Source organism: Streptomyces sp. NPDC019224, from assembly GCF_040632605.1.
In the GTDB taxonomy this organism is placed as follows: Bacteria; Actinomycetota; Actinomycetes; order Streptomycetales; family Streptomycetaceae; genus Streptomyces.
In genome coordinates this window covers 80,472-172,393 of the sequence record NZ_JBEYCF010000010.1, presented here as the reverse complement: position 1 = coordinate 172,393, position 91,922 = coordinate 80,472, and the positions used below count along the sequence as shown (strand labels likewise).

The following is a 91,922-nucleotide window of genomic DNA, read 5'->3' as shown; positions in this document are numbered from 1 at the left end:
GGTGCCGACCATGAGGGCGGTGGGTGTGGCCAGGCCCAGGGCGCAGGGGCAGGCGATGATCAGGACGGCCACCGCCGCCGTGAACGCCGCCGTCAGCCCCGCCCCGTCGGCCAGCCAGAAGCCCAGCGTGCCCAGCGCGAGCGCGATGACCACGGGCACGAACACCGCCGAGATCCGGTCGGCCAGCCGCTGCGCCGCCGCCTTGCCGTTCTGCGCGTCCTCGACGAGCTTCGCCATCCGGGCCAGCTGGGTGTCCGCGCCCACGCGGGTCGCCTCGACGACGAGCCGGCCGGAGACGTTGAGCGTCGCACCGGTCACCGTGTCGCCGACGCCGGCCTCCACGGGGACGGACTCGCCGGTGAGCATGGAGGCGTCCACGGCGGACGAGCCCTCGACGACCACGCCGTCCGTCGCGATCTTCTCGCCCGGCCGGACCAGGAAGCGGTCGCCGACCCGGAGGTCCGCCGTGTCCACGGTGACCTCGCGGCCGGCGCGCAGGACGGTGACCTCCTTGGCGCCCAGTTCGAGCAGCGCCCGCAGCGCGGCACCCGCCTTCCGCTTGGAGCGGGCCTCGAAGTACCGCCCGGCGAGGATGAACGCGGTGACGCCCGACGCCGCTTCCAGGTATATGTTCCCGGCGCCGTCGCCGCGGCCGATGGTCAGCTCGAAGGGATGCGTCATGCCGGTCATCCCGGCGGTGCCGAAGAACAGCGCCCACACCGACCACAGGAACGCGGCGGAGGTGCCGAGCGAGATCAGCGTGTCCATCGTCGCCGCGCCGTGCCGGGCGTTGGTCCACGCGGCGCGGTGGAACGGCCAGGCGGCATACGTGACCACGGGCGCGGTGAGGGTCAGGGCCAGCCACTGCCAGTTGTCGAACTGGAGCCGGGGGATCATCGACATCGCGATCACCGGCACGGCGAGGAGCACGGCCGTGACCAGCCGCTGCCGCAGCGCGTCCGCCTCCCGGACGGGGGACGCGGCCGCGTCCTCGGCGGCGCGCGCCGGGGGAGCGGGCTCGTGCGCGGTGTAGCCGGTCCGCTCGACCGTGGCGATGAGGTCCGGTACGGAGACGCCGGCGCCGTCGTAGCGGACGCGGGCCTTCTCGGTGGCGTAGTTGACGGTGGCGGTGACGCCGTCCATCCGGTTGAGCTTCTTCTCGATACGGGCCGCGCACGACGCGCACGTCATGCCCCCGATGGCGAGCTCGACCTCTGCGGCGGGGACGGTTCCGGTGGCGCCGGTGGTGGCTGCGGTCTGCGTGGACACGGGGCCCTCCTCAATCGGCCGCTTCATACCCCCTAGGGGTATCTCTTCCTCTCTCCATGTATACCCCCACCCCCTATCGAGAGGCAAGGGCGGCCCCCGGTGGCGCCCGGACCGCCCGCCGGTGGTCGCCCGTCGCGCGTCCGGCCTCGCGTATCTTCACGTTCACGGTGAGGGCTGCGCCCCCGCCTACCGCCCCGTAGGCTGGGCCATTGGACTAGACCTGTAGCTGTTTCCTGGAGGATTGGGTTCCCATGAGCAACCGTGCAGTCCTGGAGGTGATCGCTCTCGACGCGGAGGACGCGGTCGCCGCCCAGGCGGGTGGTGCGGACCGGCTTGAGCTGGTCACCGACATGGCGGCGGACGGCCTCACCCCGTCCCGCGCGACCTTCGCGGCGATCCGGGCCGCGGTGGACATCCCGCTGCGCGTGATGCTCAGGGTCGCCGACGGCTTCGCGGCCGGCGACATCGACGTACTCGTACGCAAGGCCCGCGAGCTGCGGTCCGAGGGCGCGGAGGAGTTCGTACTCGGCTTCCTGGACGCGGGCGGCCACCCCGACCTGGTGGCGGTCGAACGGCTCGTCGCCGAACTGGAGGGCCGCCCCTGGACCTTCCACCGCGCGATCGACCACGCCGCCGACCGGGACGCCCTGCGCAAGGCGCTCGCGGACCTGCCGGGACTGGACACGTACCTCACGGCGGGCTCCCCGGCCGGGGTGGACGCGGGCATCCCGACGCTGGTGGCCGAGGCGGGCCGCGCGGGGGAGCCGGGCTACGAGCCGCAGATCCTCGTCGGGGGCGGGTTGCGGCTGGAGCATCTGCCGGCGCTCCTGGCCGCCGGCATCGACGCCGTCCACATCGGCGGCGCGGCGCGGCCGGGTGGCTGGGCCGGGCCGGTGGACGCGGAGGCGGTACGGGAGTGGCGGGCGGTGCTCGACGCGTAGCCCTCGGGCGGAGGGCCTGCTGCGCCCCGTTGCGTGCTGTGGTCCCGGGGGCGCTGCCCCCGTACCCCCGCTCCTCAAGCGCCGGAGGGGCTGGAGCTGGCGGGGTGGGTTTGCCGTCTGCGCGCCGCGCCGTGGTTTTGGGGGCGCTGCCGCCGGACCCCGCTCCTCAGGCGCCGGAGGGGCTTGATCTGGCGGCGTGGCTGGGATTGACGGCGTGGCTGGGATTGGCGGGCGGGGGGTGAGTGGCCGTTTCGTGTTTCAGGCGTCGCGTCGGTGCATTGCCCACCAACCGGACGCGAGCGCGGCTGCTGCCCACAGCGCGGTCACGGCGATACCTGTCCAAGGGCCGAGGTCTCCTGCCGGGGTCTGGTGCAGGATTTGTTGTCCGGCGCGGTCGGGAAGAAAGGCGGCGGCACCCTCGGCGATGCCTCCGACCACGAAGGACACGATCAGGATGAAGGGGATGAGCAGGCTGAGCACCGCGACGGCGCTGCGCAGGAGGAAAGTGAGCCCCGTGGCGAACAAGGCCATCAGGGCGAGGTAGATCCCCCCGCCGACGCAGGCCCGCAGGGCTCCCGGCTCACCGAGGCCGATGGCGTACGTTCCCAGGAACGCCTGGCCCCCGAAGAAGGTGGCGAACGTGGTAGCGAGTCCCACGACGAGGGCGGCCGTGGCCACGACCGCAGTCTTGGCCGCGTAGAAGAGACCCCGGCGCGGCACCGCCGACAGGGAGATCCGGAGAGCGCCGCCCGCGTACTCGGAGGATACGGTGGTGGCCCCGAAGGCGATCGCGGCGATCTGCGCGAAGTTGATCGCGTAGAAGGCTCCGAAGACGGGGTCCTCGCTTCCTTCCGCCTCCGCGCGGCCCACGGTGGCGAAGACGAGCAGGGTGATGGCCAGCGTGGCGGCGAAGATCGCGAGGAGTGATCCGAAGCTCGCCCGGATCGACCTGATTTTGATCCACTCGGAGTGGAGTACCGCGGTGACGGGCATGGTCAGGCCCTCCGGTGAGTGGTCGGGAGCGCGGGGTCTACGGCTGCGAATTCCGCATCGGCGGCCGTGAGAGCGAGGTATGCCTGCTCCAAGGAAGCTCGTACGTCGGTGAGTTCGAGGACGGGAACGCCCGCGCGGGCTGCGGCGGCCCCGATCTGTTCAGCCGTGGCGCCGTCGATGACCCAGCGGCCGTCATCGTCTTCCGCGACCGTGTGTCCCAGGTCCGGCAGAGCGGCCCGCAGTCGGCCGGGGTCACTGGTGCGTACACGTACACGTGGGTGGCTGTGCTGCTCGATGAAGTCCTGGGTCGGGATGTCGGCGAGGAGCCGGCCCTTGCCGAGGACGACGAGATGGTCGGCGAAAGCTGCGGTCTCGTTCATGAGGTGGCTGGAGACCAGGACCGTGCGGCCTTCGCGGGCGAGCCGGCGCAGCAAGTGGCGGATCCAGATGATCCCTTCCGGGTCGAGGCCGTTGGTGGGCTCGTCCAGCATGAGGACGGGTGGATCCCCCAGAAGCGCGGCGGCGATGCCGAGCCGCTGGCGCATGCCGAGCGAGAAGGTTCTGATCCGGCGGTGTGCGACAGCGGTGAGACCGGTGCCCTGAAGGACCTCGTCCACGCGGCGTACCGGGAGGCAGTTGCTGACGGCGAGGAAGCGCAGATGGTCCCGGGCGGTGCGGGAACCGTGAGCTGCTTGCGCGTCCAAAAGGGTGCCGACGGTGCGCAGGGGCTCGCGCAGCGTCGCATAGGGGTGGCCGCCGACCGTGGCGGTGCCGGAGGTGGGGCGGTCCAGGCCGAGGACGAGGCGCATGGTGGTGGACTTGCCGGCGCCGTTGGGTCCGAGGAACCCGGTGACCCGGCCCGGTTCGATGCTGCACGTCAGACGGTCGACGGCCCGGGTACCGCTGTGCTCCTTGGTGAGCTCTTCGACATCGATGCTGGTCATGGCCTCAGCGTGGCCGGGCGAGCGCGTGCGGACATCCCCCGGCCGGGGAGAGCGTCTCCCCCGCACGGGGGAGACAGCGGCCCCCGCTGCTCTGTCACGATGTCGGCATGCTGGGCTTCCTGCTGCCGCTGACACGCGCGGTGACCTACACCCGCTGGCTGCACGTGCTGGTGGGCGCGATCGTGCCGCTCGCCTGCGCCCTGGTCTATCCGGGGCTGGGCAACCCGTCGCCGCACGACTGGTTGCTGGTCGCGGCCCTTCCCGTCCCCCTGGCCCTGGCCGCCGGCATGGTGCCCTCGGTCCGTCACGCGGAGGGGCTGCAGGCGCGGCTGATGCTGTTTCCCGGGCCGCACGCACGCGTGAGGAATGACGAGGACCCCGGCGTTTCCACCGTGTTCTCCGCTTCGCTGGCCGACCGGACGCGAACCGGTGCCTGGCTGGTCCTGCGGCTGGAAGCAGGGCTCGCCCTCGCGCTCCTGACCAACGCCTTGCTGACGCTCGCGCTGTCGCTTGCCGGGGCGGCAGCAGGGGATTCCGGCCCGGCCGGACCGCTGCCGTACGTTCCGGGTGCGGACTGGGTGTACGTCCTGCTGGCACCGTTGCCCGTGCTGGTGCTGGTCATGGTGGCCGCCGGGGCGGGGGCGCTGATGGCCCGGGCTGCCCGCCGACTGCTCGGGCCTTCGGTCAAGGAGCGGCTGGCCGAGTTGGAGAAGCGCACCGAGCAGCTGCTTGAACGCAACGAAATCGCGCGGGAGTTGCACGACACGCTCGGCCACGCGCTGACGCTGGCCGTGGTGCAGGCCGGTGCCGCCCGGGCGGCGGGTGACCCGGATTTCACCGACCGGGCCCTGGAGGCCATCGAGGAGACGGGACGGGCCGCCCTGGAGGATCTGGACCGCGTCCTGCTCGTTCTGCGCGAGACGGGACGGCCGGCCGGCGCGCGTCCGGCTCTTGACGAGGCGGCCCGTCTGCTGGATTCCGCACGGTCCTCGGGAGCGCAGGTCGACGCCGAAGTGACCGGGCCGTTGGAGCACCTTCCGGGGCCGGTCTCCCGCGAGGTCTACCGGATGCTTCAGGAAGCCCTCACCAACGTGCTGCGGCACGCGGGCCCCGTACGTATCGGTGTGCGCATCATCGTGGAGGCGGCGCGGCTGCGGCTCGAGGTGCGTAATCCGTTGCCCGATCCGGCGCCGGTGGCCGGCACGGGCGGTGGCAGAGGGCTGCGCGGCATCCGTGAGCGTGCCGCGCTGCTCGGGGGCGAGGCCGAGGCGGGACGGCAGGGCGGTCAATGGCTGCTGCGCGTCGATCTGCCGCTGTAGCTGACCTAGGCTGACCGGATGCCGCTCACCGTTCTCCTGGTTGACGACGAGCCGCTCGTGCGCGTCGGGCTGCGCGCCGTGCTGGAGGCCCGGCCGGACATCGAAGTGGTGGGTGAGGCCGCCGACGGGGCCGCCGTGATCCCCTTGGTACGGCAACTGCGCCCCGACGTCGTCGTCATGGACGTACGCATGCCGCTGATGGACGGCATCGAGGCCACGCGTGCGGTGCTGCGCACCGTGCCGGACCCGCCGAAGATCCTGGTGGTGACGACCTTTGAGAACGACGAGTACGTGTACGGGGCGCTGCGCGCGGGAGCCGACGGCTTCCTGCTCAAGCGGGCCCGGCCGGCGGAGATCGTGCACGCCGTACGGTTGGTGGCCGAGGGCGACTCACTGTTGTTCCCGGCGGCCGTGCGGCAGCTGGCTTCCTCCTACGGCCAGGACCACGTCAATACCGGTGCCCGGCTCGCCATGGAGCGTGCCGCACTGACCGAGCGGGAGGGGGAGGTGCTGCGTCTCATGGCGCGAGGGCTCTCGAACGCGGAGATCGCCGCGCGTCTGGTGGTGGGGACCGAGACCGTGAAGTCGCACGTCAGCTCCGTACTGGCGAAACTCGGCGCACGGGACCGCACTCAGGCGGTCATCGCGGCATACGAGTCCGGCTTCGTCTCGCCGGGCTGAGGACCGGTGGGCGAGGCCGGTCGGGCATGTCCGTCCAGGGCGTTGACCGGGTCGACCGGGCCGGGGGTGGACGCGGGGATACCCACGTTGGTGGCCGAGGCGGGGTGGGCGGGCGAGCCGGGGTGCGAGCCGCGGATTTCTCGTGGGGGCGGCCTCCGCCTGGAGCACCTGCCGGAGCTTCTGGCCGCCGGCATCGACGCCGTCCACATCGGCGGCGCCGCGCGGCCCGGGGGCTGGTCGGGGCCGGTGGACGCGGATGCGGTGCGGGAGTGGCGGGCGGTGCTCGACCGCTAGGCGCTGGGGCCCCGGGGGGGGCGTGGTGCCTCCGGGTGCGCCCGTGGCGGGGCGCGGGCGCGGGGGTGCTGCCCCGGACCCCGCTCCTCGATCCCCGGAGGGGCTTGGTTTCGCCTCTGCCCGTTGTCGCGGGCGCCGCTCCTCGATCGCCGGAGAGGCTGGAATTCCGCCGCCGCCCCGCGACGCGGCGGAACGCCGCCCTGTCATGACCCTGGCGCAACACCCACCCCCCGCCCCACAATGGCCTCGCGGTGATGGGAACGCTCCCATGGCGCGCCTCCCCGGCATGCCCGTCTGTCGTGGGAGCGCTCCCATCACGCTTTCTTCCGTCCCCACGACGAAAGGCCCCCGGTGAACGCCTCCCCACCCCCCTCCACCCGGCGCAGACGCCGTGCGCTCGGTGCACTGGCCGCCGCCGCGCTCTGCGGCGGCATCCTCACGGCCCCCGGTGCCGTCGCCGCCGACGGCGACCCCGCCCCGGAGCAGATCACCAACGGCGACTTCTCCGCCGGGACCGCCCCCTGGTGGTCGACGGCCAACGCGCCGGTCGCGGTCGTCGACGGGCGGCTCTGCGCCGACGCGCCGGCGGGGACCGCCAACCCGTGGGACACGATCATCGGGCAGAACGACATCCCGCTCGTCGCGGGGGAGACGTACACCCTGACGTACACGGCCAGTTCGACCGCGCCGCTGTCCATCCACACCAACGTGCAGATGGCGACGGAGCCCTACACCACCGACCTCGCCGAGACCGACCTGATCGGCGCCGAGGCCACCCCGTTCACCCATGTCTTCACCGCGACCGCCGACCGGGACGCCGCCCAGCTCGCCTTCCAGATCGGCGGGGGCGCGGCGGCGGCCACCTTCTGCGTGGACGACGTGTCGCTGCGCGGGGGCGCCGAGCCGCCCGTGTACGAGCCCGACACCGGCTCGCCCGTCCGCGTCAACCAGGTCGGCTATCTGCCCAAGGGCCCCAAGACCGGCACCCTGGTCACCGACGCGACCGACCCGCTGCCGTGGAAACTGAAGGCGGCCGACGGCTCGACGGCCGCGAGCGGCACGACCGTGCCGAAGGGCGAGGACCCGACCTCCCGGCAGAACGTGCACACCTTCGACTTCAGCGACGCCACCGCCACCGGCGACGGCTTCACGGTCGAGGCGGACGGGCAGGTCAGCGAGCCCTTCTCGATCCGCGCGGACCTCTACGACGGCCTGCGCTCCGACTCGCTCGCGTACTTCTACCAGAACCGCAGCGGCATCGCGATCGACGCGGACCTCGTCGGCGAGGAGTACGCGCGCCCGGCCGGCCACCTGGGGGTGGCGCCCAACAAGGGCGACACGGACGTGCCGTGCCAGGCGGGCGTCTGCGACTACCGGCTCGACGTGCGGGGCGGCTGGTACGACGCCGGGGACCACGGCAAGTACGTCGTGAACGGCGGCATCGCGGTCGCCGAGCTGATGGACACCTACGAGCGCACCCTGACCGCCGACGGCGCCGAGGCCGCCGAGCTGGGCGACGGCGCGCTGCGGGTGCCCGAGCACGGCAACGACGTGCCCGACATCCTCGACGAGGCGCGCTGGGAGCTGGACTTCCTGATGCGCATGCAGGTCCCGGCCGGGCAGCCGCTGGCCGGCATGGCCCACCACAAGGTGCACGACGCCAACTGGACCGGCCTGCCGATGCGGCCCGAACTCGACCCGGAGCAGCGCGAACTGCACCCGCCGACCACCGCCGCCACCCTCAACCTCGCCGCGACCGCCGCCCAGTGCGCCCGGCTCTACGCCCCCTTCGACGCGGACTTCGCGGCCCAGTGCCGTACCGCCGCCGAGACGGCGTGGGCCGCCGCCAAGGCGCACCCGGCCGTGCTCGCCAGCCCGGCCGACGGTGTCGGAGGAGGCACGTACGAGGACAACGACGTGCGCGACGAGTTCTACTGGGCCGCCGCCGAGCTGTTCACGACGACCGGTAAGGACACCTACCGGCAGGCCCTGCTCGACTCGCCGCTGCACGGCGACGCCGACGAGGCCTTCCCCGCCGACGGCGGCATGTGGTGGGGCGAGACCGCCGGGCTCGGCGTGCTGACCCTGGCCACCGTGCCCAACGACCTGACGGCCGCCCAGCTCGCCGACGTGCGCTCCGTCGTCACCACGGCCGCCGACCGCTACGAGGCGCAGACCGAGGACCAGCTGTACGGGGTGCCGTACGCCCCCAAGGACCAGAACTACACCTGGGGCTCCAACAGCCAGGTGCTCAACAACATGATCGTGCTGGCCACCGCCGCCGACCTCACCGGCGAGCCCGGCTACCGGGACGCCGTCCTGCGCGGCGCGGACTACCTGTTCGGGCGCAACCCGCTCAACCAGTCCTACGTCACCGGCTACGGCGAGCGCTCCTCGCAGAACCAGCACCACCGGTTCTGGGCGCACCAGTCCGACCCGTCCCTGCCGCACCCGCCGGCCGGCTCCCTCGCGGGCGGCCCCAACCTCACCGCCCCCACCTCGGGCGACCCGGATGCCGCGCAGAAGCTCAAGGGCTGCGCCGCCGCCATGTGCTACCTCGACGACAACGGCTCGTACGCCACCAACGAGGTCGCCATCAACTGGAACGCGCCGCTGGCCTACATCGCCTCCTACCTGGACGACGCGGGCGACGCCACCGGACCGGACCGCGCCTGCGAGATCACGTACTCCTCGCACCCGTGGAGCACCGGCTCGACCACCACGGTCACGGTGAAGAACACCGGCACCGAAGCCGTCACCCCCTGGTCCCTGACCTGGCTGCTGCCCGGCGACCAGCGGCTCAGCCACACCTGGAGCGCCGAACTCACCCAGTACGGACGGACGGTGACGGCCGCGCCGCTGTCCTGGAACCGGACCCTCGCACCCGGGGCGTCCGTCGACTTCGGCTTCAACAGCAGCACCACGGGCCCGGTGGCCGACCCGGGCACGGTGAAGCTCAACGGGCGGGCCTGCGCGGCCGGATGACCGGACGGGGGCGGGGGTGGACCAGGGTCCCCCCGCCCCCGCTCCTCCCTTACACCAACTCCTGCGGCAGCGGCGCCGAGTGAAGCACCGTCAGCCCGGAGACCGCACGGGTCAGCGCCACGTACAGCCGGCGCAGGCCCGTGCGCTCGTCCGGCTCCCCGTCGACCACGGCCGCCGGTTCGTCCAGCACCACGTAGTCGTACTCCAGGCCCTTCGCCAGCGACGCCGGGACCAGGGTCAGCCGGGTCTCCGCGGTCGTCTCCCGACCGGGGGAGAGGTAGGTGTGCCCGGCCGCCGTCAGCGCGTCGGCCAGGGCCGGGACGCGGGCGTCGGCGGCGATCAGGCCGATCGACCCCTCGTGGCCCAGCGACTCCTCGCACGCCGCGACCACCGCCGCGTCCAGCGCCGCCGCGTCCGCCACCTCCCGCACGGACAGCGAACCGGGCGACTCACGCACCGACTCCACCGGCGTGAGCCCCGGCGAGATCACCGGGAGCAGCCGGGAGGCGTACGCGATCACATCGCGCGGCACACGGAAACCGGCCGTCAGCTCCTCCACCACCGCGTCCGCCTTGCCCAGGTGGTGCAGCGCCTGCTCCCAGCTCTGCGTCGACCACGGCGTCGTGCCCTGCGCCAGGTCACCGAGGACGGTGGCCGAACCGGTCGAGCAGCGCCGCCCGACCGCCCGGTACTGCATGGGGGAGAGGTCCTGCGCCTCGTCGATCACGACATGGCCCAGCGAGTGCGTACGCGACACCAGGTCGGCCGCCTCGTCGATCAGCACCGCGTCCGCCGCCGACCACTTCGCGCTCTTCACACTGCGGGCGGGCCTGGTCCACAGGATCGCCTTCTGCTCGTCCTCGGACAGCAGCCCCTTGGCGTGCTCCGCCAGGAACTCCGGGTCGGACAGCAGCCGCAGCACCAGCTTGGCCGGGTCGACCGCCGGCCAGATCGCCTTCACGGCCGCCTTCACCGCCGTGTTGCGGGCCACCGCGTTCTGCACCCGGTCGTCGGGCGCCTCGCCCGCCTGCTCCATCCGCACCAGCACGGCGTGCGCGATGCGCTGCGGCAGTGCCTCGTGCGCGGCGCCGTACCGCATGTCGCGGGCCAGCAGCTCCTGGACCATCTCCTCGATCTCGTACGCCGGAACCCGCCAGCGCCGCGAGCCGCGCACCACCATCACCGACTCCGTCGGCGGCTTCACGTGCGACCGGAGCGCCCGCCGCAGCACCTCCGCCATCCGCGCGTCGCCCTTCACGACGGCGGCCGTCGCCTCGTCCGTGCCCCGGACCTCGATCCGCGCGGTCACCAGGTCCTCGACGGTCGCCTGCTTCACCTCCAGCTCACCGAGGGCCGGCAGCACCTGCTCGATGTAGTGCAGGAACGACCGGTTCGGCCCCACGACCAGGGTCCCGGTGCGGGCCAGGCGCTCGCGGTGCGCGTACAGCAGATACGCCACCCGGTGCAGGCCCACGGCCGTCTTCCCGGTGCCGGGCCCTCCCTGCACGCAGACCGTGCCGCCCAGCTCGCTGCGGACGATCTCGTCCTGCTCCGGCTGGATCGTCGCCACGATGTCCCGCATGGGACCGACGCGCGGCCGCTCGATCTCCGCCTGGAGCAGCTTGCTGGTCTGCTCGGCCTCCGCGGGGTCGGTCAGGTGCTCGTCCTCGTACGCGGTCAGGTCGCCGCCCGTGTAACCGAACCGGCGCCTGCGGCCCACGTCCAGCGGGTCCTTGCGGGACGCCCGGTAGAACGGCTGCGAGACCGGCGCACGCCAGTCGATCACCATCGGATCGCCCACCGCGTCGTGCACATGGCGGCGCCCGATGTAGAACTGCTCGCCCTCGGCGCCCTCGGCCTGCTCCGCCCCGACGACGTGCAGGTAGTCCAGGCGTCCGAAGAACAGCGGGGTGTGCGCGAGGTCCGCGAGCGACTTGATCCGCTCGTCGATCTGCGCCTGCAGCACGGCCGCGTTCACCCAGTTCGCCGTGACGTCGCGGATGTCCAGGTTCTGGGCGTCCTCCCGCATGGCGCGCAACGCGGCGCGGGACGCCGCGAGATGGGCGCGCTCATGGGCGAGGGGGTCGGTGGTGGTGTCGCTCTCGAATTTGTGCGCGGGCACGGTGTCGCCTCCGGCATTCAACGCAGGACGGCGGACCGCGTCGCCCTGGGGTACGCGGTCCGCTCGGGGATCGATCACTGGTACGTACGGGGACGCACGTACGGTTGTCGGCCGGTTTCCGTCCGGTCGGCGGCGCTCCCCCGGCTGCCGGCGAGGCCCCTCGGGGCCGCCGGTACCACGGTGCGGGAGGCGGGCAGACCGGCGAGTGTACCGGGGGCGGGGGACGGGCGCGAATGGTTTTACGGGGCGGGGGTCGCGGGGTTCCGGGGGGAGGTCCGTCCGTCCCGTAGGGGAGCCCGTGGAAACAATTGTTTCCATTCCGCCGCTGACTTGGCCCGTCCGTCCCGTAGGGGAGCCCGTGCGACCCGAGGCGTACGCGCGCCGCACCCCGCTTCCGACTCCGGGCCGACGCCCCGGCGCGCCCGCCAGGAGCACCATGGACACATGAGCACCGTCACTCTCGACCCGCGAAGGACCGGCGCCACCGCGGCCCCCGGTCACCCCCACAACCGCGCCTTCGGCGCCCTGCGCGCCGTCAAGGTGTTCGCGCAGGCCGCCTTCGGCGTCGTCGTCCTCGGCGAGTACGCGGAGGAGGCGGGGGTGCGGCGCGGACGCTGACCGCGCCCGCGCCTTCCCTCAGCTCTCCGACAGCAGCTCGTCCGCGTCGACGATCCGGTACGCGTACCCCTGCTCGGCCAGGAACCGCTGGCGGTGCGCGGCGAAGTCCTGGTCGATCGTGTCGCGCGCGACGACCGAGTAGAACCGCGCCTCGTGCCCGTCCGCCTTCGGCCGCAGCACCCGGCCCAGGCGCTGCGCCTCCTCCTGGCGCGAACCGAACGTCCCGGACACCTGGATGGCGACCGTCGCCTCCGGCAGGTCGATGGAGAAGTTCGCCACCTTCGACACCACCAGCACGTTCAGCTCGCCCTGCCGGAACGCCTCGAACAGCTTCTCGCGCTGCGCGTTGCTCGTCTCGCCCTTGATCACCGGGGCGTCCAGATGCTCGCCCAGCTCGTCGAGCTGGTCGATGTACTGCCCGATGACGAGGGTCTGCTCGCCCTTGTGCTTGCGCACCAGCGCCTCGGTGACCTTCCGCTTGGTCGCGGTCGTCGCGCAGAACCGGTACTTCTCCTCGGCCTCGGCGGTCGCGTACGCCAGCCGCTCCGAGTCCGTGAGGTTGACCCGGACCTCCACGCAGTCCGCCGGCGCGATGTAGCCCTGCGCCTCGATCTCCTTCCACGGCGCGTCGAACCGCTTGGGCCCGATGAGCGAGAAGACGTCCGACTCGCGGCCGTCCTCACGCACCAGCGTCGCGGTCAGCCCGAGCCGGCGGCGGGCCTGGAGGTCCGCGGTGAACTTGAAGACCGGCGCGGGCAGCAGGTGCACCTCGTCGTAGATCACCAGACCCCAGTCGCGGGAGTCGAACAGCTCCAGGTGCGGGTAGACGCCCTTCCGGCGGGTCGTCAGCACCTGGTACGTGGCGATCGTGACCGGCCGGATCTCCTTCCTGGTCCCGCTGTACTCGCCGATCTCGTCCTCGGTCAGCGAGGTCCGCTTCACCAGCTCGTGCTTCCACTGCCGGGCGGAGACGGTGTTCGTCACCAGGATCAGGGTGGTCGCCTTGGCCTGCGCCATCGCACCCGCCCCGACCAGCGTCTTGCCCGCGCCGCAGGGCAGCACGACGACCCCGGACCCGCCGTGCCAGAACCCGTCCACGGCCTGCTGCTGGTACGGGCGCAGCGCCCAGCCGTCCTCGTCCAGCTCGATGGGGTGCGCCTCGCCGTCCACGTAACCGGCGAGGTCCTCGGCGGGCCAGCCGAGCTTGAGCAGCGTCTGCTTCACCTGCCCGCGCTCGGACGGGTGCACGGCCACGGTGTCCGGGTCGATCCGGGCGCCCACCAGCGGCTGGACCTTCTTCGACCGGAGGATCTCCTCCAGCACCGGCCGGTCCGTCGTCGTCAGGACGAGCCCGTGCACGGGGTGCTTGGAGAGCGTGAGGCGGCCGTAGCGGTCCATCGTCTCGGCGATGTCGACGAGCAGCGCGTGCGGCACGGGGTAGCGCGAGTACGTCACGAGCGCGTCCACGACCTGCTCGGCGTCGTGCCCGGCCGCCCGGGCGTTCCACAGTCCGAGCGGGGTCAGCCGGTACGTGTGGATGTGCTCGGGCGCCCGCTCCAGCTCGGCGAACGGCGCGATGGCCCGGCGGCAGGCGTCGGCCTGCTCGTGGTCGACTTCGAGGAGGAGCGTTTTGTCACTTTGGACGATGAGAGGTCCGCTCACGCGCGTGGGCCCTTTCGGCTCGGCGAAACGTCCAGTGTGCCGTATGAGCGGGCGGCGTGTCGTTGGCCCGGTCGGGCCGGCCGCGGGCGCCCGGGGCGGACGGTTCCGTCCTCAAGCGCCGGACGGGCCGGGTCGCCCTGGTTCGCGCGGGGCGGTCATTCCGCCAGTTCCGCCGCGCCCGTGATCCGGTGCAGCGGGTACGTGCGGATCTCGTCCGCCGTGTGGTCGTACGCGGTCACGAAGCCGCCCTCCACGCGGACCGGGGCGATCACGCGCTGGCTGGCGGCGCCGTCCGCGTTGACGTAGCCGATCCACACCGCGGAGCCGGTCATCGCGGCGGCCTGGACGGTGACCAGGGTCTCCGCCGGGGTGGTACGCGGCAGCGCGCCGGGCGGCGTGGCGGGGGCGGTGTCCTTCTGGGCGTGGACGACCGTGGCGGCGGTGTCGCCGGCCCGGATCGCCCGGACCGCCGCGCCGAGCAGGGTGGTGTCCGGCACCGGCGGGCCCTCGGGGACGGGGGCGGGCGCGGAGCGGGGCGGGGTGCGGCGGGCGCCGGCCCGGGTGATCAGGACGTCGCCGTCCGCGGACTCCGCGGCGGGCGCGTACCCCATCTCGCGGAGCCCGTCGAGGAGGGACGCCGGATCGGCGAGGGCGGCCAGCACCGTCGGCGCGATCCGGCGCAGCCGCAGCGCGGCGGACCGCTTGTCGGCGAGGATCTCGCCGAGGACGGCCTCGTCGTCGCAGCGTAGGTACGAGGAGGCGGCGCCGATCCGGAGGTGGCCGTGGCGGCGCGCCACGTCGTCGATGAGGTAGCTCAGCGGCTGCGGCACCGGCGTACGGCTGTGCGCGGCGAGGAAGGCGTGCAGGTCGGCGGCGGTCCGCCCGGCGTCCAGCGCCCGGCGCACCGACCCGGGCGTGAACCGGTACACCGTCGCCCCGCCCTTGGACTCGATGTCCGCGAGGGCGCCGAGCATGTCCGCGAGCGGGCGTTCCAGCGGCCCGGGCGCGACGGCGGTGAGGTCGGCCTGGAGCAGGACGTGGTCCAGGGGCTCGGGCAGCAGCGGGGCGAGCAGCCCGGCGGCCTTCGCGGGCCCCTCGGTGAGCAGGGCGCGGGTGTGGGAGGCGAGGGCGCCGCGCCCGGTGATGCCGAGGAGCTCCGCCTCGTTGAGCGTCCACAGGGCGATCCGGGACCGCAGGTCCGCGGTCTCCCCGGTGGTCGCGGCGGACCCGCGCAGGGGCCGTTCCCAGCGGAGCCGGGCGAGCACGGTCTCGGGGTCGGGCGCGGTGCCGGCCAAAAGCCCGTCGAGCAGGGCGAGGACGCGGTGGCGTACCTCGGGCGCGGCGGCACGGTCCAGGTCGGGGCCGAGGGCCGACAGCGCGCGGCCCTTGGCGTCCTGCCCGCCGACCAGGCCGGAGGTGCGGGTGGCGGTGAGCCAGGCGGTCGCGAGGGAGACCCAGCGCTCCTCGGCGGGCAGCTCCAGCCACTCGTCGTACGCGGGCGTCGGCGCGTACCGCTCGTCCGCCTCGCCGTCGGAGGCCAGCAGCCCGGCGGCGTAGGCGAGTTCGACCCAGAACGCGGCGACGGGCTCCGGGACGTCCAGCGCGGCGGCGGTCTTCCGCAGCTCGCGGACGCTGAGCCCGCCGGCCCGCAGGACGACGGGGCCGCCGCCGTTCCAGTGCTTCAGCAGTTCCTCGACGGTGCTCACGGCCGAGAACGCCTGGCCGGCCGCCGCCCTGTCCACAGCCTGTGGATCGCGTTCGGCGAGGGCCGCCACGACCGGCGGCCGCGGCTCGGGCACCCGGTGCGCGCGCCCGGCCCGCAGATGCAGCGCGGCCTCGCGCGGCAGCACGACCGTCCGGGTCGAGACCGGCAGCAGGAGCCCCCGGTCGCGCAGCCACTTCACGGGCGGCGTCGGGTTCGGCGTCACCTCCCCGTACGGCGGCCCCCACACGAGCCGGTCCAGGACCGCCAGCGCCTCCATGGGGGCGGTGTCCAGCAGCTCGCCCATCCGGGTGCGGTCGGTGAACAGCGCGGTCAGGGCCGTCACCGCGGACACCGGGTCGTGCGTGGCGGGCAGCCCGGCGGCGGCCAGGATCTCCTGGAGCCGGCCGGGCGACATCCCCGCGGTGGCCTCGGCGACGGTCGGCCCGAGACCGGTGGGGGAGGGGTGCTGCGGGGACGGCGACAGCAGCTCCCTCGCCGTACGCACCAGCCGCAGCCGGTCGTCCTCGCCCCACACCAGGGCCTGCTCGCGCAGGGTGCCGAGCGCGTCGGGCAGCGCCGCCACGATCGCGGCACCCACGTCGTCGCGCTGCTCGCCGTCGTCCTGCCCGTCACCGGTCAGCAGGCCGAGCAGCGTCCCGTACGGGGCGGGGTCGGGCGCGATCGCCAGCGCCTCGGCGGTCTGCAGGGCGAACCGGTCGAGGTGTTCCAGGGCCCGGACGACGGACGCACGGGTGCCCGCGCGCGTGGCGAGCTGGGTGATGTCGCCCGGCACGGGGGAAAGGAGGTCGGGCCGCGCCCGCAGCAGCCCGGCCAGTGACTCGTCGTCCCGGGCGCGCAGGGCCTCGGCGAGCGTCCGCGGTGGTGTGGTCGTCCCCATCCGCCCCACGGTAGTCGCTCCGGACAGCCGCGCGGGCGCTACCGTCGGTGCAGGCCGGTAGAGGGGTACGGAGGGGGCCAGCGCGTGGGGATCGAGAGCGACCAGTTGGTCTACGACTATCTGAGCCGGGTCGGCGACCTGGCCCAGCGGCAGCAGCTGTCGTCGGCCACCCGGATGCGGCTCGTGTCGGAGCTCAGGGCCGAGATCGAACGGCAGCGCACGGTCCAGGCGGCGAACACGCCCGGCCAGGTGCGCCGCATCATCGGCACGCTCGGCACCCCGGACGAACTGGTCGCGGCGGCGGCGCGGGCGGGGGCGCCGGAGGCGGCGGAAATTCCCGGACCGCGCCGGGCGGGTCCCCCCGAGCCCGCGCCGCCGACGGCCCCGCACCGGGCGGGCACGGCCGAGCTGGGCCCGGACGCCGGCGAGGCGGACTGGTGGCGGGACGAACCCGGCCCGTTCGGCGAGTCGGGACCGGGCGCCTTCGGCGAGTTCGGCCCGGGCACGGAGGTGCCGGGCTTCCGGGGCGGCGTGGAGATCCCGGCGCTGCTGCGCCCGCCGGAGCCGGAGGGGGCGAAGGAGGCGAAGGAGGAACCGGCGGAGGCCGAGGACGCCCCGGAGGACGAGGAGCAGCCACCTCCGGAGAAACCTCGCCGCCGTTGGCGCCCGAAGCTCTCCCGCACCCGCCCCCGGCCGGCCGGGGGCGCCGCCCCGCGCCGGGGCTTCGGCAACCCCGTGCTGCTGCTGGCCGCCGCCCTGCTGGTGGTGGGCGCGGTGATGGGCTCCCTGCTGGCCCTGGCGGGCGGCTGGCTGCTCGCGTACAGCTCGCGCGGATTGTCCCGCGCGGAGGCGAAGTGGGCGGCGATGGGCCTGCCCGGGGTGGTCGCGGCGGCGGCCCTGGTCTGGCTGTGGGGCCGCCTGGACGGCCGCTGGGGCACCCCCATCCCGGAACACGGGATGAAGGACGCGCTGGGCGACGTATGGCCGGTGACGGTACGCGCGGCGGCGGTGGCCTCGGCGCTGTTCCTGGTGTGGCGGGCGAGGCGGAAGTAGCGGGAGCGGCCCGGCCGGGTCCGTACGGCGTTCAGAATGGGGGCATGACTCCCTCACCGCTGACGGTCGGCTTCGACCTGGACATGACGCTCATCGACTCCCGCCCCGGCATCAAGGCCGCCTTCGTGGCGTTCGCCGCCGAGACGGGCGCCGTGATCGACGCCGACCTGGTGGTGAGCCGGCTGGGCCCGCCGCTGGAGCAGGAGATCGCGCACTGGTTCCCGGCCGAGGAGGTGCCCGCGAGGGCGGACCGGTACCGGGAGATATACCCGTCGTACGCGATCACCCCGGCGCTCGCCATGCCGGGCGCGCGGGAGTCGATCGAGGCGATCCGCGCGCTCGGCGGCCGGACCATGGTGGTCACCGCCAAGTACGAACCGAACGCCAAGCTGCACCTGGCGCACCTCGGCATCGAGCCGGACGTCGTCGTGGGCGACCTCTGGGCCGAGCAGAAGGCGGTCGCCCTGAGGGAGCACGGCGCCACGGTCTACGTGGGCGACCACGTCGGCGACGTGCGCGGCGCCCGGGCGGCGGACGCCGTCTCGGTGGCCGTCGCGACGGGCCCGTGCGACGCGGAGGAGCTCCGCGCGGCGGGCGCGGACGTGGTCCTCGCCTCGCTCACCGAGCTCCCCGCCTGGCTGGAGGCGTACACCGCGCGCGGTTAGCGCTCGCGCGCCCCCGCGCGGGCCGAGCGGATGACGCCCGCCGCCGCGATCAGGAAGCCGACGCCCATCAGCATGCAGAGGGACCACGCGATCGACGGGAGCGGGTGGGTGCCGAGGAACAGGGGGGCCATGGTGGCGAGGGTGGCGAGGGCGCCGATGAAGAAGACGACCGCGCCGATCCGGACCAGCCGGTCGCCCGCGCCGGAAGATGAGGTACTCACCCCGTCAGGGTAGTTCCCGGCCGTGGGGAAACCGTGTCGGGGTGAAGCAGGTGCCGTTTCCGGACACAGTCCGGATGACCAGGCTTGACGAGGGGTACTTCATCTGTGAAGGCTTCAGCCAGCAGGGGAGCACGAGCACAGGACGGCCTGACCTGCTGAGGGCTTCGTTCCGGCATACGGGTTGAGATGGGGTGCGTGCTTTGCCGACTGGCAAGGTCAAGTGGTTCAACAGTGAGAAGGGCTTCGGCTTCCTCTCCCGCGACGACGGCAGCGACGTCTTCGTGCACTCGTCCGTGCTTCCGGCCGGGGTCGACGCTCTCAAGCCCGGCCAGCGCGTCGAATTCGGCGTGGTCGCCGGCCAGCGCGGTGACCAGGCGCTCTCCGTGTCGATCCTCGATCCGACCCCGTCCGTCGCGGCCGCCCAGCGCCGCAAGCCGGACGAGCTGGCGTCGATCGTCCAGGACCTGACGACCCTTCTGGAGAACATCACACCGATGCTGGAGCGCGGCCGCTACCCCGACAAGGCCGCGGGCGCGAAGATCGCCGGCCTGCTGCGGGCGGTCGCGGACCAGCTCGACGTGTAGGGCCTCGACGAGCCGCGATGCGGGCGCCCCCGGCCGGGGGCGCCCGCATCCGTGTCCGGGGCGGGTCGTCCGGGGCGGGTCGTCCGGGGCCGGACACGCCCCCGCCCCGCGCGTCAGCGCCGCAGTGCCTCCACCGGCTGGATCCCGGACGCGCGCCACGCCGGGTAGAGACCGGCGAGGAGGCCCGTGGCCAGGCCGATCAGGGGGGCCGCCGCCACCGTCGCCGGGTGGACGATCGGGGTCCAGTCTCGGGCGACGGCGACGCCGACCACGGTGAGCGTGCCCAGGCTGGTGCCCACGAGGCCGCCCAGCGCGCCCAGTGCCCCGGATTCGGTGAGGAACTGGGCGGTGATGTGCCGGGCGCGGGCGCCGAGGGCGCGGCGTACGCCGATCTCGGCGGTGCGCTCCAGCACCGCGACGAGCGTGGTGTTGGCGATGCCGACCGTGCCGATGACCAGGCAGATGCCGGCGAGCAGCAGCAGGAGCTGGTCGAGGTCGCCGCTGACGTTGCCGCGCAGGGTGCGCGGGTCGGGCGGCGGGATCGACTTGAAGCGGTCCGGGTGGGCCGGGTCCAGGGCGAGCGCCGCTTCCCGCGCGATCTGGGTGGCGGCCCCGAGCCGGGTGGAGACCAGCATCTTGGCGCGTTCGCCGCGGGCCGGGCCGCCCCAGTACTTCTCGGCGGTGGTGCTCGGGACGATGACGGAGAGGAGCAGGTCCTCCTGTCGGGCCACGTCGTCCACGATGCCGATCACGGTGAGCGGGGTGCCCCCGATGAAGACCGCGGGCTGGGTCTCCAGGGTGGTGATGCCGAGCCGGTCGGCGAGCCCGGAGCCGATGACCACGACGTCCTCGGCGCGGCGCTGGTGGAAGGCGTCGAAGATCCGCCCCTGGGACAGCGTCGGTCCGGCTGCCGAGAGCACCCCCGGGGTCGCCGCGACCACCGGTGCCTCCTCGCCGCCCGCCGTGTCGCCGACCGGTGCGGCGGTGACCGTGCTTCCGCCGGTGACGTCGACGTGCCAGTAGACGCCCGCGTGCCGGACGCCGTGCAGGTGCTCCAGACGGGAGGGCGCGTCGTCGGGGAACGCGTTGGCGATGCGCTCGGCGCTGTCCCCGCCGATGTCCTCGATCGTCACCTCCGTCGCGACGAGCGTGTTGAAGCGTGCGTCGATCTGGGAGGACGCGGTGGCGGTCAGCCCCAGGATGGCGACGAACGTGCCCACGCCCAGCACGGTGCCCAGGGCGGTCAGGGCGGAGCGGCCGGGGCGCTGGAGGATTCCGGCGTGGGCCTCGGCGAGCAGGTCCAGGAAGCGCAGACGGGTCCGGGGGACGGCCCCGGCGGTGCCCGGCCGGCGCCGGAGCCGTGACGCGAGGGCCTTTGGTGTGCGTGGGATCATCCGGCACCCGCCGTCTCGGTTTTGGTTGCGGTTGCGGATGCGGGTGCGGGCCCGGTCTCGGAGATGGGCTCGGCTTCGGCTTCGGCTTCGGTGAGGATGCCGTCCCGGATCGTCACCTTCCGGGCCGCGCGGGCCGCGACGACCGGGTCGTGCGTGATGACGAGGAGCGTCATGCCGTCGCGGTGGAGTTCGTCGAGGAGCGAGAGCACGGACTCGGTGGTGGCGGAGTCCAGGTTGCCGGTGAGCTCGTCGCAGAGCAGGAGGGACGGGCGTGCCACCAGGGCCCTGGCGATGGCGACCCGCTGCCGCTCTCCGCCGGACATCCGGATCGGCAGCGCGTCGGCCCGGTGGTCGAGCCCCACCCGGTGCAGCGCCTCGAGCGCGCGCTCCCTGCGCTCACGGCGCGGCGTCCCCGCGTAGAGCATGGAGAGCGTGACGTTCTCGACGGCGCTGCGGTGCGATACGAGGTGGAACGCCTGGAAGACGAAGCCGATACGGCGGCCCCGCAGCGCCGTCCGGTCCGCCTCCCGGAGGGCGGTGGTGTCCGTGCCGTCGAGCAGGTAGCGGCCCTGGGTGGGTACGTCGAGGAGCCCGGCGATGTTGAGGAAGGTGGACTTCCCGGACCCGGAGGGGCCGACGACGGCGAGGTAGTCGCCCCGCTTCACGGCGAGATGACAGGGCTTCAGCGCCTCGACCGGCGGCGGCCCGGGGTATGTGAGGGCCACCTGGTCGAACTCCATGACGAGCGGAGGGGCGCCTGCCGGAGGAGCGCCTGCGGGAGGGGCGAGGGGGGCCGGGGCCGTCATGAGGGCGAACCGCCTCGCTCCGCGGAGTCGCCGCCGGCCGGAGCGGCGCCGACGATGACCTTGTCGCCGGGGGCGAGGGCGCCGTGCCCGGTCGGAGTGACCTCGACGTATCCGTCGCCCGAGATGCCGGGGCGTACCTCCACCCGCCGCCGTCCGCCGTCGGCCAGGAGCACGGTGACCGTGGTGCGGGCGTCCGCACCCGCGGACACCGCGGAGATGGGGACGACGAGGACCTTGGACTTGGACGTCGCCGCCTCCACAGTCAACCGGACGTCCTGATGGGCGAGTTCGGCGGGCAGCGCCTTGGTGGGGGTGACGACGAGGGCGTGGCCGACCGCCCCCTTCTCGGCGTCCGGGGCGGCGCCCTCCTCCTGCGCACCCGGATCGGCGGCCGACAGGCCGTCGGCCACCGAGGCGACGACGCCCGACGCGGTGGTGCCGGTGAGCTCGGAGAGGATCCGTACCTTCTGGCCCGGCCTGACCAGCCCCGCCTCGCTCGAACCGAGCGAACCCTTGACCACCAGGTCCCCGGCCGAGACGGTGAGCAGTTTGTCGCCGGCCGGGCCGCCCACGCGGGCGCCGAGGGTGTCGACCCGGGCCGGGAACACCGGGAAGAAGGCGAGCTCGGAGGCTGGGACCATGGGGCCGTCCGCGGCCTCCACGGCCTTCAGTTCGGCGCGCGCGTCGTCCAGGTCGTCGACCGCCCGCTGCCTGGCCGTACCCGGTTCGGCGTCCTGGACCGCGCGCTCCATGTCGGTCGCCGCGCGCCGGGCCTCCCTCAGCTTGCGCTGTCCGTCCTCCTGGGCGGGGGCGGGGTCGTATCCGAGCGACCCGTAGAGCCGGGTCACCGCCGCTTTCGTGCCGGTGCCGAAGTAGCCCGCCTCGTCGCCCTGGCTACTGAAACCGGCGCTGGAGAGGGCGGCTTGGAGCTGGCGCACGTCGTCGCCGTGCGAGCCGGGGCGCAGGTCGCGGTAGACCGGCAGTCCGCCTTCCAGAGCGAACAGGGGGCGTCCGGAGATCTCCAGCAGCACCTTGCCGGGCTTCACCGCGGCTCCTGGCTTCACCATCAGCTTCGTCACCACGGGCGAGCCGGAGTCCTTCCCGGACGGCCCGGCCGACGACACGTCGAAGGTCCGGCCGGCGGCGACCTGGCCGCGCAGGACGACGGTGTCGGTCAGCACCCGGCGCTCCACCGGCGCCGTCAGGACGTCCGGTGCGGGCGGCCCCGCCTCGGCGGCCGCCTGCTGGGGCGAGGAGATGAAGGCGGTCGACACGAGACCGGCCCCGGTCAGCGCGACCGCCAGGGCGGCCACCGTGACCAGGACGTGCCGTCGGCTACGCGGCATCCCGGCCCCCCACGCGCTGCTCCCACGCTGCCGGGGTCCGCTGGGCCTCGTTCCGCCCATGGGGCCGCTCCAGCCAGCCGAGTTCCTGCGCCCGGGCGCCGAGGGCCAGCCTGCTGTTCACACCGACCTTGAGCATCAGCCCCTTCACGTCACGCTGCACGGTGCGATGGCTCAGACCCATGGCGCGGGCCGCCCGGGCATCCTCATATCCGGCATAGAGGAGTTGCAGGAGCTTTATCTCCCTTTCTTTGATTCTATTATTTTTGTCCGAATTGCCCATGTTTCCCCCCGGGGAACCTTCTGCGGAATCGTCAGTTCCGCGGTCTGGACCAAGTTAGCTCACCGGAGCGGGGTGAAGAAGGTCTGCTGAACCATGCCGAAGTGACACAAAAGGGTGCAGGTGGGGTGGCGTATTTGCGTCAGATTCTCAGTGGATGGTAGCGAGGATGTGCGGGAATTGACTAGCTTTTACGGCTGTCATATTCATTCTTGCTGGGGAGTTGCTTATGTTTGCACGTTGGACGCGCGGGGTTGCTGTGGTCGGTGCCGGATTCCTCGCGGTACTGCAGGGCGGTTCGCCGGCTCAGGCCGACGTGCCGACGTCGTACGAATCCGATGTATGCAGCTCGAGCGGAAATCGGTATTGCTTCGAAGTCTACTACGACAGTGCCGGCGCCAGTACTGGATATTCGTACAGTTCTTGTTTCGTGGCGAATCAGAGCGTCCCTGATTATTACGGGTACTCCCCGAATGGGGCGGTGCTCGTGCGGTACATCTTCAGGGGCGGCGTGGACCGCATAACGGGATCGAACCCGGGGTGCACCGGTGCTTCGGGTGATGGTATCGGGGTCAAGAATGCTGCTGCATCTGCTGTGAACAACGAGTGCTCGGTGAACAACATCGTCTACTTCAACTCCGGCTATCAGGGAACATCTCAGACGATTGCGCCGGGCTGCGGGAGCGATTGGCCGTCGACGAACCTGAAATCTGCACTGAAGAACAACAACGCTTCACACAAGAGGTCTTGATCCATATGCGTAGAGCAGTCGCGGGTGCCGTCCTGATAGCTGCGGTTATGGTGTCGGGATGTTCCTCGGGTGAGTCGGAGGAGACGAGCGCGGGCGGCGCACCCAGCGCAGCCGCGACTGGCTCGAAGGTGGACGAGCAGGCTTGGCCTGCCCGCACCCCGGTCAGTGGCCTGACCAAGGGGATGGTCCTGCCGATCGAGGGGTATCTGATCTCGTACCCGGAGACGGTCGCCTGGCAGCGTGCCCAGCAGAACCTCTGGAAGAGCTGTATGCGGAGGTACGGATTCAATTCCTTCTCCCCTCCGGAGCCAGGAATGTTTCCGCCACCCGGATACGACGATGCGAACATGGCTCGCCGATACGGAATATCGGATGCCAAGGAGGCGGCGCGGTACGGATACCACCTTCCCGGAGGTGCCGGTGAACCACCCGTGTGGGAGCCGGCCGAGGGTGCCGAGAGTGCGGTTTTCTCCGGATCTGGCGTTCAGGTGGCGAGCGGATCCTACAAGGGGGAAAAGATCCCGGAAAATGGCTGCCAGGGCGAGGTGAGGGAAAGCCTCGGGAAAATATCATATCCCCTGGCAAGCAAAGTGGAATTTGCCTCTCTGGAAGAGTCGAGGAAAGTTGCCGAGGTGCGATCCGCGGTAACGAAGTGGTCGGCCTGCATGAAGTCTCACGGTTACCGTGTGGCGCACCCCTACAAGGCTCCTGATCTCGTATCAAGTCTCGGTTCCGACCATCCTTCCGAGGCGGAGACGGCGCTGGCCGTCGCGGATGTCGGGTGCAAGAAGAGCTCTCGGTTGGTGGGCGTCTGGTTCGACGCCGAGAAGAAGATCCAGAACCGGCGCATTGAAGAGAATCAGCTCGCCCTCGATGAGGAGCGGAAGAAGAACGACGAAGTGTTGAAGGTCGCCGCGCGCGCAAATGGTGGGTGAACCTGCAACGTGCCTGCGGACTTCTTGGCTATCTGCCTCCGGTCCAGGCGCCGCCACCACGTATGTCCCGGTTTGGTGATCCGCTCGTACGGCGTGTGTCGATCCGCATGGCTGAGTACGTGCCCGTCGTCGACTGACAACCAAGAAAAGGAAGTGCCTTTACCGTGCGCGCAAGGAAGAAAAGATACGCGGTGGTGATAGCGGCGGCGACGGCGATGCTCGCCTCGTCGCTGTCCGCCTCCGCGCAGGCTCAGGGGCCGGTGGTCCCCGCGGACGCCGTGCAGGACGGCAAGAGCCTGCCGAAGGCCACGCACAAACCCCGTGAGGTCGGCAAAAAGGACCGTGTCGCCGTCCTGGGTGATTCCTACTTCTCATCCAAGGACGTGGCCCTGTCCACCTCCGGTGACGGCACGGGCTTTCATGTGCTGGCCGGGAAGGAGAAGGAGGGCTACGCGTTTACCACGGTGGCCACCCTGCGGGAAGACGGATTCGATTCGGACACATGGATAGGCAACACGTGTGTCACCGGGTCGGGTAAGTACGCGGCTGTCGCCTACGCGCCCCGGACGTTCACGAACAACCCGGAGCTGATGGTGCGCGGTGCGTTCACCGCCGTCGTCGAGCTGGGCAGCGGCAAGGTCACCAAGCTGCCGTTCACGGCGTCGCTGGCCTACTTCTCGCCCGGCTGCGGTACGGGGGACGAGGTGGTGTTCACCCAGCTGAGCCACGACGGGGACAGCGCGCAGCGGACCCGCCTGATCACCGTGGACGCGGCAACGGGCAAGCAGTCCGCGCCGGTGGCCTTCCCGGGGCAGGTCACCTCCGCCGTCCCGACCCGGCACGGCATCGTGGCCGGTCACGGGAACAAGCTCGTCCGTATCAACGGGCGGAAGGAAACCGTCCTCGCCACGACGAAGCACGTGCCGTTCCAGATCGCGGCCGACAGCGGCGACGGCGTGACCTTCATCGACCGTGAGGCCGACACCAAGAAGACGGCGCCGAAGTCCTGGGCCAAGCACCTGGACTCCGCGCAGGTCAAGGGCACGAGGACCAGCCCGCGGACGGTGGCCGAAGGGAAGCTGGCCGACTGGGACCTGTCGGCCACCCCCGGCGGCACGGTGTTCCTGACCGGCAAGGCCGAGAACAGGGGGACGCTCCCCGGCCCGGTGAAGAACCCGGGGCATCTCGCCAAGGGCGCCCGTATGTCGAGTCTCGGCCACGCGGGAGTGTCCACGTCCTGGGCCGACGGCAGGACCAGCCTGATCACGCCCGACGAGACCAAGCAGGCCCGCGACGCGCGGATCGCCCTGGACGTGGTCGCCACCGGCAAACACACCGAACTGGACGCCACACCCGAGCTGTCGGCCGAGCGGGCCGAGGCCGGAAGCAAGCCCTCCCCAGCGCTGGGCGCCCCTGCGGGCGACAAGGCCGACAGCGCGGGCATGTCCACCCAGAGCTTCCGTACCCAGGCGTTGGCGGCGTCGGCGACCGGGCCCAGCGAGGGCACCGACGAGCGGTACTGCGCGGTGGCCCGCAACGACGTGCGCAAGCAGGCGTTCCAGCCGACCCCGCGTCAGGTGGAATGGGCCGTGGACCAGGCCGTCGTCGGTGAGCTGCACGTCAGCCGGCCGGCGAACTGGAAGAACACCGGCATGGACTCCTACACCCCGCAGGGTTTGTTCCCGCCGATCACCCTGGCCGGGGACCCCAACGCCACCCTCGACAACGAGGACCCGGACATCACCGACCGGTGGCACATACCCTCGCAGGTGATGCTCGGCGTCACCGCGCAGGAATCCAACATGTGGCAGGCGACCCGCTTCGCCGTCCCCGGCGTCACCGCCAACAGCCTCGTCGGCAACTACTACGGCACCCAGTACACCGCCGACGGTGACCAGGCCGACCCGTGGCGGATCAACTTCTCCGAGGCGGACTGCGGTTACGGCATCACCCAGGCCACCGACGGCATGCGGCTCGCCGGCAAGACCAAGGAGCACGAGACGGCCCTTCCGCCGGCCACGCAGGAAGCGGTCGCGCTGGACTACGCCGCGAACATCGCGTACGGCGTGACCATCCTCTCCCGCAAGTGGAACGATCTCCACGGCCAGGAGATGAAGGTCAACGACGGCCACCCGCAGTGGATCGAGAACTGGTTCTTCGCCCTGTGGGCGTACAACTCGGGCTTCTACCCGGCCGCCGACTCCGCCGGCCACAAGGGCCTCGGCTGGACCAACAACCCGGCCAACCCGCTGTGGAAGGCCAACCGGGTCCCCTTCCTCCAGCACGCCGTCGACCCGCACCTGGACGACTACTCCCACGCCGCACACCCGCAGGACTGGCCCTACGAGGAGAAGGTCCTGGGCTGGGCCGCACGCCCCATCTCCGCGATGTTCGCGCCCGGCGACTTCAAGCCCGGATACCTGGCCGCCTGGTGGAACAGCGACCTGCAGCGTGCGGGCGTAAAGCCGCCGCTGGACACCTTCTGCGACGCCTCCAACTCCTGCGACCCGTCGAAGATCACCGACGGCGACTCCAACGACCCCGGCATGGGCGCCTGTTCGCTGGACACCGGCGACAGCGACACCAACCCCCACTGGCTGCACTGCTGGTGGGACAAGTCCGCCGAGTGGAAGGACTGCGACAAGCAGGCCGAGTGCGGCCACCAGGTGCACCGGTTCAACACCACTTACCCGGAACAGCCCGACGCCGCCTCCTACCCGCCCAAGTGCAGCACTGGCCTGGCATCGAACGCGCTGGTCGTGGACGACGTCCCCAACGGCACGACCCCGGCGGGCTCCAGCTCACGCGGCTGCGGCGCCGCGAAGTCGGACGGCACCTTCACCCTCACCTACCAGCCCTCCGACATCATCGACTCCGACACCGGGCAGACCATCACCACCTACCCCGGCAAGATCGACACCCACCAGATCGGCGCGGGCTACGGCAACCACTTCTGGTTCACCCACACCCGCTCGCCCGAGTCATACCCGCTGCCGGGCGACCGCATGAAGGTGACCGGTGCCTGGACCCTGGGTCAGGAACTCACCGAGCACGAGGGTCAAGCCAAGGTGTACGCGTTCGTCCCGGACCACGGGGCACAGACCGGCGCCGCCCACTACGAGATCCACACCGGCAGCGGTGTCGTCGAGAAGGTGATCTCCCAGAAGGACAACCAGTCCAACAAGTGGGTCGACCTGGGCGCCTACTCGTTCGCCGGGGTGACGCCCAAGGTCACCCTCGACAACTTCAACGGTGGTGACGGCAGCGCGGACATCGCGTTCGACGCGGTCGCGTTCGTCCCGGGCGATTACTGGGGGCTGCCCAGCGACCTCGCCTTCTCCGACCCCACCGACGAGAGCGGCCCGGACCCCGAGTTCCCCGAGGACCCACAGCAGATCACCGACCACCCGTTCTGGAGCAAGGGTGTGACCGGCCTGACCGCCAAGGTCGCCGGTCCGGTGATGACGGTCGGACCCGCACCCACCGGTGCGGCCAGGTCGGCGGCCGCCAGCGCGGCGGACACGGTCTCCTGCTCGCTCACCCAGCTGTCCATCAACTACACGCGCACCGATGCGTGCATCGTCAGCCAGATGGGAGTCAGCGGGGTCTTCGACAACAAGCCCATAGACATCGAGTTCAACTACCGGCACGAGATCCACACCGACAAGAAGTCGAAGACCGTCACGCAGAAGGTCGACATCAGTGTCGCCAGCGCCACGGCCAACGTGACGCGCGCGGCGGTCGACCTCGACTTCGAGTGCAAACTCGGCTACTGCAAGAACAACCCCCCGACCTGGAGCGGTTCGAAGACGTTCACCGGTGCTGCCGACCTGCACCATCTGACCGCCACCCAGACCACGGAGTGGACCGGTACGGGCAAGAGCAACATCGAGCTGTCGTGGCGCAGTACCGCAAGCGTCAACGGTCTGGCTGCCCCGAACCCGATCACCGCGAGCGAGGACGATCTCGAGATCCGCTGTGACGACCTGCTCTCCGGCCGGCCTGCCGGGTGCACGTTCCCGCGTTACACGCCCACCTACACGTTCAGCGAATCCAAGTACCCCGGTGCTGCCGCCCACATCTGGATGATGCAGCACAAGCTCCCTTCCCACCTCGGGCTGAAGGGGCAGGGAGACCCGCTGAACTTCCTTGCCAATGACACGCCCCAGAAGAGCGACCCGACCAAGATGCAGAAGGACGTCAACCGCGACGTCATCTGCCCCAGGTCCTGGGCCAACGCGTTCAGTCCGACGCTCGTCACACCCACGGACAAGCCGAACTGCGACGAGTTCTCCTTCGCCGCCACCTACCAGAGCGCCGGCATGTCCAAGACCGACGGGGGTAAGAACCCCAGCCCGGTCACGACCGGCGCCGACTGCGTCAACACCGTCACGATGAAGGACCCGGACGGCAAGTGGCGGCTGCACCCCGCGCCGGGCGAGAAGGTCCCGACGTGGACCGAGACGTGCGGCCGGTCCGCCATGTCCGGCCGGCACAACCAAGGTTCCATGAACCGGTTCGGGTCCACCTTCATGTACGCCTACCGCGTTCTTGACGGCGACCCGTACTGGCTCCACGTGGACAAGCCGCAGTAGCACGACGAGAAACAGCAGGGCCCATGGCGTCGCTCGACGCCATGGGCCCTGTTCCGTATGCCGACGATCAGTCCCAGATGAGCCTGCCGTCTTCAACGCGTCCACGAGCGTCCCGCGCTCCGGTGGAAATCCGTTCCATGAGGGCCAGCGTCTCGCCGAACAGGGCGGTCAGCGACTCGTGGACTCCGAAGGACGGTGCGTCGCCGTCGCCGAACGAACCGATCCGGCCGCTGCGCGCGTCCAGGAACTTTCCGTAACACGCGTCATCGTCCGAGACGACCGGAATCCACTGTTCGTGCCAGAAGGGGAAATCGGGATCGTCAGATGGGTCGTCACGCTCGATCTCCATCTTGAATTGGTACGTCTTTTCGATGGCCGTCAACCCCAGAAAATCACGGTTTCCGGGCAGTACCCCCTGTGTGACATTCTCAGCACTACCACCAGCGCCGGATGTCAGGAGCCACGAACGGAGATCGGCGGGAAAGCGAACGCCCATGCGTTCTTCCGCTGAAGCGATTTCCTCCGGTGCTGCGGGACCGAGAACGGACGTCGCAGTCATGGGTGCATTATTTTCGAGCCATTCCATCAACCGCTGCCATGTCGCCTGTGCATCACCCATGGCTACCCCTCCCTCTGCATATCTACCTCGCTGCGCAGCCTAACCTCGATCTTGCATGACGGTGCGCCGACAGAATCGGTGGACCGTTTCGCCTTCTGTGGTTGCTGGCGGCCAAGGCTTCGGCGTAGTCGCGTGACGTCCGGTTCATGTCGTTCTGACGACCGGGCGATGAGGTGGCGAGACGAGAGCAGGCACGATTTCCAAGATCATGGAAATCCTGCTACCGGGTCGAGCTGGGCGGGAAGCCCGGCCGCCCCCTGTGGAAGAAGGTGGCCGGCGAGGTCTGCTCCCGTACGCGGGACACGCCCGGGTCTCAGACGAACGACAGCGCGTCCGGCCCGAGCGGCGGGACCAGGCCCTCGGCCGCCGCGCGCGTCAGGAGGCCGCGGATCGCCGCGTAGCCGTCCTCGCCGAGGTCCGCGGTGAACTCGTTCACGTACAGGCCGATGTGCTGGTCCGCGACGGACGGGTCCATCTCCTGGGCGTGGGCCGCGACATACGGGCGGGAGGCCTCCGGGTCGTCCCAGGCCATCCGGACCGACGTACGGACCGACTCGGCGAGCAGCTTCAGCGTGGCCGCGCCCAGCGAGCGCTTCGCGATGATCGCGCCGAGCGGGATCGGCAGGCCGGTGGTGTCCTCCCAGTGCCGGCCCATGTCGGCCAGGTTGTGCAGGCCGTAGTTCTGGTACGTGAAGCGCGCCTCGTGGATGACCAGGCCGGCGTCGACCTTGCCGTCCCGGACCGCCGGCATGATCTCGTCGAACGGCATGACGACGATCTCGCCGACCCCGCCCGGCACCACGTCGGCCGCCCAGAGGCGGAACAGCAGGTAGGCGGTGGAGCGCTCGCTCGGGACGGCGACCGTCTTCCCCGTCAGGTCGGTGCCCGCCTCGCGGGTGAGGACGAGCGGGCCGCAGCCACGGCCCAGCGCGCCGCCGCACGGCAGCAGCGCGTACTCGTCGAGGACCCAGGGCAGCACCGCGTAGGACACCTTGAGGACGTCCAGCTCGCCGCGCTCGGCCATGCCGTTGGTGAGGTCGATGTCCGCGAAGGTGACGTCCAGCGCCGGGGCGCCGGGGACCCTGCCGTGCGCCCAGGCGTCGAAGACGAACGTGTCGTTGGGGCAGGGCGAGAAGGCGATGCGCAGCGCGTCAGCCTGCGGTGTCGTCTCGGTCATGGGGGGTCCAGCCTTCCAGTACGGGTATGAGCTCGCCGAACGCCCCGGTCAGCGCGGTCAGCGCGTCGCCGATGCGCCAGGCGTCGCGGTCGCGGGGGCCGACGGTGTTCGACACGGCCCTGATCTCCAGGACCGGTACGCCGGCGAGACCGGCCGCCTCCGCGACGCCGAAGCCCTCCATGGCCTCGGCGGCGGCGGTGGGGTGGGCGGTCAGGAGGGCGGCGGTGCGTTCCGCCGTTCCGGTGACGGTGGAGACGGTCAGGACGGTGCCGGTGGCCGCGCCGGTCGCGGCGGCGGCCTCCCGGACCAGGGCGGGCGGCGGCCGGAAACGGTCGCGGCCGAAACCGAGCGCCGTCACCGGCAGGAAGCCGTCCGGGGTGTCCGCGCCCAGATCGGCGGCCACGATCGCGTCGGCCACGACGAGCGAACCGACCGCCGCCACCGGTGCGAAGCCGCCGCCGATACCCGCCGAGATCACCAGGTCGTAGCGGTCCGAGGCCAGGGCGAAGGCCGCCGACGCCGCCGCGGCGGCCGGGCCCGCGCCGCCGGCGAGGACGTCCAGCGGGCCGGCGCGATGGATCTCCGCGCCGCGTACCCGGCGGACGCCGGACCCGTCCCCGTACGCACGTGTGACCGCGTCCCGTTCCACCGGGACCGCGGTCACGACGAGCACACGCACGGAGAAGGTCCTTCGAGGCCAGGAGGGGGTCAGTCGGTCTTCTTCAGCTCGAAGTGCCAGATGCCGAGCACGCTGGAGCCCTTCGTCTCCACCACGCTGATCTGCGTCTTGTCCGCGGGGGCCTCACCGGTCTGGCTGGAGAAGAAGGCGCTGCCCGAGATGGACCGGTAGGTCTTCTTGAACGGCTCCTGCTCGGCCTGCTGGCCGTTGATGAAGAGCGTCCAGCCGTGGTCCGCGATCTCCGGGTCGACACCGAAGTGGACCGTGTCGGCCATCGAGACGTCGACGGTCTTCTCCGCCTCCTTGTTGAGGCAGGTCTTCACCTCGGATTCCTTGAGGGCCTTGCCGTCGTCGTAGCAGGCGGCCTCGGTGCTCACCGAGTTGTCGCCGACCGTCACGGTGGCGAGCGGCGTCGGCTTGTCGCAGGCGGAGAGGACAAGGAGTCCCGCGGACACGGCACCAAGAGCGACGCCGATTCGACGGCCCTTACCGGAGAAGAACGCAACGGTCATGGGCCGAAGGCTATCGGTCGCTCCCGCTCACGCCACGCGGGGGTGCGGTGAGCCGCGCCGCGCGGCGCCCAGCAGCCCCCGTACGGAGGCGGACGCGCCGAGCGCGAGCAGGCAGGCGGCGACGGACATGCCCAGTACGCCGTTGAGGGGGAGGGCGATCCCGATCGCGCCGCCCACCACCCAGGCCATCTGGAGCACCGTCTCGGAGCGGGCGAACGCGGACGTCCGCACCTCCTCCGGCACATCGCGCTGGATCATCGCGTCCAGCGACAGCTTCGACAGGGCCTGGGTGAGGCCCGCCGTCGCGGCGAGCGCGGCGACCATGACCGTGCTGAAGAAGACGGCGGCCAGGATCGCGACGCCCAGGGCCAGGCCCAGCACCGAGGCGACGATGACCTCGGGGCCGCGCTCCCGAAGCCAGGAGCCCACCGCCGTGCCCAGTGCGTTGCCCACGCCCGCCGCCACGCCGACGATGCCCAGCGAGATCGCGGCGCTCTGCCCGGCCAGCGGGTGCTCGCGCAGCAGGAACGCCAGGAAGAAGATCAGGAAGCCGGAGAGCGCGCGGTGCGCGGCGTTGGCCTGGAGGCCGTGCAGCACGGACGGGCCGACCGACCGCAGCCCCGGCCGCCGCTCGCCGTTCCCCCGCCGCCCGCGCCCCTTGGGCCCGGCCCGCGTGGAGGAGGACCGCAGCGGTTCCGGGCGGGGCGCGGCCGTGCCGTGCGGCGGTACGAGCCGCGCCCGGTGTTCGCCCTTCGCCGAGTCGACCTTGGGCGGCAGCGTGAACGCCAGGACCGTGCCGCCGACGAAGACCGCGCAGGCCCCGTACAACGGCCACGGCGGGCCGATCGTCTGGAGTCCGGCCCCGATCGGCGCGGCGGCGCCGGTGGCCAGCAGACCGGCGAGGGTCACCCGGGAGTTGGCCTTCACCAGCGAGAACTTCGGTGGCAGCAGGCGCGGTACGACAGCGCTGCGCACCACGCCGTACGCCTTCGAACAGACCAGCACGCCGAGGGCCGCCGGGTACAGCTCCAGGCCGCCGGTGGCGACCGCGCCCGACATGGTGAGCGCCAGCAGGGCCCGCGCCAGCATGGAACCGGCCATCGCGGCGCGGCGGCCGTGCGGCAGGCGGTCCAGGAGCGGGCCGATGACCGGGGCGAGCAGGATGAACGGCGCCATCGTGACGGCGAGGTACAGCGCGACCCGGCCGCGTGCCTGGTCCGTCGGCACGGAGAAGAACACGGTGGACGCGAGCGCGACGGTGATCATGACGTCGCCCGCGCCGTTCACCGCGTGCAGCTCGATCAGTTTGCCGAGGCCGCTCTCGCCGGCGCCGTGCGCGTGCGTCGCCTTCCGGATGGAGCGGGCGGTGCCGGTGAACGGGGTTCTCAGGGCACGGGCGATCGACCGCCCCGTCCTGCGGAGCGGGCCGGGGCCGTCGTGCGAGCTGGCAGAAGCCACTTGGTCATAGTGCCCCAGGACCGGGCGATGCGAACCGGCAGCGCTGCCGGACGGGGTCGGGACCGCCCCGTCGGGTCAGTGACCGGCCGGGCGGCAGGGTGTGGGCCGGCTCCTCGGGCCGGGCCGCGGGCGGGCGGTGCGGGGCGCGGGCCCGCCCGTCGGGGGTGCGGTCCATGGTGTCGATACGGGGTCGTTTGGGACGGCAGGTGGGCGGGGAGCGGCGGAGAGGGTAGCGTGCGTAGCGCGCCACCGGCGGTTGTTCTCGGCCGCGCGCCTCTCGACGATCCCGCAGAATGGATTACGGAAGGCGTGCCCGAGATCGGCTCAACGGGCGTGGACGTCGACGCGGCCCCCAGGTCCGCTCCGTCCGCGACCGTATGGCCGAAATCGATGGTCGATGTGCTGGCGCGCTCGTGAGACTGGCGTAGGAGAGAAGCGAGACCTGTGAGTGCTGCGACGACGCGAGGCCGTACGGCCCGAACCGCCCGTACCCCCGCTCCCGACCGTCTGTGCGCCGAGGCGGTGGGCCTCGCCCGCGCGGCGGCCGAGGAGGCGGCCGCGCCAGGGGTCGTGGGTGAGCATGCGGGCGTGGTCTCCGAGGGGGACCGGGTCGTCACGCACTACTTCGAGTGCAAGGACCCCGGCTACCGGGGCTGGCGCTGGGCCGTGACGGTCGCCCGGGCCTCCCGGGCGAAGAACGTCACGCTGGACGAGACCGTGCTGCTGCCCGGCGACGACGCGCTCATGGCGCCGGAGTGGGTGCCGTGGAGCGAGCGGCTGCGGCCGGGCGACATGGGCCCGGGCGACCTGCTGCCGACCGAGGCGGACGACCCGCGCCTGGAGCCCGGGTACACCGGTGCGGACGAGCCGCCGCCGAACTCCGCGGTCGCCCCGGTCAGCGGCGAGCTGGCCGACCTCGTCGACGTCGAGGACGCGGAGCTGACGACGCGCCCGGCGCCGGCCGTGCGCGGGTCGATCGCGGCGGTGGCGGACGAGCTGGGCCTGCGGCGGGCGCGGGTGCTGTCCCGGTACGGGCTGCACACGGCGGCCGACCGCTGGGACGAGGAGTTCGGCGCCAAGACGCCGATGGCGCAGGCCGCGCCGGCCTCCTGCGCCTCGTGCGCGTTCCTGATGCCGCTGGCGGGATCGCTGCGGCAGGCGTTCGGGGTGTGCGCGAACGAGTTCGGTCCGGCGGACGGGCACGTGGTGTCGCTGTCGTACGGGTGCGGGGGGCACTCGGAGGCGGCCGTCATGCCGAAGCCGCCCGCGGCGGCGCCGCACGCGCTCGACACGGTGCGGGTGGACGAGTATCCGCTGCACGGGGAGGGCGAGGAGCCCTCTTCGGAGGACCCGGACGACGCGTAGCCGGACGTGGGCCCGGGCCCCTGCGGCCTCGGGCGCTCCGGCGGGCCGGTTCCGTCCTCGATCACCGGACGGGCTTGAATGTGCCGGCCGGGGTAGGAGAACCCAGCCCGTCCGGCGATCGAGGACGGAAGCCTTCGGGTGGGGTCGGCCGGGTTCGAGGGACCGTGGGGCCGGGGCTCCTGGCCCGCGACCGAGAGGGAGTACGCGCATGGGGATCAACGCGACCGAGGGCGCCGACCCGTTCGGGACCGCGCGGCTGCGGCGCGGCGTGCTCGACGCCTGGGGCGCCGGCCCGGCCCGGTTCCGGGAGGACGCCAACGCCGAGGAGGACCTCGCGCTCGGCGGCTACCGCGACCGCCTCGTCGTCGAACTGGCCCAGAACGCCGCCGACGCCGCCGCCCGCGCCCGGGTCCCCGGCCGGCTCCGGCTCACGCTGCGCCCGGCGGCCGACGGCGCCCCCGCCGTCCTCGCCGCCGCGAACACCGGCGCACCGCTGGACGCCACCGGCGTCGAGTCGCTGTCCACGCTGCGCGCGTCCGCCAAGCGCGAGGGCCACGAGGGCGCCGTGGGCCGGTTCGGCGTCGGGTTCGCCGCCGTGCTCGCGGTGAGCGACGAGCCGGCGGTCGTGGGCCGGCACGGCGGCGTCCGCTGGTCCCTCGCGGAGGCCCGCGAACTGGCCCGGGAGGCGGCCCTCGGCAGCCCCGGCCTGGGCGACGAGCTGCGCCGCCGCGACGGCCACGTACCGCTGCTGCGCCTCCCGCTGCCCGCCGAGGGCACCGCCCCGGACGGCTACGACACCGTGGTCGTGCTGCCGCTGCGCGACGGCGTCGCCGAGGACCTGGTGAGCCGGCTGCTGGCCGCCGTGGACGACGCGCTGCTGCTCACGCTGACCGGGCTCGACGAGGTCGTCGTCGAGACCCCGGAGGGCGTACGGACGCTGCGCCGCTCGCAGCACGGCCCGTACACGCACGTCGAGGACTCCGCGCACGGCACCAACCGCTGGCGCACCGCCGTCCACCACGGCCCGATCGAGCCCGCCCTGCTCGCCGGCCGGCCGCTGGAGGAACGGCTGCGCCCGCACTGGTCGGTGACCTGGGCCGTCCCGGTGGACGCGGACGGCGCCCCGGTCCGCCCCCGTACCGCACCCGTCGTGCACGCGCCGACGCCCACCGACGAACCGCTCGGCCTGCCCGCGCTGCTCATCGCCTCGCTGCCGTTGGACACCACCCGCAGGCACCCCGCGCCCGGACCGCTCACCGATTTCCTGGTGGAGCGGGCGGCCGACGCGTACGCGGAACTGCTCGGCGCCTGGGAACCGGTGTCCGTCGCGACGATCGCCCTGGTCCCGGGCCCACTCGGCCGGGGCGGGCTGGACGGCGCGCTGCGGGGCGCGATCCTGGAGCGGCTGCCGCGCGTGGCGTTCCTGGAACCGGCCGCCCCGCGCGACCCGGCCGCCGAACCGGACCGCTGGGACGGCTGGGACGGCGAGGAAGGCGTCCGCAAGGAGACCGTCGCCCTGCGGCCGGTCGAGGCCGAAGTGGTGGAGGGCGTCGGCGCGCAGACCGTCGCCGTGCTGGCCGAGGTGCTGCCGTGCCTGCTGCCCGCCGGTCTGGAGCGGCGCGTCGAACTGCGCACGCTCGGCGTCGCCCGGGTCCCGCTGACCGAGGCGATCGACCGGCTGGCCGGCCTGGAACGCGATCCGGCCTGGTGGCGGCGGCTCTACGACAGCCTGGCCGGCGTCGACCCGGACCGGCTGTCCGGGCTTCCCGTGCCGCTCGCCGGGACGGCGCCCGCCGGGACCGGTCCGGACGACGCGCCCGGCCCGCCCCGCACCACGATCGGCCCCCGGCAGGTCCTGCTCCCGCTGCCGGACGCCCTGACCGGCCCGGTCCTGGAGCGGCTCGGCCGGCTCGGGCTCAAGGTCGCCCACCCGGACGCCGCGCACCCGCTCCTGGAGAAGCTGGGCGCCCTGCCCGCGACGCCGCGCGCCGTGCTGACGACCCCGCAGGTGCGGGCCGCCGTCGCCGGGTCGCTGGACGCGGGCGAGATCTGGGACGAGGACGCGCTCGACGGCGACGAACTGGTGGAGACCGTCCTCACCCTGGTCCGGGACGCCGCCCTGGAGCCGGGCGACGAGCCCTGGCTCGGGGCGCTCGCCCTGACCGACGAGGACGGCGAACTCGCCCCCGCCGGTGAACTCGTGCTGCCCGGCAGTCCGTTCGCCGCCGTCATGCGCGAGGGCGAACTCGCCCTGTGCGAAGCGGAACTGGCCGACCGCTGGGGCGAACAGCCGCTCACCGCCTGCGGGGTGCTCGCCACCTTCGCCCTCGTACGGGCCACCGACGTCGTCCTGGACCCGGACGAACTGGAGCCGCGCGAAGGCGACTTCGCTGAGCCGGACGACGCCGGGCTGCTCGACGCCGTCGACGTGTGGTGCGAGGACATCCTCGACCAGCTCCCCGACAGTCCCGTGCCGCCCGTCGCCACCGAGCTCGTCGCCGTCCGCGACCTCGACCTCGTCGACGACGACGCCTGGCCACAGGCCCTCGCCCTGCTCGCGCAGCCACCGCTGCGCGACGCGCTCACCCAGCCGGTCCGGGTGCTGCTCCCGGACGGCACCACGCGGTCCGTCCGCCCCTACACCGCCTGGTGGCTGCGCGGCCACCCGGTGCTGGGCGGCCGCCGCCCGGCCGGTCTGCGCGCCCACGGCGGCGACTCCCGCCTCGCGGGCCTGTACGACCCCGCCGACGCGGCCGGCTTCGACGACACCGAGGTGCTGCGCGCCCTGGGCGTGCGGACCTCGGTCGACGCCCTGCTGGACGAGCCGGGCGGGGCCGCCGAGCTCCTGGGCCGGCTCGCGGACGGGGACCGCCCGGTCGGCTCCGTGCAACTGCACTCCCTGTACACGGCCTTGTCCGCGCTCGACCCGGAACAGGTCACGCTGCCGGACGAGTTGCGGGCGGTGGTGGACGGTGAGGTGCGGGTCGTCGACGCGGCGGACGCGGTGATCGCGGACGCGCCGGACCTGCTGCCGCTCACCGGCGGGCTGCCGCTGCTGCCCGTCGCCCCGGCGCACGCGGCGGAGCTGGCCGAGCTGTTCCAGGTGCGGCGGCTCGGCGAGAGCGTCGAGGCCGAGGTCACGAGCGACGGCGAGGAGCACGAGGTGCCCGAGTCCGTCCGCGTCCTGCTGGGGCCCGCCACCCCGGACACGTACGTCGAGCACGGCGAGCTGCGCGCGGGCGGCGTCGAACTGGACTGGCGCCGCACCCCGGACGGCGTGGTGCACGCCTCGACCCTGGAGGGCGTCGCGGCGGGCCTGGCCTGGGCGGCCGGCCAGTGGCCCCGCCGCTTCGAGGTCGCGGCCCTGCTGGAGGACCCCTCCCGTACGGAGGAGCTGGCCCGGGACCGCTGGTTCGACTGAGGCCCGGGCGGGGGCCGTGGAGGGGCGCAGATACATGTGCCATTTACACCGGTCTATGAGATCTTCGCAGAATCTTCAAATCGCGCACAACCCTTCACATCCCTTGCTCGTCTGGTCTGTTGAGTCATTCCGACTCGACTGACCGATCGGCCCGGTCCGCGCGCGGACCGGGCCCTTTCCCACGGGGAAGCACACATGCGCATGCGCACATCCGTCGCCGTCGTCACCGGCGCCCTGGCCCTGTCCGCCCTCGCCGTGCCCGCCGCGCAGGCCGACGGCGGCTACGGGGACACCGCCATCACCAAGGTCACGGTCAACGGCGGCAAGAACGTGGTCGTCGGTACCAGCCTGGTGAAGAAGTTCACCGTCACCCTGACGGCGAAGGACGACTCCGGCATCGAGGGCGCCGAGATCAGCCTGAACGGCCCCGGCTTCGGCTTCATGAACAGCAAGGCCAGCTGCTCCGGCAGCACCTGCACGGCGTCGTTCACCGTCGACCCCAAGACCGACCTGATGTACTCCAACGACTACGCCGGCACCTGGTACGTCGAGGCGTGGGTGGACGCCAAGGACGGCGACTACGTCTGGAAGGAGAAGGCCGGGTCCTTCAAGTTCCAGCGCGCTTCCCGCCAGACCGTCAACGCGTCCCCCGAGCCGGTGAAGAAGGGCGGCACCCTCACCGTCACCGGCTGGCTGTCGCGGGCCAACTGGGACGACTTCAAGTACCACGGCTACACCGTCCAGCCCGTCAAGCTGCAGTTCCGCAAGAAGGGCAGCAGTACCTACAGCACGGTCAAGACCGTCACGACGAACAGCAAGGGCGACCTGAAGACCACGGTCAAGGCCTCGGTCGACGGCTACTGGCGCTACAGCTTCGCCGGTACGTCCACCACCCCGGCCGCCACCGCCGCGGGTGACTACGTCGACGTGAGGTAGACCGGCCCGGGCCGCCGCTTCCCCTGTGGGGACTACCCCGCGAAGCGGCGGCTCACCAGCCGCCAGGCGTACTCCAGCGCGACCGCCGCGACCACCGCGATGCCCGCCGCCGTCCACGGCATCCGCGTGCCCACCAGCTTCAGCGCGAAGAAGTCCTGGAGCCACGGCACCACCAGCACGACCAGGAACGCCAGGCCCATCGTGGCCACCAGGCAGATCCGCCACCAGGTGTAGGGGCGGGCGATGATCGCCAGGACCCACATCGAGACCAGGAACAGCGTGAGCGTCGCGGCGCTCGTCTCGGCGTCCAGCGCGCCCGTACCGGTGTAGTGGTGCCGGGCGATCAGGTACGTCGTGAAGGTCGCGGCGGCGGCGATGACGCCCGAGGGCACCGCGTACCGCATGACGCGGCGCACGAAGTACGGGTGCGCGCGCTCCTTGTTCGGGGCCAGCGCCAGGAAGAACGCCGGGACGCCGATCGTCAGGGTGGACAGCAGGGTCAGATGGCGGGGCAGGAACGGGTACTCGACCTGGAAGCAGACCACCAGGACGGCGAGCAGCACCGAGTACACGGTCTTCGTCAGGAACAGGGTCGCGACCCGGGTGATGTTGCCGATCACGCGGCGGCCCTCGGCGACCACGGACGGCAGGGTCGCGAAGCTGTTGTTCAGCAGCACGATCTGGGCGACCGCGCGCGTCGCCTCGGAACCGGAACCCATGGAGACGCCGATGTCGGCGTCCTTCAGCGCGAGGACGTCGTTGACCCCGTCGCCCGTCATCGCCACCGTGTGGCCGCGCGACTGGAGGGCGGCGACCATCTCCCGCTTCTGCTGCGGGGTGACCCGGCCGAACACCGCGTTTTGCTCCATCGCGGTCGCCATCTCGTCCCGGTCCTCCGGGAGCCTGCGCGCGTCCACGGGGTGCTCCGCGCCCTCCATCCCGAGCTTCGCGGCGACCGCCCCGACCGAGACCGCGTTGTCGCCGGAGATCACCTTCGTGGCGACCCGCTGCTCGCCGAAGTAGGCGAGGGTCCGCCCCGCGTCGGGCCGCAGCCGCTGCTCCAGGACGACCAGGGCGGCCGGCTCCGCCCCCTCGGCCGCGTCCAGGCCGGCCGGCCCGCCCCGCGCCCGTGCCAGCAGCAGCACCCGGAGCCCCTGCTCGTTGAGGTGCCCGGCCTCCGTGAGCACCGGGTCGTCCTCGGCCAGCAGCACGTCGGGTGCGCCGAGCAGCCAGGCGGAGGACGCGCCGCCGCCCTCGTCGAACGCGGCGCCGCTGTACTTGCGGGCGGAGGAGAACGGCAGGGTCCCGGTGGTCCTCCAGCCGTCGTCCCCGGGGGCGGGGTAGGCGTCGATGATCGCCTGGAGGCTGGCGTTGGGCCGGGGCTCGGACGCGCCGAAGGCCCCCAGGACGCGGCGCAGATACGGTTCGTCGGCGCCGTTCAGGGCGCGCAGCCCGGTGACGTCCATGCCGCCCTCGGTGAGCGTGCCGGTCTTGTCCAGGCAGACGACGTCGACCCGGGCCAGGCCCTCGATGGCGGGCAGCTCCTGGACGAGGCACTGCTTGCGCCCCAGGCGTACGACACCGATCGCGAAGGCCACCGAGGTCAGCAGCACCAGGCCCTCCGGGATCATCGGCACGATCCCGCCGACCGTGCGGGCGACCGAGTCCTTGAGGTTGTTGTCCTTGACCACCAGCTGGCTGATCACCAGGCCGGTCGCGGTCGGCACCATCATCCACGTGACGTACTTGAGGATCGTCGAGATACCGCTGCGCAGCTCGGAGCGGACGAGCGTGAAGCGGGACGCCTCCTCGGCGAGCTGCGCCGCGTACGCCTCGCGTCCCACCTTCGTCGCGGTGAACGCCCCGCCCCCGGCGACGACGAAGCTCCCGGACATCACCGTGTCGCCGGTCCGCTTGACGACCGGGTCCGCCTCGCCGGTGAGCAGGGACTCGTCGATCTCCAGGCCGTCCGCCTCGACGACCGTGCCGTCGACGACGACCTTGTCCCCGGGCCCCAGCTCGACCAGGTCGCCGAGGACGATCGCGGAGGTGGGGATCCCGGCGGCCACCCCGTCGCGCCGGACCACCGGTTTCGCCTCGCCGATGACCGCGAGGCTGTCGAGGGTCTTCTTGGCCCGCCACTCCTGCACGATGCCGATGCCGGTGTTGGCGATGATCACGAAGCCGAAGAGGCTGTCCTGGATCGGCGCGACGAACAGCATGATCACCCAGAGCACGCCGATGATCAGGTTGAACCGGGTGAACACGTTGGCCCGGGCGATCTCGGTCAGGGAGCGCGAGGAGCGCACCGGTACGTCGTTGACCTCGCCCCGCGCGATCCGCTCGGCCACCTCGGCCGAGGTCAGCCCGCGCCCGGCGGGCGGCTGCGGCGGCTCTGCCGGGTGGACCGGGGCGGACCCGGCCCCGGCGCCGATCGTGGCCGGCCGCCCGGAGAGGCCGGTCCGCTGCTCTCCCGAGGGATCGGATGCCCGCTGAGTCATGGTTCCGACGGTACGGGCGGAACCACCCGGTCACCCCCGGAGAGTGCGAAGTCCGTACCCGGGGAGGAGAGGAATCGTCCCGGGGGCGTACGGGCTCCCCCTGGTGGGTCTGCGGGCCCGCCGCCGCGGTCAGTGGGTCTGCGGGTCCGCCGCCGCGGCGGCCGCGCGCTTGAGGGCCGCGTCCCGCCCCCGTACGTACCAGATGCCGATCAGGCCCAGACCCGCGCCGGCCAGGCAGGTCCATACCCACCACAGGTGGCCGTGGTCGTCGTACCAGCCGTAGAACGGGAGCTGGACCAGGAAGAGGACGAACCAGAGGATCGTGCCGCCGGTGATGGTCGCGACGACCGGACCCTCCAGGGGCTCCGGTGCCTCGTGCTTCGGTGTCCACTTCGCCATGCGGTCAGTGTATGCGGCACCCGCGCAAGGGCCGTCGGGCCAGTCGGCCCAAGGGTCTACGCGCGGAGATAGCGATCTTCGCGCTATGTATTCATACTGAATCTGCTTAAGGCTGGCTCGAATTATTCGTGTGAAAGTCCAAGGCTGACCACTTTTAATCCCTCTACGCACGACTGAGGTCACACATGTCCCCCTCGGCCACCGCTCCGGTCGATGCCACGCCTCCTCCGGCCTCCCCGCCCTCGGGCGGTCTGGACCGCTTCTTCAAGATCTCCGAGCGGGGGTCGTCGGTAGCCCGCGAGATCCGTGGCGGATTCGCGACCTTCTTCGCGATGGCCTACATCATCGTGCTGAACCCGATCATCCTGGGCAGCGCGAAGGACATGTACGGTCACCAGCTCGACGGCGGCGAGCTGGTCACCGCGACGGTGCTGACCGCCGCGTTCTCCACGCTGCTCATGGGCGTCATCGGCAACGTGCCGATCGCGCTGGCCGCGGGCCTCGGTGTCAACACCGTCGTCGCCCTCCAGCTCGCCCCCCGGATGAGCTGGCCCGACGCGATGGGCATGGTGGTCCTCGCGGGCATCGTGGTCATGCTGCTGGTCGCGACCGGGCTGCGGGAACGCGTGATGAACGCCGTACCGGCCTCGCTCCGCAAGGGCATCGCGATCGGCATCGGCCTGTTCATCCTGCTGATCGGCCTGGTCGACTCGGGCTTCGTCTCCCGCATGCCGGACGCCGCGCACACCACCGTGCCGCTCCAGCTCGGCTCCGACGGCCACCTCAACGGCTGGCCGGTCCTGGTCTTCGTCCTCGGCGCGCTGCTCACGCTCGTGCTGATCGTCCGCAAGGTGCCGGGCGCGATCCTGATCTCCATCGTGGCGATGACCGTCGTCGCGCTGATCATCGACGCCGTCGCGGACCTGCCGGGCGAGGCCTGGGGGCTGACCGTCCCGGAGTGGCCGGGCAATCCGGTGGCGTCACCGGACTTCGGGCTGGTCGGGCAGTTCAGCCTGTTCGGCGGCTTCCACGAGGTCGGCATCCTCACCGGCATCCTGTTCGTCTTCACCGTGCTGCTGTCCTGCTTCTTCGACGCGATGGGCACCATCCTCGGCGTCGGCGACGAGGCGAAGCTGACGGACGCCGAGGGCAACTTCCCCGGCATCAACCGGGTGCTGTTCGTCGACGGTGTCGCGGTCGCCGCGGGCGGCGCGAGCTCCTCCTCCGCCACGACCTGCTTCGTGGAGTCCACGGCCGGTGTCGGTGAGGGGGCCCGCACGGGTCTGGCGAGCGTCGTCACGGGGCTGCTGTTCACGGTGGCGCTGTTCCTCACGCCGCTGGCGACCATGGTCCCCTCGCAGGCGGCCACCCCGGCGCTGCTGGCGGTGGGCTTCCTGATCACCGCCGGTTCGGTGCGGGACATCGACTGGAGCGACTTCACGCTCGCGATCCCGGCGTTCCTCGCCATGGTCATGATGCCGTTCACGTACTCGATCACCAACGGCATCGGTATCGGCTTCATCGCGTTCAGCGTGCTGCGGCTGGCCACCGGGCGCGGACGCGAGGTGCCGGCGGCCATGTACGTGGTGTCGGCGGTCTTCGTCTTCTACTACATGATGCCGTCGCTCGGCCTCACGTAAGGGCGGGGAGCGGGCCGGGCCGGGGTCAGGTGACGTCCTCGGCCGGCACGCTGTCCGCCGGGCAGAGCTTCTTTGGCCCGTAGAACTTCTCCGTCTCCTCGACGGCCGCCTGGAAGCGCTCGTCGAAGTCGTTGCGAATGAGCGTCCGGACCACATAGTCCTGGACGCTCATTCCGCGTTTCGCGGCGTGCTGCTTGAGCCGGTCGAGCAGCTCACCGTCTATGCGCAGGCTGAGCACTGTCGATCCCATGGCAAGCAGGGTTACGTCCCGCGGGCCCGCCGCGCGTGATTTTCCGCCCTTGACTCACTCGTTTGGGTGATCGATTGGTGATCCCGCTCTCGCGGGTGACGCGAGCCCGCCCGCGCGCGTGTACCACCAAGTGGTCCTTAGCGTAAGTAATGAGTTACGCTAACAAACATGCCTGACCTGATCCACGACAGCGACAGTGCCGCCGCCGTGAGCTCCCTTCGTTCCGCCGTCATGCTGCTCGGCCGGCGCCTGAAGCACCAGCGCGTCGACGAGTCGCTGAGCCCGACCGAGATGTCGGTCCTCGGGACTCTCGCCCGTTGTGGTTCCGCCACGCCGGGTGAGCTGGCCCGCAAGGAACACGTACAGCCGCCGTCGATGACCCGCATCGTCGCGTTGCTGGAATCCAAGGGCCTGGTCAGGCTGGAACCGCACCCCGATGACCGTCGTCAGAAGATGGTCAGCCAGACCGAGCAGGCCGAGGCCATGCTCGCCGAGAGCCGCAAGAAGCGGAACGCCTGGCTGGCCACCCTCGCCGAAGGCCTGGACGAGGACGAGTGGGAGACGCTGCGCACCGCGGCGCCCGTGCTGGAGAAGCTCGCCCACCTGTAGCGGCGGGGGGCACACCGCCCCCTCCGCTTCCCCGTCAGTCAGCGCAATGCCCACGCCGAGGAGGCGAACCCTTTTGAGTACGGGATCCGGAGCAGACTCCGCCCCCGCACCGACTTCCACCCACGAGAGCAAGACCGGCGGGACCTTCTCGTCGCTGAAGATCCGCAACTACCGCCTGTTCGCCACGGGCGCCGTGATCTCCAACACCGGTACCTGGATGTCCCGCATCACGCAGGACTGGCTCGTCCTGAGCCTCACCGGGTCCGCCGCCGCCGTCGGCATCACCACGGCACTCCAGTTCCTCCCCATGCTGCTGTTCGGCCTGTACGGCGGCGTCATCGCCGACCGGCTGCCGAAGCGCAAGCTCCTGCTCGTCAGCCAGGCCGCCCTGGGCGCCTGCGGTGTCGTGCTCGCCGTGCTCACGCTCTCGGGCGTGGTCGAGGTGTGGCACGTCTACCTGATCGCCTTCCTGCTCGGCATGGTCACCGTCGTGGACAACCCGGCCCGCCAGGCCTTCGTGTCCGAGATGGTCGGCCCCGCCCAGCTGCGCAACGCGGTCAGCCTGAACTCGGCCAACTTCCAGTCCGCCCGGCTCGTCGGCCCCGCCGTCGCGGGTGTGCTGATCACCACGGTCGGCAGCGGCTGGGCCTTCCTGTTCAACGGCCTGTCGTTCCTCGCGCCGCTCGTCGGCCTGATGATGATGCGGACGAGCGAGCTCCACAAGGCCGTCATCGTGCCGCGCGCCAAGGGGCAGCTCCGTGAGGGGCTGCGGTACGTCTCGGGCCGTCCCGAGCTGATCTGGCCGATCGTCCTGGTCGGCTTCGTCGGCACGTTCGGCTTCAACTTCCCGATCTGGCTGACGGCCTTCGCGGACGAGATCTTCCACGGCGGCGCCGGGATGTACTCGTTCTTCAACATCCTCATGGCGGCCGGCTCCCTCGTCGGCGCCCTGCTCGCCGCCCGCCGCCGCTCCTCGCGGCTGCGGATGCTGGTCGCCGCCGGTACGGCGTTCGGCGTGCTGGAGATCGTGGCGGCGCTCGCGCCGTCGGTCTGGATCTTCGCGGTCCTGCTCGTGCCGATCGGCATGATCGGCCTGACGACCAACATCAGCGCCAACACCAGCGTCCAGATGGCGTCCGACCCGGCCATGCGCGGCCGGGTGATGAGCCTGTACATGATGGTCTTCGCCGGCGGTACGCCGGTGGGCGCCCCGATCGTCGGCTGGATCAGCGACACGTACGGTCCCCGGACCGGCATGGTGGTCGGCGGTGCGCTGTCCCTGGCGGCGGCGCTCGGCATCGGTGTGATCCTGGCCCGCCTCGGCGGCCTGCGCCTGAAGGTCGACCTGCGCCCGGGCCGCCCGCACGTACGGCTCGTCCAGCGCGAGCAGCTGGCGACGGCGGCGTAGGGGTTCTCCTCCGTACGCGGACGACGCGGCCCCGTCCCGGTTTCCCGGGGTGGGGCCGCGTGGCGTTCACGGCCGCCGGTCCGGTTACGCTCGACGGGTGGACCCGAAGACCAGAAACCGCATCATGGCGGCCGTGCTCGTACTGATGTTCGCCGTCGTCGCCGTGGCGGCCGCCCTCGGCTGACCCAGGGCCTCCCCCGGACCTACCAGGACCTACCAGGCGAAGTTCTCCGGCGACGGACCCGGACCCGGGAAGATCTCCTCCAGCGCGTCCAGCACCTCCGCCGACAGCTCCAGCTCCACCGCGCGCAGCGCCGAGTCGAGCTGCTCCCGCGTGCGCGGGCCGGAGATCGGACCGGTGATCCCGGGCCGGGTCAGCAGCCAGGCGAGGCCCACCTCGCCGGGCTCCAGGCCGTGCTTGTCGAGCAGGTCCTCGTACGCCTGGACCTGCGCCCGCACCTTCGGGTCGGCCAGCGCCTCGCCGGAGCGGCCGGAGGTGGAGCGGGCGCCGCCGCCCTCGCGCTCCTTGCGGATCGCCCCGCCGAGCAGCCCACCGTGCAGCGGCGACCACGGGATGACCCCGAGGCCGTACTCCTGGGAGGCCGGGATGACCTCCATCTCGGCGCCGCGCTGCATCAGGTTGTAGATGCACTGCTCGCTGACCAGGCCGTAGCTGCCCCGCTGCCGGGCGCGCTCGTTGGCCTGGGCGATCTTGTAGCCGGAGAAGTTCGAGGAACCGGCGTACAGGATCTTGCCCTGCTGGATCAGTACGTCGATGGCCTGCCAGATCTCCTCGATCGGGGTCGACCGGTCGACGTGGTGGAACTGGTACAGGTCGATGTGGTCCGTCTGCAGCCGCTTCAGGCTGGCGTCGACGGCCCGGCGGATGTTCACGGCGGACAGCTTGTCGTGGTTGGGCCACGCCTCACCGTCGGCGCCCATGTTGCCGTAGACCTTGGTGGCGAGCACGACCTTGTCGCGGCGGTCGCCGCCCTGCGCGAACCAGGTGCCGAGGATCTCCTCGGTACGGCCCTTGTTCTCGCCCCACCCATAGACATTCGCTGTGTCAAAAAAATTCACGCCCGCGTCCAGCGCGGCGTCCATGAGGCTGTGGCTGTCGCTCTCGTTGGTCTGGGGGCCGAAGTTCATCGTCCCCAGGACGAGGCGGCTTACCTTGAGTCCGGTGCGTCCGAGCTGCGTGTACTTCATGAACCCCAAGCCAACTCCTTCGAGCGCGCTCGAAGCAAGTGTTTCCCTCGCTCCACGCCCCCGCGAACCGGTCCAGAGCCGCGAGGACCGCCCGGCCGGCCGCCGCCCCGCCCAGGTGGCCCGCGTCCTCGACCACCGTCAGCTCCGCGTCCGGCCACGCCTTCGCCGGCTCCCACGCGGTCGTAGCCTGGGCCTTGTGAACGCGACTCCCGAGGTACTGGCCGTACTGGACGACCTGCTCGCCGCCGCGGGCCCCGACGGCCGAGGGGCCCTGTGGCAGCTCGACCGGCAGGGGAGGGAGCTGGACGCGAATCTGGTGCGGCTGCCCCCGGGCGCCGAGGTGGGGGAGCACCAGGAGGACGTGCTCGACGTCCTCCTCGTGGTCCTCGCGGGCAGCGGCCGCCTGGTCCCCGGCGACGGCTCGGCGCCCCTGACGCTGACCCCGACCACGGCGACCTGGCTGCCCCGCACCTCGCGGCGCTCCCTGGCGGCGGGCCCGGACGGCCTCGCCTACCTGACGGTGCACCGCCGCCGCCCCGGACTCGCGCTCAAGCCGACGGTGTACGCCCGGGAGGGCGGCGAGGCCCCCTGCGCGCTGGACCGGGTCTGCCCGGAGTGCGGCCGGATGTCCCCGGAGTCGGCCCCGGTGTTCTGCAGCGCGTGCGGGGAGCGCTTCCCGGGGCGGTGAGCCTCTTCTCCCGGGGTACGGGGGAGGCCCGGCCACCGTGTCCGGTCGAGGGGGCCGCCGGGCCTTCGTACGCCGTCGCGCCGGTGCCACCCGGGCCGCGGCCCCGCACACCGCCCGGCGGACCGTCCTTCCGTCAGTGCTTCGGCCTGCGGCGGCGGCCCAGCAGGAAGATGCCGGCGGTGGCCAGGGCGAAGGCGCCGGCCGCCGCGTAGAGGGTGGCGGCCGTGCCGGTGTCGGCGAGGCCGCCGCCCGGGGGCCGGTGGTGGTCGCCGCCGTGGTCCGGGGGTTGGTGGTGGCCGCCGTGGTCCGGAGGCGGGACGGGACGGCTGTGCGTCGGGTGCGGTCCGGGGGTGGACTCCGTGGGCGTCGGCGTGGGGGTGGGGTCCGTCGGAGTCGGAGTGGGGGTCGGGGTGGGAGTCGGTGTCGGTGTCGGGGTTGGGGTCGGAGTCGGAGTCGGAGTCGGGGTGGGGGACGGGGACGGATCCGCGCCGCTGCAGTCGATGTCGGCGGCGAACGGGAACTGGTGGATCTCGCCCGCGGTCACCGAGGCGCCGTCCTCGTCGAGCGGACCGGCCGTCAGTTGCCGTGCCACGACCGTGCCTTCGATGTTGGAGGCGTCGATGTCCGTCAGATGGGCCCTGGGCGCGTAGAACGTGCCCTCCAGCGAGTCGCCCTCCGCCATCGTGATGTCGGTGGCGTCGGGGAAGTTCCACAGCATGTACGGCGCCTGCGCGCCCGAGACGCCCGCGAGGTTCGGGATGCTCCAGACGTACGTACCGCCCGTGCCGGTCGTGTCGACGTCGACCACGAACGGGGTCGTCTCCGTCGGCGGGGTGTCGAAGACGATCTCGGACAGGTTGTTCAACTGCTCGCCGGTCAGCCGGAGTACGTTCGTCTCGCCCTCGGTGAGGGTGACGTGCGCGCTCGTCCCGGCGGGGAAGCCCGTCTGGTCGGGCAGCGGATCGCCGGACGCGTCGCGCAGGACGACGTTGGTGTCACAGGTGTCGATGGCGTCCGAGCGGTCGCGGAAGGCCGCGAAGAGGGCGTCGAGGTCGGGCAGCCCGGTGGTGTCGGTGACGGACTCGACCGGCTGGCGGACCGTTTCCGTGACGCGGGGCGTGGAGTTGTACGCGGCGCCCGCGGCGACGATCTGGGTGTTGACCTCGGCGCCGTTGGAGTCCTCGTCGAGGATCGAGGAGCCGGTCGGGTCGCCGACCTTCACATAGCCGTCGCTGAGGACCTGGAGCACGCCCTGCGGTGAACTGGCCGCGTGGTCGATCCTGCCGCCCACCAGCAGGGCGGTGGGCCGGTCGTCACCGGGCGCGGTGAACGTGCCGGGGGTCTGCAGCGCGACGTTGTACCCCGGCCCGTAGGTGAGGTTCCCGCCGATGGCCACCGAGCCCTCGGTCTCCGTGCTGCCCAGCACGGCGTCGTCCTGGACGATGACCCCGAATCCGTTGTCCCCGGTCAGCGGGTTGCCGGAGTAGTCGGCCGCGGCGGGGACGGCGGGGATGGCGGCGGCGGCCAGGCACAGGAGGCAGGCGGTCGTGGCGACGGCACTGGTGCGTTTCATGCCGGGGAACGTAAGTCCGGCCGCCCGGCCGCCCGCGGCGGCGAGGCCGTGGACCACCCGCACGGACGCCGAGGTCCCTCCTCCTGGCGGTAACCCGTCCGGCCGCACGGGGGCGGGACCCCTGGTGAAGCGGGCGTTCAGCGGTGCGGCGGCGGCGAGGACCGCCGCCCCGTGGCGGGGGTGGGACCGGCCGGGGCGGAGGTCAGCCCTGGCGGAGGACGATGTCCTTCAGTTCGCTCAGGCTGTCGATCCGGTGAGTCGCCCGGGAGAAGTCGTGCGCCTTCGTGAACTCGTTGTGCACGACGGCGCAGTCGATGCCGGCCGCCACCGCCGAGGCGAGTCCTCGGGCCGAGTCCTCCACGACCAGGGTCTCCTCCCTGGTGGCGCCGAAGCGCTTCAGCCCGGCCAGGTACGGGTCCGGATGCGGCTTGGCGCGTTCGCAGTCCTCGCGGACGATGACGAAGTCCATGAACTGCCGGATCCGGCGCTTTTCGTGGATGAGGTCGAAGTCGGCGCGCTTCGCCGTCGTCACGATGGCCATGCGGGCGTACGCCGACAGCTCGGCGAGCGTGTCGACGACGCCGTCGATCTCGATGGCCTCGGTCCGCAGGTACTCCTGGTAGTAGCCGTCGCGGGCGTCGCGGACCCGGCCGAGGGTCCGGTCGTCGATACCGGCGGCCCTGGCCTGGGCCCAGGAGCCCGATCCCCGGGCCATGTCCCGGAGGTACTGCTCCTCGTCCAGCGCGAAACCGGCCTCGCCCAGGGCGCGTTCCGCGGCCTTGAAGTACCAGAACTCGGTGTCGACCAGGACGCCGTCGTGGTCGAAGAGTATGTATTTCTTCACGCCCTCATCCTTTCGGCCGCGGCCAGCGGATGGGGAGCCGTCCGGCTCTCCCGCTGGAACGCGCGGTAGAAGCCGCCCATCACCGCCGCGACCGGGGCGTGGCGGAGCAGGAGCGCTGCGACCGGTGCGGGGATTTTCTCCGGGGGGACCCCTCGGGCGCAGGCGTCCACGAATGCCCTGTGATCCTCCGGGGTGTGGCCGTAGAGCGCGACGGACAGCCAGTTCACCAGGTGGCTGACGGCGTAGCACTCGTCGTAGGCGCGGTGCTCGTCGAAGAAGGCGGCCTCGTCCGGGGAGAGGTCGAAACGGGAGGAGATCGCGAGGCCGTAGTCGGCGAAGAAGAGCCGGTGGCCGTCGGTGAGGATGTTCTGGAAGTGGGCGTCGAAGTGCAGGAGCCCGTGCGCGTTCATGAACGCGATGCCGGCCTTCAGCTCGTCGTCCACCATGGCGCAGGCCCGCGCCGCCGCCTCCTCGCCGGCCCCGATCCGGACGTCCAGCCAGTCGTGCAGGTTGTGCGGGATGTACTCCAGGAACAGCACGAGGCTCGCCGTGGACCGCCGGAGGCCTTCGAGCCGCCGGCGTATCGCCGATCCGCCGCCCCAGTAGGCGACGGCCCGGTCCACATCGGCCAGTTCGTCGGGAAGCGGCCGGCCGGAGTCCGGGAGCACCCGCCAGTGGTACATCAGGGGGAAGCCCTCGTGGTCCCCGGCGACGACCCAGTTCGTCGTCATGGTGTGCGCGGCCAGCTCCCGCCAGGCCCCGAACCCCGGGCTGCCGATGGTGCCGATGCCGTAGTGGCAGAAGGCGGGGAGCCCGAAGAGGTTCGCGGTGGAGTGCGCGTGCTCCGGCCGCCGCTCCGGATCGGTCAGCCGTACCCGCTTGACGAAGACCGGGGTTCCCTCGACCTCCAGCAGGACGGTCTGCCCGCCGATGCCCGCGCCGAGCGGGGCGCCGGTGGCCAGGAGTTCGCGCAGACCGCGGTCACCGCGCAGGGCCAGCGCCGTGGAGACGGCGCCGTGGGCGGCGAGCCGAGCGCCGCGGCTCATATCGCGGGACATGTCGGGGTCCTTCGCTCGGGCCTTCCACGGCTCCGGCGGACACCGGGGCGGGGCCGAGGATCACCCTCCCATGTCGGGGCCGATGAGTTCGTCGTTCGAGAACGGTCTGTCCAGTGACACGATCGTTCGCGACAGGAGTGCCATGTCCACCATCCAGCCAGTGATCCTGACCGCCGACCAGGACGTCCTGATCGGCTTCTACACGGAACTGTTCGGCGCCGAGGAGATCTTCCGGGTGCCGGCGGAAGGCCCGGCCTTCTACCGCGGCCTGCGCATCGGCGACACCGACCTGGGGCTGGTGACCAAGGCGGACCCGGGGAGCGGGGCGGCGCCGCGGATCCTGCTCAGCATCGGTGTCGACGACGTCGACGAGACGCTCGGCCGGGTGGAGGCGCTGGGCGGCTCGGTCGGCGGCGCCCCCAAGGACATGCCGTGGGGCCAGCGCGTCGCCCACATCAAGGACCCCGACGGAAACGCGGTGAACCTCACCCAGCAGATCCCGGCCGGGTGACACCGGCGGACGCCACGCACGGCCCGCGTGCGGCGGCCGCCCCCGCGGCCCCGCCGTGCCCCCGCCCTCACCGCCCCGGCAGCCCCAGCTCACCCGCCCGCAGGCCCGCCTGGAAGCGGGACGCGGCCTGCAAGGTGGTCATCAGGTCCGCCACGCGGCGGCGGTACGTGCGGAGGGAGAGGCCCAGCCGGCGGGCGGCCGAGGCGTCGGTCTGCCCGGTGCTCAGGGCTTCCAGGATCCGGCGGGACTCCGGCGACAGGTGCGGGGTGTCCGTCGCCAGGTACGTCGTGTAGTCCGTCGACCGGTGCCACATCGCGTCGAACAGGGAGTGGACGCCGTCGACCATGTTCTTCGACGTCGTCACGGAGTACTCGCGGCCCGCAGGCGCGTCGCGGCCGGCCAGGATCATGACCCGGCGGTCGATGATGATCGTCTCGTGCGGGAGTTCCGAGTCGGTGACGCGCACCTGGGCGCCCGCGCCCAGCACCAGCCGCAGGTGCTCCCTGGTCGCCTCGTCCGTGAGGGCCGCCGGGGTGAGCAGCTTCCGGGTCGTGAAGTCGGGGCCCGGGGTCGTCCACGTCGCCGGCCGGGGCCACGTCGTCAGGGTGCGGGCGGCGCACAGGAACTCGGTGCGGGCGGATTCGAGGAGGTGTCCGGCGCGCGCCAGCAGCTCCGCGTCCCCGTGGACCGAGAAGATCTGTTCGTTCCGCATCCCGCCAGTCTGGCAGCAACCTGCCACGGGCTGGGCCGCCCCCGGACCTCCGGAGAGCATGAAGCCATGACGACGACCCCCACCTTCGCCCTCGGCGGCGACCTTCCCGTCAACCGGCTCGGCTTCGGCGCGATGCGGTTGCCGACGGGTACGTTCGACGGCCCCGCCCGCAACCCCGAGAACGGCATCGCGGTCCTCCGGCGGGCCGTCGAGCTGGGCGTGAATCACATCGACACCGCCGCCTTCTACGCCCGGGGCGGTGTCCGCGCCAACGAGCTGATCCGCGAGGCGCTGGCCCCCTACCCCGACGACCTGGTCATCGCGACCAAGGTCGGCCCGCTGCCCGGCCCGAACGGCGTCCCGAGCGGCCACGCCGCCCCCGGTCAGCTGCGCGGCCTGGTCGAGGCGGACCTGCGGGCCCTCGGCGTGGACCGGCTCGACGTGGTCAACCTCCGGGTGGGCGGCGTGAACGGCACCGGCGGCGAGTCCGTGGCCGAGCGGTTCGCCGTGCTCGCCGGGCTCCGGGAGGAGGGGCTGATCCGGCACCTGGGCGTCAGCAACGTCGACGCCGCGCAGCTCGCCGAGGCGCGGTCCGTCGCGCCCGTGGTGTGCGTGCAGAACGCGTACGCCGACGACCTGGCGCTGCTCGCGGAGTGCGAGGCGGCCGGGATCGCGTACGTGCCGTTCTTCCCGCTCGGCGGCGGCTGGAATCCCCTGGACACCGGCCGCCTGGAGAAGGTGGCGGCCCGGCTGGACGCGACCGTCGCGCAGGTGCAGCTCGCTCTGCTGCTCGCCTCGTCGCCGGTGATGCTGGCCATCCCGGGCACGGGGAACCTCGCCCACCTGGAGGAGAACATGGCGGCGCGCGACCTCGTGCTCGGCGAGGAGGACCTGGCCGAGCTGCGGAGCTGACGTACGGGCCGGGCCGGAGCCGGGGCGAGGGCCCGGCCGCGCGCTCCTCGTGTTGACCGCCCCCGGTGAACAGTGCTGGAGTCGGCCCGTGGACAGCATCCCCGCCAACCGGCGCTTCTGGAACCGGATCAGCAGCTCCTACCAGGACGAGCACGACCCGCGGATCGGCGCCTCACCCAGGCTGTGGGGGATGTACTCCATCCCCGACGGGCAGCTGCACGCCCTGGGAGACGTCACCGGCAAGCGCGTCCTCGAACTCGGCTGCGGCGCCGGCCAGTGGTCCCGGGCGCTCGCCGCCGAGGGCGCCACCGTGGTCGGACTCGACCTGTCCGAAGTCCAGCTCGCCGCAGCGGCCCGCGCGATGGGGGCGGACCGCTACCCGCTGGTGCAGGGCGCCGCCGAACAGCTCCCCTTCGCCGCCGACAGCTTCGACCTGGTGTTCTGCGACTTCGGCGGGCTCAGCTGGGCGCCCCCGGGGCTGGCCGTCCCGCAGGCCGCCCGCGTCCTGCGCCGGGGCGGGCGCCTGGTGTTCAACGTCGCCAGCCCGTGGTTCGAAGCCTGCTACGACGAAGCGGCCGGCCGCGTGACCACGACGCTGCGGCAGGACTACTTCGGGCTGGGCACCATCGCCGAGGACGAAGAGCAGGGCGCGACCAGCTACCAGCTCACCTACGGGGACTGGGTCAGGGTTCTGCGCGGCGCGGGTCTCGTCGTCGACGACCTCATCGAGCCGCGCCCCGGATCCGGAACACCCAACGGCTACAACGAAACCGACCCACCCGACTGGGCACACCGCTGGCCGGCGGAACTGCTCTGGGTGACCCACAAACCTTGAGTTCCGCCGCGCCGGGACGTGAAGGCGCACTCCCGCCGGGCAGACCGTGGGTGTGCGCCTTCGGCCTGTGGGGCGGGACCGGCCGGGGGTGGTCGAGGGCGGCACGCAGATCACCGGCCGGCCGGACGCATCCGGCCGACAGGCCGTCGCGTCAAAGGGACGCGCCCCGGTCCAGCCACTCCGACGGGTCCCCCACCAGTTCCTCCAGCTCGTTCACCAGGCGTGCCGCGTGGAAGCCGTCCGCCGCCGCGTGGTGGGCCTGGACGGCGAGGGGGAGCAGGACCCGGCCCTCGCGTTCGGTGTAGCGGCCGAGCGTGAAGATCGGGGCCATGTGGTCGTAGCCGTCGCGGATGTTCAGGTTGAAGCCGGTGAAGGACGTCCACGGCAGGCTCGACACGTCGAAGGCGTTGGGCGGCGGCGGCCCCTGCGGGAAGAACTCCGTGGCGCGCGCGTGCTCCGCGAGCAGCGGGGCCGCCGCGTCGTGGAACGCACCGAAGTCGGGGTCGTACCGCGCCCACACGCAGGCGAACGTCTCGCGCTCCGGGTTGAAGACCGTGAACGCCGGATGCACGACGGGCCAGACGGCCGGGTCACCCGACTCCGTCAGGCACATCCTGAACTCCTCGTGCCGGTTCACCACCGTGGCGAGCGCCCACACCTGCGCCACGTACGACTTGCGCGGCGAGCGGCGCAGCGCGGCGGTGAGCGCGGTGACGTCGATCTCCACCGTCATCGAGTACGTGCACGGCACGCGGTCGCGGTAGTGCGCGAAGTGCTGCCGGCGCGGCCAGGTGTCCAGGTCGATGGGGGTGGGAGCGTCCATCGGGCCATGATGGCAGGCGCCGGGGCGCGGCCCGTAACGGGTTTCCGGCCCCGGCCGTCCGCGTGGCGCCTCAGGCGGCGGTGTGCCGGACGAACGCGGACCAGGCGTCGGGGGAGAGGGCGAGGGCGGGGACGGTGACGTCCTTGGAGTCGCGCACGTGGACGGTGTTCGGGCAGGCGGCGACCTCTACGCAGTTGCCGCCACCTTCGCCGCTGTAGCTGCTCTTGAACCACTTGAGGTCAGTGCTCATAGTCCTTCTGCCATCTGCTTGATCAACTCGCGCGACTCTTCCAGCCCGTGGGCCTGGGTCCGCAGCCTCCCATATTTGGCGAACAGGTCTCCCAGGTGGGGTTGTTCACTGACAAGGAAGTTCCGGTCCTGGACCTCCAGGTACGCCAGTCTCCGCCGGTCGTCGGTCTCCACCAGGACGAAGGACCCGCTCAGGCCCGAGTGCGTCTCCCGCTGGGCGGACATCACCTGGAGGTGCACATGCCGCAACTGACTGGCCTCGAGAATGTGCTGGAGCTGCGCCCGGTGCACGTCCCGGCCGCCGATGGGACGCATGAGCGCGCTGGGTTCCAGGACGAAGCTGATGTCCGGCGGCGGCTTGCGTGTCAGCAGGGTCTGTCGCGCCAGGCGTCCGGCCACCAGTCTCTCGATCGCGTCATCGTCCAGGGGTGGGCACGCTTGGCCGAACACAGCGCGTGCGTGCGCCTCGGTCTGCAGTAGTCCGGGCACGACGTGGCACTCGTACTCGTAACGCGCCACAGCCTTGGCTTCCTCCTCGGCGAACGGCTCGAACCAGGTGGCCACGCTGCTGAACTTCAACTGCCCCGCCGCAGCGATCAGCGCCCCATTCGCATCGAGCGCCCCGTCCGCCTGCCGGACGAAGTCCCCCTTCGGCGGGCGCTGCCCCCGCTCCACCATCGCCACCTGCGACTTGGAGAAGCCGATCCTGAGCCCCAGCGCCTCCTGCGACAGCCCTGCCAGTTCGCGGTAGTGGCGCAACAACGCGCCGAACATGGCGGCGGTTCCGCCCCCGGTACCACTGGAGTGCACAGCCCCACCTCCACGTGCACAACAGTGCACAGACGCCTTGTGTCCCTGGTCACCGTACGTGCGGACGTCGAAGCTCACCGTATGGAACCGAAAAATTCACCGGCCCCGGTCCACTCGTGGATTCCCGCGAGCGGCCACGCCCTGCGGCACGCGGGCATCCACTTCGACGCGATCCGGATCCCGGGCATCCTCGGCGAGCAAGTGGCGTACGAGATCATGCAGTTCACGGACTTTCGGGCCGGGCCGATCGTCCGGTCCCGGATCGGGGTGCGGAGCGTGTACTTCCTCGTCCCGCCCGGTACGGCCGGCGCGCACCGCTGGCCGGCGGGGGCCGAGGCGCTGGTGCGCAAGGGCTCGGACTTCGTGGGGGTGCCCGCGCTGCACGGGCTGACGTACCCGCTGGACTGGCGTTCGCGGCCGACCGCGCAGGATCCGTTCGTGGAGACGGCGCTGCTGTTCGAGCTGCTGGCCAAGGTGGTCGCGGACGGAATTCCTGCGGTACGGTGAGCGCGTCGTTACGCTCCGTGCGCGCCGCGCACGGGGTGGCGGCCGACTGGCTGCGACGCGGGGCGCACTCCCCGCGGAGGGAGTGCGGTCGGTGTTCGGGTTCGTGCGCCACCGCCTCGTACGGAAGCCGCCGGAGGCACCTGTGTCCCCCGCGCGGCCGAGGAGGTTCGCTTCGTGAAGTGGCCGCCGTGACGGCCTCGGAGTCCACCGGGACGCCGGAAACGGTGCGGGTGGCGGGAGCGGGCCGCGGCGATCCCGGAGAAGGGCGCCGAAGCGCGGTGAAGCGCACGTCCGTTCGTGGTGTGGCGGTCTTTGCCGTGGAAGCGGCGGGGCGTGGACAGTGGTGGCCGGGGGCCGGGACGGACTGAGGAGGACCCGTGGTGGATACCGTGGTGGAGCTTTGGGACGGTGTACGAGCGGTGCGCGACCCCGCGCAGAGCCGCGCGCGGCTCATGGCGGCCGGGCGGACGTTGTTCGCGGTGTACGGCTACGCCCATACGTCCGTCGAGGACCTGTGCGCGGCGGCGCGGGTGGAAGTCCGGGACTTCCACCGGGAGTTCGAGTCGCGCGAGGCGCTGCTCACCGACCTGTACGACGAGGTCGCGATGACCGGGATGCAGGCCGCGCAGGTCGAACTGTCGGCCGAGGGCATGGACACCTGTCCGACCGAGGAGCGGGTCCGCAGGCTCTTCGACGCCTATGTCCGGGCCGTCACGCGGGACCCGCAGGCGGCGAGGGTCGCCTTCGTCGAGGTGCTGGGCGTGAGCCGGGCCATGGACGACCACCTCACGATGTGGCGCTCGGTGTGGGTGGAGTTCCTGACGGCGGAGTCCGAACGCGCCCGGACGCGCGGGCACGGGGTCGACGGCGACCTGGCGGTGGTGGTGAAGGTGCTGACGCGGTCCGTGGACGAGCTGCTGGCCCATCACGGACGGCGGCCGCGCCAGGTGCCGCCGTCCTGGCTGACCAGCGAGTTCACCCGGCTGACGATGGCGATGATCGGCCCGGCGGCGGAGGGTTCCCCGGGCGCCTCCGGTTGACAAGGCGCGTTGCCGGGCCGGCAAATGGAACCATGGCGGCGAAGGAGCACCACAGCAGCGACGGGCCCGTGGCGGACGACGACCTGGCCGCCGTCCTGACGGGCGTGGGCCCCCGTCTGCGCGCGTTGCGCACCGAGCGCGGGACGACGCTGACCCAGCTGAGCGAGACGACGGGCATCTCGGTCAGCACGCTCTCCCGCCTGGAGTCGGGCGGCCGCAAACCGACCCTGGAGCTGCTGCTGCCCCTGGCGAAGGCGTACGGGGTCCAGCTGGACGAGCTGGTGGGCGCACCGGAGACGGGGGATCCGAGGGTCACCTTCCGCCCCTTCAAGCGCCACGGGATGACCTTCGTCCCGCTCACCCGGCACCTGGGCGGCGTGAACGCGTACAAGCAGGTCATGCCCGGTGCGACGACCCCGCCCGGCCCGGTCGAGCAACGGGTGCACGAGGGCTACGAGTGGCTGTACGTCCTCTCCGGCCGGCTGCGCCTGGTCCTGGGCGACCACGACCTGGTCCTGACGGCGGGGGAGGTGGCCGAGTTCGACACCCGTACGCCGCACTGGTGGGGGGCGGCGGGTCCGGAACCGGTGGAGTTCCTGAGCCTGTTCGGACCGCAGGGGGAGCGGATGCACGTACGGGCGAAGCCGTCCGGGTGACGGCGGCTGCGGGTCGGCCCGTGGCGTCGGGGTCACGTCCGGGCGACGCCGACGACGACGCGGTCGGCTCGATGAGGTGGCCGGCGAGGCGGCTCCGGCCCACGAATGCGGATCCGGCCAAACAGCCCTCACTTTCCGGGCTCTTTCCTGGCCGTCACATGGAGTTAACCCGGCACGCGACTTTACTTGCCTATGGTGTTCTTGACCCAAAGTTGACGATCTTTTGGTTCGAGCCACGGGCGTGCACCTGCCGGAAGGGAAGAGCGTGCTGCGAGCCCCTACGACCCGGAGCGGGTCGGCGTTCCGTGCCGTCCCGCCGCTCAGGGAGGCTTCGACGCCTTCGGCCCGTTCGACCTGCGGTGACCTGATCGGGTCACCCCGGGCTCGCGACCGTCCTGTACGGACACGCACACCCGGGCCGGCCGGTCACCCGCTGAAGACCTCGAACCGGGGACCGGTGGCCGGACCCGACCACGCCGCGCCCAGCGCCGCACACGGCCGCGCGTCGAGCAGATCCGCAGCCCCCTCCGGGGCCGCACCCCAGATGTTCCGCTGCTGACCGAGCGGAACGGCCCCCACATCTCTGTCAGGCAAGTCCGACGCGCCGTTACGACGCGCCAGGAGGAATCACCACACCATGCAGCCCTTCATCGACAACGCACGTACCTTCGGCCGGCGCCCCGAGAAGTTCGCGGGCCTCGCCGCGGGCCAGTCTCCCGAGGTCCTGTTCATCACCTGCTCCGACTCCCGGGTCGTGCCGGCTCTGATCACGGGCGCCCGGCCCGGCGAGCTGTTCGAGCTGCGCACCGCCGGCAACATCGTTCCCCCGTACGCCTCCGTCACCCCCACCGGCGAGGCGGCGACGATCGAGTACGCCGTCGAAGTCCTCGGCGTCAAGAGCATCGTGGTGTGCGGCCACTCCCACTGCGGCGCGGTCGGTGCCATGGTGCGCGGTGACGACCTGGCCTCGGTTCCCGCCGTACGGGACTGGCTCGCGCACGCCGCGAAAGAACCCGCGTGCTCCGATCCCGCCGACCCGACGGTCGCCGAGGCCGTGCAGAACCACGTCCTGACACAGCTCCTGCGGCTGCGCTCCTACCCCTGCGTCGAACAGCGCCTGCAAGCCGGTGAAGTCCGCCTGCACGGCTGGTACTACGAGGTCCACACCGGACTCGTACGCGAACACCGCGCGGACACCGACACGTTCGAGACGCTCTGAGGGGACAGGTGATCACCGTGCTGTCCAGGTTCCCTCATTTACGTCAGGACTTCCTCGCCTCCATCGTCGTCTTCCTCGTCGCGGTGCCCCTGTGCGTGGGGGTGGCGGTCGCCTCCGGCGTCCCGGCCGAACTGGGGCTCGTCACCGGCATCGTCGGCGGCCTCGTCACCGGCCTCATGCGCGGCAGCAGTCTCCAGGTGTCAGGACCGGCCGCCGGTCTGACCGTGATCGTCTTCGAGGCGGTCAGCGAGTTCGGGGTGGGCACGCTCGGCGTGATCGTGCTGATCGCCGGGCTGCTTCAGCTCGCCATGGGGTTCTTCCGAATCGGCCGCTGGTTCAGGGCGATATCCGTCTCCGTCGTCGAGGGCATGCTCTGCGGCATCGGCCTGGTGATCATCGCAGGGCAGATCTACGCCGCGGCGGGCCTGAAGGCTCCGGAGACCGGCATCGGGAAGATCACGGGCCTGCCCCGCGCGTTCGCCGACGCGCTCGGGAGTACCGAGGCCCTGGCTTCCCTCGCCGTAGGCGCGGGCACCATCGCCGTCATCGTGCTGTGGAGGAAACTGCCGAAGCGGGTGCAGTCCGTGCCCGGGGCCCTCGCCGCGGTGGTGCTGGCGACGGCCACCACGCTCGGCCTCGGACTGCCGGTCGCCACCGTCGAGGTGGAGGGCCTGCTCGGTGTCGTCCAGCCGCCCGGCGCCGAGGCCTTCGGTGAACTGGCCACTCCCGCCATCTGGGGCACGATCATCGCGTTCGCGCTGATCGCCTCGGCGGAGAGCCTGTTCAGCGCGGCAGCCGTGGACCGGCTGCACGACGGTCCGCGCACCGAGTACGACAAGGAGATGGTCGCCCAGGGCACGGGCAACGCGGTCTGCGGACTGCTCGGCGCCCTGCCCATGACCGCGGTGATCGTCCGCAGTTCGGCCAACGTCAACGCCGGTGCGAAGACCAAGGCTTCACGGGTTCTGCACGGTGTGTGGCTGCTGCTGTTCGCCGCCGCGCTCCCGTTCGTCCTGGCGCTGATCCCCCTGCCCGCGCTCGCCGGCATCCTCGTGCACGCGGGCTGGAAACTGATCCCGTTCCGCCAGGTCGCCGTGTTGTGGCGGGAGCACAGGGGCGAGGCGGCGATCCTGGTGGTCACGGCCCTCGCCATCGTCGTGGTGAACATGTTCGAGGGCGTCCTGATCGGTCTGGCCCTGGCAGTCGCCAAGACCGCCTGGGAGGCCTCTCACGTCAAACTGGAAGTCATCGACAAGAGCGCCGGTCCGATCGAGGCACACCTGGCAGGCAACGCCACGTTCCTCCGCCTGCCGAAGATCCTCGACACACTGGAGTCCCTCCCGCAGGACCGCCCGGTCGAACTCGACCTGACAGGACTGCACCACCTCGACCACGCGTGCCGCACAGCGCTGGAGAGCTGGGCCGAACGGCACAGTGCGACCGGCATCGAACCGGTGAAGCTCACCACCGCGGTCTGAACCGACGAACGACAGAGCGGTCCCCGGCCGTCAGGGGGCGCCGGGGCTGCCGGCGGCCCCGGCGGTCCGGCGGCCTGGAGACGACGTCGCACGCGCTGCATCTCACCGGCTTCTTGAAGTAGCCGCTGCCGCGAGCGCCGCCCCCGCGTACGCCGCGCCCACCCCCCACGCCTGGTGCATCGCGTCCGCGAAGGCCGCGGCCAGGTGGTGTTCGCCCGCGGGGTTCGGGTGGGTGCCGTCGTACGTGGCGGTGTGGATGTCGTACGCCGGGAGGTGGGAGGCCAGGAGGAGGGGGGAGGCGGGGTTGTCCAGGTCCGCTGTCGCCTTGGCGAGGAGTTCGTTGAAGCGGGCGCACTCCTCCGCGAAGGGGGCGTCCGTCTCGGCGCGTATGTTCGGGATCACCGGGAGGAGGACGCAGCGGATGTGCGGGTCCGCCCGGCGGGCGGCGGTCAGGAAGGCGCGGGCGTTCTCCGCGGTCTGCTCGCTGTTCGTGTAGAAGCCGAGGTCTATCAGGCCGAGGGAGACCAGGAGCACGTCCGGGCGGTGCGCGGTGACCGCGTCCGCGATCAGCGGGGCCATGTGGAGCCAGCCCTCGCCCCAGCCCGCCAGGTGGCGGCGCGCGGCCGGCGGGAAGTCGTCGGCGGCGTACGCGGACGAGGCGGCGGTGCCGGTCTCCGCGTCGTACAGCTCCGTGCGCGGGCCCACCAGCTCGTGCGGGCCGTCCGGCGCCGCCTCCAGGTGCCGCCACATGTGGTAGCGCCACGTGAAGTCGCCGGCGCGCCCGATGGTCATGGAATCGCCGACACACATGAAACGCATGGCGTCATCATGGCCGATCATGGCTTCGGCCCGGTACGTGACGATGGACACTTGTGCCATGCGTTCGTACCGACTGACGTCCTCCCCCGGACAGGCCCTGGGCGCCGCCGCGCTGCTCGCCCTCGCCGCGGCGGCCCCCGCGCTCGCCGCCGATGACGGGGCCGACCGGAATTTCACGATCGAGGACCCCCGGATCACCGAGTCCAGCGGCCTCGCCGCCAGCCGCGCCCACCCGGGGATCTACTGGACGCACAACGACAGCGACGACGGCCCCTACGTGTTCGCCGTCGACTCCCGTACGGGGAAGACCGTCGCGACGATCACCATGAAGGGCGTCGGGCAGCCGCGCGACGTGGAGGGCATCTCGATCGGCCCGGACGGGGACGTGTACGTCGGTGACATCGGCGACAACCTCAACGGCTCCTGGGACCACGTCTGGATCTACCGCTTCCCCGAGCCGAAGGTGCTGAAGGACGCGACGGTCCGGGCGACGCAGTTCGACGTGAAGTACGCCGACGGGCCGCGCAACGCGGAGGCGCTGATGGTCCACCCCAAGACCGGGCGCGTCTACATCGCGTCGAAGAACGAGGAGGGCGGCGGGCTGTACGAGGGGCCCGCGAAGCTCGACGCCGGCGCCGACAACGTCTTCCGGCGGGTCGGCGAGGTGCCCTGGGTGACCGACGGGGCCTTCTCGCCGGACGGCAAGGAGCTCGTGCTGCGCTCCTACTTCAGCGCCCGTGGTTACGTCTTCGCCGACGGCCGCCTCGGCAAGGACCACGCCGTCGACTCGCCGCTCCTGCCGCAGTCGGAGTCGGTGACGTTCACGGCGGACGGCTCCGCGCTGATGTACGGCTCCGAGGGGGAGCGGAGCGACGTCGTGCGGGTGGACCTGGAGGAGAGCGGGGACGGGGGCGGCGGGGCCGCGCACCGGGCCGGCGGGGCGAAGGACACGGGCGGCGGTGAGGGGGTGCCGATGAAGGGCACCCCGCTGACCGGCGGCATTGTGCTCGCCGCGTTCGGGCTGGTGCTCTTCCTCGGCAGGCGGCGCCGGCGGAGGTGAAGGGCGCGGGCGGGCGGTGCGGGCCGGGCCGGGGGGCGTCCGGCGGGCGGTGCGGGCCGGGTGTCGTCCGAGGGGCGGTGCGGGCCGGCGGGCGGTGCGGTCCTGCCTCCGGCTCGGCGGTTTTCCTCAGGCCCTGACGCGGGCGTGGCCGGTGCGTCATTCTGGGACGGCAGGGTTCGGGCACGTACACGGCGCGGGGGTGTGGCACCACGATGGTCCCGGGAACGGTGCAGCAGCTGACCATCCTGCTGATCCTCGTGCTGCCCGGCGTCTGCTACCAGGCCGTACGCGAGCGGCTGCGCGGCCCGCTCGCCGCCGAGCAGGAGCCCCAGAACCGCCTCGTGCGCGCCATCGCGGCGGGCGCCCTGCTCGACACCCTGTACGTGGTGGCCGCCGGGCCGTGGCTCCTGCGGGTGCTGCTGGGGGACGGCGACGGGCCCCTCGCCGGGGTGGCGCGACAGCCCCGGCAGGCGGGCCTCGCCGCGCTGCTGCTCATCGTCGCGGTGCCGGCCGCCCTCGCCTGGGCGGAGGCGGCGTGGCAGCGGCGGCACGCACGGGCGCGGTACGAGCCGACGCCGACCGCCTGGGACGCCCTCTTCCGCGGGCGCGGCTCCTGCTTCGTACGCGTACGGCTCAAGAGCGGTCTGTGGGTGGGGGGTTGGCTGGGTTCGCGGTCCGCCGTGTCGGCGTATCCGCAGAGCGGGGACCTCTATCTGGAGGCCCAGTACCGGATGGGGGCGGACGGCAGCTTTTTGGGCAGGGTGCCCGGCACGGCGGGGGTGTACGTCCGGGCGGGCGACATCGACGTACTGGAGGTGCTGCTGCCGCCCGCGCGGCAGCAGCCGGTGAGAGGAACCGACGAGGGTGAGCGAGCAGGAACAGGGCAGCCCGGACAGTGACGGCGAACTCGCCGCTCTGGTCGAGGAGTTCGCCTTCCGCAGGACCTACCGGCCCACCGACGGCATGGCCGAGCCCGAGGAGCTGCCGCAGGGGCCCTCGGGGTCGGTGATGGGCGGACCGGGGGAGACCGCGCCCCCCGCCCAGGAGCCGGACACGCCCTGAGCGCCCGGGCGCACGGCCGTGGGCCCCGGTGTGCCCGGCCTCACGGGCCCGTGTGGAGGTGCGCCGCCCACAGGTGCGGGGCTCGCGCGTAGCGGTCGCGCAGGGCCCGGACCGGGCCGTGCAGGGCGGCGGCCGGGTCGATGGGGCGGCCCCGGGCGATGTCCTCGGCGAGCGCCCGATAGAACGCCTCGGTGAGGTGCGTCGCCAGCTTGTCCGCGATGGGCCACAGGGTCCCGATCACATGCGGGTAGCCGGCCAGCTGGAAGGCCGCGGCCAGCTGGACCGCCTCGTCGGACAGTTCCACGCCGCCCCGCGACGCGGAACACGCGGACAGCACGGCGAGTTCCGGGTTCGCCGGACGCCGGCCGGCGACGTCGGACACGGTGAGGCGGCCGTCGTACAGGACGAGACCGCTCTGCGACGGACTGAGCAGCTCGCTGACGCCGTGGCAGCTGAAGTGGACCCACGGGTGCGCTTCGAGGGCCCTGCCGACCGCGTCCACCGTCGCGTCGGCCCCGGCCATCAGCCGCCGGCCGGGGAACAGCTCCGCCAATACCTCCGCCTCACGCGTGACGCCGGGCAGCGGTGGCGCTCCCGGCGTCTCGGCGAGGGCCACGACCAGCGGCGCCGGCGGCGCGCCCCGGCCGCCCCGCGCGCCGGCGGCGAGCCCGGCACGGGCCCGGGCCAGGGCGCGCAGGGTCGGGGTGTACGAGGAGACGGCGCGGTCCATGACCCAGGTGCCGGAGTCCGGCCCGCCGCGCCCGGCCGCGTGCAGTGGCAGGAAGGACAGCCAGCCGGTCGGGCACCACCACAGCCGGGGCCAGGGCTCCCCCGCCGCCGGTCCGGCGTCCAGACCGAGGTGGGCCAGGACGGGCGCGGCGATCGTGTCCCAGAGCCAGCCGAGCGTCGCGGACAGGGTGCCCATCATCGCGACGGCCCGGTCCACGCCGTTTCCGCCGTACGCGGTCTCGACGCCGTCGACGAACTCCGCCGCCCGCTCGACGGCGTCGCTCAGGGTGAGGCCGGGCAGGGGCACCACCTCGATCCCGGCCCCGGCGGTCACGACCAGGGCGTCGCAGCGGTGCGCGCTGACGTTGACGACCACGACGGGGCCGCCGTCGGCGGCGGCGACGAGTTCCGGCACGGCGGGCGGGCGCAGGAAGCCGTCCAGTCCGGGCAGCTCCCGCACCTCCGCGAGGAGCCGGCTCCAGCGGGCGGCCAGGGCGTGCCGGGCCTCGGCGATCTCGCCCGCCCGGTGCGCGTCGTGGGCGGGGGAGAGCGGTGAGGGCGCGCTCAGCTCGTCGCGGACCCGCTCGAACTCGGCCGCGCGGGCGGGGTCCGCCTCGCGCAGCCGTGACACGTCCGCCCGGTCCTCCAGGCCCTGGCCCAGCAGCACGCCCCGGCCCTGTTCGAGCAGGGCGAGGGCGTAGTCCGGGCGGCCCGCCTCGATCGCCAGCGCCGCGGCGTCGCACGCCAGCCCGTCGCCGTTGCTCAGCCGGGCCTCCTGGTCGACGCGGGCCAGGCCGCGCGGGGCGATGCCGGGCAGCAGGCCGACGGCGTACGCGTACCCCTCCAGCGCCTCGGCGTGGTCGCCCGCCCTCGCCGCCGCGAGCCCCCAGACATGGGCCGCCTGGACCCGGCCCACGCGGTGCGCGGCCGGATTGCGCGCGCCGACGCGGGCGCGGCGGACCACCTCCGCCAGATCGACGGGCTCGCCCAGGTCGTGCCGGTTCAGCTGGGACACGACCAGCAGGGTCTGCGACAGGGTGTGGTCGGGGTCGTCCTCGGCCATGCCGACGAGGGACTCCCGCGCGGCGGCCGCCGCCCGCTCCCACGCCTGCCGGGCGGCCGGCGAAGAGCCGGCGGACAGCTGGGCGGTCACCTGATGGGCCAGCGCGAGCTTCTGGAGGGCGGAGAACCGCAGGGGGTGGGGGGCGCCGAAGCGGTCGACCGCCTCCTCCAGGATGCGGCGGGCCTCGTCCACGGCACGCGGGTCGCCGTTCTCCTCCGCCTGGTGGATCAGCAGGGCGGCCAGGTTGAGGGTGGCCACTTCGCCGCCCGCGTGGTCGCCGCCCTCCACGGCCATCGCCGCGCGCAGCAGGCCGGCCGCCTCCTCGGTGGCCGACGACCCGCCGGTGAGCGCGTCCCACTGGCGCAGCGCCTCCGCCAGGTTGTTCATGTGCAGGGGCCGGTCCATGGAGGACGGCAGGCACTCCTTCAGCGCCCGCCGCAGCACCGCCACCGCTTCGGCCACCCAGACCCGGTTGCCGCTGAGGCGGCCCCGGTCCATGAGCGCGCTGCCGAGATCGGTGAGCGCCATGCCGACGCGCGCCCTCGGGGTGCAGTGCACCGCCTCGCGCAGCGTCTCGACGGCGCTGTCCATGAGCTGTTCGTCGCCGGTGTGGCGGGCCGTGCTCCACTGGATGAAGCCCATGCCGGTGAGGAGGGGCCCCCGTAACTCGGACGTCTCGGGCCGCAACGCCCGCAGGGCCGCCCGGTATTGGAACAGGGCCTCGTCCGCCTGGGCCGCGTCGCGGGTGTAGCGGTGCAGGGCTCCGAGGCTGTTGGCGAGAGCGAGCCGGGCCCCCGGATCGGGCGGCCCGGAGGTCATCACGAGCGCTTCCCGGTGCAGGCGCACGGACTCCTCCAGCGGCGCGGGGTCGGAGGAGAGCCGGGCAAGGTGGCGCAGGGCCTCCCCGAGTGCCGTCCGGCAGGTGGCCCCGCCGTAGGTGTCCTCGTCGGACGCGGCCACGGCCCCGCGCAGCACCTCGATGCCCTCCCGCATCGCTCCGGTGTCCGAACAGAACTCGCCGAGGGCCAGCAGCGCCTCGCCGAAGCACATGCACTGGTACGCGTGGAGGAAGTCGTCCGCCGACGACAGGGCCATGGCCTCGCGGTGGGTGGCCACCGATTCGGCGAAGAGTTCGGGCCGGCCGGTGCGCCCGGCGATCCTCGCCTGGGCGACGCCGATGTTCGACCGGCACACGGAACTCCGGGGGCGGGAGAACGGAGCGTGCGCCAGCTCCTCGCGCATGAGCCGTACCGCCTCCTCGTACAGCTCGACCCCGCTCGTCGTGTGGTTCCGTGCGAAGAGGGTGTGCGCGTAATCCGCGTGGCACTCCCAGTACGCCGGGCTGCGCTCCGGGAAGAGGCCGAGTGCCCGGCGCATCTCCTCGGCGCCCCGCCGCCACGCGTCGTCGTCCGTGCCGGCGCGGTGGGTCAGCGCCGTCCCGAGGGCGAAGCGCGCGGTGGCCTCGAAGGTGTCGTCGGGGGGCGGCAGGGCGAGGCACGCGCGGAAGCAGTCGACGGCCTCGTCGAGGTCGGCCGGGTCGGCCGAGGCCCGCAGGCAGCGTCCGAGTGCCAGGAGGATCCGGGCGCGGTCCTCCGAGCGGGCCGGGAGGTCGGCGGCCAGGGCGCGGATCAGCGCCACCGCCTCGCGCGGACCTGTGGTGCTGTCCGCCGCTCCGGTCGTCCCGACGCGCCGGAGGGCCTGCTTGGACAGCAGCTCGGCCAGTCCGGTGGCGTGCAGCACGCGCCGGGTGAGGTCGTCGGGCGGCACGCTCTCCATCCCGCGCAGGGCGTGGGCGAGGGCCTCCTCCACCTCCCGGGTCCGTCCCCCCGCCGCGTACCGGGAGCCCAGGACGCGGGAGAGGACGTAGTGCGCCTGGGCGCGGATCGAATGCCCCTCCGGAGCGGCGTCCAGGGCCTCGCGGGCGACCTCGTCCGCGGCGTCCAGCGCGTGCCGGTCTCCGGTGTGGACGGCGTGACCGCTCAGGAGCAGGGCGAGGTTGGTGAGGTAGACGACGCGCTCGTACGGGTTGGGTGCCGTTTCCGCGGCCTGGCGGCAGGCGGCGATCCCCTCCTCGTACCGGCCGGTGTCGTCACCGTCGTCGGGGGCTCCCTGGACGAGGGCGACGCCCAGATCGGAGAGGAACGAGGCCCGGCTGGGCAGCGGGACGCCGGTCTCGGCGAGGGCCGCGCGCAGCAGTGCGACGCCCTCGCGGCGGAGCCCGGGGTCGGCCAGGAGCCCGGCCGCGCCGCAGAGGGCCGACCCGAGGGTGGCGTCGAGCTGCGGCCGGACCGGGTTGTCCCAGGTGGTCAGCTCCACCGCCCGGCGCAGGGCGGCGACCGCTTCCCGCATGGCCTCCGGGTCCTGGTTCGAGCCGGCCCAGTGCCTGAGGACGTGGCCCAGGTTGCCGTGTCGGCGGGCCTGCTCGTCCCGGTCGCCAAAGGCGCAGAGCACGGTGGCGCGGCTCGCCTCCACGGCGGCGGCGAGCGCCTGGCGGCCTGCGCCGGTCTCGAACGCGTAGAGGAGGACGAGCCCCAGATCGGACAGGCAGGTGCCCTGTTCGAGGCTGTCGTCGCCGAACGCGGTGGCGGCGTGGCGCAGCAGGGTCTCGGCGAAGGAGAGGGCGCCGCCCGGCGCGAGGCCCCGCTGGAAGAGCGTCATCAATCCGATGGCGGTGTGGTAGGCGAGGCCGGGGTCCGTCGCGGCGCCGTCCGGCGCGTCCGCCAGCAGGGCGAGCAGCGGCCGCAGTTCGCGCGGCAGCCGCTCCGGGTCCGGCACGTCCGCCGAGGCGCACCACAGCACGGCCGCGCCCAGGGCCGTCGGGTCGGCCTCCCGCATGGACAGGTAGCGGAACCACTCGGCGTGGCCGAGGGCGAGGGCCGCGAGGTCCCAGAGGCCGCCGTCCGGCAGGACGACAGCCGCGCGGACCTCCTGGGCCGCGGCCGCGGCCTCCGGGCCGAGGAACCATTCCCCGGCGCGGGCATCGGTCCCGGCGCGGGCGGCCTGCCGGAGAAGGAGGCGCGCGGCGTTCCCCGCCCGCTCGCGGAGGTCCTGCGTCATCACTCCCCCGTAGGCCGAAAGAACCTCCAACCTACCTATTTCCGCGGCGACTTGGTGTCAGTTCTCCATCGGCCGGATCTCGTAGTGCAGGGTCCGGTCCCGCTTGATCCGGTGCGTCAGCGGGACGAGCACCCCCTGCGTCGCCGGGTACTTCCGGGACAGCATCCGGGACGCGTGCGTGTTCTCCTTCGAACCGGCCGGGAGGAGGCGCGCGTGGGCCTCGATCTGCGGGCCCGTCGGCCGGCCGCGTGCGGTGCACGGGCCGAGCCGCACCACCGGGTGGTTGCGCATGCGTTCCACCTTCCACGCCGAGGAGAACGTGCGGATGTAGGCGTGGTCGCCCTCGACCGCGATGTGCACCGGGGTGTGGGCGTGCGTCCCGTCCTGCCGCCGCGTGCTCAGCAGGACGGTGTACTGCTTCACGAAGGGCTTGAGCTGCGGGATCGTGTCCATGCCTCCATGGTCCGCCGGTACGTCCCCGCCCTCATCCGGGCGGTGGGCGGCCCGCAGGCGTTTCGCGTAGGGTCCCCGGACCATGACGCGCCACCGCCGCCCCGAGCCCTTCGCCACGCTCCGTCTCGACGCCCTGCCCCTGCGGGTGGAGTACGCGGACGAGATGGCCGCCGCCCTCGCCGACCCGGCCCTGCACACCTTCACCGGAGGCGCCCCCAAGACCCCTGAGGCCCTGCGGGCGCGTTACGTACGGCAGACCGCCGGGTCGCCGGACCCCGGCGAGCTGTGGTGGAACTGGGTGCTGCGGGCCGGGGACGGCCTCGTGGGGTACGTGCAGGCCACCGTGCGCGGCGACCGCGCCGAGGTCGCGTGGGTGGTGGGGACGGCCTGGCAGGGGCGCGGCTACGCCCGGGAAGCGGCCCGGGGCCTGGTCGCGCACCTCCGGGGGGCGGGCGTGACGACCGTGATCGCCCACATCCACCCCGAGCACACCGCCTCAGCCGCCGTGGCCGCCGGGGCGGGCCTGGCGCGGACCGGGGAGTGGGAGGACGGCGAGGAGCGGTGGGAGCTGGGCCTCCAGGCCCTCAGGCGTCCGGCGTACGGGGCTTCGCCCGGCCCGCCCGGATGAGCTCGGCGACATCGAGACCCACCTCGGCGCCGATCGAGGCGGGCAGCGGCGCCCGCCGGCCGGGGGCGTACACCTCGTGGCGGTCGTACGAGCTGCCCAGCGGTTCCGTGAGGACGTGGACGCGGCCGTGCTTCCGGTCGAGGATCACGTAGACGGGGATCTTCGCCTCGGCGTACGCGGCGACCTTGTGCCGGAGGTCGCTGGTGTAGTTGCTGGAGGTGACCTCCAGGACCAGGCGGAAGACGGCCGGGTCGTAACTGTTGTTCTTGATCAGGTGTTCGTCGAAGTCCGCGTCCACCAGGGCGAGATCGGGGACCGCGTAGTCCTCGGGGCCACCCGGCAGCCACAGGCCGATGCCTTGGAGGACTCTCGATTCCGCGCCGTGAAGCCCTGCGGCGAGGAACGGGATCATGAGCGTGGTCAGCGCGTCCGCGTGCGGGCCGTCCGGGGGTGGAGCCACGGTGATGACGCCTCCGATGATCTCGACGCGATAGCCGGGATTCTGCTCGGCGAGCCGGTTGGCCGTGACGAGCAGGGGCTCCGGTCCATCGTCACAGGGGTGCTCGGCTGCTGCTGCAGACATTGCGGGCCTCCTGGAATGGCTGGTGTCGAGACCATCATCGTAGGGCTGAACGGGCCCAGACCGTGTTCCTGGCATATGCCACACGGTCGGGTGAAGCAGAAACGGAACGGCCCCGCACACCACGTGGTGCGCAGGGCCGTTCCGGGGCGTAAGGGCTACAGCTTCTCGATCACGTAGTCGATGCACGCCGTCAGCGCCTCGACGTCCGACGGGTCGATCGCCGGGAACATCGCCACGCGCAGCTGGTTGCGGCCCAGCTTGCGGTACGGCTCGGTGTCGACGATGCCGTTGGCGCGGAGCACCTTGGCGATCGCGGCGGCGTCGATCTCGTCCGCGAAGTCGATCGTGCCGATGACCTGCGAGCGCTTGGCCGGGTCGGTGACGAACGGGGTCGCGTACTTCGACTCGTCGGCCCAGCCGTACAGGTGGCCGGCGGAGGCGGCCGTGCGGCCGGTCGTGAAGTCCAGGCCGCCCTGGGTGTTCATCCACGTCAGCTGCTCGTTCAGCAGGAAGAGCGTGGCGAGCGCCGGGGTGTTGTACGTCTGGTTCTTCAGCGAGTTGTCGATCGCCGTGGGCAGCGAGAAGAACTCCGGGATGTGCCGGCCCGAGGCGTGGACGCGGGCCGCGCGCTCCAGGGCGGCCGGCGAGAAGACGCCGATCCACAGGCCGCCGTCGGAGGCGAAGGACTTCTGCGGGGCGAAGTAGTAGACGTCCGTCTCCGCGATGTCGACGGGCAGGCCGCCCGCGCCGGAGGTGGCGTCCACCAGGACGAGGGAGCCCTCGTCGGCGCCCGCGACACGCTTGACGGGGGCCGCGACACCGGTCGAGGTCTCGTTGTGCGTGAAGGCGTAGACGTCGACGCCCGCCTCGGCCTCCGGGTCCGGGTGGGTGCCCGGCTCGGAGGCGATGACGGTCGGGTCGGCCAGCCACGGGGCGAGCTTGGCGGCCTTCGCGAACTTCGACGAGAACTCGCCGAAGTTGAGGTGCTGGGACTTCGACTCGATCAGACCGTGCGTCGCGATGTCCCAGAAGGCGGTGGAGCCGCCGTTGCCGAGGATCACCTCGTAGCCCTCGGGGAGGGAGAAGAGGTCGCGTACGCCGTCGCGCACCGCGCCGACCAGGTTCTTCACCGGAGCCTGGCGGTGGGACGTACCGAGCAGGGAGGTGCCGGTGGCGGCCAGCGCGTCGAGCGCCTCCGTCCGCACCTTGGAGGGACCGGCGCCGAAGCGCCCGTCGGCGGGCTTGATGTCAGCGGGAATCTGGATGTCGGCCACGAGTCGGAGCGTAGCCGCTCGGTGCGGCGGCTACGCAGCCTGTCCGTCGGATGAGACAGGGATTCCGACCCGTGGTCGTCGGAGGAACATCCGTACGCGCGGTGTCAGCGCAGCGTGACCGGGAGTTCGTACAGGTCGTTCTGCGTGACGATCGGCTTGTTGCGCAGCTCGCCCGCTGGGACCGCCAGCGACAGCTCCGGGAAGCGGGCGTACAGCGCGGGCAGCGCCACCGACGCCTCCAGGCGGGACAGCGCGGCGCCGGGGCAGACGTGCGGGCCGTGGCCGAAGGAGATGTGGCGGTTCGGGGAGCGGGTGACGTCGAACTCGGTCGCCGACGGCCCCCACTGCCCCTCGTCGTGCGCGATCGCCCCGAACGAGATCATGACGCCCTCGCCCTTGGGCAGCACCCGGTCGCCGACCGCGATGTCCTCCGTGGCGAACCGGATCAGGATGTGCGAGGTCGGCGCCGACCAGCGCAGCGTCTCCTCGATCACCCCGTCCCAGCTCGCCTCGCCGGCCAGCACCGCGCGCCGCTGCTCCGGGTGGCTCTCCAGGGCCACCACGGCGTTCACGATGAGGCTGATCGTCGTCTCGTGACCGGCCGCGATGATCAGCTTCAGGGTGTTGAGGATCTCCGCGTCGGTCAGGTGGTCCCCGTCCTCGGACGCCAGGAGCAGCGCCCCGGTCAGGTCGTCGCCCGGGGAGCCCTTCTTCTCGTCGAGGATGCGCGAGAAGAGGGTGTGGATGTCCGCCATCATCTGCGGCACCTCGGCGCGGGGCGTCATGTTGGAGAAGAACTTGTCGAAGAGTTCCTTCATCCGGGGCAGGTCGGCCGAGTCGATGCCCATCAGCTCGCTGATGACGTTCATCGGCAGCGGGTAGGCGAACTCCGCCTTCAGGTCCACCGTTTCGCCCGCCGCGTGCTGCTCCAGACGGTCCAGGAGCACCTTCGTGCGGGTCTCGATGCCCTCGCGCAGCCGCTCCACCCGGCGCACGGTGAGCGCCTGCGCGACCAGGCCGCGCAGCCTGCGGTGCTCGGCGCCGTCGGCGGTGAGCATGGTGCGGCCCGGGTTGACCAGACCGATCAGCGGCCAGTCCAGCGGGATCTCGCCGCGCTGCCAGGCGCCCCACACGTTGATGTCCTTGACCAGGCGGCTGTCGGTGAGCAGCGCCTTCGCCTCGGCGTAGTGGGTGACCGCGTGGACGGCCACGCCGCCGGGCAGTTCGACCCGGGCGAGCGGGCCCGCCGCGTGCAGCCGCGCGCTCTCGCCCGCGAGGTCGGTGACGAAGGGGTCGAGGACGATGCGCTCGGTGTCCTGTGCGGTGGTGGGCGCGGTCATCTGGGGGCTCCAAGGGGTGTCTCGTTGGTCAGGGCCGGATCAGGCTGCGGCGTCTGGTGCGGTGCATCGCAAGGCGCCGGAGCATCCTCGGTGGGGCCTCCCCTGCTCGAACGAAGCTGAGAGCTTGGGGAAGGAGCGATTAGGGTGTTTCGGCAACGCCGCGAGGTGCCGTGCCAGACGTTGCGGCCCCGGTCCTGGCCGACGAGACACCCCCGCGGGAGACGGTGGGAGTGAAGCTCACGGGCAGGTCGGTCAGGCCGCGCAGCCAGGGCGAGGGGCGTCGGGTCAGCTGTTCGGCCGGGACGGCGAGGTCGACGTCCGGCAGCCGGTCGAGGATGACCTCGATGGCGGTACGGGCGATGACCTCGGCGGTCTCCTGCGCGGGGAACGGGCAGCGGTGGTCGCCGTGGCCGAAGGAGAAGAACGCGTTGTTGCCGCCGGTGAGCGTGGAGCCGTCGGTACGGACCTGGGGGTCGGCGTTGGCACCGGCGAGGGAGAGGACGATCAGGTCGCCGGCCTTGATGTGGCGGCCGCCGAGATGGGTGTCGCGGGCCGCCCAGCGCCCCGCGATGTTCTGGGTGGGGGTGTCCTCCCACAGCACCTCGTTCATGGCCTCGCCGACGCTGTGCCGGCCGCCGGAGAGGGAGGCGGCGAAGCGGTCGTCGGTGAGCATCAGGCGCAGCGAGTTGCCGATCCAGTCGGCGGTCGGCTGGTGCCCGGCGGCCATCATGACCATCAGGTCCCGGGCCACGTCCTCGTCCGTGAAGCCCGCGGTGTTGGCGAGCATCCGGGAGGCGACGTCGTCGCCGGGCTCGGCGCGCCGCTCGGCCAGCAGCGCGTACACGGACGTGGCGATGTGCCGCTGGCCGGCCAGCGCGGTGGGCCCGCCGTTGATCATGTCGTTCATCGCGGTGACGAGGGCGGGGCCCTTGTCGTCGGAGAAGCCGTAGAGCTTGGCCAGGACCCGCACGGGCAGCAGCATCGCGTACTCGGCGATCAGGTCGGCCGAACCGGCCGGGCAGAACGCGTCGATCAGCTCGTCCGCGAACTCCTCGGTGCTCTTCCTGAGCTCGAAGGGGTTCGTGGCCTCCAGCGCCTCGCAGATCACGGCGGAGCGGCGGCTGTGGCGTTCGCCGACCGTGTAGAGGACCGACGGCTGGGTCCGGCTGATCATCGGCATCAGCGGCCAGTCGTCGGGGATCGCGTCCCACTGGTTCCACAGCTGCGAGTCGCGGGTGAAGAGGGCCGGGTCGCCGGTGACCTGGTGCAGCTCGCGGTAGCCGAGGACGAGCCAGGCGGGGATGTCGCCGGGCAGCGCGATCGGTGCGACCGGTCCGTGGTCGCGCCGCAGCTCCCGGTACAGCTGCGCCGGTTCGGCCTGGAACCGGGGGCCGGACAGCGGCACGGCGCCGGCGGCCTCCGCGTGGGGGCACTGGGTCACGGGGTGGGCTCCGGGGTCAGGGCGGCGGCGGCCGGGGCGGGGCCGCCGGCGGGCACGGGGGGTTCGCCGGCGTCTTTGGTGCGGGCGGCGGACAGGCGGTGCAGGTGCTCGACGAGGGTGATCAGCACGTACTTGCTGGAGGACCGGTCGCGCGCGTCGCACTCCACGAGCGGGACGTCCGGGGAGATGTCGAGCGCCTCCCGGATCTGCTGCTCGGTGTGGAGCGGGCCGCCGAAGTCGTTGCAGGCGACGATGAACGGCGTGCCGTGGTGCTCCAGCCGGTCGATGGCGTACCAGGAGTCGGCGAGGCGCCGGGTGTCGACGAGGACGACGGCGCCCAGGGTGCCGGAGAACAGCCGGTCCCACAGGAACCAGAAGCGCTCCTGGCCGGGCGCGCCGAACAGGTACAGCACCGAGCGTTCGTCGAGGCTGATGCGCCCGAAGTCGAAGGCGACCGTGGTGGACGTCTTGGACCCGACGCCGTCGAGGCGGTCGACCGCCTCGCCCGCGCGGGTCATCGTCTCCTCCGTGTTGAGCGGGCGGATCTCGCTCACGGATCGGACCATGGTGGTCTTGCCGACCCCGAAGCCGCCGACCACGACTATCTTCAGTCCGTTGTCGGCCGTCGCCTGCAGGGCGGCACGGTCAGAGGTTGCGGAGTCCAACGAGCACCTGTTCCAGGAGGTCGGGGGCGGGAAGCCGGTCCGATACGCGTGCGGTACGCGGGTGGCGGGCGCTGATCCGGCCGGTGTCGAGCAGGTCGCACAGCAGGATGCGCACGATGCTGACGGGCAGGTCGAGGGTGGCGGCGATCTCGACGAGGGCGGTGGGGCGTTCGCACATCCGCAGGATCGCCACGTGCTCCGACTGCATGCCGGTGGCCGGCTCGCACTCGGAGACCACCAGCGTGACCAGGTCGAAGGCGGCGGAGTCGGACCGGGTGCGGCCACCGGTGAGGGTGTACAGCCGGTCGGGGTCCTCGTCCCGCCCGGGGCGGGGACGCGGTGTCATACGGCCGTGGCCCGGACGGCGGCCGCCTCGACGGGCTCGCGGGGCGGGGCCACCAGGTGCTCGCCGAGCTGTTCGACGAGCTCGCTCATGTTGTGGCCGACGAGGCCCACGTCCGCGCTCTCGGCGGCGACGACCGCGAGGTGGGCGCCCGCGCCCGCCTCCACGATGAACAGGACGCCGCCGTAGAACTCGGCCATGGCCGACCGGACGCCGCCCTTGCCGTCGCCGAACTCGACGGACGCGCCGTGGGACAGGCTCTGGATGCCGGCGGAGATCGCGGCCAGCTGGTCCGCCTGGTCGACGGAGAGCTCGGGGGTGCGGCACAGCTTGAGGCCGTCCCTGGACAGCACGAGGGCGTGACGGGCGCCGGGGGTCCGTTCGAGGAGCCCCTCCAGCAGCCAGTTGAGCTTCTCGTCGGTGGTCGCGGTCATCGGGCGTTGCCTTCCGGGTGTGGGGAGTCGGGCCGTACGGCGTTGCGGAAGCTGCTGAAGCGTTCCGCCCGGGCCTTGGGGTCGGATGTACGGGGGCCGGTCGCGGAGCCGTCCGCCGGTGCGCCGGTGTCCCGCGCGGTGTCGGAGGCGGTGGCCCGGGCCCTGGCCTCGGCGGCGGCCAGGGTGCGGCCGCGGGAACGCCTGGGCAGGCCGCTCTCACCGAACTTCGGGAGGTTTCCGGTGGTGTCCGAGGCCGAGTCGGAGCGCAGGGGCTCCGGGGCGGGCCGCGGGGCGGGGGCGGTGCGGCGGGCGGCGGGGGCCGCCGGTTCGGCGCCGGAGGTGTGGACGGGCTCGGGCTCGCCGGACGCCGCGTCCGGGGCCGGGCGGGCCGGGGCGCGGGTGATGATCTCCTGCGGGAGCATGATCAGGGCACCCGTGCCGCCGCGCGCGGAGGGCCGGAACGAGACGGTCAGCCCGTGCTTGCGGGCCAGCCGGCCGACGACGGCGAGCCCGAGCCGGGTGCCGGTCAGGCCGGTGAGGTCGGCGTCCTCGGCGGCGACCGCGCGCTGGGCCCGGCGCAGCTGCACCTCGCTCATGACCAGGCCGCTGTCCTCGACGGTGACGACGATCCCGGCCGGGACCTCCTCCACGTAGACGTGGACCTCGGCGGTGGGCGGCGAGAAGTTCGCCGCGTTGTCGAGGAGCTCGGCCAGGGCGTGCATGACGCCCTCGGCCGCGTGGCCGGCGACGGCGACGTCGCTGGTGGAGTGGAGCCGGACGCGCTGGTAGCCGCTGATCCGGCCCATCGCGCCGCGCAGCACGGACTCCATGACGATGGGCTTGGCCCAGCGCCGGCCGGAGCGGGCGCCGGTGAGCACGGCGATGGAGTCGGCGAGGCGGCCGGCCTGGGCGGTGCGGTGGTCCAGGTGCAGCAGGTCGCTCAGGACGTCCTCGGAGGTGTGCCGGTGCTCCATCTCGCGCAGGTCGGCGAGCATGCTCGTGGCCAGGGCCTGCATCCGGCCGGCCGCGTTGGCGCAGGCGGTGAGGGCCGCGGAGCGCTCGGTCTCGGCGAGCGAGGCGCGGGCCTTCAGGCCGGCGTTCTCGGCGGTGAGGCGGGCGGCGCCGGCCTCGGCCTCCTCCTTGGCCTTCGCCGTCTCGGCGGCGGCGGCCGCCTTCACGCGGGCGTTCTCCGCGGTGAACCGCTGGGCCTCGGCGGCGGAGGCGGACACCAGGCGGGAGACCTCCGCGGTGAGCCGTCCGCTCTCGGCGGAGTGCGCCTCCCGCAGCCGGCGCACCGTGGCGCGGGCGTGGACGGCGGTCGTCACGGCGGCCGCGAGCAGCACGGCGGCGGCGCCGGAGCCCCAGGCCACCGCGGTCCCGGCCGAATCGGGAGCGGCGAGGGTCGCCCACGCGCACAGGGGTGCGGTGAGGGCCACCGTGACCAGAAGGGCCAGTGCGGTCGGCCGGGTTGAGGGGCGCAAAGCGGAGTCCTTGGGGGCGGACGGTGACGGACGGGACGGTTCGGACGAGCGTGGTACCGAGGACAAGCGTGACAACTGGAACAGGTGATTCCCAGGTAAGTCCCCGTCACTATATGAGAATTGACGAAACGTTTGGGAAGAACTTGTGGTGAAATCCTTTCTATTTTTGATTTCAACATGTCAATTTCTGACCGTTGAGTTGTGCGCGGCGATATGCCGTACCCGGTCGAATGGGGCGGATTCCGTACGGTGGGGGAAGGTGTTGTGCCCGGAGGGTGCAGTACCGTATATGCGGCAGTGCAGTGTGATGTACCGCCGCAGGTTCAGGACGCAGAAGGACACCAGAAGGACAGGCCCCGGGTGAAGGACCAGACCACCGCCGCAGAACCGGCCGCAGCCGCCGTCGCCGTGCCGGAGGCGGTCGCCTCCCCGGCGCTCGGCTCCCCGGCGCCCGGCGGGCAGGACGGCGCGAAGCGGCCCGGCGGGCGCGGGGCGGCGCTCGCCCCGGTCGCGCTGGTCGTCGCGGGCGGGCTCTCCGTCCAGTTCGGCGCCGCGATCGCCGTGCTGCTGATGCCCCGGGCCGGGGCGCTCGGCGTCGTCACCCTGCGCCTGGCCGCCGCCGCGCTCGTCCTGCTCGTCGTCTGCCGGCCCGGGCTGCGCGGACACTCGCGCGCCGACTGGGGCACGGTGGTCGCCTTCGGCATCGCGATGGGCGGCATGAACACGCTGTTCTACCAGGCCGCCGACCGCATCCCCCTCGGTGCCGCGGTCACCCTGGAGGTGCTCGGCCCGCTCGCCCTGTCCGTGATCGCCTCGCGCCGCCTGGTCAACGTGGTCTGGGCGGCCCTCGCGCTCGGCGGGGTCCTCCTGCTCAGCGGCGGGGGCTTCGACCGGCTCGACCCTGTGGGCGCCGTCTACGCCCTGGGGGCCGGGGCGATGTGGGCGGCGTACATCGTCTTCAGCGCCCGCACCGGGCGCCGCTTCCCGCAGGCCGACGGCCTCGCGCTGGCCATGGTGGTGGCCGCCCTCCTCTCCCTGCCGCTCGGCATCATGGACGCCGGCTCCAAGCTCCTCGTCCCCACGACGCTCGGGCTCGGCGCGGCCGTCGCGCTGCTCAGCTCCGTCCTCCCGTACACCCTCGAACTCATCGCCCTGCGCCGCCTGCCCGCACCCACCTTCGCCATCCTGATGAGCCTGGAACCCGCGATCGCGGCCACGGCCGGCTTCCTCGTGCTCGACCAGGCCCTCACCACGACGGACGCCCTCGCCATCGCGCTGGTCATCGGCGCGAGCATGGGCGCGGTGCGCAGCCAGGTGCGGGGGGCCGCGAAGCGGTGACGGGGGCCGGTCGGCCCCCGCCACGCCGGTGGGTGACGACGGGGCCGGAGGTCGGCCGACAAAAATCATGCAAGCATGCTTGATTGTTTTACGTTCCGCTGGCAGGCTCCCGGGCACACCGTCACGCCCCGAGGGGAGCGCACCGTGTCCGACGCCTCAGCCGTGCTCGACGATCTGCGCAGCGAGAGCCTGGAACTCGATCTGCTCGTCGCCGGGGCCACCCCGGGACAGTGGGCGGGAAAGACCCCCGCCGAGGGCTGGACCCTCGCCCACCAGATCGCCCACCTGAGCTGGACCGACGACGTCGCGCTGATCTCCGTCACCTACCCCGGCCGCTTCGGCGACGAGGTGTCGAAGGCCATGAAGGACCCCGAGGGCTTCGTCGACCGGGCCGCCGGGGAGATCGTCGCCGCGTACGCACCCGACGCGCTGCTCGTCCGCTGGCGCGAGGGCCGCGAGCGGTTGCAGGAGGCCCTGCGCGCGGCCCCCGCCGGGACGAAGTTCCCCTGGTACGGGCCGCCGATGAGCGTCGCCTCCATGGCGACCGGACGGCTCATGGAGACCTGGGCGCACGGCCAGGACATCGCCGACGCCCTCGGCGTCACCCGCACCCCCACCGCCCGGCTGCGGCACGTCGCCCGCATCGGGGTCCGGGCCCGCGACTACGCCTTCCTCGTCCGGGGGAAGCAGGCGCCCGCCGAGGAGTTCCGGGTGGAGCTGGAGGCGCCCGGCGGCGAGCTGCTCACCTACGGCCCCGAGGACGCCGGGCAGCGCGTCACCGGGCCGCTGCACGACTTCTGCCTGCTCGTCACGCAGCGCGCCCACCGCGACGACCTCGCGGTGCGGGCGGAGGGGGCGGACGCCGACGCCTGGCTCTCCCTCGCGCAGGCGTTCGCCGGGCCGGCGGGGGCGGGGCGGGCGCCGAAGGCGGACCGGTGAGCGGGCCGACGGGCCGGCCGGGGACGCCCGGCCCCGTGACCGTCGGGCCTGCGACCGTCGGGCCTGCGACCGTCGGGCCTGCGACCGTCGGGTCTGCGACCGTCGGGCGCGGGGCGCTGGGGACGGCCCGGGCGCCCGGGCCCGCGACCCCGGAACGCGGGGAGCCCCCGCCCCCGCCCCTCCGTATCGGCAACGCCTCCGGCTTCTACGGCGACCGCTTCGACGCCCTGCGCGAGATGCTCACCGGCGGCCCGCTCGACGTCCTCACCGGGGACTACCTCGCCGAGCTGACCATGCTCATCCTCGGCCGCGGCCGCCTCAAGGACCCGGAGCGCGGCTACGCCTCCACGTTCCTGCGGCAGCTGGAGGAGGGGCTCGGTCTCGCGCACGAGCGGGGCGTGAAGATCGTCAGCAACGCGGGCGGGCTCAACCCGGCCGGGCTCGCCGACGCGATACGCGAGCTGGCCGGGAAGGTGGGCGTGCCGGTGCGGGTCGCCCATGTGGAGGGCGACGGCCTGCCCGTACCGGAAGGGTTCCTCACCGCCAACGCCTACCTCGGCGGCGCGGGCATCGCGGCCTGTCTGAGGGCCGGTGCCGAGGTCGTCGTGACCGGCCGGGTGACGGACGCCGCCCTCGTCACCGGCCCCGCCGCCGCCCACTTCGGCTGGGGCCCGGACGACCACGACGCGCTCGCCGGGGCCGTGGTCGCCGGGCACGTCCTGGAGTGCGGGACGCAGGCCACCGGCGGCAACTACGCCTTCTTCCGCGACCACGACATCCGCCGCCCCGGCTTCCCCCTCGCCGAGATCCACGCCGACGGCAGCTCCGTCATCACCAAGCACGACGGCACCGGCGGCGTCGTCGACCTCGGCACCGTCACCGCCCAGCTCCTCTACGAGACCGGCGGCGCCCGGTACGCCGGACCGGACGTCACCGCCCGGCTCGACACCGTACGGCTGACGCGGGACGGCCCGGACCGGGTCGGGATCTCCGGCGTACGCGGCGAGGCCCCGCCGCCCACGCTCAAGGCCGGGCTGACCCGGCTCGGCGGCTGGCGGAACGAGGTCGTCCTCGTCCTCACCGGGCTCGACATCGAGGCCAAGGCGCGGCTCGTCCGGGACCAGGTGGAGGACGCCTTCGAGCGCGCCGGGCGCCGGCCGCGGGAGGTCCGCTGGGAGCTGTCCCGCACGGACCGGGCCGACGCCGGCACCGAGGAGACCGCCAGCGCCCTGCTCCGGCTGGTCGTCCGGGACCGCGAACAGGAACCCGTCGGCCGTGCGCTGTCCGGTGCCGCGATCGAGCTGGCCCTCGGCAGCTACCCCGGCTTCCACCTCACCGCCCCGCCCGGCAAGGGCGCTCCCTACGGGGTGTTCGAGGCGCGGTACGTACCGGCGAAGGACGTGGAGCACGTCGCCGTACTGCCCGACGGAACGCGGCTGACCGTCGGCCGTCCCGTACGGACACGGCCCCTTCAGGACGTCGGACAGCCGCCTCTGCCACCGCCGTCGGACCCCGGGCCCACCCGCCGCGCGCCCCTCGGCCGGGTCGCCGGGGCCCGGAGCGGGGACAAGGGCGGGGACGCCAACGTCGGCGTGTGGGTCCGGGACGGCGAGGCGTGGCGGTGGCTGGCGCACGCCCTGACCGTCGAGCGGTTCCGGCAGCTCCTCCCGGAGACCGCCGGGCTCACCGTCGTCCGCCATGTCCTGCCGAACCTGCGCGCGCTGAACTTCACCGTCCACGGACTGCTCGGCGAGGGCGTCGCCGCGCAGCACCGCTTCGACCCGCAGGCCAAGGCCCTGGGGGAGTGGCTGCGCGCCCGCCACCTGGAGATACCCGTAGCCCTGCTGGAGGTGCCCGCATGACCGTCCTGCCCACCGCGCTCGACACCGCGAGCCCCGACTACGCGGCCAACCGGGCCGCCATGCTCGACAAGCTGGCCGAGCTGGACGCGGCGCACGCCCAGGCGCTGGAGGGCGGCGGCGAGAAGTACGTCGCGCGGCACCGGGGGCGCGGCAAGCTGCTCGCCCGCGAGCGCGTCGAGCTGCTGGTCGACCCGGACACCCCGTTCCTGGAGCTGTCGCCGCTCGCCGCCTGGGGCAGCGAGTACACGGTCGGCGCCTCGCTGGTCACCGGGATCGGGGTGGTGGCGGGCGTGGAGTGCCTGATCACCGCCAACGACCCGACCGTACGCGGCGGCGCCTCCAACCCGTGGACGCTGAAGAAGGCGCTGCGGGCCAACGAGATCGCCTTCGCCAACCGGCTCCCGGTGATCAGCCTGGTGGAGTCCGGGGGCGCCGACCTCCCCTCCCAGAAGGAGATCTTCATCCCCGGCGGGGCGCTCTTCCGCGACCTCACCCGGCTCTCCGCCGCCGGCATCCCGACCGTGGCCGTGGTCTTCGGCAACTCCACCGCCGGTGGCGCGTACGTCCCCGGCATGTCCGACCACACGGTCATGATCCAGGAGCGGTCCAAGGTGTTCCTGGGCGGCCCGCCCCTGGTGAGGATGGCGACCGGTGAGGAGAGCGACGACGAATCGCTCGGCGGCGCCGCGATGCACGCCCGCACCTCCGGGCTCGCCGACCACTTCGCCGTCGACGAGCACGACGCCCTGCGTCGGGCGCGCCGCATCGTCGCCCGCCTCAACTGGCGCAAGGCGCACCCCGATCCGGGACCGGCCGAGCCGCCGAAGTACGACGCGGACGAGCTGACCGGCATCGTGCCCGGCGACCTGAAGGTGCCGTTCGACCCGCACGAGGTGATCGCCCGGCTGGTCGACGGCTCGGACTTCGACGCGTTCAAACCGCTGTACGGGACGAGCCTGGTCACCGGCTGGGCCGCTCTGCACGGCTACCCCGTCGGCATCCTCGCCAACGCGCGGGGCGTGCTGTTCAGCGAGGAGTCGCAGAAGGCCGCCCAGTTCATCCAGCTCGCCAACCAGCGCGACATCCCGCTCCTCTTCCTGCACAACACCACCGGCTACATGGTCGGCAGGGAGTACGAGCAGGGCGGCATCATCAAGCACGGCGCGATGATGATCAACGCCGTCTCCAACTCGAAGGTCCCGCACCTGTCGGTCCTGATGGGCGCCTCCTACGGCGCCGGTCACTACGGCATGTGCGGCAGGGCGTACGACCCGCGCTTCCTGTTCGCCTGGCCCGGCAGCAAGTCCGCCGTCATGGGCCCGCAGCAGCTGGCCGGGGTGCTCTCCCTCGTGGCCCGCGCCTCGGCCGCCGCGAAGGGCCGCCCGTACGACGACGAGGCGGACGCCGCCCTGCGCGCGATGGTCGAGCAGCAGATCGAGTCCGAGTCCCTGCCGATGTTCCTGTCCGGGCGGCTGTACGACGACGGGGTCATCGACCCGCGCGACACCCGGACCGTCCTCGGGATGTGCCTGTCCGCCATCCACACCGCACCGGTCGAGGGCGCCCGGGGCGGCTTCGGCGTCTTCCGGATGTGAGGAGTGAAGTGATCACCAGCCTGCTCGTCGCCAACCGGGGCGAGATCGCCTGCCGGATCTTCCGCACCTGCCGGGCCCTCGGCATCGCCACCGTCGCCGTGTACTCCGACGCGGACGCCGGCGCGCTGCACGTCCGGGAGGCCGACACCGCCGTACGGCTGCCGGGCGCGGCCCCCGCCGACACCTATCTGCGCGGCGATCTCGTCGTGGCCGCCGCGCTCGCGGCCGGGGCGGACGCCGTGCACCCCGGGTACGGCTTCCTCTCCGAGAACGCGGGCTTCGCCGCCGCCGTGCGGGACGCCGGGCTGCGGTGGATCGGCCCACCGGCCGAGGCCATCGGGCTGATGGCGTCCAAGACCCGCGCCAAGGAGCTGATGGCCGCCGCCGGGGTGCCGCTCCTCGCCCCCGTGGACCCGGCCGCCGCGACCGCCGACGACCTGCCGCTGCTGCTGAAGGCGGCGGCCGGCGGCGGTGGGCGCGGGATGCGGATCGTACGGGAACTAGCCGACCTGTCGGCTGAGTTGACCGCCGCCGCGGCCGAGGCGCTGTCCGCGTTCGGGGACGGCGAGGTGTTCGCCGAGCCGTACGTGGAGCGCGGCCGGCACGTCGAGGTCCAGCTCATGGCCGACGAGCACGGCGGGGTGTGGGCGCTCGGGACCCGCGACTGCTCGCTCCAGCGCCGCCACCAGAAGGTCATCGAGGAGGCGCCCGCGCCGGGCCTGTCGGACGCGCTGCGGACGCGGCTGCACGAGGCGGCGGTGGCCGCCGCCCGGGCCGTGGGGTACCGGGGGGCCGGGACCGTGGAGTTCCTGGTCGCTCCCGGCGGGCGGCCGTACTTCCTGGAGATGAACACCCGCCTCCAGGTGGAACACCCCGTCACCGAGGAGGTGTTCGGGCTCGACCTCGTCGCGCTCCAGCTCCGGATCGCCGAGGGCGAGCCACTGCCGTCCGCCGAGCCACCGCCGCCCGTCGGGCACGCCGTCGAGGCCCGGCTGTACGCGGAGGACCCGGCGCGCGACTGGCAGCCGCAGACCGGAGCGCTGCTCGCGCTGGAGGTGCCGGAGGAGCCGGGCGTGCGGCTGGACACCGGGTACACGGGCGGTGACACGATCGGCGTCCACTACGACCCGATGATCGCCAAGGTGATCGCCCGGGCGCCGACGCGCACCGAGGCGGTGCGGCTGCTCGCCCGCGCCCTGGAGCGGGCGCGCATCCACGGCCCGGTGACCAACCGGGACCTGCTCGTCCGGTCGTTGCGGCACCCTGATTTCGTGGGCGCCCGCCAGGACACCGGGTTCTACGACCGCCACCTGGCGGCGCTGACCGGGGCCGCCGCCGAGGGCCCCGCCCTGCTCGCCGCCACCGCCGCCGCCGTGGCCCAGGCCGCCCGTAACGCCACGTCCACCACGGGCGGCTTCACCCGCTTCGGCGCCTGGCGCAACCTCCCCTCGCAGCCCCAGGTCCGGCGCTACCGCGGCGAACCGGACGGCGTCGCGTACGAGATCACGTACCGCCCGACCCGGGACGGCCTGAGCGTGGGCACCGAAGGCGTGCGCGTGGTCTCGGCGGGCCGGGTCCGCGTCACCCTCGAACACGAGGGGGTCACCCGCCACTTCGAGGTCGTCCCGGATGACGACAGGGTGTACGTCGACACCGCCTCCGGCGCGTACACCTTCACCGCCCTGCCCCGCTTCACCGACCCCGCCGCCCGCACCGAACCCGGCTCCCTGCTCGCCCCCATGCCCGGCACGGTCGTCCGCCTCGCCGACGGCCTCGCGGAGGGGGCGGCCGTCGAGGCCGGGCAGCCGCTGATCTGGCTGGAGGCGATGAAGATGGAGCACCGCGTCCTCGCGCCCGCCTCCGGCACCCTCACCGCCCTGCACGCCGCGCCCGGCCTCCAGGTGGAGGTCGGCGCCCTGCTCGCCGTCGTCACCGACCCTTCTGAGGAGCCGCCCGTATGAGCACCGCCCTCGAAACCGAAGAGCACCAGGCCCTGCGCGCCGCCGTCGCCGCCCTCGGCAAGCGGTACGGGCGCGCGTACATGACGTCCCTCGTCAGCGAGGGCGGCCACCCCCACGAGCTGTGGGCGGACGCCGCGAAGGCGGGCTTCCTCGGCGTGAACCTCCCCGAGGAGTACGGCGGCGGGGGCGCGGGCATGGCCGAACTGTCCATCGTTCTCGAAGAATTGGGCGCGGCCGGCTCCCCGCTCCTCATGATGATCGTGTCGCCCGCCATCTGCGGCACGGTGATAGCCCGCTTCGGCACGGAGGAGCAGAAGCGGCAGTGGCTCCCCGGGCTCGCCGACGGCTCCCTCACCATGGCCTTCGGCATCACCGAGCCGGACGCCGGCTCCAATTCGCACCGCATCACCACCACCGCCCGCCGCGACGGCGGGGACTGGCTGCTCACCGGCCGCAAGGTGTTCGTGTCGGGCGTCGACATCGCGGACGCGACGCTGATCGTCGGCCGTACGGAGGACGCGAGGACCGGCAGGCTCAAGGCGTGCCTGTTCATCGTCCCCCGCGAGACGCCCGGCTTCCAGCGGTCGCAGATCGACATGGAGGTCCACGCCCCGGAGAAGCAGTTCGAACTGGTGCTGGACGAGGTGCGGCTGCCGGTGGAGGCATTGGTGGGGGATGAGGACGCGGGGCTGCTCCAGCTGTTCGCCGGCCTCAACCCCGAGCGCATCATGACCGCCGCGTTCGGCATCGGCATGGGCCGTTACGCGCTCGGCCGGGCCGTCGAGTACGCGAAGACCCGCCAGGTCTGGAAGGAGCCCATCGGCGCCCACCAGGCCATCGCCCACCCCCTGGCCCAGGCCCACATCGAGCTCGAACTGGCCCGCCTGATGATGCAGAAGGCCGCCCGCCTGTACGACGCGGGCGACGACGCCGGCGCGGGCGAGGCGGCGAACATGGCGAAGTACGCGGCGGGGGAGGCGTGCGTGAAGGCGGTGGACCAGGCGGTGCACACGCTGGGCGGCAACGGCCTCACGCGCGAGTACGGCCTGGCCTCGCTGATCACGGGGGCACGGGTGGCGCGGATCGCGCCCGTCAGCCGGGAAATGATCCTGAACTACGTGTCCCACCAGACCCTGGGTCTCCCCAAGTCGTACTGAAGGGCGCACAGTTGCCCGTACGTACGCGAGAGGCCGCCGCCCACCGCACCGAAGGGGCCGACCCGCCATGGCGCACGTGTTCCGCAGCGATTCCCCTTCGCTCGACGCGCCGGAGGGCGCGTCCGGCGAGATCCTGATCCGGGGCCCCAGGCCATGAAGAGGGCTACCAGGTCGCGCCCGCGGAGCTGGAGGCGCTGCTCCTCGCCCATGAGTCGGTGGTGGATGCGGCGGTGCTCGGCGTCCGGGACCCCGACGGCAACGAGATCCCGAAGGCTTATGTGGTCCGGGGCGCGGGGGCGGCGGTGACGGCGGAGGGCCTGATGGAGCGGGTGGCGCCGTATAAGAAGGTGCGACGCGTGGAGTTCACGGAGACGGTGCCCCGGGCGGCCTCGGGGAAGATCCTGCTGCGGGAGCTGCGGGAGCTGCGGGAGCTGCGGGAGCTGCGGGAGCTGCGGGAGCTGCGGGAGCTGCGGGAGCGGGAGGCGGGGCAGGGGTGAGGGGCCTCCTCTTCCCGAAAGTGTGCCTTCGTCGCGCATGCCGGTGGGGCACACCCTCGGGGCGGGGGGCTCATTCTCCCCTGAACTTCCGAACAGGTTCCGAATACAATCGACGCATGATCCCGGCAGCTGGCATCTCCGCCACCACCCGCCGCTCCTCGGACCTGAGCAAGCACTCGGCCGAGGTCTTCGCCGAGCCCGAGAACCACCCCGTCACGGTGACCCGCCGGGACGGTGCGGCGCTGGTCCTGATGTCCCAGCGCGAGGCCGAGGGGCGTGCCCGCCTGCTGGACTTCGCCGCGCAGCTCATCACGGTGACGCTCGACGAGAACGGCACGCTTGCCGAGCGTATGGTCAAGGCGTTCCCCTGGATGCTCGCGCTGTCGCCGTCCGACAGAGAGTCCTGCGCGCAGGATCTGGTCGACGCCGCGCGGGCGTCGTTCGCCACCAACCAGCCGCACCTGGCGATCGCCGAGCTGACCTCCTGGAAGGAGACGGCCACGGCGGTGGCTGCGGGACTCGGCAGCGCCGACCTCGATTGGCTGGACGTGGGCGAGACCGTGGAGCGTCCCTGACCGTGGCCGCCGCGAAGATAGGGGGATCTGGTCCCCCGGCCTCCGAGGAAGACCGAGTACGAGATCCGGTTCGCCACCGCCGACGCGCAGCGGGGGTGGCGTGACCTGGTCGCGACGATCCGTAACCAGATGACGGAGCCCTCGTCTTCATCGCCCCGCAGCGGTGGTGGCACGGCCATCTCGTCACGATGCTCACCGTGGCTCTCATGGAACAGGCACCGGCCGATGTGAGGATCGGGCGGGAGATGGCCATCACACTCGACCAGCGAAATCGGCCCGATCCGGATCTGCTGGTGACGACGGCCCCCTTCGATGGTCACCGCACCTGGTTCGCACCGGATGAAGTACGGCTCGCGGCAGAGGTGGTCTCCCCGGAGTCCGCACACCGGGACCGCACGGTGAAACTGCGGAAATACGCGGAGGCGGGCATCCCGCACTACTGGCGCATCGAGGACGAGGAGGGGGCACCCGCCGTCCACGTCTACGAACTGGACGAGCCGATCGCCACCTACGTACCCGTCGGCACCTTCAGAGGCTCGCTCACCCGTCCGGTGCCCTTCGAGATCAACCTCGACCTGGAGAAGCTCACCCCACCCCGCCGCGGCTGAGTGAGCACCAAGGCTGTACGGCGTGCGGAGGATGTGGGTAGCGACGCCAGTCGCAGCTCTTCGACCGTGCTAGAACATCAGCTTTGAAAGATTTTGGAAGTTCGTGAGGAGCCTCAGTGAGGTCGAGCCCAGGCGGCATCGCGGCCCTTAGTGAATTCACGCGCTTTTCTCCTCCACCGCTCGTAGACGAAGAGCACCGATCCTGCGAATGCGATTCGCCCCGTAAGCATGACGGACCATATGTGACCAAGAGTTAGATGTGTGGTGAACGCGAGAGTGATGATGCAGGGCACCACACCACAGAACATCACTACGGCGAGGGCTAGTAGCGATGCTTTTGGGGCGATGACAATCTTGAGTATGGCAGAGCCGAATCCGGCCACTGGCTCAATCAGCAGCTGCACGCCCACAAGGCGGATAGCTAGCTCTGTATCCTGATGTGAAAGTACTGACCCGAAAATGGTGACAAATACCTGCGGGGCTGCAATCAGTACCAGTCCCATGGGAACCAGGACGAGTGCTATGCAGGTAGCGAAGAACCGAATCCGCTTGTCCGTGGAAGCAAGATCTGGGCTGCCCTTTGCCATTCTTCCGCCAGCCACCCCGAACTGCTTCATTGGGATGATGAGTGAGCGAACGGCGCTGATCAGTGCCGCAGTAGCGGCACCGGTGGTAGCCCCAGCGTGAGTCGCCAGCATCGTGATGATAGCGAAAGAACTCATCATAACCAGGCCATCTGCTGCTCCAGCGGCCAGAGAAGGAATCTGCCGCACATGAAAGCCCAGCCGGTACTTAAGTTGCTTAACGCCGTTTCGCATGCCTGCGAACAGGATAGATTTATCCGGCCCCAATCGCCGCCACTGACGAAATAGGGTGAATGAATCAATCGTGGCGCCAAAGAGGCCGATCACAATGAGTATTGAGTGGGGGCCGAGGCCGGCCAAGGGGAGGAGAGCAGCGACGGTACAGGTGATTATGAAATTCTCAATCGTTGTGCGAAGCTGCATCCCCTCTCGCTTACCGACGACGAGTAGCCCGGATATCAATGATTGAATCGGAGCCAAAAGCATGGTCGGCACCCGGCACCAGTAGGCCAGGCCGGTAAGGCCGGTACTGTCTAGCGCGGTGACGACGAAACCCACAACGGCCAACGCTAGTGCGAGTGCGCCCAGAGAAAGCGTAACGGTTGCACATACGCTCTCCAGTGACCTCTGTCGCTCACTGTGCCCCTGTGCCCGGCTCAGCCGCTGAACGACCAAAATCATTCCGCCGGTGGCCAGCATCGTCGCTGCGGACATGGCAGTTACCGATGTTCCGTACGCCGCAGCTACCTCCGGCAAGTATCCCCGGATAGATGTGAAGAATACGAGTGAGTGCAAGCTCGAGATGAACGTTGCGGCGGCAAGCTTCCCTCCTGCCGCCATGAAGCTTGCGCCCAGTGCTACCTTCCCGCGACCCTGCAAAATGGACATCTAGATTGTCGCACCTTCGATTTCCCGCTCACTCATTTCATTAATATCGTCGAGGATTATCCCGAAGTTACTCCTCAAAAACTCGACGATTACCCAATATGGCGTAACCGCTTCCCTGAAGGGTCAGAAGCGAGATATGTACCAAGGGATCTACTTGAGGAACTGATTGATAGTGTCAGTTTTTCCGATTCGTTCTGAGTGACCAGACTGCCCTATCGACTCGTGGTGGAGGAAGGTACCACCAGGGAGGCTCTCGCAAAGGCGCTGAAGGAACCCCTTTCTTGATGGTTGATTGCACGGAACAAGAAGCTCTCCCGCTGCCATGCTCTGTGGAAGATCGTCTTGGACTCAGGAAAGCACAGATCGGCGGGCGCCTCTAGAGGTATTCGTCGGGAAAGCTCGCCCATGCATTTTCGCGAACAGGCTGCACTGCATTCAAAGTACATTTAACGTTAGAGATCTGGGCAAAGAGGTACTTTCATGTTGCATGGGTGTGCATATTGGATGGGTACGCGCGACACCTCTCCGGGTATGGGGCGATGCCGGCGTGGCCGCTGATCGTGTGCCGGGCTTGTGCGATCGGGTGCGCAATGGACAGGGCTTCCTTGTCGGTGAGGAGGTGTATATGGCTCAACTCGGCATCATGGAAGCCCTGTTGGTTGCGTATGCCTGCCGCACTGCACCTGCCTCACGCCCTTGCCGAGTGGGTGACGGTGCTTATTGATCAGAAACTCATGGGGTTCTCGTCCAGGACGTAGCGGACGTGTGGGCCGCCGAAGTAGCCGCGGATGGTGTGTGGCTGGCGTTGGCGTCTGCGGAAGAAGCGGCGGGTCTCGGCGGCGAGTTCGGCCTGGTCTCGGGCCCGGTGCTGCTTGGGCAGACTGTGCTTGAGGTCGGCATTGACCAGCTCGTCGGGGTTCAGCTCGGGCGAGTACGGGGGCAGGAAGTGCAGCTCGATGTCGTCGGGGTGGGCGGTGAGCCAGGTGCGGACCTTCTTGGAGCGGAGGGCGGAGTGCCCGTCGACCACGAGGTGGCCCTTGGTCTCGAAGTGGCCGGCGAGGCGGACATCGCGTTCACCGAGAACCGGTTCCCGGTCCGCCGCACCACGGGCGTCTTCCCCTTCTCTCCCCAGGTGCGGCCGGTGACCTGGTCCGAGCGGATGCCGACCTGGTCGGCGAAGAGGATCTCCCCGCCGTCGGCCCTCGCCTTCGCGCGGATCTCCGGCCAGGTCTCCTGATGCCAGCGGCGTACGGCTTCGGGGTCCTGCTCGACGGCCCGCTTGTCCGGACGCTGGAAGCACAGCCCCCAACGCTTCAGGTACTTGCCCACCCCCACCTCGGTCAGCCGCACCCGGTACAGCTTCGCGATCAGCTCGCCCACCAGCCGCCGCGTCCACAACTGCCCGGAAAGCCCACGTCACAGGGCCGGTGATCAGAGGCGGCATCGTCGCTGTCGATGTACGAGAGCGACATCGTTCCGGGGCCGCTGCAAACCGAGGGATACGCGCGAGAGATCATCCGCACGCACATCCGTGACATCGGTGAGGTGGATCTCGACGGACGCGTACGGCTGCGCATCGAGCGACAGGCAATGCTGACCCGTGCCACTGACCCGCCGGTACTGAGGGCGGTGCTGGGCGAGGCGGTGCTTCGTCGCCCTGTCGGCGGACGGGAGGTGATGGCGCAACAACTGGCCCACCTGATCTACGTATCAGAGCGCGCGAACGTCTCCATCAGAGTGGTCCCCTTCGCAGCCGGCATGCATGCCGGGGTGGTGACAGGGCTGTTCGTGATCCTGCGGTTCCCGCTGACTGGCGAGGGGGTCGCCACGGAGCCGCCGACGGTCTACGCGGACGGGTACACCGGGGGGCTGTATCTGGACAAGGAGCGGGAGGTGCGACAGTACGACGCGGCCTTCGACGACGTCTGGAACGCATCGCTGGATGAGCAGGCGTCACGGCGCCTGATGGGTGAGTTGGCAGGGAGCTATGAAAAGGGTTGACGACGCTAAGTGGTTCAAATCGAGCCACAGCAATGGAAACGGCAACTGTGTCGAGGTCGCGAACCTCGGTATGGCGGTTGCCGTACGGGACAGCAAGGTGCAGGCCGGTCCGGTGTTGACGTGCGCCGCAGACGGGTGGCGTGCGTTCGTCGGCAGTGTCGTCCGGGACGCGTAGCGGACCGGGCCTGCGGCCCCTCGCTCGGGCGCCGGCTGCGGTGTGCCGGACCGGCGGCTCGGAAGACCTTCGTACGGCGAAACACCGTTGGTCCAACCCCGTGGCCAGCGCGGCGCCTCGATATCGGGGCTGGGCAGAGGGCGTGATCTTGAAC

Annotated in this window: 77 protein-coding genes and 6 pseudogenes; 42 read left to right on the top strand and 41 right to left on the bottom strand. The window is 72.0% G+C overall.

What is annotated here, in order from left to right:
- Window positions 1–1,269: heavy metal translocating P-type ATPase (locus ABZ564_RS09465; RefSeq protein WP_360852170.1), on the bottom strand; the 1,269-nt coding region annotated here is incomplete at its 3' end.
- Window positions 1,270–1,520: 251 nt separating this feature from the next.
- Between ABZ564_RS09465 and ABZ564_RS09460 the strand changes: the two genes are divergently transcribed.
- Window positions 1,521–2,210, top strand: a complete 690-nt coding sequence (locus ABZ564_RS09460; protein ID WP_360852167.1) for a copper homeostasis protein CutC — start codon at window positions 1,521–1,523, stop codon at window positions 2,208–2,210.
- Window positions 2,211–2,468: 258 nt separating this feature from the next.
- Here the strand turns inward: ABZ564_RS09460 and ABZ564_RS09455 are convergent, their stop codons facing one another.
- Window positions 2,469–3,203 carry an ABC transporter permease gene (locus ABZ564_RS09455; protein WP_360852164.1) on the bottom strand — a complete coding sequence of 245 codons (735 nt, stop codon included), beginning with the start codon at window positions 3,201–3,203 and terminating at the stop codon, window positions 2,469–2,471.
- 2 nt (window positions 3,204–3,205) lie between these two features.
- Window positions 3,206–4,147, bottom strand: coding sequence for an ATP-binding cassette domain-containing protein (locus ABZ564_RS09450; protein WP_360852161.1), 942 nt, complete (start codon window positions 4,145–4,147; stop codon window positions 3,206–3,208).
- 107 nt (window positions 4,148–4,254) lie between these two features.
- Here ABZ564_RS09450 and ABZ564_RS09445 point away from each other — a divergent pair, with 107 nt between their 5' ends.
- From ABZ564_RS09445 to ABZ564_RS09430, 4 genes and pseudogenes are all read left to right on the top strand, one after another.
- Window positions 4,255–5,466: a histidine kinase gene (locus ABZ564_RS09445; RefSeq protein ID WP_360852157.1), complete on the top strand. Its 1,212-nt coding sequence runs from the start codon at window positions 4,255–4,257 to the stop codon at window positions 5,464–5,466.
- 18 nt (window positions 5,467–5,484) lie between these two features.
- Entirely contained in the window at window positions 5,485–6,147 is a 663-nt protein-coding gene (locus tag ABZ564_RS09440; RefSeq protein WP_360852153.1) for a response regulator transcription factor, read from the top strand.
- A 63-nt stretch (window positions 6,148–6,210) separates the two neighbouring features.
- Window positions 6,211–6,441, top strand: a pseudogene (locus ABZ564_RS09435) (copper homeostasis protein CutC); the annotation flags it as partial.
- Between the two features lie 351 nt (window positions 6,442–6,792).
- On the top strand, window positions 6,793–9,426 hold the full coding sequence (locus tag ABZ564_RS09430) for a glycoside hydrolase family 9 protein (RefSeq protein WP_360852150.1): 2,634 nt from the start codon (window positions 6,793–6,795) through the stop codon (window positions 9,424–9,426).
- A 49-nt stretch (window positions 9,427–9,475) separates the two neighbouring features.
- Here the strand turns inward: ABZ564_RS09430 and ABZ564_RS09425 are convergent, their stop codons facing one another.
- Entirely contained in the window at window positions 9,476–11,548 is a 2,073-nt protein-coding gene (locus ABZ564_RS09425) for a UvrD-helicase domain-containing protein (RefSeq protein ID WP_360852147.1), read from the bottom strand.
- 444 nt (window positions 11,549–11,992) lie between these two features.
- Here ABZ564_RS09425 and ABZ564_RS09420 point away from each other — a divergent pair, with 444 nt between their 5' ends.
- On the top strand, window positions 11,993–12,166 hold the full coding sequence (locus ABZ564_RS09420; RefSeq protein WP_360852144.1) for a hypothetical protein: 174 nt from the start codon (window positions 11,993–11,995) through the stop codon (window positions 12,164–12,166).
- An 18-nt stretch (window positions 12,167–12,184) separates the two neighbouring features.
- On the opposite strand, the gene ABZ564_RS09415 is transcribed toward ABZ564_RS09420, so the two are convergent.
- Window positions 12,185–13,828, bottom strand: coding sequence for a DNA repair helicase XPB (locus tag ABZ564_RS09415; RefSeq protein ID WP_018101536.1), 1,644 nt, complete (start codon window positions 13,826–13,828; stop codon window positions 12,185–12,187).
- Between the two features lie 155 nt (window positions 13,829–13,983).
- A complete protein-coding gene (locus ABZ564_RS09410) occupies window positions 13,984–16,431 on the bottom strand; it encodes a helicase C-terminal domain-containing protein (protein WP_360852141.1) in 2,448 nt (815 codons plus the stop codon).
- A gap of 84 nt (window positions 16,432–16,515) precedes the next feature.
- Between ABZ564_RS09410 and ABZ564_RS09405 the strand changes: the two genes are divergently transcribed.
- Together ABZ564_RS09405 and ABZ564_RS09400 are read left to right on the top strand one after the other, a co-directional pair.
- Window positions 16,516–17,484, top strand: a complete 969-nt coding sequence (locus ABZ564_RS09405; protein WP_360852138.1) for a hypothetical protein — start codon at window positions 16,516–16,518, stop codon at window positions 17,482–17,484.
- 44 nt (window positions 17,485–17,528) lie between these two features.
- The gene (locus ABZ564_RS09400) at window positions 17,529–18,149 is read left to right on the top strand and encodes a haloacid dehalogenase-like hydrolase (protein ID WP_360852135.1); all 621 of its coding nucleotides are present in this window, start codon (window positions 17,529–17,531) and stop codon (window positions 18,147–18,149) included.
- Here ABZ564_RS09400 and ABZ564_RS09395 read toward each other — a convergent pair.
- A complete protein-coding gene (locus ABZ564_RS09395) occupies window positions 18,146–18,370 on the bottom strand; it encodes a hypothetical protein (RefSeq protein ID WP_360852132.1) in 225 nt (74 codons plus the stop codon). The two genes, ABZ564_RS09400 and ABZ564_RS09395, sit on opposite strands and share 4 nt — an antisense overlap.
- A 200-nt stretch (window positions 18,371–18,570) precedes the next feature.
- Here ABZ564_RS09395 and ABZ564_RS09390 point away from each other — a divergent pair, with 200 nt between their 5' ends.
- Window positions 18,571–18,954 (top strand): cold-shock protein, encoded by a 384-nt coding sequence (locus tag ABZ564_RS09390; RefSeq protein ID WP_275449733.1) that lies wholly within the window; start codon window positions 18,571–18,573, stop codon window positions 18,952–18,954.
- A 113-nt stretch (window positions 18,955–19,067) separates the two neighbouring features.
- On the opposite strand, the gene ABZ564_RS09385 is transcribed toward ABZ564_RS09390, so the two are convergent.
- The 4 genes from ABZ564_RS09385 to ABZ564_RS09370 all read right to left on the bottom strand — a co-directional run bounded on the left by ABZ564_RS09385 (window position 19,068) and on the right by ABZ564_RS09370 (window position 22,780).
- The gene (locus tag ABZ564_RS09385) at window positions 19,068–20,348 is read right to left on the bottom strand and encodes an ABC transporter permease (RefSeq protein ID WP_360852128.1); all 1,281 of its coding nucleotides are present in this window, start codon (window positions 20,346–20,348) and stop codon (window positions 19,068–19,070) included.
- Window positions 20,345–21,088, bottom strand: coding sequence for an ABC transporter ATP-binding protein (locus ABZ564_RS09380; RefSeq protein WP_360852125.1), 744 nt, complete (start codon window positions 21,086–21,088; stop codon window positions 20,345–20,347). The genes ABZ564_RS09385 and ABZ564_RS09380 overlap by 4 nt, the downstream gene beginning before the upstream one ends.
- Before the next feature lie 62 nt (window positions 21,089–21,150).
- Window positions 21,151–22,500, bottom strand: a complete 1,350-nt coding sequence (locus ABZ564_RS09375; RefSeq protein ID WP_360852122.1) for a peptidoglycan-binding protein — start codon at window positions 22,498–22,500, stop codon at window positions 21,151–21,153.
- Window positions 22,490–22,780 carry a LuxR C-terminal-related transcriptional regulator gene (locus ABZ564_RS09370; protein ID WP_360852119.1) on the bottom strand — a complete coding sequence of 97 codons (291 nt, stop codon included), beginning with the start codon at window positions 22,778–22,780 and terminating at the stop codon, window positions 22,490–22,492. The genes ABZ564_RS09375 and ABZ564_RS09370 overlap by 11 nt, the downstream gene beginning before the upstream one ends.
- A gap of 427 nt (window positions 22,781–23,207) precedes the next feature.
- On the opposite strand from ABZ564_RS09370, the gene ABZ564_RS09365 reads away from it, so the two are divergent.
- From ABZ564_RS09365 to ABZ564_RS09355, 3 genes are all read left to right on the top strand, one after another.
- Window positions 23,208–23,528 (top strand): hypothetical protein, encoded by a 321-nt coding sequence (locus ABZ564_RS09365; protein WP_360852116.1) that lies wholly within the window; start codon window positions 23,208–23,210, stop codon window positions 23,526–23,528.
- Window positions 23,465–24,463, top strand: a complete 999-nt coding sequence (locus ABZ564_RS09360; RefSeq protein ID WP_360852113.1) for a hypothetical protein — start codon at window positions 23,465–23,467, stop codon at window positions 24,461–24,463. Before ABZ564_RS09365 ends, ABZ564_RS09360 begins: the two co-directional genes overlap by 64 nt.
- A 191-nt stretch (window positions 24,464–24,654) precedes the next feature.
- Window positions 24,655–29,058, top strand: coding sequence for a hypothetical protein (locus ABZ564_RS09355; protein WP_360852110.1), 4,404 nt, complete (start codon window positions 24,655–24,657; stop codon window positions 29,056–29,058).
- Window positions 29,059–29,125: 67 nt separating this feature from the next.
- Here the strand turns inward: ABZ564_RS09355 and ABZ564_RS09350 are convergent, their stop codons facing one another.
- The 5 genes from ABZ564_RS09350 to ABZ564_RS09330 all read right to left on the bottom strand — a co-directional run bounded on the left by ABZ564_RS09350 (window position 29,126) and on the right by ABZ564_RS09330 (window position 33,503).
- Window positions 29,126–29,677, bottom strand: a complete 552-nt coding sequence (locus ABZ564_RS09350) for an SMI1/KNR4 family protein (RefSeq protein ID WP_360852107.1) — start codon at window positions 29,675–29,677, stop codon at window positions 29,126–29,128.
- Between the two features lie 313 nt (window positions 29,678–29,990).
- Complete coding sequence (locus ABZ564_RS09345; protein ID WP_360852104.1) at window positions 29,991–30,854, bottom strand: 1,4-dihydroxy-6-naphthoate synthase; 864 nt, start codon at window positions 30,852–30,854, stop codon at window positions 29,991–29,993.
- The gene (locus tag ABZ564_RS09340; RefSeq protein WP_360852101.1) at window positions 30,829–31,533 is read right to left on the bottom strand and encodes a futalosine hydrolase; all 705 of its coding nucleotides are present in this window, start codon (window positions 31,531–31,533) and stop codon (window positions 30,829–30,831) included. Before ABZ564_RS09340 ends, ABZ564_RS09345 begins: the two co-directional genes overlap by 26 nt.
- 29 nt (window positions 31,534–31,562) lie before the next feature.
- A complete protein-coding gene (locus tag ABZ564_RS09335) occupies window positions 31,563–32,045 on the bottom strand; it encodes a DUF2771 domain-containing protein (RefSeq protein WP_360852098.1) in 483 nt (160 codons plus the stop codon).
- Window positions 32,046–32,072: 27 nt separating this feature from the next.
- Window positions 32,073–33,503 carry an MFS transporter gene (locus ABZ564_RS09330; RefSeq protein ID WP_360852095.1) on the bottom strand — a complete coding sequence of 477 codons (1,431 nt, stop codon included), beginning with the start codon at window positions 33,501–33,503 and terminating at the stop codon, window positions 32,073–32,075.
- Between the two features lie 444 nt (window positions 33,504–33,947).
- Here ABZ564_RS09330 and ABZ564_RS09325 point away from each other — a divergent pair, with 444 nt between their 5' ends.
- The 3 genes from ABZ564_RS09325 to ABZ564_RS09315 all read left to right on the top strand — a co-directional run bounded on the left by ABZ564_RS09325 (window position 33,948) and on the right by ABZ564_RS09315 (window position 39,225).
- A complete protein-coding gene (locus ABZ564_RS09325) occupies window positions 33,948–34,868 on the top strand; it encodes a DUF3027 domain-containing protein (protein ID WP_360852092.1) in 921 nt (306 codons plus the stop codon).
- 208 nt (window positions 34,869–35,076) lie between these two features.
- Window positions 35,077–38,289 (top strand): molecular chaperone Hsp90, encoded by a 3,213-nt coding sequence (locus ABZ564_RS09320; RefSeq protein ID WP_360852089.1) that lies wholly within the window; start codon window positions 35,077–35,079, stop codon window positions 38,287–38,289.
- A gap of 195 nt (window positions 38,290–38,484) precedes the next feature.
- Window positions 38,485–39,225 (top strand): calcium-binding protein, encoded by a 741-nt coding sequence (locus ABZ564_RS09315; protein WP_360852086.1) that lies wholly within the window; start codon window positions 38,485–38,487, stop codon window positions 39,223–39,225.
- A 32-nt stretch (window positions 39,226–39,257) separates the two neighbouring features.
- Here ABZ564_RS09315 and ABZ564_RS09310 read toward each other — a convergent pair whose 3' ends face one another.
- The gene (locus ABZ564_RS09310; RefSeq protein WP_360852083.1) at window positions 39,258–41,726 is read right to left on the bottom strand and encodes an HAD-IC family P-type ATPase; all 2,469 of its coding nucleotides are present in this window, start codon (window positions 41,724–41,726) and stop codon (window positions 39,258–39,260) included.
- A gap of 129 nt (window positions 41,727–41,855) precedes the next feature.
- Complete coding sequence (locus ABZ564_RS09305; RefSeq protein WP_360852080.1) at window positions 41,856–42,125, bottom strand: DUF2530 domain-containing protein; 270 nt, start codon at window positions 42,123–42,125, stop codon at window positions 41,856–41,858.
- Between the two features lie 185 nt (window positions 42,126–42,310).
- Between ABZ564_RS09305 and ABZ564_RS09300 the strand changes: the two genes are divergently transcribed.
- Window positions 42,311–43,765: an NCS2 family permease gene (locus ABZ564_RS09300; protein WP_360852076.1), complete on the top strand. Its 1,455-nt coding sequence runs from the start codon at window positions 42,311–42,313 to the stop codon at window positions 43,763–43,765.
- A 25-nt stretch (window positions 43,766–43,790) separates the two neighbouring features.
- Here ABZ564_RS09300 and ABZ564_RS09295 read toward each other — a convergent pair whose 3' ends face one another.
- Window positions 43,791–44,015, bottom strand: a complete 225-nt coding sequence (locus ABZ564_RS09295; protein WP_360852073.1) for a hypothetical protein — start codon at window positions 44,013–44,015, stop codon at window positions 43,791–43,793.
- A 168-nt stretch (window positions 44,016–44,183) separates the two neighbouring features.
- On the opposite strand from ABZ564_RS09295, the gene ABZ564_RS09290 reads away from it, so the two are divergent.
- A complete protein-coding gene (locus tag ABZ564_RS09290) occupies window positions 44,184–44,624 on the top strand; it encodes a MarR family transcriptional regulator (RefSeq protein WP_360852070.1) in 441 nt (146 codons plus the stop codon).
- A 73-nt stretch (window positions 44,625–44,697) separates the two neighbouring features.
- Window positions 44,698–46,032: an MFS transporter gene (locus tag ABZ564_RS09285; RefSeq protein ID WP_360852067.1), complete on the top strand. Its 1,335-nt coding sequence runs from the start codon at window positions 44,698–44,700 to the stop codon at window positions 46,030–46,032.
- A gap of 213 nt (window positions 46,033–46,245) precedes the next feature.
- On the opposite strand, the gene ABZ564_RS09280 is transcribed toward ABZ564_RS09285, so the two are convergent.
- Window positions 46,246–47,241: an aldo/keto reductase gene (locus ABZ564_RS09280; RefSeq protein WP_360852064.1), complete on the bottom strand. Its 996-nt coding sequence runs from the start codon at window positions 47,239–47,241 to the stop codon at window positions 46,246–46,248.
- Between the two features lie 61 nt (window positions 47,242–47,302).
- Window positions 47,303–47,422 (bottom strand): annotated as a pseudogene (locus ABZ564_RS09275) (prolyl aminopeptidase); the annotation flags it as partial.
- A 15-nt stretch (window positions 47,423–47,437) separates the two neighbouring features.
- On the opposite strand from ABZ564_RS09275, the gene ABZ564_RS09270 reads away from it, so the two are divergent.
- Entirely contained in the window at window positions 47,438–47,929 is a 492-nt protein-coding gene (locus ABZ564_RS09270; RefSeq protein WP_360852060.1) for a hypothetical protein, read from the top strand.
- A 133-nt stretch (window positions 47,930–48,062) separates the two neighbouring features.
- Here the strand turns inward: ABZ564_RS09270 and ABZ564_RS09265 are convergent, their stop codons facing one another.
- The 3 genes from ABZ564_RS09265 to ABZ564_RS09255 all read right to left on the bottom strand — a co-directional run bounded on the left by ABZ564_RS09265 (window position 48,063) and on the right by ABZ564_RS09255 (window position 51,404).
- Window positions 48,063–49,502 carry a choice-of-anchor A family protein gene (locus tag ABZ564_RS09265; RefSeq protein WP_360852057.1) on the bottom strand — a complete coding sequence of 480 codons (1,440 nt, stop codon included), beginning with the start codon at window positions 49,500–49,502 and terminating at the stop codon, window positions 48,063–48,065.
- A gap of 202 nt (window positions 49,503–49,704) precedes the next feature.
- A complete protein-coding gene (locus ABZ564_RS09260; protein WP_360852054.1) occupies window positions 49,705–50,346 on the bottom strand; it encodes an HAD-IA family hydrolase in 642 nt (213 codons plus the stop codon).
- Window positions 50,343–51,404 carry a protein kinase family protein gene (locus tag ABZ564_RS09255; protein ID WP_360852051.1) on the bottom strand — a complete coding sequence of 354 codons (1,062 nt, stop codon included), beginning with the start codon at window positions 51,402–51,404 and terminating at the stop codon, window positions 50,343–50,345. Before ABZ564_RS09255 ends, ABZ564_RS09260 begins: the two co-directional genes overlap by 4 nt.
- 142 nt (window positions 51,405–51,546) lie before the next feature.
- On the opposite strand from ABZ564_RS09255, the gene ABZ564_RS09250 reads away from it, so the two are divergent.
- The gene (locus ABZ564_RS09250) at window positions 51,547–51,915 is read left to right on the top strand and encodes a VOC family protein (protein ID WP_360852048.1); all 369 of its coding nucleotides are present in this window, start codon (window positions 51,547–51,549) and stop codon (window positions 51,913–51,915) included.
- Window positions 51,916–51,982: 67 nt separating this feature from the next.
- On the opposite strand, the gene ABZ564_RS09245 is transcribed toward ABZ564_RS09250, so the two are convergent.
- The gene (locus tag ABZ564_RS09245) at window positions 51,983–52,627 is read right to left on the bottom strand and encodes a DNA-binding response regulator (protein WP_360852045.1); all 645 of its coding nucleotides are present in this window, start codon (window positions 52,625–52,627) and stop codon (window positions 51,983–51,985) included.
- A gap of 66 nt (window positions 52,628–52,693) precedes the next feature.
- On the opposite strand from ABZ564_RS09245, the gene ABZ564_RS09240 reads away from it, so the two are divergent.
- Window positions 52,694–53,539 (top strand): oxidoreductase, encoded by an 846-nt coding sequence (locus tag ABZ564_RS09240; protein ID WP_360852042.1) that lies wholly within the window; start codon window positions 52,694–52,696, stop codon window positions 53,537–53,539.
- A gap of 88 nt (window positions 53,540–53,627) precedes the next feature.
- Window positions 53,628–54,374 (top strand): class I SAM-dependent methyltransferase, encoded by a 747-nt coding sequence (locus ABZ564_RS09235; RefSeq protein ID WP_360852039.1) that lies wholly within the window; start codon window positions 53,628–53,630, stop codon window positions 54,372–54,374.
- A gap of 151 nt (window positions 54,375–54,525) precedes the next feature.
- Here ABZ564_RS09235 and catA read toward each other — a convergent pair whose 3' ends face one another.
- The 3 genes from catA to ABZ564_RS09220 form a co-directional block, all read right to left on the bottom strand.
- A complete protein-coding gene (gene catA / locus ABZ564_RS09230; RefSeq protein ID WP_360852037.1) occupies window positions 54,526–55,197 on the bottom strand; it encodes a type A chloramphenicol O-acetyltransferase in 672 nt (223 codons plus the stop codon).
- Between the two features lie 70 nt (window positions 55,198–55,267).
- Complete coding sequence (locus ABZ564_RS09225; RefSeq protein WP_360852034.1) at window positions 55,268–55,447, bottom strand: DUF397 domain-containing protein; 180 nt, start codon at window positions 55,445–55,447, stop codon at window positions 55,268–55,270.
- Window positions 55,444–56,220: a helix-turn-helix transcriptional regulator gene (locus ABZ564_RS09220; RefSeq protein ID WP_360852030.1), complete on the bottom strand. Its 777-nt coding sequence runs from the start codon at window positions 56,218–56,220 to the stop codon at window positions 55,444–55,446. Before ABZ564_RS09220 ends, ABZ564_RS09225 begins: the two co-directional genes overlap by 4 nt.
- A gap of 117 nt (window positions 56,221–56,337) precedes the next feature.
- Between ABZ564_RS09220 and ABZ564_RS09215 the strand changes: the two genes are divergently transcribed.
- From ABZ564_RS09215 to ABZ564_RS09195, 5 genes are all read left to right on the top strand, one after another.
- Window positions 56,338–56,763 carry a hypothetical protein gene (locus tag ABZ564_RS09215; RefSeq protein ID WP_360852027.1) on the top strand — a complete coding sequence of 142 codons (426 nt, stop codon included), beginning with the start codon at window positions 56,338–56,340 and terminating at the stop codon, window positions 56,761–56,763.
- Between the two features lie 377 nt (window positions 56,764–57,140).
- Window positions 57,141–57,803 carry a TetR/AcrR family transcriptional regulator gene (locus ABZ564_RS09210; RefSeq protein ID WP_360852024.1) on the top strand — a complete coding sequence of 221 codons (663 nt, stop codon included), beginning with the start codon at window positions 57,141–57,143 and terminating at the stop codon, window positions 57,801–57,803.
- Window positions 57,804–57,871: 68 nt separating this feature from the next.
- A complete protein-coding gene (locus ABZ564_RS09205; protein WP_360852188.1) occupies window positions 57,872–58,459 on the top strand; it encodes a helix-turn-helix transcriptional regulator in 588 nt (195 codons plus the stop codon).
- Window positions 58,460–59,096: 637 nt separating this feature from the next.
- Window positions 59,097–59,678 carry a carbonic anhydrase gene (locus ABZ564_RS09200; protein WP_360852019.1) on the top strand — a complete coding sequence of 194 codons (582 nt, stop codon included), beginning with the start codon at window positions 59,097–59,099 and terminating at the stop codon, window positions 59,676–59,678.
- Window positions 59,679–59,686: 8 nt separating this feature from the next.
- The gene (locus tag ABZ564_RS09195) at window positions 59,687–61,156 is read left to right on the top strand and encodes a SulP family inorganic anion transporter (protein ID WP_360852016.1); all 1,470 of its coding nucleotides are present in this window, start codon (window positions 59,687–59,689) and stop codon (window positions 61,154–61,156) included.
- A gap of 102 nt (window positions 61,157–61,258) precedes the next feature.
- Here the strand turns inward: ABZ564_RS09195 and ABZ564_RS09190 are convergent, their stop codons facing one another.
- Window positions 61,259–62,035, bottom strand: a complete 777-nt coding sequence (locus ABZ564_RS09190; RefSeq protein WP_360852012.1) for a GDSL-type esterase/lipase family protein — start codon at window positions 62,033–62,035, stop codon at window positions 61,259–61,261.
- On the opposite strand from ABZ564_RS09190, the gene ABZ564_RS09185 reads away from it, so the two are divergent.
- From ABZ564_RS09185 to ABZ564_RS09175, 3 genes are all read left to right on the top strand, one after another.
- The gene (locus ABZ564_RS09185) at window positions 62,034–63,035 is read left to right on the top strand and encodes a WD40 repeat domain-containing protein (protein ID WP_360852008.1); all 1,002 of its coding nucleotides are present in this window, start codon (window positions 62,034–62,036) and stop codon (window positions 63,033–63,035) included. The genes ABZ564_RS09190 and ABZ564_RS09185 overlap by 2 nt on opposite strands.
- A 227-nt stretch (window positions 63,036–63,262) precedes the next feature.
- Entirely contained in the window at window positions 63,263–63,934 is a 672-nt protein-coding gene (locus tag ABZ564_RS09180; protein ID WP_360852005.1) for a DUF6338 family protein, read from the top strand.
- Window positions 63,900–64,097: a hypothetical protein gene (locus tag ABZ564_RS09175; RefSeq protein WP_360852002.1), complete on the top strand. Its 198-nt coding sequence runs from the start codon at window positions 63,900–63,902 to the stop codon at window positions 64,095–64,097. Before ABZ564_RS09180 ends, ABZ564_RS09175 begins: the two co-directional genes overlap by 35 nt.
- 40 nt (window positions 64,098–64,137) lie before the next feature.
- On the opposite strand, the gene ABZ564_RS09170 is transcribed toward ABZ564_RS09175, so the two are convergent.
- Together ABZ564_RS09170 and ABZ564_RS09165 are read right to left on the bottom strand one after the other, a co-directional pair.
- Window positions 64,138–68,946 carry a CHAT domain-containing protein gene (locus tag ABZ564_RS09170; protein ID WP_360851999.1) on the bottom strand — a complete coding sequence of 1,603 codons (4,809 nt, stop codon included), beginning with the start codon at window positions 68,944–68,946 and terminating at the stop codon, window positions 64,138–64,140.
- A 57-nt stretch (window positions 68,947–69,003) separates the two neighbouring features.
- Window positions 69,004–69,399, bottom strand: a complete 396-nt coding sequence (locus ABZ564_RS09165; protein ID WP_360851996.1) for a PPOX class F420-dependent oxidoreductase — start codon at window positions 69,397–69,399, stop codon at window positions 69,004–69,006.
- Window positions 69,400–69,481: 82 nt separating this feature from the next.
- On the opposite strand from ABZ564_RS09165, the gene ABZ564_RS09160 reads away from it, so the two are divergent.
- Window positions 69,482–70,027 carry a GNAT family N-acetyltransferase gene (locus ABZ564_RS09160; RefSeq protein WP_360851993.1) on the top strand — a complete coding sequence of 182 codons (546 nt, stop codon included), beginning with the start codon at window positions 69,482–69,484 and terminating at the stop codon, window positions 70,025–70,027.
- On the opposite strand, the gene ABZ564_RS09155 is transcribed toward ABZ564_RS09160, so the two are convergent.
- The 8 genes from ABZ564_RS09155 to ABZ564_RS09120 all read right to left on the bottom strand — a co-directional run bounded on the left by ABZ564_RS09155 (window position 69,984) and on the right by ABZ564_RS09120 (window position 77,588).
- Window positions 69,984–70,610 (bottom strand): Uma2 family endonuclease, encoded by a 627-nt coding sequence (locus tag ABZ564_RS09155; protein WP_360851990.1) that lies wholly within the window; start codon window positions 70,608–70,610, stop codon window positions 69,984–69,986. The genes ABZ564_RS09160 and ABZ564_RS09155 overlap by 44 nt on opposite strands.
- A gap of 155 nt (window positions 70,611–70,765) precedes the next feature.
- A complete protein-coding gene (gene serC, locus ABZ564_RS09150) occupies window positions 70,766–71,884 on the bottom strand; it encodes a phosphoserine transaminase (RefSeq protein ID WP_360851986.1) in 1,119 nt (372 codons plus the stop codon).
- 104 nt (window positions 71,885–71,988) lie between these two features.
- On the bottom strand, window positions 71,989–73,224 hold the full coding sequence (locus ABZ564_RS09145) for a cytochrome P450 (protein ID WP_360851983.1): 1,236 nt from the start codon (window positions 73,222–73,224) through the stop codon (window positions 71,989–71,991).
- A 139-nt stretch (window positions 73,225–73,363) separates the two neighbouring features.
- Window positions 73,364–74,665 (bottom strand): cytochrome P450, encoded by a 1,302-nt coding sequence (locus tag ABZ564_RS09140; protein ID WP_360851980.1) that lies wholly within the window; start codon window positions 74,663–74,665, stop codon window positions 73,364–73,366.
- A complete protein-coding gene (locus ABZ564_RS09135; RefSeq protein WP_360851977.1) occupies window positions 74,662–75,330 on the bottom strand; it encodes an ATP/GTP-binding protein in 669 nt (222 codons plus the stop codon). The genes ABZ564_RS09140 and ABZ564_RS09135 overlap by 4 nt, the downstream gene beginning before the upstream one ends.
- Window positions 75,311–75,676 (bottom strand): DUF742 domain-containing protein, encoded by a 366-nt coding sequence (locus tag ABZ564_RS09130; RefSeq protein ID WP_360851974.1) that lies wholly within the window; start codon window positions 75,674–75,676, stop codon window positions 75,311–75,313. The genes ABZ564_RS09135 and ABZ564_RS09130 overlap by 20 nt, the downstream gene beginning before the upstream one ends.
- Window positions 75,673–76,107, bottom strand: a complete 435-nt coding sequence (locus tag ABZ564_RS09125) for a roadblock/LC7 domain-containing protein (RefSeq protein ID WP_360851971.1) — start codon at window positions 76,105–76,107, stop codon at window positions 75,673–75,675. Before ABZ564_RS09125 ends, ABZ564_RS09130 begins: the two co-directional genes overlap by 4 nt.
- Window positions 76,104–77,588 (bottom strand): ATP-binding protein, encoded by a 1,485-nt coding sequence (locus ABZ564_RS09120; protein ID WP_360851968.1) that lies wholly within the window; start codon window positions 77,586–77,588, stop codon window positions 76,104–76,106. The genes ABZ564_RS09125 and ABZ564_RS09120 overlap by 4 nt, the downstream gene beginning before the upstream one ends.
- Window positions 77,589–77,948: 360 nt before the next feature.
- Here ABZ564_RS09120 and ABZ564_RS09115 point away from each other — a divergent pair, with 360 nt between their 5' ends.
- The 9 genes and pseudogenes from ABZ564_RS09115 to ABZ564_RS09075 all read left to right on the top strand — a co-directional run.
- The gene (locus tag ABZ564_RS09115) at window positions 77,949–78,926 is read left to right on the top strand and encodes an EamA family transporter (protein WP_360851964.1); all 978 of its coding nucleotides are present in this window, start codon (window positions 77,949–77,951) and stop codon (window positions 78,924–78,926) included.
- 144 nt (window positions 78,927–79,070) lie between these two features.
- A complete protein-coding gene (locus ABZ564_RS09110) occupies window positions 79,071–79,865 on the top strand; it encodes a TIGR03084 family metal-binding protein (RefSeq protein ID WP_360851960.1) in 795 nt (264 codons plus the stop codon).
- Between the two features lie 185 nt (window positions 79,866–80,050).
- Window positions 80,051–81,727, top strand: a complete 1,677-nt coding sequence (locus ABZ564_RS09105) for an acyclic terpene utilization AtuA family protein (RefSeq protein ID WP_360852185.1) — start codon at window positions 80,051–80,053, stop codon at window positions 81,725–81,727.
- Window positions 81,724–83,322, top strand: coding sequence for a carboxyl transferase domain-containing protein (locus ABZ564_RS09100; protein ID WP_360851957.1), 1,599 nt, complete (start codon window positions 81,724–81,726; stop codon window positions 83,320–83,322). The genes ABZ564_RS09105 and ABZ564_RS09100 overlap by 4 nt, the downstream gene beginning before the upstream one ends.
- 8 nt (window positions 83,323–83,330) lie before the next feature.
- A complete protein-coding gene (locus tag ABZ564_RS09095) occupies window positions 83,331–85,283 on the top strand; it encodes a biotin carboxylase N-terminal domain-containing protein (protein WP_360851954.1) in 1,953 nt (650 codons plus the stop codon).
- On the top strand, window positions 85,280–86,440 hold the full coding sequence (locus ABZ564_RS09090) for an acyl-CoA dehydrogenase family protein (RefSeq protein WP_360851951.1): 1,161 nt from the start codon (window positions 85,280–85,282) through the stop codon (window positions 86,438–86,440). The genes ABZ564_RS09095 and ABZ564_RS09090 overlap by 4 nt, the downstream gene beginning before the upstream one ends.
- Before the next feature lie 158 nt (window positions 86,441–86,598).
- Window positions 86,599–86,937, top strand: a pseudogene (locus ABZ564_RS09085) (4-coumarate--CoA ligase family protein); the annotation flags it as partial.
- 116 nt (window positions 86,938–87,053) lie between these two features.
- Window positions 87,054–87,512: a prevent-host-death protein gene (locus ABZ564_RS09080; protein ID WP_360851948.1), complete on the top strand. Its 459-nt coding sequence runs from the start codon at window positions 87,054–87,056 to the stop codon at window positions 87,510–87,512.
- 131 nt (window positions 87,513–87,643) lie between these two features.
- A pseudogene (locus ABZ564_RS09075) lies at window positions 87,644–88,120 on the top strand (Uma2 family endonuclease); the annotation flags it as partial.
- Window positions 88,121–88,233: 113 nt separating this feature from the next.
- Here the strand turns inward: ABZ564_RS09075 and ABZ564_RS09070 are convergent.
- Both ABZ564_RS09070 and ABZ564_RS09065 read right to left on the bottom strand, forming a co-directional pair.
- Window positions 88,234–89,592 carry a hypothetical protein gene (locus ABZ564_RS09070; protein ID WP_360851945.1) on the bottom strand — a complete coding sequence of 453 codons (1,359 nt, stop codon included), beginning with the start codon at window positions 89,590–89,592 and terminating at the stop codon, window positions 88,234–88,236.
- 724 nt (window positions 89,593–90,316) lie between these two features.
- Window positions 90,317–91,005: pseudogene (locus ABZ564_RS09065) on the bottom strand (transposase); the annotation flags it as partial.
- Window positions 91,006–91,038: 33 nt separating this feature from the next.
- Here ABZ564_RS09065 and ABZ564_RS09060 point away from each other — a divergent pair.
- Window positions 91,039–91,593: pseudogene (locus ABZ564_RS09060) on the top strand (DUF5753 domain-containing protein); the annotation flags it as partial.
- The gene (locus ABZ564_RS09055) at window positions 91,580–91,768 is read left to right on the top strand and encodes a DUF397 domain-containing protein (RefSeq protein ID WP_360851942.1); all 189 of its coding nucleotides are present in this window, start codon (window positions 91,580–91,582) and stop codon (window positions 91,766–91,768) included. The pseudogene ABZ564_RS09060 and the gene ABZ564_RS09055, both read left to right, overlap by 14 nt.
- The last annotated feature ends 154 nt before the right edge of the window (window positions 91,769–91,922 follow it).

What these genes read in the sequence shown, in the direction of transcription:
- ABZ564_RS09155 (WP_360851990.1), bottom strand. Translation starts at nt 70,610, where the DNA reads ATGTCTGCAGCAGCAGCCGAGCACCCCTGTGACGATGGACCGGAGCCC.
- ABZ564_RS09335 (WP_360852098.1), bottom strand. Translation starts at nt 32,045, where the DNA reads ATGACCGTTGCGTTCTTCTCCGGTAAGGGCCGTCGAATCGGCGTCGCT.
- ABZ564_RS09160 (WP_360851993.1), top strand. Translation starts at nt 69,482, where the DNA reads ATGACGCGCCACCGCCGCCCCGAGCCCTTCGCCACGCTCCGTCTCGAC.
- ABZ564_RS09080 (WP_360851948.1), top strand. Translation starts at nt 87,054, where the DNA reads ATGATCCCGGCAGCTGGCATCTCCGCCACCACCCGCCGCTCCTCGGAC.
- ABZ564_RS09165 (WP_360851996.1), bottom strand. Translation starts at nt 69,399, where the DNA reads ATGGACACGATCCCGCAGCTCAAGCCCTTCGTGAAGCAGTACACCGTC.
- ABZ564_RS09090 (WP_360851951.1), top strand. Translation starts at nt 85,280, where the DNA reads ATGAGCACCGCCCTCGAAACCGAAGAGCACCAGGCCCTGCGCGCCGCC.
- ABZ564_RS09305 (WP_360852080.1), bottom strand. Translation starts at nt 42,125, where the DNA reads ATGGCGAAGTGGACACCGAAGCACGAGGCACCGGAGCCCCTGGAGGGT.
- ABZ564_RS09100 (WP_360851957.1), top strand. Translation starts at nt 81,724, where the DNA reads ATGACCGTCCTGCCCACCGCGCTCGACACCGCGAGCCCCGACTACGCG.
- ABZ564_RS09170 (WP_360851999.1), bottom strand. Translation starts at nt 68,946, where the DNA reads ATGACGCAGGACCTCCGCGAGCGGGCGGGGAACGCCGCGCGCCTCCTT.
- ABZ564_RS09440 (WP_360852153.1), top strand. Translation starts at nt 5,485, where the DNA reads ATGCCGCTCACCGTTCTCCTGGTTGACGACGAGCCGCTCGTGCGCGTC.
- ABZ564_RS09375 (WP_360852122.1), bottom strand. Translation starts at nt 22,500, where the DNA reads ATGCCGCGTAGCCGACGGCACGTCCTGGTCACGGTGGCCGCCCTGGCG.
- ABZ564_RS09370 (WP_360852119.1), bottom strand. Translation starts at nt 22,780, where the DNA reads ATGGGCAATTCGGACAAAAATAATAGAATCAAAGAAAGGGAGATAAAG.
- ABZ564_RS09070 (WP_360851945.1), bottom strand. Translation starts at nt 89,592, where the DNA reads ATGTCCATTTTGCAGGGTCGCGGGAAGGTAGCACTGGGCGCAAGCTTC.
- ABZ564_RS09400 (WP_360852135.1), top strand. Translation starts at nt 17,529, where the DNA reads ATGACTCCCTCACCGCTGACGGTCGGCTTCGACCTGGACATGACGCTC.
- ABZ564_RS09125 (WP_360851971.1), bottom strand. Translation starts at nt 76,107, where the DNA reads ATGACCGCGACCACCGACGAGAAGCTCAACTGGCTGCTGGAGGGGCTC.
- catA (WP_360852037.1), bottom strand. Translation starts at nt 55,197, where the DNA reads ATGGACGCTCCCACCCCCATCGACCTGGACACCTGGCCGCGCCGGCAG.
- ABZ564_RS09280 (WP_360852064.1), bottom strand. Translation starts at nt 47,241, where the DNA reads ATGAAGTACACGCAGCTCGGACGCACCGGACTCAAGGTAAGCCGCCTC.
- ABZ564_RS09350 (WP_360852107.1), bottom strand. Translation starts at nt 29,677, where the DNA reads ATGGGTGATGCACAGGCGACATGGCAGCGGTTGATGGAATGGCTCGAA.
- ABZ564_RS09420 (WP_360852144.1), top strand. Translation starts at nt 11,993, where the DNA reads ATGAGCACCGTCACTCTCGACCCGCGAAGGACCGGCGCCACCGCGGCC.
- ABZ564_RS09225 (WP_360852034.1), bottom strand. Translation starts at nt 55,447, where the DNA reads ATGAGCACTGACCTCAAGTGGTTCAAGAGCAGCTACAGCGGCGAAGGT.
- ABZ564_RS09300 (WP_360852076.1), top strand. Translation starts at nt 42,311, where the DNA reads ATGTCCCCCTCGGCCACCGCTCCGGTCGATGCCACGCCTCCTCCGGCC.
- ABZ564_RS09185 (WP_360852008.1), top strand. Translation starts at nt 62,034, where the DNA reads ATGCGTTCGTACCGACTGACGTCCTCCCCCGGACAGGCCCTGGGCGCC.
- ABZ564_RS09240 (WP_360852042.1), top strand. Translation starts at nt 52,694, where the DNA reads ATGACGACGACCCCCACCTTCGCCCTCGGCGGCGACCTTCCCGTCAAC.
- ABZ564_RS09215 (WP_360852027.1), top strand. Translation starts at nt 56,338, where the DNA reads ATGGAACCGAAAAATTCACCGGCCCCGGTCCACTCGTGGATTCCCGCG.
- ABZ564_RS09385 (WP_360852128.1), bottom strand. Translation starts at nt 20,348, where the DNA reads ATGATCCCACGCACACCAAAGGCCCTCGCGTCACGGCTCCGGCGCCGG.
- ABZ564_RS09295 (WP_360852073.1), bottom strand. Translation starts at nt 44,015, where the DNA reads ATGGGATCGACAGTGCTCAGCCTGCGCATAGACGGTGAGCTGCTCGAC.
- ABZ564_RS09315 (WP_360852086.1), top strand. Translation starts at nt 38,485, where the DNA reads ATGCGCATGCGCACATCCGTCGCCGTCGTCACCGGCGCCCTGGCCCTG.
- ABZ564_RS09455 (WP_360852164.1), bottom strand. Translation starts at nt 3,203, where the DNA reads ATGCCCGTCACCGCGGTACTCCACTCCGAGTGGATCAAAATCAGGTCG.
- ABZ564_RS09265 (WP_360852057.1), bottom strand. Translation starts at nt 49,502, where the DNA reads ATGAAACGCACCAGTGCCGTCGCCACGACCGCCTGCCTCCTGTGCCTG.
- ABZ564_RS09320 (WP_360852089.1), top strand. Translation starts at nt 35,077, where the DNA reads ATGGGGATCAACGCGACCGAGGGCGCCGACCCGTTCGGGACCGCGCGG.
- ABZ564_RS09190 (WP_360852012.1), bottom strand. Translation starts at nt 62,035, where the DNA reads ATGGCACAAGTGTCCATCGTCACGTACCGGGCCGAAGCCATGATCGGC.
- ABZ564_RS09055 (WP_360851942.1), top strand. Translation starts at nt 91,580, where the DNA reads ATGAAAAGGGTTGACGACGCTAAGTGGTTCAAATCGAGCCACAGCAAT.
- ABZ564_RS09200 (WP_360852019.1), top strand. Translation starts at nt 59,097, where the DNA reads ATGCAGCCCTTCATCGACAACGCACGTACCTTCGGCCGGCGCCCCGAG.
- ABZ564_RS09310 (WP_360852083.1), bottom strand. Translation starts at nt 41,726, where the DNA reads ATGACTCAGCGGGCATCCGATCCCTCGGGAGAGCAGCGGACCGGCCTC.
- ABZ564_RS09345 (WP_360852104.1), bottom strand. Translation starts at nt 30,854, where the DNA reads ATGACCGAGACGACACCGCAGGCTGACGCGCTGCGCATCGCCTTCTCG.
- ABZ564_RS09130 (WP_360851974.1), bottom strand. Translation starts at nt 75,676, where the DNA reads ATGACACCGCGTCCCCGCCCCGGGCGGGACGAGGACCCCGACCGGCTG.
- ABZ564_RS09410 (WP_360852141.1), bottom strand. Translation starts at nt 16,431, where the DNA reads ATGGGGACGACCACACCACCGCGGACGCTCGCCGAGGCCCTGCGCGCC.
- ABZ564_RS09380 (WP_360852125.1), bottom strand. Translation starts at nt 21,088, where the DNA reads ATGGAGTTCGACCAGGTGGCCCTCACATACCCCGGGCCGCCGCCGGTC.
- ABZ564_RS09255 (WP_360852051.1), bottom strand. Translation starts at nt 51,404, where the DNA reads ATGTCCCGCGATATGAGCCGCGGCGCTCGGCTCGCCGCCCACGGCGCC.
- ABZ564_RS09290 (WP_360852070.1), top strand. Translation starts at nt 44,184, where the DNA reads ATGCCTGACCTGATCCACGACAGCGACAGTGCCGCCGCCGTGAGCTCC.
- ABZ564_RS09245 (WP_360852045.1), bottom strand. Translation starts at nt 52,627, where the DNA reads ATGCGGAACGAACAGATCTTCTCGGTCCACGGGGACGCGGAGCTGCTG.
- ABZ564_RS09460 (WP_360852167.1), top strand. Translation starts at nt 1,521, where the DNA reads ATGAGCAACCGTGCAGTCCTGGAGGTGATCGCTCTCGACGCGGAGGAC.
- ABZ564_RS09145 (WP_360851983.1), bottom strand. Translation starts at nt 73,224, where the DNA reads ATGACCGCGCCCACCACCGCACAGGACACCGAGCGCATCGTCCTCGAC.
- ABZ564_RS09445 (WP_360852157.1), top strand. Translation starts at nt 4,255, where the DNA reads ATGCTGGGCTTCCTGCTGCCGCTGACACGCGCGGTGACCTACACCCGC.
- ABZ564_RS09220 (WP_360852030.1), bottom strand. Translation starts at nt 56,220, where the DNA reads ATGTTCGGCGCGTTGTTGCGCCACTACCGCGAACTGGCAGGGCTGTCG.
- ABZ564_RS09450 (WP_360852161.1), bottom strand. Translation starts at nt 4,147, where the DNA reads ATGACCAGCATCGATGTCGAAGAGCTCACCAAGGAGCACAGCGGTACC.
- ABZ564_RS09250 (WP_360852048.1), top strand. Translation starts at nt 51,547, where the DNA reads ATGTCCACCATCCAGCCAGTGATCCTGACCGCCGACCAGGACGTCCTG.